General features: G+C 52.6%; 91 protein-coding genes, 2 tRNA genes and 4 rRNA genes (2 of these 97 running past the window's edge). 41 read left to right on the top strand and 56 right to left on the bottom strand.

Annotation, left to right across the window (positions count from 1 at the left end; translation table 11 throughout):
• Window positions 1-697: the 5' portion of a lactonase family protein gene (locus AB8809_RS04915; RefSeq protein ID WP_349854369.1), read on the bottom strand. The gene continues 464 nt to the left of window position 1, outside the view; the window shows 697 of its 1,161 coding nt (coding positions 1-697); its start codon is at window positions 695-697; its stop codon lies beyond the left edge, outside the window.
• Window positions 698-855: 158 nt separating this feature from the next.
• Between AB8809_RS04915 and AB8809_RS04910 the strand changes: the two genes are divergently transcribed.
• The 7 genes from AB8809_RS04910 to AB8809_RS04880 all read left to right on the top strand — a co-directional run bounded on the left by AB8809_RS04910 (window position 856) and on the right by AB8809_RS04880 (window position 8,447).
• Window positions 856-2,076, top strand: coding sequence for an MFS transporter (locus AB8809_RS04910; RefSeq protein ID WP_349854368.1), 1,221 nt, complete (start codon window positions 856-858; stop codon window positions 2,074-2,076).
• 182 nt (window positions 2,077-2,258) lie between these two features.
• A complete protein-coding gene (locus tag AB8809_RS04905; protein ID WP_349854367.1) occupies window positions 2,259-2,999 on the top strand; it encodes an AzlC family ABC transporter permease in 741 nt (246 codons plus the stop codon).
• A complete protein-coding gene (ygaH, locus tag AB8809_RS04900) occupies window positions 2,996-3,325 on the top strand; it encodes an L-valine transporter subunit YgaH (protein WP_349854366.1) in 330 nt (109 codons plus the stop codon). Before AB8809_RS04905 ends, ygaH begins: the two co-directional genes overlap by 4 nt.
• A gap of 188 nt (window positions 3,326-3,513) precedes the next feature.
• Window positions 3,514-4,029, top strand: a complete 516-nt coding sequence (gene mprA, locus AB8809_RS04895; RefSeq protein ID WP_015841476.1) for a transcriptional repressor MprA — start codon at window positions 3,514-3,516, stop codon at window positions 4,027-4,029.
• A 296-nt stretch (window positions 4,030-4,325) separates the two neighbouring features.
• Entirely contained in the window at window positions 4,326-5,501 is a 1,176-nt protein-coding gene (gene emrA / locus AB8809_RS04890) for a multidrug efflux MFS transporter periplasmic adaptor subunit EmrA (RefSeq protein WP_015841477.1), read from the top strand.
• Window positions 5,502-5,557: 56 nt separating this feature from the next.
• The gene (gene emrB, locus AB8809_RS04885) at window positions 5,558-7,054 is read left to right on the top strand and encodes a multidrug efflux MFS transporter permease subunit EmrB (RefSeq protein ID WP_219607262.1); all 1,497 of its coding nucleotides are present in this window, start codon (window positions 5,558-5,560) and stop codon (window positions 7,052-7,054) included.
• Between the two features lie 208 nt (window positions 7,055-7,262).
• A complete protein-coding gene (locus AB8809_RS04880; protein ID WP_015841479.1) occupies window positions 7,263-8,447 on the top strand; it encodes a NupC/NupG family nucleoside CNT transporter in 1,185 nt (394 codons plus the stop codon).
• A gap of 182 nt (window positions 8,448-8,629) precedes the next feature.
• On the opposite strand, the gene AB8809_RS04875 is transcribed toward AB8809_RS04880, so the two are convergent.
• Window positions 8,630-9,070: a DUF3574 domain-containing protein gene (locus AB8809_RS04875; RefSeq protein WP_180779558.1), complete on the bottom strand. Its 441-nt coding sequence runs from the start codon at window positions 9,068-9,070 to the stop codon at window positions 8,630-8,632.
• Window positions 9,071-9,137: 67 nt separating this feature from the next.
• Window positions 9,138-10,286 (bottom strand): tRNA/rRNA methyltransferase, encoded by a 1,149-nt coding sequence (locus tag AB8809_RS04870; RefSeq protein WP_015841481.1) that lies wholly within the window; start codon window positions 10,284-10,286, stop codon window positions 9,138-9,140.
• Window positions 10,287-10,535: 249 nt separating this feature from the next.
• Between AB8809_RS04870 and trxC the strand changes: the two genes are divergently transcribed.
• The 5 genes from trxC (at window position 10,536) to AB8809_RS04845 (ending at window position 16,469) form a co-directional block, all read left to right on the top strand.
• Window positions 10,536-10,955 (top strand): thioredoxin TrxC, encoded by a 420-nt coding sequence (gene trxC, locus AB8809_RS04865; RefSeq protein ID WP_180779559.1) that lies wholly within the window; start codon window positions 10,536-10,538, stop codon window positions 10,953-10,955.
• Window positions 10,956-11,138: 183 nt separating this feature from the next.
• Window positions 11,139-11,852: a tRNA-uridine aminocarboxypropyltransferase gene (locus tag AB8809_RS04860; RefSeq protein ID WP_349854419.1), complete on the top strand. Its 714-nt coding sequence runs from the start codon at window positions 11,139-11,141 to the stop codon at window positions 11,850-11,852.
• A gap of 33 nt (window positions 11,853-11,885) precedes the next feature.
• Complete coding sequence (locus AB8809_RS04855) at window positions 11,886-14,534, top strand: bifunctional acetate--CoA ligase family protein/GNAT family N-acetyltransferase (protein ID WP_349854364.1); 2,649 nt, start codon at window positions 11,886-11,888, stop codon at window positions 14,532-14,534.
• A gap of 189 nt (window positions 14,535-14,723) precedes the next feature.
• A complete protein-coding gene (gene pssA / locus AB8809_RS04850) occupies window positions 14,724-16,079 on the top strand; it encodes a CDP-diacylglycerol--serine O-phosphatidyltransferase (RefSeq protein ID WP_349854418.1) in 1,356 nt (451 codons plus the stop codon).
• 66 nt (window positions 16,080-16,145) lie between these two features.
• The gene (locus AB8809_RS04845) at window positions 16,146-16,469 is read left to right on the top strand and encodes a YfiM family lipoprotein (RefSeq protein ID WP_015841486.1); all 324 of its coding nucleotides are present in this window, start codon (window positions 16,146-16,148) and stop codon (window positions 16,467-16,469) included.
• On the opposite strand, the gene AB8809_RS04840 is transcribed toward AB8809_RS04845, so the two are convergent.
• From AB8809_RS04840 to gmhB, 8 genes are all read right to left on the bottom strand, one after another.
• Window positions 16,466-17,746 carry an MFS transporter gene (locus tag AB8809_RS04840; RefSeq protein ID WP_349854363.1) on the bottom strand — a complete coding sequence of 427 codons (1,281 nt, stop codon included), beginning with the start codon at window positions 17,744-17,746 and terminating at the stop codon, window positions 16,466-16,468. The genes AB8809_RS04845 and AB8809_RS04840 overlap by 4 nt on opposite strands.
• Window positions 17,747-18,066: 320 nt before the next feature.
• A 5S ribosomal RNA gene (gene rrf / locus AB8809_RS04835) occupies window positions 18,067-18,182 on the bottom strand.
• 38 nt (window positions 18,183-18,220) lie between these two features.
• Window positions 18,221-18,296, bottom strand: a tRNA-Thr gene (locus tag AB8809_RS04830).
• An 18-nt stretch (window positions 18,297-18,314) separates the two neighbouring features.
• Window positions 18,315-18,430, bottom strand: a 5S ribosomal RNA gene (rrf, locus tag AB8809_RS04825).
• A 134-nt stretch (window positions 18,431-18,564) separates the two neighbouring features.
• Window positions 18,565-21,471, bottom strand: a 23S ribosomal RNA gene (locus AB8809_RS04820).
• A 259-nt stretch (window positions 21,472-21,730) separates the two neighbouring features.
• Window positions 21,731-21,806: transfer RNA gene (locus AB8809_RS04815), tRNA-Glu, on the bottom strand.
• Between the two features lie 86 nt (window positions 21,807-21,892).
• Window positions 21,893-23,432: ribosomal RNA gene (locus tag AB8809_RS04810) — 16S ribosomal RNA — on the bottom strand.
• The 16S, 23S and 5S rRNA genes sit together here with 2 tRNA genes alongside, the layout of an rRNA operon.
• Before the next feature lie 380 nt (window positions 23,433-23,812).
• Window positions 23,813-24,376, bottom strand: a complete 564-nt coding sequence (gene gmhB / locus AB8809_RS04805) for a D-glycero-beta-D-manno-heptose 1,7-bisphosphate 7-phosphatase (RefSeq protein WP_015841488.1) — start codon at window positions 24,374-24,376, stop codon at window positions 23,813-23,815.
• A gap of 181 nt (window positions 24,377-24,557) precedes the next feature.
• Here gmhB and metN point away from each other — a divergent pair, with 181 nt between their 5' ends.
• From metN to proS, 6 genes are all read left to right on the top strand, one after another.
• Window positions 24,558-25,589, top strand: coding sequence for a methionine ABC transporter ATP-binding protein MetN (gene metN / locus AB8809_RS04800; protein WP_349854435.1), 1,032 nt, complete (start codon window positions 24,558-24,560; stop codon window positions 25,587-25,589).
• Window positions 25,582-26,235, top strand: coding sequence for a methionine ABC transporter permease MetI (locus tag AB8809_RS04795; protein ID WP_015841490.1), 654 nt, complete (start codon window positions 25,582-25,584; stop codon window positions 26,233-26,235). Before metN ends, AB8809_RS04795 begins: the two co-directional genes overlap by 8 nt.
• Window positions 26,236-26,298: 63 nt before the next feature.
• The gene (locus AB8809_RS04790; RefSeq protein ID WP_010681578.1) at window positions 26,299-27,114 is read left to right on the top strand and encodes a MetQ/NlpA family lipoprotein; all 816 of its coding nucleotides are present in this window, start codon (window positions 26,299-26,301) and stop codon (window positions 27,112-27,114) included.
• Window positions 27,115-27,232: 118 nt separating this feature from the next.
• A complete protein-coding gene (gene rcsF, locus AB8809_RS04785) occupies window positions 27,233-27,643 on the top strand; it encodes an Rcs stress response system protein RcsF (protein WP_349854437.1) in 411 nt (136 codons plus the stop codon).
• Entirely contained in the window at window positions 27,640-28,356 is a 717-nt protein-coding gene (gene tsaA, locus AB8809_RS04780; protein WP_349854439.1) for a tRNA (N6-threonylcarbamoyladenosine(37)-N6)-methyltransferase TrmO, read from the top strand. Before rcsF ends, tsaA begins: the two co-directional genes overlap by 4 nt.
• Before the next feature lie 145 nt (window positions 28,357-28,501).
• A complete protein-coding gene (gene proS, locus AB8809_RS04775) occupies window positions 28,502-30,220 on the top strand; it encodes a proline--tRNA ligase (RefSeq protein ID WP_181846120.1) in 1,719 nt (572 codons plus the stop codon).
• 105 nt (window positions 30,221-30,325) lie between these two features.
• Here the strand turns inward: proS and rpoS are convergent, their stop codons facing one another.
• The 7 genes from rpoS to ftsB form a co-directional block, all read right to left on the bottom strand.
• Window positions 30,326-31,318 carry an RNA polymerase sigma factor RpoS gene (rpoS, locus tag AB8809_RS04770; protein WP_015841494.1) on the bottom strand — a complete coding sequence of 331 codons (993 nt, stop codon included), beginning with the start codon at window positions 31,316-31,318 and terminating at the stop codon, window positions 30,326-30,328.
• A gap of 53 nt (window positions 31,319-31,371) precedes the next feature.
• Window positions 31,372-32,394, bottom strand: coding sequence for a murein hydrolase activator NlpD (gene nlpD, locus AB8809_RS04765; RefSeq protein ID WP_043881828.1), 1,023 nt, complete (start codon window positions 32,392-32,394; stop codon window positions 31,372-31,374).
• A 496-nt stretch (window positions 32,395-32,890) separates the two neighbouring features.
• A complete protein-coding gene (locus AB8809_RS04760) occupies window positions 32,891-33,517 on the bottom strand; it encodes a protein-L-isoaspartate(D-aspartate) O-methyltransferase (protein ID WP_015841496.1) in 627 nt (208 codons plus the stop codon).
• A 141-nt stretch (window positions 33,518-33,658) separates the two neighbouring features.
• Window positions 33,659-34,705: a tRNA pseudouridine(13) synthase TruD gene (truD, locus tag AB8809_RS04755; RefSeq protein WP_349854441.1), complete on the bottom strand. Its 1,047-nt coding sequence runs from the start codon at window positions 34,703-34,705 to the stop codon at window positions 33,659-33,661.
• Window positions 34,706-34,822: 117 nt separating this feature from the next.
• On the bottom strand, window positions 34,823-35,320 hold the full coding sequence (ispF, locus tag AB8809_RS04750) for a 2-C-methyl-D-erythritol 2,4-cyclodiphosphate synthase (RefSeq protein ID WP_015841498.1): 498 nt from the start codon (window positions 35,318-35,320) through the stop codon (window positions 34,823-34,825).
• A 51-nt stretch (window positions 35,321-35,371) separates the two neighbouring features.
• Complete coding sequence (ispD, locus tag AB8809_RS04745) at window positions 35,372-36,085, bottom strand: 2-C-methyl-D-erythritol 4-phosphate cytidylyltransferase (RefSeq protein ID WP_349854442.1); 714 nt, start codon at window positions 36,083-36,085, stop codon at window positions 35,372-35,374.
• A 3-nt stretch (window positions 36,086-36,088) separates the two neighbouring features.
• Window positions 36,089-36,424, bottom strand: a complete 336-nt coding sequence (ftsB, locus tag AB8809_RS04740; protein ID WP_181829187.1) for a cell division protein FtsB — start codon at window positions 36,422-36,424, stop codon at window positions 36,089-36,091.
• A gap of 341 nt (window positions 36,425-36,765) precedes the next feature.
• Here ftsB and AB8809_RS04735 point away from each other — a divergent pair, with 341 nt between their 5' ends.
• The 3 genes from AB8809_RS04735 (at window position 36,766) to AB8809_RS04725 (ending at window position 39,153) form a co-directional block, all read left to right on the top strand.
• Window positions 36,766-37,551, top strand: coding sequence for a basic amino acid ABC transporter substrate-binding protein (locus AB8809_RS04735; RefSeq protein ID WP_015841501.1), 786 nt, complete (start codon window positions 36,766-36,768; stop codon window positions 37,549-37,551).
• Between the two features lie 128 nt (window positions 37,552-37,679).
• Complete coding sequence (locus AB8809_RS04730) at window positions 37,680-38,444, top strand: amino acid ABC transporter permease (protein WP_015841502.1); 765 nt, start codon at window positions 37,680-37,682, stop codon at window positions 38,442-38,444.
• Window positions 38,431-39,153: an amino acid ABC transporter ATP-binding protein gene (locus AB8809_RS04725; protein WP_015841503.1), complete on the top strand. Its 723-nt coding sequence runs from the start codon at window positions 38,431-38,433 to the stop codon at window positions 39,151-39,153. The genes AB8809_RS04730 and AB8809_RS04725 overlap by 14 nt, the downstream gene beginning before the upstream one ends.
• Window positions 39,154-39,210: 57 nt before the next feature.
• Here the strand turns inward: AB8809_RS04725 and AB8809_RS04720 are convergent, their stop codons facing one another.
• From AB8809_RS04720 to AB8809_RS04680, 9 genes are all read right to left on the bottom strand, one after another.
• Window positions 39,211-39,543, bottom strand: coding sequence for a DUF3561 family protein (locus AB8809_RS04720; RefSeq protein WP_180778709.1), 333 nt, complete (start codon window positions 39,541-39,543; stop codon window positions 39,211-39,213).
• Window positions 39,544-39,600: 57 nt separating this feature from the next.
• Window positions 39,601-40,281: an adenylyl-sulfate kinase gene (gene cysC / locus AB8809_RS04715; RefSeq protein WP_349854443.1), complete on the bottom strand. Its 681-nt coding sequence runs from the start codon at window positions 40,279-40,281 to the stop codon at window positions 39,601-39,603.
• The gene (cysN, locus tag AB8809_RS04710; RefSeq protein WP_043881981.1) at window positions 40,220-41,647 is read right to left on the bottom strand and encodes a sulfate adenylyltransferase subunit CysN; all 1,428 of its coding nucleotides are present in this window, start codon (window positions 41,645-41,647) and stop codon (window positions 40,220-40,222) included. Before cysN ends, cysC begins: the two co-directional genes overlap by 62 nt.
• A 74-nt stretch (window positions 41,648-41,721) precedes the next feature.
• Window positions 41,722-42,630, bottom strand: coding sequence for a sulfate adenylyltransferase subunit CysD (gene cysD / locus AB8809_RS04705; RefSeq protein ID WP_015841507.1), 909 nt, complete (start codon window positions 42,628-42,630; stop codon window positions 41,722-41,724).
• Between the two features lie 9 nt (window positions 42,631-42,639).
• Window positions 42,640-44,082, bottom strand: a complete 1,443-nt coding sequence (gene cysG / locus AB8809_RS04700; protein ID WP_180778688.1) for a siroheme synthase CysG — start codon at window positions 44,080-44,082, stop codon at window positions 42,640-42,642.
• 309 nt (window positions 44,083-44,391) lie between these two features.
• Window positions 44,392-45,126: a phosphoadenylyl-sulfate reductase gene (locus AB8809_RS04695; RefSeq protein WP_181829189.1), complete on the bottom strand. Its 735-nt coding sequence runs from the start codon at window positions 45,124-45,126 to the stop codon at window positions 44,392-44,394.
• A gap of 12 nt (window positions 45,127-45,138) precedes the next feature.
• Window positions 45,139-46,872 (bottom strand): assimilatory sulfite reductase (NADPH) hemoprotein subunit, encoded by a 1,734-nt coding sequence (gene cysI / locus AB8809_RS04690; protein ID WP_180778686.1) that lies wholly within the window; start codon window positions 46,870-46,872, stop codon window positions 45,139-45,141.
• A complete protein-coding gene (cysJ, locus tag AB8809_RS04685) occupies window positions 46,872-48,701 on the bottom strand; it encodes an NADPH-dependent assimilatory sulfite reductase flavoprotein subunit (RefSeq protein ID WP_349854446.1) in 1,830 nt (609 codons plus the stop codon). The genes cysI and cysJ overlap by 1 nt, the downstream gene beginning before the upstream one ends.
• A gap of 279 nt (window positions 48,702-48,980) precedes the next feature.
• Window positions 48,981-50,705 carry a PilZ domain-containing protein gene (locus AB8809_RS04680; RefSeq protein ID WP_349854447.1) on the bottom strand — a complete coding sequence of 575 codons (1,725 nt, stop codon included), beginning with the start codon at window positions 50,703-50,705 and terminating at the stop codon, window positions 48,981-48,983.
• Window positions 50,706-51,216: 511 nt separating this feature from the next.
• Between AB8809_RS04680 and AB8809_RS04675 the strand changes: the two genes are divergently transcribed.
• Together AB8809_RS04675 and AB8809_RS04670 are read left to right on the top strand one after the other, a co-directional pair.
• Window positions 51,217-51,957 carry an EAL domain-containing protein gene (locus AB8809_RS04675; protein WP_349854448.1) on the top strand — a complete coding sequence of 247 codons (741 nt, stop codon included), beginning with the start codon at window positions 51,217-51,219 and terminating at the stop codon, window positions 51,955-51,957.
• 154 nt (window positions 51,958-52,111) lie between these two features.
• On the top strand, window positions 52,112-53,791 hold the full coding sequence (locus AB8809_RS04670) for a hypothetical protein (protein WP_349854754.1): 1,680 nt from the start codon (window positions 52,112-52,114) through the stop codon (window positions 53,789-53,791).
• 57 nt (window positions 53,792-53,848) lie between these two features.
• On the opposite strand, the gene AB8809_RS04665 is transcribed toward AB8809_RS04670, so the two are convergent.
• Window positions 53,849-55,141, bottom strand: a complete 1,293-nt coding sequence (locus AB8809_RS04665) for an ABC transporter substrate-binding protein (protein WP_349854449.1) — start codon at window positions 55,139-55,141, stop codon at window positions 53,849-53,851.
• Window positions 55,142-55,209: 68 nt separating this feature from the next.
• Here AB8809_RS04665 and AB8809_RS04660 point away from each other — a divergent pair, with 68 nt between their 5' ends.
• The 4 genes from AB8809_RS04660 to AB8809_RS04645 all read left to right on the top strand — a co-directional run bounded on the left by AB8809_RS04660 (window position 55,210) and on the right by AB8809_RS04645 (window position 58,170).
• On the top strand, window positions 55,210-55,398 hold the full coding sequence (locus AB8809_RS04660) for a hypothetical protein (RefSeq protein ID WP_349854450.1): 189 nt from the start codon (window positions 55,210-55,212) through the stop codon (window positions 55,396-55,398).
• A gap of 290 nt (window positions 55,399-55,688) precedes the next feature.
• The gene (locus AB8809_RS04655; RefSeq protein ID WP_349854451.1) at window positions 55,689-57,023 is read left to right on the top strand and encodes a glycosyl hydrolase family 28 protein; all 1,335 of its coding nucleotides are present in this window, start codon (window positions 55,689-55,691) and stop codon (window positions 57,021-57,023) included.
• 82 nt (window positions 57,024-57,105) lie between these two features.
• Complete coding sequence (gene queD, locus AB8809_RS04650; protein ID WP_349854452.1) at window positions 57,106-57,468, top strand: 6-carboxytetrahydropterin synthase QueD; 363 nt, start codon at window positions 57,106-57,108, stop codon at window positions 57,466-57,468.
• Between the two features lie 93 nt (window positions 57,469-57,561).
• The gene (locus AB8809_RS04645; RefSeq protein ID WP_230458273.1) at window positions 57,562-58,170 is read left to right on the top strand and encodes an inorganic diphosphatase; all 609 of its coding nucleotides are present in this window, start codon (window positions 57,562-57,564) and stop codon (window positions 58,168-58,170) included.
• A 14-nt stretch (window positions 58,171-58,184) separates the two neighbouring features.
• On the opposite strand, the gene queE is transcribed toward AB8809_RS04645, so the two are convergent.
• The gene (gene queE, locus AB8809_RS04640; RefSeq protein WP_349854453.1) at window positions 58,185-58,856 is read right to left on the bottom strand and encodes a 7-carboxy-7-deazaguanine synthase QueE; all 672 of its coding nucleotides are present in this window, start codon (window positions 58,854-58,856) and stop codon (window positions 58,185-58,187) included.
• 199 nt (window positions 58,857-59,055) lie between these two features.
• Here queE and AB8809_RS04635 point away from each other — a divergent pair, with 199 nt between their 5' ends.
• Window positions 59,056-60,039, top strand: a complete 984-nt coding sequence (locus tag AB8809_RS04635; protein WP_349854454.1) for an MBL fold metallo-hydrolase — start codon at window positions 59,056-59,058, stop codon at window positions 60,037-60,039.
• Between the two features lie 15 nt (window positions 60,040-60,054).
• On the opposite strand, the gene AB8809_RS04630 is transcribed toward AB8809_RS04635, so the two are convergent.
• Window positions 60,055-60,987, bottom strand: coding sequence for a LysR substrate-binding domain-containing protein (locus AB8809_RS04630; RefSeq protein ID WP_349854455.1), 933 nt, complete (start codon window positions 60,985-60,987; stop codon window positions 60,055-60,057).
• A gap of 104 nt (window positions 60,988-61,091) precedes the next feature.
• On the opposite strand from AB8809_RS04630, the gene AB8809_RS04625 reads away from it, so the two are divergent.
• Together AB8809_RS04625 and AB8809_RS04620 are read left to right on the top strand one after the other, a co-directional pair.
• Window positions 61,092-62,075 (top strand): MBL fold metallo-hydrolase, encoded by a 984-nt coding sequence (locus AB8809_RS04625; RefSeq protein WP_369987565.1) that lies wholly within the window; start codon window positions 61,092-61,094, stop codon window positions 62,073-62,075.
• Between the two features lie 8 nt (window positions 62,076-62,083).
• Window positions 62,084-62,209 carry a hypothetical protein gene (locus AB8809_RS04620; protein WP_349854457.1) on the top strand — a complete coding sequence of 42 codons (126 nt, stop codon included), beginning with the start codon at window positions 62,084-62,086 and terminating at the stop codon, window positions 62,207-62,209.
• A 371-nt stretch (window positions 62,210-62,580) separates the two neighbouring features.
• Here the strand turns inward: AB8809_RS04620 and AB8809_RS04615 are convergent, their stop codons facing one another.
• From AB8809_RS04615 to AB8809_RS04605, 3 genes are all read right to left on the bottom strand, one after another.
• Entirely contained in the window at window positions 62,581-63,720 is a 1,140-nt protein-coding gene (locus tag AB8809_RS04615) for a glycoside hydrolase family 105 protein (protein WP_015841525.1), read from the bottom strand.
• Between the two features lie 43 nt (window positions 63,721-63,763).
• The gene (locus AB8809_RS04610) at window positions 63,764-65,323 is read right to left on the bottom strand and encodes an MFS transporter (RefSeq protein WP_180778674.1); all 1,560 of its coding nucleotides are present in this window, start codon (window positions 65,321-65,323) and stop codon (window positions 63,764-63,766) included.
• 302 nt (window positions 65,324-65,625) lie between these two features.
• Window positions 65,626-66,516: a LysR family transcriptional regulator gene (locus AB8809_RS04605; protein WP_349854458.1), complete on the bottom strand. Its 891-nt coding sequence runs from the start codon at window positions 66,514-66,516 to the stop codon at window positions 65,626-65,628.
• Window positions 66,517-66,685: 169 nt separating this feature from the next.
• Here AB8809_RS04605 and AB8809_RS04600 point away from each other — a divergent pair, with 169 nt between their 5' ends.
• Both AB8809_RS04600 and AB8809_RS04595 read left to right on the top strand, forming a co-directional pair.
• Window positions 66,686-68,104 carry a coniferyl aldehyde dehydrogenase gene (locus AB8809_RS04600; protein WP_320702742.1) on the top strand — a complete coding sequence of 473 codons (1,419 nt, stop codon included), beginning with the start codon at window positions 66,686-66,688 and terminating at the stop codon, window positions 68,102-68,104.
• Between the two features lie 47 nt (window positions 68,105-68,151).
• On the top strand, window positions 68,152-68,829 hold the full coding sequence (locus AB8809_RS04595; protein WP_015841529.1) for a type 1 glutamine amidotransferase domain-containing protein: 678 nt from the start codon (window positions 68,152-68,154) through the stop codon (window positions 68,827-68,829).
• A gap of 82 nt (window positions 68,830-68,911) precedes the next feature.
• Here the strand turns inward: AB8809_RS04595 and AB8809_RS04590 are convergent, their stop codons facing one another.
• The 7 genes from AB8809_RS04590 to rlmD form a co-directional block, all read right to left on the bottom strand.
• Window positions 68,912-69,988: an ABC transporter substrate-binding protein gene (locus AB8809_RS04590; protein WP_349854459.1), complete on the bottom strand. Its 1,077-nt coding sequence runs from the start codon at window positions 69,986-69,988 to the stop codon at window positions 68,912-68,914.
• A gap of 5 nt (window positions 69,989-69,993) precedes the next feature.
• The gene (locus tag AB8809_RS04585) at window positions 69,994-72,186 is read right to left on the bottom strand and encodes a TonB-dependent siderophore receptor (protein ID WP_349854460.1); all 2,193 of its coding nucleotides are present in this window, start codon (window positions 72,184-72,186) and stop codon (window positions 69,994-69,996) included.
• 379 nt (window positions 72,187-72,565) lie between these two features.
• A complete protein-coding gene (eno, locus tag AB8809_RS04580) occupies window positions 72,566-73,861 on the bottom strand; it encodes a phosphopyruvate hydratase (RefSeq protein ID WP_015841532.1) in 1,296 nt (431 codons plus the stop codon).
• 98 nt (window positions 73,862-73,959) lie between these two features.
• Window positions 73,960-75,597, bottom strand: a complete 1,638-nt coding sequence (pyrG, locus tag AB8809_RS04575; RefSeq protein WP_015841533.1) for a glutamine hydrolyzing CTP synthase — start codon at window positions 75,595-75,597, stop codon at window positions 73,960-73,962.
• A 226-nt stretch (window positions 75,598-75,823) separates the two neighbouring features.
• Window positions 75,824-76,636, bottom strand: coding sequence for a nucleoside triphosphate pyrophosphohydrolase (gene mazG, locus AB8809_RS04570; RefSeq protein ID WP_180778671.1), 813 nt, complete (start codon window positions 76,634-76,636; stop codon window positions 75,824-75,826).
• Window positions 76,637-77,024: 388 nt separating this feature from the next.
• Window positions 77,025-79,259 (bottom strand): GTP diphosphokinase, encoded by a 2,235-nt coding sequence (relA, locus tag AB8809_RS04565; RefSeq protein ID WP_349854461.1) that lies wholly within the window; start codon window positions 79,257-79,259, stop codon window positions 77,025-77,027.
• 53 nt (window positions 79,260-79,312) lie between these two features.
• Window positions 79,313-80,662 carry a 23S rRNA (uracil(1939)-C(5))-methyltransferase RlmD gene (gene rlmD, locus AB8809_RS04560; RefSeq protein ID WP_349854462.1) on the bottom strand — a complete coding sequence of 450 codons (1,350 nt, stop codon included), beginning with the start codon at window positions 80,660-80,662 and terminating at the stop codon, window positions 79,313-79,315.
• Between the two features lie 226 nt (window positions 80,663-80,888).
• Between rlmD and barA the strand changes: the two genes are divergently transcribed.
• On the top strand, window positions 80,889-83,684 hold the full coding sequence (gene barA, locus AB8809_RS04555) for a two-component sensor histidine kinase BarA (protein WP_349854463.1): 2,796 nt from the start codon (window positions 80,889-80,891) through the stop codon (window positions 83,682-83,684).
• A 95-nt stretch (window positions 83,685-83,779) separates the two neighbouring features.
• On the opposite strand, the gene AB8809_RS04550 is transcribed toward barA, so the two are convergent.
• The 6 genes from AB8809_RS04550 to AB8809_RS04525 all read right to left on the bottom strand — a co-directional run bounded on the left by AB8809_RS04550 (window position 83,780) and on the right by AB8809_RS04525 (window position 91,800).
• Complete coding sequence (locus AB8809_RS04550; RefSeq protein ID WP_015841538.1) at window positions 83,780-84,925, bottom strand: glycerate kinase; 1,146 nt, start codon at window positions 84,923-84,925, stop codon at window positions 83,780-83,782.
• A gap of 373 nt (window positions 84,926-85,298) precedes the next feature.
• Window positions 85,299-86,183, bottom strand: coding sequence for a 2-hydroxy-3-oxopropionate reductase (gene garR / locus AB8809_RS04545; RefSeq protein ID WP_180778667.1), 885 nt, complete (start codon window positions 86,181-86,183; stop codon window positions 85,299-85,301).
• A 90-nt stretch (window positions 86,184-86,273) separates the two neighbouring features.
• Window positions 86,274-87,044, bottom strand: coding sequence for a 2-dehydro-3-deoxyglucarate aldolase (gene garL / locus AB8809_RS04540; RefSeq protein WP_039361268.1), 771 nt, complete (start codon window positions 87,042-87,044; stop codon window positions 86,274-86,276).
• 69 nt (window positions 87,045-87,113) lie between these two features.
• A complete protein-coding gene (gudD, locus tag AB8809_RS04535; RefSeq protein ID WP_015841541.1) occupies window positions 87,114-88,454 on the bottom strand; it encodes a glucarate dehydratase in 1,341 nt (446 codons plus the stop codon).
• A 35-nt stretch (window positions 88,455-88,489) separates the two neighbouring features.
• Window positions 88,490-89,842 carry an enolase C-terminal domain-like protein gene (locus AB8809_RS04530; RefSeq protein ID WP_181848571.1) on the bottom strand — a complete coding sequence of 451 codons (1,353 nt, stop codon included), beginning with the start codon at window positions 89,840-89,842 and terminating at the stop codon, window positions 88,490-88,492.
• Window positions 89,843-90,447: 605 nt separating this feature from the next.
• On the bottom strand, window positions 90,448-91,800 hold the full coding sequence (locus tag AB8809_RS04525; RefSeq protein ID WP_015841543.1) for an MFS transporter: 1,353 nt from the start codon (window positions 91,798-91,800) through the stop codon (window positions 90,448-90,450).
• Between the two features lie 666 nt (window positions 91,801-92,466).
• Between AB8809_RS04525 and garD the strand changes: the two genes are divergently transcribed.
• From garD to AB8809_RS04505, 4 genes are all read left to right on the top strand, one after another.
• Window positions 92,467-94,041 carry a galactarate dehydratase gene (garD, locus tag AB8809_RS04520; protein ID WP_349854464.1) on the top strand — a complete coding sequence of 525 codons (1,575 nt, stop codon included), beginning with the start codon at window positions 92,467-92,469 and terminating at the stop codon, window positions 94,039-94,041.
• A 792-nt stretch (window positions 94,042-94,833) separates the two neighbouring features.
• A complete protein-coding gene (locus tag AB8809_RS04515) occupies window positions 94,834-96,369 on the top strand; it encodes a PAS domain-containing methyl-accepting chemotaxis protein (RefSeq protein WP_015841545.1) in 1,536 nt (511 codons plus the stop codon).
• Window positions 96,370-96,536: 167 nt separating this feature from the next.
• Window positions 96,537-96,947, top strand: a complete 411-nt coding sequence (locus AB8809_RS04510; protein ID WP_015841546.1) for a FlxA-like family protein — start codon at window positions 96,537-96,539, stop codon at window positions 96,945-96,947.
• A gap of 204 nt (window positions 96,948-97,151) precedes the next feature.
• Complete coding sequence (locus AB8809_RS04505; protein ID WP_015841547.1) at window positions 97,152-97,508, top strand: FlxA-like family protein; 357 nt, start codon at window positions 97,152-97,154, stop codon at window positions 97,506-97,508.
• A 93-nt stretch (window positions 97,509-97,601) separates the two neighbouring features.
• Here the strand turns inward: AB8809_RS04505 and AB8809_RS04500 are convergent, their stop codons facing one another.
• The 5 genes from AB8809_RS04500 to AB8809_RS04480 form a co-directional block, all read right to left on the bottom strand.
• A complete protein-coding gene (locus AB8809_RS04500; protein ID WP_015841548.1) occupies window positions 97,602-97,823 on the bottom strand; it encodes a DUF3820 family protein in 222 nt (73 codons plus the stop codon).
• Window positions 97,824-97,827: 4 nt separating this feature from the next.
• The gene (gene ligA, locus AB8809_RS04495) at window positions 97,828-99,882 is read right to left on the bottom strand and encodes an NAD-dependent DNA ligase LigA (protein WP_349854465.1); all 2,055 of its coding nucleotides are present in this window, start codon (window positions 99,880-99,882) and stop codon (window positions 97,828-97,830) included.
• A 135-nt stretch (window positions 99,883-100,017) separates the two neighbouring features.
• Window positions 100,018-101,454 (bottom strand): bifunctional D-glycero-beta-D-manno-heptose-7-phosphate kinase/D-glycero-beta-D-manno-heptose 1-phosphate adenylyltransferase HldE, encoded by a 1,437-nt coding sequence (gene hldE / locus AB8809_RS04490; RefSeq protein WP_349854467.1) that lies wholly within the window; start codon window positions 101,452-101,454, stop codon window positions 100,018-100,020.
• A 130-nt stretch (window positions 101,455-101,584) separates the two neighbouring features.
• Entirely contained in the window at window positions 101,585-104,440 is a 2,856-nt protein-coding gene (gene glnE / locus AB8809_RS04485) for a bifunctional [glutamate--ammonia ligase]-adenylyl-L-tyrosine phosphorylase/[glutamate--ammonia-ligase] adenylyltransferase (RefSeq protein WP_349854468.1), read from the bottom strand.
• A gap of 52 nt (window positions 104,441-104,492) precedes the next feature.
• Window positions 104,493-105,830 carry an inorganic triphosphatase gene (locus tag AB8809_RS04480; protein WP_349854469.1) on the bottom strand — a complete coding sequence of 446 codons (1,338 nt, stop codon included), beginning with the start codon at window positions 105,828-105,830 and terminating at the stop codon, window positions 104,493-104,495.
• A 265-nt stretch (window positions 105,831-106,095) separates the two neighbouring features.
• On the opposite strand from AB8809_RS04480, the gene AB8809_RS04475 reads away from it, so the two are divergent.
• Together AB8809_RS04475 and AB8809_RS04470 are read left to right on the top strand one after the other, a co-directional pair.
• Complete coding sequence (locus AB8809_RS04475) at window positions 106,096-106,716, top strand: TIGR04211 family SH3 domain-containing protein (RefSeq protein ID WP_015841553.1); 621 nt, start codon at window positions 106,096-106,098, stop codon at window positions 106,714-106,716.
• 108 nt (window positions 106,717-106,824) lie between these two features.
• The gene (locus AB8809_RS04470) at window positions 106,825-108,069 is read left to right on the top strand and encodes a multifunctional CCA addition/repair protein (protein ID WP_320702730.1); all 1,245 of its coding nucleotides are present in this window, start codon (window positions 106,825-106,827) and stop codon (window positions 108,067-108,069) included.
• Window positions 108,070-108,132: 63 nt separating this feature from the next.
• Here AB8809_RS04470 and bacA read toward each other — a convergent pair whose 3' ends face one another.
• Both bacA and folB read right to left on the bottom strand, forming a co-directional pair.
• Window positions 108,133-108,951: an undecaprenyl-diphosphate phosphatase gene (gene bacA, locus AB8809_RS04465; protein ID WP_349854470.1), complete on the bottom strand. Its 819-nt coding sequence runs from the start codon at window positions 108,949-108,951 to the stop codon at window positions 108,133-108,135.
• Between the two features lie 272 nt (window positions 108,952-109,223).
• Window positions 109,224-109,577, bottom strand: coding sequence for a bifunctional dihydroneopterin aldolase/7,8-dihydroneopterin epimerase (folB, locus tag AB8809_RS04460; protein WP_015841556.1), 354 nt, complete (start codon window positions 109,575-109,577; stop codon window positions 109,224-109,226).
• 107 nt (window positions 109,578-109,684) lie between these two features.
• On the opposite strand from folB, the gene plsY reads away from it, so the two are divergent.
• Window positions 109,685-110,320: a glycerol-3-phosphate 1-O-acyltransferase PlsY gene (plsY, locus tag AB8809_RS04455; RefSeq protein ID WP_180778655.1), complete on the top strand. Its 636-nt coding sequence runs from the start codon at window positions 109,685-109,687 to the stop codon at window positions 110,318-110,320.
• Between the two features lie 315 nt (window positions 110,321-110,635).
• Here plsY and AB8809_RS04450 read toward each other — a convergent pair whose 3' ends face one another.
• Complete coding sequence (locus AB8809_RS04450) at window positions 110,636-112,222, bottom strand: methyl-accepting chemotaxis protein (protein ID WP_180778654.1); 1,587 nt, start codon at window positions 112,220-112,222, stop codon at window positions 110,636-110,638.
• 248 nt (window positions 112,223-112,470) lie between these two features.
• On the opposite strand from AB8809_RS04450, the gene ppa reads away from it, so the two are divergent.
• The gene (ppa, locus tag AB8809_RS04445) at window positions 112,471-113,001 is read left to right on the top strand and encodes an inorganic diphosphatase (RefSeq protein WP_015841559.1); all 531 of its coding nucleotides are present in this window, start codon (window positions 112,471-112,473) and stop codon (window positions 112,999-113,001) included.
• A gap of 114 nt (window positions 113,002-113,115) precedes the next feature.
• Here ppa and AB8809_RS04440 read toward each other — a convergent pair whose 3' ends face one another.
• The gene (locus AB8809_RS04440) at window positions 113,116-113,466 is read right to left on the bottom strand and encodes a gamma-glutamylcyclotransferase (RefSeq protein WP_015841560.1); all 351 of its coding nucleotides are present in this window, start codon (window positions 113,464-113,466) and stop codon (window positions 113,116-113,118) included.
• Window positions 113,467-113,468: 2 nt separating this feature from the next.
• Window positions 113,469-115,343, bottom strand: partial view of a translocation/assembly module TamB domain-containing protein gene (locus tag AB8809_RS04435; RefSeq protein WP_349854472.1) — the 3' portion only. Its footprint extends 2,163 nt past the window's final position; the window shows 1,875 of its 4,038 coding nt (coding positions 2,164-4,038); its start codon lies off the right edge, out of view; its stop codon occupies window positions 113,469-113,471.

Genomic DNA, 115,343 nt, shown 5'->3' with positions numbered 1-115,343 from the left:
CATTACTCACATAGAGCGTTTTATTATCTGGCGATAACACCAGATGGCGCGGCCCGTTACCTTCAGGCAGTTTAATTTCCGCCGGTTCATTCGGCGTCAACGTGCCCGTCTTCGCATCAAACCGGAACTGTACGATTTGATCGCTGCCCAGATTGCTGGCAAAGACGAATTTATTTTTGTGGTCGGCAATAATGCTATGTGCCTTTTCCCCCGTTGGCACCACCGTGACCGCGCTCGCGTTCACCTTGCCGTCTTTATCAATGCCATTAACCGCAACTTTATTGCCGCCATACGAGGCGCTGAACAGCCATTTCCCCGTGAAATCCGTCGAGAGGTACGCCATGCTGTCCGGCAGTTCCGCTTTGCCTAACGGGCTTAGCGCACCGCTTTTAGGATCGATTTTATAACTCACCGCCGAGTAAGGAATGCCACGCGTGGCCACATAAAGGAAGGATTTATCCGGGCTAACGGCCATCGGCATCACTTTCGCCCCTGCGGCCACTTTCCCGATAGCGGTCAATTCGCCGCTTTGTGTATTGAGTGTGTAGGCATCGATGGCGCCGTCAGTGGCAGCAGAGACATAGACAGCCGTGACCGCCTGCGCCCCCATCGACCACAGCGCGGCGGCTGGCAAGAGCGCACATCCCATTAATACCGCAACGCTTTTTTTCTTAACCACCTGATAATGTTTAAACATACTGTCCCCTGTCGATAGTCGTATAACTTTGGCGATAAGCTAAATCAATCTCATTAAAAACAAAACAAACTTAAGAAGCGTAAAGATATTCTGGTATCTCATTAGGCTCTGCCGGATACTATAGCCTCTGCTTTTAACATCATATTAACGTTTACACTATGTCTCTTCCGCAACACGCTGTATCACCCCAGCCGCAACCGGGGCTCAGTCTATCTTTGACCCTGATTATGTCTGTCGCGACCGGCCTCGCCGTCGCCAGTAACTATTATGCTCAGCCGCTGCTGGAGACCATTGCCAGAGCCTTTGAGCTTTCCGTCAATCAGGCGGGGTTCATTGTCACCGCCGCACAGTTGGGTTACGCCGTCGGCCTGCTGTTTTTGGTTCCGCTGGGGGACATGTTTGAACGCCGAACGCTGATCGTCGGCATGACGTTGCTCGCCGCAGGCGGGATGTTGCTCACCGCTTCTGCGCCCACGCTCTGGATAATGATTACCGGCACGGCGTTAACTGGCCTGTTCTCCGTCGTCGCCCAGTTGCTGGTGCCTCTTGCCGCGACGCTGGCGACGCCGGAAACGCGCGGTAAAGTGGTCGGTACGATTATGAGTGGTCTGCTGCTGGGGATTCTGCTGGCGCGTACCGTCGCAGGCGCGCTGGCTTCACTCGGAGACTGGCGCACCGTGTACTGGGTTGCCAGCACCTTGATGGTCATCATGGCGCTGATTCTGTGGCGGGCATTACCGCGTATTCCACAGCAAAATACGCTGAACTACCCGCAGTTGCTGATCTCAATCTTCCGTCTGTTCTCTGCCAGCCCGCTGCTGCGCACGCGCGCCATTCTGGGCTGCCTGTCCTTTGCCAATTTCAGCATTCTGTGGACGTCGATGGCATTCCTGCTGGCCTCACCGCCCTACAGTTACTCCGAAGGCGTTATCGGCCTGTTCGGGCTGGTTGGCGCAGCGGGCGCACTAGCGGCCTCGCGCGCCGGGCGTCTGGTCGATCAGGGTAAAGCCAAGCCGACCACCAGCGTGGGGATTGTCCTGCTTTTGCTCTCGTGGGGCTTTATCGCGCTCGGTATTCATTCCGTGGCGGCGCTGCTCATTGGCATCATCGTGCTGGATCTGGCGGTTCAGGGCGTGCACGTGACCAACCAAAGCGTAATCTACCGGATGATGCCCGAAGCACGTAACCGCCTGACGGCAGGCTACATGACCAGCTACTTCATCGGCGGCGCGCTGGGCTCACTTCTCTCTGCCTCGGCTTACCAGCAATGGGGCTGGCTGGGCGTCTGTGCCGCAGGCGGCATTATCAGCCTGTTGAACCTGCTGGTGTGGTGGCGCAGCCATCATCATGAGACGCAGGAAGCCATGGCGGCACTGTAGCCACTCTCATTGACACTCTCCCGGTCGAAACCCTCTCATTCCAGATCGTTTCCTCCGGGAAGGTTACGCCCGATACCATTGCATCAAAAATCATCACGTCCGTTTCGCAATAGCGTGAAATTCCGGTAACGCTTTGCTAGTGTTATCGATTAATTTCCTTTAAGTACAAAAATATCAAGCCAGTGAAGACATTAACCACACCTGCATCATCGGTACCGACAAAATCCGCGTCTTTTAGCGAGGGCGTCTTTGACAGTCTACCGATAGTTATCGGCTATATGCCCGTGGCATTCGCGTTTGGCATGAACGCGGTCAAGTTAGGATTTACACCGCTGGAGGGCATTTTTCTCTCCTGCATCATTTACGCTGGCGCCAGCCAGTTCGTCATCACCGCCCTGCTCAGCGCAGGCATGTCCATCTGGGTGGCGGCCTTGACCGTCATGGCGATGGATGTCCGCCATGTACTGTATGGACCCGCGTTACGACATCGCATTGCACAACGGCTGCCAACCCGGAAAACCGCGCTCTGGGCGTTCGGCCTGACGGACGAAGTCTTTGCCGCCGCTGCTACCCGGCTGGCGAAAGATAACCGACGCTGGTCAGAAAACTGGATGATGGGCGTGTCACTGCTCGCCTGGCTCTCATGGGTGCTCGGCACGGTGATCGGCGCCGTATTCGGCAACGGCCCATTGGATGATTACCCGGCTGTCGAAGCCGCGCTGTCTTTCATGTTGCCCGCGCTTTTCCTGAGCTTTTTACTTGCCTCTTTCAAGCGCAAACAGAGTCTGGTCGTGGCCTGCGCGCTAGGCGGCGCACTGCTGGGGTTGCTGCTTTCCTCCATTCCAGCCGCAATACTGCTCGGCATTCTCAGCGGCTGTCTGGCGTCGCTGGTTAACCCCATCACGCCACAGGTGAACACATGAGTACGGAAGTTATTCTTATCGGGCTGATTGTGGGGCTGGTGAACTATCTCTTCCGCTATCTGCCTCTGCGGCTGAGCGCCTCACGCGCTTCCGGCTCGCTGCAACGCGGTAAAAAAGCGCTGTTGTTGGATAGCATCGGCATTGCCTCTATCTGTGCGTTGCTAATCGTTTCCAGCGTACCGGATATTCTCGCGCATCACGAAAAACTGCAGCCCACGCTGGTAGGCTTTATTACCTTAACGGCCTGTTTTTACAAAACCCGCAGTATCGTCTTGTCGACGTTACTGGGAGCGTTGTGCTACGGAATTGCTTTTAAACTGCTTTGAATCTGCACCCCAACTATCAAGTAAGATTTTGATTTAAATAAAGTAAGCGGCGAATTATTCCCACATCATGCGATTCTCCGCTTACTTTCTGTCACAGAAATAAGCACAATTTCCCACCTGAATGCCGTTTACCCATTTAGTAACATTAGTTACTATGCATACCGTGATTAATGAGGTTTATATAAAAAATGGACAGTTCATTCACTCCTATAGAACAAATGCTCGATCTACGTGCTTCACGTAAACCCGGATTTCCACGTCAGGAAGTTTTGCTACTACGTCTATTCATGCACGTTCAGGGCAAGATTTTGGAAAATAGAAACAGAATGCTGAAAGACCAGGGGATTAACGAAACCCTTTTCATGGCATTGCTGACACTAGAATCCCAGGAATCTTACAGTATTCAGCCTTCCGAACTCAGCGCCGCACTGGGATCTTCACGTACGAATGCGACGCGCATCGCTGACGATCTGGAGAAAAGAGGCTGGATAGAGCGACGTGAAAGCAACAGCGACAGACGCTGCCTGCACCTGCACCTAACGGAAGAAGGTAAAGCGTTTCTCGGTCAACTGATTCCACCACAGCACAGCAGCCTGCATGTGCTTTGTTCATCACTTGAATCCGACGAGCAAAAGCAGCTCGAAACCCTGATGAGAAAACTTCTGGTTCGGCTGGATGAGATGGACAACTTCGACAACCTATAACGTCGATAGTCAATAACAACAGAAAAACAACAACAAAGAATCATAGTCGGCACCTTTTTCACCCGGAATGACCCGATGCACATGTATCGGGCAGGTGGGTTTTGCTGCGAAAAATAGGCATGACCTTTCTGCTGTCGCAACGCGCGGCTTAGCAAAACGACAATCTCACGCTACGGGCTAGGCGCACTGAAGGTTCCCCCGGGCGACACAGCAAGATGAATTCATTGCGACTATCGCCAGGCTGCACAGTCTGGTGCGATAGCCGATACAAAGAGAATAAAAAGAGAGAGAACAGCATGAGTGAAAGTGTGGAAAATCAGGTGCCGCAGACGCCCAAAAGAAACAAGAAACAGCAGCGTAAGCGTGTGTTATCGCTGTTGACGTTTATTTTCGTCGTGCTGGGTTGCGCCTGGCTGGTTTACTGGTTCCTGGTACTCAGACACCACCAAAGCACTGACGATGCCTACGTCGCAGGTAATCAGATTCAGATCATGGCGCAGGTCAGCGGTAGCGTCACCCATGTTAACGTCGACAATACCGATTTTGTTAAGCAGGGACAGGTTCTGGTGGAACTGGATCCTACCGATGCGGAGCAGGCGCTTGAACGCGCGAAAACCGGGCTGGCCAACAGCGTACGCCAAACGCATCAGCTGATTATTAACAGTAAGCAGTATCAAGCCAATATTGAACTGCGCCAAACCGAGTTGAACAAGGCGCAAAGCGACTTGAGCCGCCGGGAAGCGCTGGGCAGCGCCAATGCCATCGGGCGTGAAGAAGTGCAGCATGCTCGCGATGCCGTCGCGACCGCCAAAGCCGCGCTGGAAGTCGCCAGACAACAATATCAGGCGAATCAGGCGATGATTCTGGATACCCCGCTTGAGAAACAGCCAGCCATACAACAAGCCTCTGTAGAAATGCGTGACGCCTGGCTGGCGTTACAGCGTACCAAAATCGTCAGCCCGATCGACGGTTATGTCTCACGCCGCAGCGTGCAGATTGGCGCGCGTATCTCTTCGACGTCAGCGCTGATGGCTGTCGTTCCCGCGAATCATCTGTGGGTCGATGCTAACTTCAAAGAGACGCAATTAGCCAATATGCGTATCGGCCAACCGGCTACCGTCGTCGCAGATATCTACGGTGATGATGTGGTGTATCAGGGAAAAGTGGTCGGCCTCGATATGGGAACCGGTAGCGCGTTCTCTCTGCTTCCCGCCCAGAACGCGACTGGCAACTGGATTAAGGTTGTTCAACGCCTGCCCGTCCGTATTGAGCTCGATCCACAGCAGGTTGCCGAGCATCCGCTGCGTATCGGCCTGTCCGCATTGGTTAATGTCGATACCGCCAATGCCGAAGGTAGTGCGCTAGCAGAAACCTCACGCACCACGCCAGCCTACCAAAGTGATGCATTGACGCTGGATCTCACCCCTGTTAACCAGGAAATCAGCGCCATTATTCAGGCGAACGCCGGTTAATCGGGCAGGAGAGAAACGTGCAGAGAGAACCGCTTAAAGGTGCCAGTCTGGCCTGGATGACCGTTGCTCTGTCGCTGGCAACGTTTATGCAGGTGCTGGATTCCACCATCGCCAACGTCGCTATTCCGACCATCGCCGGTAATCTGGGTGCGTCTAACTCGCAGGGAACGTGGGTCATTACCTCGTTTGGGGTCGCTAACGCCATCTCTATCCCTATCACAGGCTGGCTAGCCAAACGGTTTGGTGAAGTCCGCCTGTTTCTGTGGTCAACGGCGCTCTTCGCCCTGACGTCCTGGCTGTGTGGTGTGTCCACCAGCCTGGAAATGCTGATTTTCGCCCGTGTGTTGCAGGGGATTGTCGCCGGGCCGTTGATCCCGCTGTCACAGAGTCTGTTGCTCAGTAACTATCCTCCCGCGAAGCGCAGCATCGCCCTGGCGCTGTGGTCAATGACCGTGGTCGTCGCACCGATCTGTGGCCCGATTCTGGGCGGCTGGATTAGCGACAACTATCACTGGGGCTGGATATTCTTCATCAACGTCCCGCTAGGCATCGCCGTGGTGTTTATTGCTATGCAAACACTGCGTGGGCGAGAAACCAAAACCGAGATCAAGCCCATCGATACTATCGGACTGGCGCTGTTGATCGTCGGTATCGGTAGCCTGCAGATGATGCTCGATCGGGGAAAAGAGCTGGATTGGTTTAACTCGACGGAAATTATCACCCTGACCGTGGTGGCCGTGGTCGCGATAACGTTCCTGATTGTCTGGGAACTCACGGACGATCACCCAGTGGTGGATTTGTCGCTGTTTAAGTCGCGCAACTTCACTATTGGCTGCCTGTGTATCAGCCTCGCCTATATGTTCTACTTCGGGGCGATCGTGCTCTTGCCGCAGCTGTTGCAGGAGGTGTATGGCTATACCGCCACCTGGGCTGGTCTGGCGTCCGCCCCCGTTGGGCTGATGCCAGTCGTGCTGTCACCGATTATCGGTCGATTCGCGCCGCGTCTGGACATGCGCAAGCTGGTGACGTTCAGCTTCATTATGTATGCCGTCTGTTTTTACTGGCGTGCGTACACTTTCGAGCCGGGCATGGATTTCGGCGCATCGGCCTGGCCGCAGTTCGTTCAGGGGTTTGCCGTGGCCTGCTTCTTCATGCCACTGACAACCATTACGCTCTCCGGGCTTCCGCCGGAACGGCTGGCTGCTGCATCGAGTCTGTCGAACTTTACCCGAACGTTGGCGGGATCGATCGGGACGTCGATAACCACTACGCTCTGGACACAGCGCGAATCGCTGCACCATGCACACCTAACGGAATCGATCACACCGTATAACCCGATCGCGCAGGAAACATACCAACAGCTTCAGGCAATGGGAATGAACCAAACACAGGCCTCGGCCTACATCGCAGAACAGATTACTGCACAGGGGCTGATTATCTCCGCCAACGAGATTTTCTGGGCCGCCGCAGCCGTATTCCTGATACTGCTGGTGCTGGTCTGGTTCGCTAAACCGCCCTTTACTACCGGCGGTGGAGGTGGTGGCGCGCACTAGCGCGTCCGCAAACTGTCTTTCCCCTTCCGCCAGCAGCAGGCAGAAGGGGAACCTTCTTTCATCCTCCCCCTTCCCTGATTAATCAGACGCCTCAAACCCCATTCCTGATAGCGCTGTAGCGAATAACGATTTACAGATTCGGGATAAACATATTTTCACATTCCGATTACAATGCGCCTCTTTTTATTCGGGGAATGGTGGTTCTGCTATGTCACAGGTTTTACATTTCATTTTGGCAACGGCGGCAATTTTTTTGCTGGCGTTACTCGTCAGCCACGACAGAAAGCGTATTCGGCTGCGCTTTATTGTTCAGTTGCTGGTCATTGAGGTTTTGCTGGCCTATTTCCTTTTACATTCCAGCATTGGGCTTAACGCGATTAGCTCGTTTGCCGGATTGTTTGAAAAGCTATTATCTTTCGCCAATCAAGGAACCGACTTCGTGTTTGGCGGCATGAACGCACAAGGGCTTTCCTTTATCTTCCTCAATGTGCTCTGCCCTATCGTCTTTATTTCCGCGCTGATCGGCATTTTGCAGCACTGGCGAATTTTACCGCTGATTATCAAAGGGATTGGTACGTTGTTGTCCAAGGTCAACGGGATGGGGAAACTGGAGTCGTTTAACGCCGTCAGTACGCTGATGCTGGGGCAGTCGGAGAATTTTATCGTCTATAAAGGCATCATCGCCGACATGTCGCCACGGCGGATGTACACGATGGCCGCGACGGCAATGTCGACCGTTTCTATGTCGATCATCAGCGCCTACATGACCATGCTGGACGCCAAATACGTTGTTGCAGCGCTGATTCTGAATATGTTCAGCACCTTTATCGTTCTGTCGATCATCAACCCTTACCAGCCTGACGACGAACCAGAACTGAAGCTGGAAAAGCTGCACGAAGACCAAAGCTTCTTTGAAATGCTGGGAGAATACATTCTTGCCGGTTTTAAAGTGGCGATGATTATTATGGCGATGCTGATCGGTTTCGTGGCCTTGATTGCCGCCGTGAATGCGCTGTTCAGCACCGTCTTCGGCGTTAGCTTCCAGGCGATCATGGGCTATGTCTTTTCACCGCTGGCCTGGCTGATCGGCATCCCCTCTTCCGATATCCTGAACGCGGGCAGCATCATGGCTACCAAGCTGGTGGCGAATGAATTCGTTGCCATGATTGAACTGAAGAAGATCGCGGCAGAGATGTCACCACGCGGGCTGGGCATTTTGTCCGTGTTCTTGATTTCCTTCGCCAACTTCGCGTCAATCGGCATTATCGCGGGTGCCATCAAAGGGCTGAATGAAGCACAGGGCAACGTGGTATCGCGCTTCGGCCTGAAGCTGGTTTATGGCTCTACGCTGGTGAGTTTGCTGTCTGCGGCAGTGGCGGGACTGGTGCTATAGTCCTTTATCATAAATAGATAGGTTAAAAACCATCATACTAATGACAGAGTCACATATGAGGGGAAACACGGGGATGAGGTTCCCGCAGGGATGCCTCACCTCGTGGTAGCCCCGAGTATCTCGATCTCATCGCGATGATTTTTGACAATATCATCGGCCCCTGAAAAGGGGCTGATGAAGGATCAGAATGCGACGCAGACGGGCGCATCAATCCGCATGACGGATTCCTGCGCGAAACGTGATTTGTAGGTGGTGCGAAGCGCTTCAATATCGCGCTCTTTATCAGCGCCATGAATCAACATCAGCGCCTTACTGTTCTCCCGGGCAACCACACCATCGTTCCCCAACCATTGTCCTTTGGCATCGAACACCGTGAGCCCTTCTTTAAAGCGTGGCGTTACCTCGCCGTCCAGAAACGCTTTCCACTCAGCCTCGGAAATCACCGGGCCAGCAGGACGATTCAAACCAAAATAAAGCGTGGTCTGTACCTGCTTGTCGCCAATCTGACACGCCTCAGCAGCCGGTGCAGCGGCAACAGCAGTGGATGAGCGCGGTAGCGAACTGCAACCGCTTGCCAGTAGTGCGCCCAACAGCAACGATACCGCGATAACTTTCTGCTTCATCAATCGTTCTCTCATCCGTGGTTATGCCTTCTCAGGGGGCATTCCCCCTGAGAATCGACGCGCGCTATCAGGCCTGGTTCTGTCGCCACCACTCGGACAGCAAAATGCCCGTTGCGACCGAAATATTCAGACTTTCAACCTTACCAGTACCGCCGATAGAGACTTTTACATCACCCTGTTGCCAGGCGCTATCTGACAGGCCATCCCCTTCCTGACCCAACACAATCACGGTTTTCGCCGGAAGCGTAGCTTGCGATAAGGCAGTGCCTTTATGGCTGGACGTGGTCACGATGGTGTAGCCAGCACGGCGGAATTCCGCCAGCACAGACAGGAAATCGTCAGCGTTAATCGCTTTAACGTGTTCCGCACCGCCTTCCGCCGTACGCACGGCCGCGCCAGATTCCAGCAGCGCCGCATCCTGCACCAGAATACCTTTCACGCCGAAATGCGCGCAGCTGCGCATAATGCCGCCGAGGTTGTGCGGGTTACCCACATCTTCCAGCGCCAGCACACAGTCGTGCTCGTCAGCCGTTTTCAGGTACTCACGCACATCCAGTCCCTGACGCTTCTTAATCAGGAAGCAGACGCCACCGTGGTGTTCAGTACCGGAAGCCTTGATCAGCTCTTCCTCTTCCACAACGTGGTAAGCCTTGCGGTTTGCTGCCATCCAACGCAGTGCATCGCGGAAACGCGGCGTCACTTCCTGCAGGAACCAGGCACGAACAATCACCTCAGAGCGATTTTTAAACAGCGCCTGACAGGCATTTTCACCGTAAACACGTGTTTCTTCCTGACGCTGGCGGCGCAGTTGCTCAGGATCGATCTGGCTTTTGCCTGTAATTCCGCCGTGATCCGGCGTTTCACTGTCGCCCGGCGCACGAGACACGGTTTTCCACGGAGATTCATAACCGCCCGTCTCTTCACCGCGCGGGCGGCGAGGACGATCGCCGCTGCGTTCGTTACGATCTTTATTGCCCCACGGCGTTTTATTGCTATCGCCGTCGCGGGACGGATTTTCCCGGGCATAACGCGGGTTAACGTCGCGCGGATGCTTCGGCTTTTCACGCTGATCCCGTGAACCACCGCCATCACGTCGATCGCCACGGCGATCTTTGTCAGCAGGGCGCTTGTTTTTATTCTCTTTCTCGCCCTCATCATCACTGCGGACGTACATCACACGGACTTTGCCGCTTTTACTATTGAATGAATCGCTCATTGTTTTCTCCACCTACGCGCTGGGCGCGAAGATTACCTTATGTACACCCGCTTAGCCACACGCTTGTGGTAAAAGAGCGCTAACAGTCAGAAGCTATTGTAGCTATTGGGCAAACCACGTTGTTGCCATAATGTCTCCCCACCATAATTTATTCACGCTTAAGCAACATGCCGTTGACTTTCTAATGCCGCGTTACGCGCATTTTATCAGCGACATCTCTATTTTAGCCCTTTTATCTGAGGCCCTGTTATGAATACGGTATGTGGATCTTGCCAAACAACCAATCGCCTGCCAGAAGCGCGTATTGATGACCATGCAAAATGTGGTCGCTGCGGAGAAACCTTATTCAGCGGTGACGTCATCAATGCCACAGAAGCGACGCTCGATAAACTGTTGCAGGACGATCTTCCGGTCGTGGTCGATTTCTGGGCGCCCTGGTGCGGCCCTTGTGTCAACTTCGCCCCCGTGTTTGAAAACGTCGCGCAGGAGCGTAATGGGAAAATCCGCTTTATTAAGGTCAACACCGAAGCCGAACCGGCACTCAGCGCACGTTTCCGCATCCGCAGCATCCCAACCCTCATGATCTTCAAACAGGGCCAGATGGTCGATATCCTCAATGGCGCGTTGCCAAAAGCACAGTTTGAGGAGTGGCTGGACGAATCGCTGTAGAGAATTGGGATAAGATCGCGAGGCATTATTGCCTCCTCCCCTTTTGGTCAATCCGCCTGTCGATTAGAATGTCGCCTTTCGGAACCTGCTTCCCTATCATTACAACGAAGCAGGTTCGTTGCAAAATCTCATGGCGTCACCTATTTCATGATCAACCATCCTTTAATGGTCAACCGTCCCCTCATGGACAATGCCGTACTCCGCCTGCGTCAACAGCGCCTTGAACAGTCAACCAAGCCGTTCCGCGCCCGTGGCTGTCGCGTAATACGCTGCCAGCAGTGTTTATTGCCCGCGACCAACTGTCTGTGCCACACCATTCAGGCGCAGCAATCCCGCAGCCGCTTCTGTCTGGTGATGTTTGATACCGAACCGCTAAAGCCGAGCAATACCGGGCGTCTCATTGCCGATATTCTTCCTGAGACTCAGGCGTTTCTTTGGTCACGCACAGAGCCCGACCCTCAGTTGCTTGCGGCTCTGCAAGATCCTGATGTTCAGCCTTATCTGGTTTTCCTTGCCGATGCGGCAGAAGAAGGACGTCAGGTATTTCAGCAGTTCCCCGTAACGGAAAAGCCCGCCCTGTTTGTCTTGCTTGATGGCACCTGGCCGGAAGCACGTAAGATGTTCCGCAAAAGCCCCTATCTGGACAATCTGCCGATCCTGTCGCTGAATGTAGAGGCACTTTCCCGCTATCAGTTGCGTGAAGCCAGTAGCGCTGGACAACACTGCACCGCCGAGATTGCCATTGCCCTACTCGCTCAGGCAGGCGATACGGTCGCGGCTGACGCGCTATCGCAGCATTTCGACCGTTTTCGACGACACTATCTGGCAGGGAAATCACACCACAGCGTGCGGGAAAGTTTACCCATCGTCACAGCACAACCGGTGGAAAGCGTTTAGTATCAAAGAGGATTGATGTGTAAGGAGTGACGCATGAGCCAGCGCGGATTGGAAGCACTGTTACGCCCTAAGTCTATCGCCGTTCTCGGCGCGTCAGAAAAACCGGGACGAGCCGGTTTCCTGATGATGAAAAATCTGCTGGACGGCCATTTCAGCGGTCCAGTCCTGCCTGTTACGCCGAAATATCGTGCCGTTTGCGGCGTGCTAGCCTATCCGACGGTCGCCAGCCTGCCGATGACACCCGACCTTGCCGTGATTTGTACCAACGCCAGCCGTAATCTGACGTTGTTAGAGGAACTGGGGCAAAAAGGCTGCAAAACTGTCATCATTCTCTCTGCGCCACCGACCCAATTCAGCGAATTAAAGGCCTGCGCCGTGCGCTACCACATGCGCCTGCTTGGCCCCAACAGCCTCGGGCTACTCGCCCCCTGGCAAGGCCTGAATGCCAGTTTCTCCCCGGTCCCGATTATGAAAGGCAAACTGGCGTTTATCTCGCAGTCAGCCGCCGTGTCCAACACGATACTGGACTGGGCGCAACAGCGCGGTATTGGCTTTTCCTATTTTATCGCCTTGGGCGACAGCCTGGATATTGATGTCGATGACCTGTTAGATTTTCTGGCCCGCGATGGCAAAACCAGTGCAATTCTGCTGCATCTGGAACACATCAGCGATGCACGCCGTTTCCTTTCCGCTTCCCGTAGTGCCTCACGAAATAAACCCATACTGGTGATAAAAAGCGGGCGCAGCCAGCAAGCACAACAACTGCTCAACGACCAGCGCCACGGTCTGGATGCCGCCTATGACGCGGCCATTCAACGTGCAGGCTTGCTGCGGGTACGGGATACCCATGAGCTTTTTTCCGCGGTGGAAACCTTAAGCCACCTGCGACCACTGCGCGGTGAACGCTTGATGCTGGTGAGCAACGGTGCGTCGCCAGCCGCACAGGCGCTGGATCAGCTTCTTAGCAGACAGGGCAAGCTCGCACAGCTTAGTGATGCGACCCGACAAGCGCTACAGGACGCCTTACCGCAGGCCGTCACTATCGGCAATCCGCTCGATCTGCAGGATGATGCGACGGCCGCTCGCTATCTGGCCGCGGTTTCTGTCTTACTGGACGGTGACGACGTCGATGCACTCTTGATCATTCACGCGCCCAGCGCCGCCGCGCCCAGCACCGATTGCGCAGCACAGTTGATTACGCTCTTCCAACAGCATCCGCGTGGGAAAAGAATTACATTACTGACCAACTGGTGTGGCGAATTCTCCTCACAGGAAGCACGACGCTTGTTTAATGACGCCGGCATTCCGACCTATCGCACGCCGGAAGGTGCGGTAACGGCATTTATGCATATCGTCGAATATCGGCGTAATCAGAAACAGCTAAAGGAAACCCCAGCGCTGCCACAGGATTTAGGCATTAACGCGAGTCAGGCGCATGCTCTGATTCATCAAGCTCTGTCGGATGGCGTCACTCAGCTCGATACGCATGAAGTTCAGCCCATCCTGCAAGCCTATGGTTTGAATACCTTACCCACCTGGATTGCTGGCGACAGTGCAGAAGCCGTCCACATTGCCGAGCAGATTGGCTATCCGGTCGCGATTAAACTGAGATCGCCAGATATTCCGCATAAGTCGGAAGTTCAGGGTGTCATGCTATACCTGCGAACCGCCAGAGAGGTCCAGCAAGCGGCAGACGCCATTCTCGACCGGGTAAAACGCACCTACCCGCAGGCACGCATTTACGGCCTGCTGGTACAGAGCATGGCAAATCGCGCCGGTGCGCAGGAACTCAGAATTGCCGTCGAGCAGGATCCCGTTTTCGGCCCGCTGATTATGCTAGGAGAAGGTGGCGTTGAGTGGCGAGAAAAGCAGGCCGCCGTCGCACTGCCGCCGCTGAATATGACGCTGGCGCGCTATCTGGTGTTGCAAGCGGTAAAAGGCGGCAAGATTCGCGAATACAGCGCCCTGCGTCCGCTGGATATTCCCGCGCTCAGTCGCTTGCTGGTTCAGGTTTCCAACCTGATTCTCGACTGCCCTGAAATTTCCCGACTAGACATTCATCCCCTGCTGGCGTCTGGGGATGCATTTACGCTGCTGGATGTTACGCTGCATCTGACGCCATTCAGTGGCGATCCCCAGTCAAGGCTGGCAATACGCCCCTATCCCCATGAGCTAGAAGAAACCGCCATCCTCAAAAATGGTGAGCATTGCCTGTTCCGGCCGATCTTGCCGGAAGACGAACCGCTGCTCAGTTCGTTCATCGCAAGAGTGACGAAAGAAGACCTGTATTATCGTTATTTCAGCGAAATTAATGAATTTACTCACGAAGACTTAGCCAATATGACGCAAATTGACTACGATCGTGAGATGGCATTCGTGGCCGTACGCCAAGTCGGTGAAGAGACAGAGATTATTGGCGTGACGCGCGCGATTTCCGATCCGGATAATACGGATGCGGAATTTGCCGTGCTGGTGCGCTCCGATCTAAAAGGGCTGGGTCTTGGCAGACGGCTGTTGGAAAAGCTGATTGATTACGCCCGGGCGCACGGTCTCTTCCGCTTGACCGGCATTACCATGCCGCATAATCAAGGTATGATCCAGCTATCCAAAAAGCTCGGTTTTCACATCGACGTACAATTAGAAGAGGGTATTGTGACGCTGGAATTGCCGCTGAAAGGCTGATCGCACGACGTGACATGGCTCTTGCAACGGGAATTGTTATAGCAAAACAGGATCACAACAGCCGAAAAGTAATGGTATTATCGCCCATTCGGCTACTCCTTAACTTTTGATAATGACCAGAAGGTCATATACCCTAGTGCAGCTCGAAGTATGGTGGGTATAAACTGATGAGAGAAGAAACGCACTGTGATGCTGTCAAATTTTAAACGCAACAAATACCAACAGCACCTTGCACAACTGCCCAGAATCCCTCAGACCGCAGATGATGTTCAGACGTTGCATTCGCCTGAGCTTTTCCGCACGACGCTGATTAACGCTATTTTGAGCGCTAAAAAACGCATCTATATCGTGGCGTTGTATCTTGAGCGCGATGACGGTGGCATGGGGATTCTATCCGCAATTTATGAAGCCAAACGGCAGTGCCCAGAACTGGATGTCCGCGTTCTGGTAGACTGGCATCGTGCTCAGCGTGGCAGGATCGGCGCAGCGGCAGAAAATACCAATGCCGATTGGTATTGCGATATGGCGAAGAAACATCCAGACACGCATTTTCCTATCTACGGCATTCCTGTCAACACACGTGAAGCGTTGGGTGTGCTGCATCTGAAAGGGTTTATTGTCGATGACACGGTCATCTACAGCGGGGCCAGCCTGAATGATGTTTATCTGCATCAGCATCAGAAGTACCGCTATGACCGCTATCAGTTGATTCATAATCCGGTGTTGGCTGATACGATGGTGCAATATATCCAGACAATGCTGTCAGCCCCGGCAGTGCAGCGGTTAGATCATACCGATCGCCCGAAGAGCCTGGAAATCAAAAATGATATCAAACAGTTCCGTCAAACGTTGCGCACCGCTAGCTATCAGGCTCCGGAACACAGCGCGGATGCGAACGAATTAACCGTCACGCCGCTGGTCGGGCTAGGAAAACAAAGCCCGCTGAATAAGACCATACATCATCTGATGTATTGCGCTGATGAGCATCTGGTCATCTGTACCCCGTATTTCAACCTGCCAGCGCTGCTGGTCAGAAATATCATCCGACTATTGCGGGACGGCAAGAAAGTAGAAATTATTATTGGCGATAAGACCGCTAACGATTTCTATATTCCAGAAGATCAACCTTTTAAGATCATCGGGGCGTTACCGTATCTCTATGAGATCAACCTGCGCCGCTTCCTGAGTCGTCTGGAGCGCTACATTGAGAATCAGCAGCTTGTTGTTAGGCTGTGGAAAGACGGCGACAACAGCTTCCACCTGAAAGGCATGTGGATCGATGACAAATGGCAACTGCTGACGGGGAACAACCTTAACCCCCGAGCGTGGCGTCTGGATCTGGAAAATGCCATTCTGATTCACGATCCTCAACAGGTTCTATTACAGCAACGTCTGGACGAGCTGGATAAAATCAGGACACACACTCACATCGTAAAAAGCTATATGGAACTGGAGAGCATCGCGCAATATCCGGTGAAAGTCCGTAAGCTAATACGACGTCTGCGCCGTATTCGTATCGATCGGCTCATCAGTCGCATTCTCTAAGACTCACGCTATACTTTGAAAAACCTCGGCTTCCGGGGTTTTTTATTATCTATAGGGAGAGGTTCCATGCGCTTACTGTGCGTTGCTGCAATAATGTGCTGCTCTGGATGTAGCCACATTGCGCAAGATCGCTGGACAGGTCAGGATAAAGCCCAACATTTTCTCGCCTCAGCCGCCATCAGCGCCGCCGGGTATGAATATGGCACTCATCAACGCTGGAGTTCAGATCGTAGCGGAGGGTTCGGTATTATGTTGTCAATTAGCCTCGGTATGGCAAAAGAGCTTTATGACAGTCGGGAAGGCGGAACAGGATGGAGCTGGCAGGATCTCGTTTGGGATGTAGCCGGTGCAACCACCGGCTATGCGCTATGGCAATTATCTGAACACTAAAGCTTCATCCCTCTACCTTTACGATGCAGCGTTAATGACACAATAAACGCAATCGCCCCCATCACCGAGACATACCAGAAGAACGTCGTTTCCATGCCAAAGGATTTCAGCGAAAGCGCAACATACTCCGCCGAACCACCAAACAATGCATTAGCCACGGCATAAGATAACCCAACACCTAACGCACGAACTTCGGGCGGAAACATTTCTGCTTTTAAAATACCGCTAATAGAAGTGTAGAAACTGACAATAATCAGTGAAAGCATCACCAACGAGAAGGCAATAACAGGGCTCGTCACACTTTGTAGTACCGTCAGAATGGGAACCGTCAGCAGTGCCGCAAGTCCGCCGAAACAAAGCATTGAGCTGCGACGACCAATCTTATCCGACAACGCACCAAAGAACGGCTGCAGCAGCATAAAGATAAATAGTGCGAGGGTCATTAACCCGCTCGCGGTTTTCGCATGCATTCCTGCCGTATTCACCAAATACTTTTGCATATAAGTGGTAAACGTATAAAAGGCTAAGGAACCACCGGCCGTAAAACCCAGTACGGTAATAAAAGCGCGGCGATGTTTCCACAACCCAGCAAGCGAACCGGCATCTTTATGTTCGCGGGTTGATTTATCAGACGTTTCATTCAGAGAGCGGCGTAAATAAAGTGCAACAATCGCCAAAATAGCGCCGAGAGCAAAAGGAATACGCCATCCCCAGGCATGTAAATCTTCATCACTCAGAATCTGCTGCAATATCACAACGACTAATAGCGCCAGCAGTTGACCACCAATCAGCGTGACATATTGAAAAGAGGCATAGAATCCCTTTCTTCCTTCAACGGCAACCTCACTCATATACGTTGCACTGGTACCGTATTCCCCACCGACAGAAAGGCCCTGAAATAAACGAGCTAATAGCAGCAAAAATGGAGCCCAGGTGCCAATAGTTTCATATCCCGGCAAACATGCAATAACCAGAGATCCAAAGCACATCATGCAAACCGAAATTAGCATTGAATTTTTACGACCATGCTTGTCAGCAATGTAACCGAAAAGCCAACCGCCAATCGGTCTCATTAAAAAGCCTGCTGCAAAAACCCCTGCTGTTTGTAGTAATTGAGTGGTGGTATTTCCCGAAGGAAAAAAGATATGGGCGAAATAGATTGAGCAAAAGGAATACACATAAAAATCAAACCACTCAACCAAATTGCCCGATGAAGCGCCAACTATAGCCCGGATACGCTGGCGCGTATCTTTCGCATTTTCCGTTAGATCAGTCATCCTATTTTATTCTCCTGTTTTTCCGGACATAAAACGATGCCCGCTATAGTAAAGCAGCACTTAAACCTTGAGGCAAAAAGTTCCTGATTGTAATAATTTATTAATGTAACAACCTGACCCAATATCATTAATGTTCTTTAGCTGAAATACGGATAAATAGCGCAGCAACAACCAGAACATTATTATGAAGTTAGTTATTATTGAATGAGTTAATAAGGAGATAAGCGGAATCTATTCAGGTAAAAGGAAAGAACTAATATTCTGAAATAGGAATAAACAAAAGGCCATCCCGTTAAGGATGGCCTTTTGTTTTAATTGATACCTGGCAGTTCCCTACTCTCACATGGGGAAGCCCCACACTACCATCGGCGCTACGGCGTTTCACTTCTGAGTTCGGCATGGGGTCAGGTGGGACCACCGCGCTATCGCCGCCAGGTAAATTCTTTTTTTAAGCCGAACATTAACCCAAATAACTGGTGCTGATACCCAGAGTCGAACTGGGGACCTCACCCTTACCAAGGGTGCGCTCTACCAACTGAGCCATATCAGCGCACCTGTATAATTTGATGCCTGGCAGTTCCCTACTCTCACATGGGGAAGCCCCACACTACCATCGGCGCTACGGCGTTTCACTTCTGAGTTCGGCATGGGGTCAGGTGGGACCACCGCGCTATCGCCGCCAGGCAAATTCTGTTTTATTCCGACCGTTACTTAACATGACTTTTTTCTTTGTCATCTCCGTAACCATCAGAACCAATCTTTGAACAAGCTGAATATCGTTCTCTATGAGTCGTCTCACAAAACACCTTCGGTGTTGTAAGGTTAAGCCTCTCGGGTCATTAGTACTGGTTAGCTCAACGTATCGCTACGCTTACACACCCAGCCTATCTACGTCGTCGTCTTCAACGGCCCTTCAGGGGCATCTAGTGCCCAGGGAAGACTCATCTCGAGGCAAGTTTCCCGCTTAGATGCTTTCAGCGGTTATCTCTTCCGCACTTAGCTACCGGGCAATGCAATTGGCATCACAACCCGTACACCAGTGGTGCGTTCACTCCGGTCCTCTCGTACTAGGAGCAACCCCTCTCAATCTTCCAACGCCCACGGCAGATAGGGACCGAACTGTCTCACGACGTTCTAAACCCAGCTCGCGTACCACTTTAAATGGCGAACAGCCATACCCTTGGGACCTACTTCAGCCCCAGGATGTGATGAGCCGACATCGAGGTGCCAAACACCGCCGTCGATATGAACTCTTGGGCGGTATCAGCCTGTTATCCCCGGAGTACCTTTTATCCGTTGAGCGATGGCCCTTCCATTCAGAACCACCGGATCACTAAGACCTGCTTTCGCACCTGCTCGAGCTGTCACTCTCGCAGTCAAGCTAGCTTATGCCTTTGCACTAACCTCCTGATGTCCGACCAGGATTAGCTAACCTTCGTGCTCCTCCGTTACGCTTTGGGAGGAGACCGCCCCAGTCAAACTACCCACCAGACACTGTCCGCAACCCGGATTACGGGTCTACGTTAGAACATCAAACATTAAAGGGTGGTATTTCAAGGTTGGCTCCATGCAGACTGGCGTCCACACTTCAAAGCCTCCCACCTATCCTACACATCAAGGCTCAAGGTTCAGTGTCAAGCTATAGTAAAGGTTCACGGGGTCTTTCCGTCTTGCCGCGGGTACACTGCATCTTCACAGCGAGTTCAATTTCACTGAGTCTCGGGTGGAGACAGCCTGGCCATCATTACGCCATTCGTGCAGGTCGGAACTTACCCGACAAGGAATTTCGCTACCTTAGGACCGTTATAGTTACGGCCGCCGTTTACCGGGGCTTCGATCAAGAGCTTCGCCTTGCGGCTGACCCCATCAATTAACCTTCCGGCACCGGGCAGGCGTCACACCGTATACGTCCACTTTCGTGTTTGCACAGTGCTGTGTTTTTATTAAACAGTTGCAGCCAGCTGGTATCTTCGACTGATTTCAGCTCCATGAGCAAGTCACTTCACTTACCATCAGCGTGCCTTCTCCCGAAGTTACGGCACCATTTTGCCTAGTTCCTTCACCCGAGTTCTCTCAAGCGCCTGAGTATTCTCTACCTGACCACCTGTGTCGGTTTGGGGTACGATTCGGTGTTACCTGGAGCTTAGAGGCTTTTCCTGGAAGCGTAGCATCAGTTACTTCATCACCGTAGTGACTCGTCATCACGCCTCAGTGTTAATGATGACCCGGATTTACCAAAGTCACCCACCTTCACGCTTAAACCGGGACAACCGTCGCCCGGATAACCTAGCTTTCTCCGTCCCCCCTTCGCAGTAACACCCAGTACAGGAATATTAACCTGTTTCCCATCGACTACGCTTTTCAGCCTCGCCTTAGGGGTCGACTCACCCTGCCCCGATTAACGTTGGACAGGAACCCTTGGTCTTCCGGCGTGCGGGTTTTTCACCCGCATTATCGTTACTTATGTCAGCATTCGCACTTCTGATACCTCCAGCAACCCTCACAGGCCACCTTCGCAGGCTTACAGAACGCTCCCCTACCCAACAACACTAAGTGTCGCTGCCGCAGCTTCGGTGCATGGTTTAGCCCCGTTACATCTTCCGCGCAGGCCGACTCGACCAGTGAGCTATTACGCTTTCTTTAAATGATGGCTGCTTCTAAGCCAACATCCTGGCTGTCTATGCCTTCCCACATCGTTTCCCACTTAACCATGACTTTGGGACCTTAGCTGGCGGTCTGGGTTGTTTCCCTCTTCACGACGAACGTTAGCACCCGCCGTGTGTCTCCCGTGATAACATTCTTCGGTATTCGTAGTTTGCATCGGGTTGGTAAGTCGGGATGACCCCCTAGCCGAAACAGTGCTCTACCCCCGAAGATGAGTTCACGAGGCGCTACCTAAATAGCTTTCGGGGAGAACCAGCTATCTCCCGGTTTGATTGGCCTTTCACCCCCAGCCACAAGTCATCCGCTAATTTTTCAACATTAGTCGGTTCGGTCCTCCAGTTAGTGTTACCCAACCTTCAACCTGCCCATGGCTAGATCACCGGGTTTCGGGTCTATACCCTGCAACTTAACGCCCAGTTAAGACTCGGTTTCCCTGCGGCTCCCCTATTCGGTTAACCTTGCTACAGAATATAAGTCGCTGACCCATTATACAAAAGGTACGCAGTCACACCCCGAAGGATGCTCCCACTGCTTGTACGTACACGGTTTCAGGTTCTATTTCACTCCCCTCGCCGGGGTTCTTTTCGCCTTTCCCTCACGGTACTGGTTCACTATCGGTCAGTCAGGAGTATTTAGCCTTGGAGGATGGTCCCCCCATATTCAGACAGGATGTCACGTGTCCCGCCCTACTCATCGAACTCACAACTTGTGCATTTTTGTGTACGGGACTATCACCCTTTACTGTGCGACTTTCCAGACGCTTCCACTAACACACAAACTGATTCAGGTTCTGGGCTCTTCCCCGTTCGCTCGCCGCTACTAGGGGAATCTCGGTTGATTTCTTTTCCTCGGGGTACTGAGATGTTTCAGTTCCCCCGGTTCGCCTCATTACGCTATGTATTCACATAATGATAGTGTGTCGAAACACACTGGGTTTCCCCATTCGGGTATCGTCGGGTATAACGCTTCATATCAGCTTACCGACGCTTATCGCAGATTAGCACGCCCTTCATCGCCTCTGACTGCCTAGGCATCCACCGTGTACGCTTAGTCGCTTAACCTCACAACCCGAAGGTGTCTTTGATAAATCAAAGTCACTGTCGCGCTGCGATTATTTGAGAGACTCATTGACAGACTGCATCGCCATCGACACCCAAAGGTATCAACGCACGTTCAGCTGTCATGTTTCAATTTTCAGCTTGTTCCAGATTGTTAAAGAGCAATATCTTAAACCCTGACTATTGCTAATCAGTTTTAAGATATGAGGTAAGTAGTTGACTTACTGAAGACCCCCGCTTTCACCGGAATGGTCGGATGCGCTGGCGTCCCCTAGGGGATTCGAACCCCTGTTACCGCCGTGAAAGGGCGGTGTCCTAGGCCTCTAGACGAAGGGGACACGACACCGTACTTTGTTGACGCTTTTGCTCATTATTTTCATCAGACAATCTGTGTGAGCACTTCACTTAACACACATCTTCTTGGTAAGGAGGTGATCCAACCGCAGGTTCCCCTACGGTTACCTTGTTACGACTTCACCCCAGTCATGAATCACAAAGTGGTAAGCGCCCTCCCGAAGGTTAAGCTACCTACTTCTTTTGCAACCCACTCCCATGGTGTGACGGGCGGTGTGTACAAGGCCCGGGAACGTATTCACCGTAGCATTCTGATCTACGATTACTAGCGATTCCGACTTCATGGAGTCGAGTTGCAGACTCCAATCCGGACTACGACGTACTTTATGAGGTCCGCTTGCTCTCGCGAGGTCGCTTCTCTTTGTATACGCCATTGTAGCACGTGTGTAGCCCTACTCGTAAGGGCCATGATGACTTGACGTCATCCCCACCTTCCTCCAGTTTATCACTGGCAGTCTCCTTTGAGTTCCCGGCCGAACCGCTGGCAACAAAGGATAAGGGTTGCGCTCGTTGCGGGACTTAACCCAACATTTCACAACACGAGCTGACGACAGCCATGCAGCACCTGTCTCAGAGTTCCCGAAGGCACCAAAGCATCTCTGCTAAGTTCTCTGGATGTCAAGAGTAGGTAAGGTTCTTCGCGTTGCATCGAATTAAACCACATGCTCCACCGCTTGTGCGGGCCCCCGTCAATTCATTTGAGTTTTAACCTTGCGGCCGTACTCCCCAGGCGGTCGATTTAACGCGTTAGCTCCGGAAGCCACGCCTCAAGGGCACAACCTCCAAATCGACATCGTTTACAGCGTGGACTACCAGGGTATCTAATCCTGTTTGCTCCCCACGCTTTCGCACCTGAGCGTCAGTCTTTGTCCAGGGGGCCGCCTTCGCCACCGGTATTCCTCCAGATCTCTACGCATTTCACCGCTACACCTGGAATTCTACCCCCCTCTACAAGACTCTAGCTTGCCAGTTTCAAATGCAGTTCCCAAGTTAAGCTCGGGGATTTCACATCTGACTTAACAAACCGCCTGCGTGCGCTTTACGCCCAGTCATTCCGATTAACGCTTGCACCCTCCGTATTACCGCGGCTGCTGGCACGGAGTTAGCCGGTGCTTCTTCTGCGGGTAACGTCAATCGATGAGAGTATTAATCTCATCGCCTTCCTCCCCGCTGAAAGTGCTTTACAACCCGAAGGCCTTCTTCACACACGCGGCATGGCTGCATCAGGCTTGCGCCCATTGTGCAATATTCCCCACTGCTGCCTCCCGTAGGAGTCTGGACCGTGTCTCAGTTCCAGTGTGGCTGGTCATCCTCTCAGACCAGCTAGGGATCGTCGCCTAGGTGAGCCATTACCTCACCTACTAGCTAATCCCATCTGGGCACATCTGATGGCAAGAGGCCCGAAGGTCCCCCTCTTTGGTCCGAAGACGTTATGCGGTATTAGCTACCGTTTCCAGTAGTTATCCCCCTCCATCAGGCAGTTTCCCAGACATTACTCACCCGTCCGCCGCTCGTCACCCGAGAGCAAGCTCTCTGTGCTACCGCTCGACTTGCATGTGTTAGGCCTGCCGCCAGCGTTCAATCTGAGCCATGATCAAACTCTTCAATTTAAGATTTGTTTGATTTGCTGAACTCGTCAGCGATGCTCAAAGAATTAGTAACTGTTTATTCGTAATGAATTTACTGTTGTTCACTCTTCAAGACTTTTTATATCGTTAAGATACGGTCTTGTGAGTGCCCACACAGATTGTCTGATTAAATTGTTAAAGAGCAGTGCGTTGCAGCCTTAACCGCTTCGCGAGGTGGCGTATATTACGCTTTTCACCTTCAGAGTCAACGCTTATTTTAAAGCGTTTTCTCTTTCTTTACCGACCCGGTTGTGATTCACAGCGCCGTGTCGATGGAGGCGCATTATAGGCAGCCGATTCAGAAGCGCAAGCAAATCTAGTAAACTTTTTTCTGTTTGCGCATCTTTCATTCGTTCCGCTGATTAAGTGCGCGTTTTTATCCATTTTGGCAGGTCTGCGAGGCTTTCTAAGACACTATCAGCCAGCGTTTCGCCTTGTTCGGTAACAGGTTTACCCGTGCGCACCAACAGTTTGGTTCCTACCCCTGCGCCAATTGCAGCCTGCATATCCTCTAATTTGTCACCCACCATATAAGATGCCGCCATATCGATGTGCAGATCGCGCTGTGCAGAAAGCAACATACCTGGCTCAGGCTTACGACAATCACAAGTCTGGCGGTACTCATCCTCCCCAGCTTCAGGGTGATGCGGACAAAAATAGATGCCATCAAGATCAACACCACGGTCAGCCAACGACCAGTCCATCCACTCCGTCAGTTGCATAAACTGATCTTCTGTAAACTTACCGCGGGCGATACCGGACTGATTAGTCACCACAACCAGCGCGAAACCCATATTTTTCAACTCACGCATGGCATCGATGACGCCATCAATAAATTGAAAATGGTCAATGTCATGAACATAACCGTGATCGACATTGATCGTGCCGTCACGATCAAGAAAAATTGCTGGAACGCTCTGTGCCACTGACTTTGCTCCTGAATGGCCTAAATTGCGCGGTAGTATCGCATGTTTTCGCCCATAGGGAGAATGCAGAGCCGTGACAATCCCGATTGACTTAGACGTCTAGACGCCCTAACATCCATTTCATCTTCTGTTAATACAGAAACGGATTTATCCAGCCATAGGCACTCACGATAAAAAATATATGATTGAACTTTCTAATATTACTAAGATTTTTCAGCAAAATGGGCGGACCATTACCGCACTGGCTGATGTCAGCCTTCATGTTCCTACCGGGCAAATCTATGGTGTTATCGGCGCATCAGGCGCAGGTAAAAGTACACTCATTCGCTGCGTCAATTTATTGGAACGCCCGACAAAAGGGAAAGTACTGGTAGATGGACAAGAGCTGACCCAACTGTCGGATGGCCAGTTGACACGCGCACGCCGTCAAATCGGCATGATTTTCCAACATTTTAATCTGCTCGCTTCACGTACCGTTTTTGGCAATATTGCGCTACCACTGGAATTAGATAACACGCCAAAAGCTGACATTACCAAACGGGTCAATGAGTTGTTGGACCTGGTTGGGCTAGCGGACAAACATGATGTGTATCCAGCCAATTTATCTGGCGGACAAAAGCAACGTGTCGCTATCGCCCGTGCGTTGGCAAGCAATCCCAAAGTTCTGCTGTGTGACGAAGCAACCAGCGCATTGGATCCAGCAACCACCCGGTCGATCCTTGAGTTACTGAAAGATATCAATCGCCGCCTCGGCCTGACCATTCTTCTTATTACACATGAAATGGACGTGGTGAAACGCATTTGCGATCAGGTTGCGGTGATCAGCGATGGACGCCTCATCGAGCAAGACACGGTTAGCGAAGTCTTTTCACATCCGAAAACGCCGCTGGCACAGAAATTCATTCAGTCAACGCTACATCTGGACATCCCTGACGATTACCTCACTCGTCTCTCTCCTGACTCTCGCCCAGATTCCACACCGTTATTACGGATGGAATTTACCGGCAAATCGGTGGATGCTCCTCTGCTCTCCGAGGTTGCTCGACGCTTTAACATCAACAACAACATTATTAGCGCCCAGATGGATTATGCGGGTGGCGTCAAATTCGGCATCATGCTGGCAGAAATGCACGGCAACGATGCGGATATAAAAGCCGCAATCCAATTCCTGCAGGAAAGTCACGTAACAATTGAGGTTCTGGGTTATGTCTGAAGCAATGATGTGGTTAATGGCTAAGGGAGTATGGGAAACCGTCGCGATGACGTTCGTTTCTGGTTTCTTTGGCTTTGTGCTTGGCTTACCTGTGGGAGTCTTATTGTATACCACGCGTCCAGGGCAGATTATCGCTAATCCAAAGCTCTACCGGACCGTTTCTGCACTGGTAAACATTTTCCGCTCGATTCCATTCATTATTTTACTGGTATGGATGATTCCTTTTACTCGTGTGATTGTTGGAACCTCCATCGGCCTGCAAGCGGCGATCGTTCCTCTCACCGTCGGTGCCGCACCGTTTATTGCCCGCATGGTGGAAAACGCGCTGCTTGAAATTCCGACCGGCCTGATTGAAGCCGCACGTGCGATGGGCGCAACGCCAATGCAAATCATCAGAAAGATACTACTGCCAGAAGCATTACCGGGCCTTATTAATGCTGCAACCATCACGCTAATCACGCTCGTAGGCTATTCTGCTATGGGTGGAGCCGTGGGCGCAGGCGGCTTAGGTCAAATTGGTTATCAGTATGGCTATATTGGTTATAACGCGACGGTCATGAATACGGTATTAATATTACTGGTTGTTTTGGTTTACCTGATTCAATTCTGCGGCGACAGGGCAGTAAAAGCTGTCACACACAAGTAATCACCACAATACGCATGTGCCTGAAGGCATCTGCCAAGAGAATAGTTAATTAGGGGTAAGGATATGGCGATTAAACTGAAATCTATTGCGACCATTGGCGCACTTATTGGTGCTCTGGCGTTAGCTGGATGTGGTCAGGAAGAAAAGAATCCTAATCACATTAAAGTCGGCGTTATTGTTGGCGCAGAACAGCAGGTTGCGGAAGTCGCGCAGAAAGTGGCAAAAGACAAATACGGCCTGGACGTTGAGTTAGTCACATTTAACGACTACGTGTTGCCAAATGAAGCCCTGAGCAAGGGTGACATCGATCTGAATGCCTTCCAGCACAAGCCTTATCTGGATCAGCAGATCAAAGATCGTGGTTATAAACTGGTTTCTGTCGGCAATAGCTTTGTCTACCCGATTGCAGGTTACTCCAAAAAAATTAAATCACTGAATGAGCTGCAAGATGGCGCTCAGGTTGCGCTGCCAAACGACCCGACCAACCTGGGCCGTTCTCTGCTGCTGCTGCAAAAAGTCGGCTTGATTAAACTGAAAGACAACGTTGGTCTGCTGCCAACCGTACTGGATGTGACTGAAAATCCGAAAAATATCAAACTGGTTGAACTGGAAGCGCCACAGCTGCCGCGCTCTTTAGATGACGCGCAAATTGCACTGGCTGTCATTAACACCACTTACGCTAGCCAGATTAACCTGACACCAACGAAAGATGGCCTGTTCGTTGAAGAGAAAGACTCTCCGTATGTGAACCTGCTGGTTTCACGCGAAGACAACAAAGACGCTGAAAATGTGAAGAAATTCGTTCAGGCCTACCAATCTGATGAAGTAAACGATGCGGCAAATAAAATCTTTAATGGCGGCGCGGTAAAAGGCTGGTAATCCAGACCTAACGTGTTTAATTAAAAGATATCTGTAAGACGGGCTACGGCCCGTCTTGTTATTTGTGCAATAGCTTGCTTCAATACTCGCTCTTTGAGAAAAAGCAGAGGAATCCTTAATGCGTGCTGTTCCCTTTATATTGTTGGCAATGTCGCTGACAGGCTGTTCTTTATTTCAGAAGCCACCGGCACCGGCTCCTCAACCCGTTATTGAAACCAAAACCGCAGAACCGGCGCCTAAACCCAAACCAGCGGTTCGCCCGACGCCTGCAGTATTGTATAAAAGCGCAGAAGAATTAGTCGGTAAGCCTTTCCGTGATATGGGCGAAGTTTCTGGCTCCTCATGTCAGGTCAGCGCTCAGGATTCCCCGCCTAATGCGGCGAATGCACGTAAAAGAATGCAAAACCGCGCCACTGCCATGAAAGCCAATGCGGTTTTACTGCATGAATGCCAAACCGTCAGTGGTATAGCAGGTTGCTACAGTCAGGTCGTTTGCCAGGGCACGGCACTGAAAGTCTCTGCACAATGAGTCAATTTGTTTTCAATCAGATCGGGATTATCCGCTCACCGTATAAAGAAAAATTTGCCATTCCGCGGCAGCCGGGTCTGATTGAAGATGGAGGCGGAGAGCTTCAGTTATTGCCGCCGTACAATCAGGCGGAGTGTGTTCGAGGGCTGGAGGCGTTCAGCCATATCTGGGTATTGTTCATTTTTCATCAAACGATGGAAGGTGGCTGGCGTCCGACTGTTCGACCACCGCGTCTGGGAGGAAATGCACGTACCGGTGTTTTCGCTACGCGTTCTACTTTCCGCCCCAACCCTGTTGGCATGTCGCTGGTTGAATTAAAAGGGATTCGAGTAAAAGGCGATGCCATTACGCTCGAATTAGGCAGCCTTGATCTGGTCGATGGTACACCGGTTGTCGATATCAAACCTTACCTGCCTTTTGCAGAAAGCCATCCTCAGGCACGAGCGGGTTTTGCCCAAATGGCACCCGATGCAGCAATGCCAGTGCTTTTTTCTCCCCTTGCGGAAAATCAGATCGCGCAGCACCAAAAGAAATATCCCCAGCTAAAGCGCTTTATCACACAGGTATTGGCGCAAGATCCACGCCCGGCCTATCGCAAAGGAGAAAGCACTACGCGTGAATACGCCGTTTTGCTGCTGGAATTCAATGTGCGCTGGCGCGTCTGCGAAGAACAAACCGAAGTGTTAAGCCTCGACCCGTCAAACGCGTGTTAATACGCTAACCACAGCAATATATTCTAAAATTGTTCCTGCTCTCTTTTGACGCGCCGCCCGCGCTGGTAAACTAAACCACTTTTTATGTGCCTTCGGCTGCGCGGCAGCCCTATGCTATTTGTCGTTCTAACGGAACTAACACCCCATGCGTACTAGCCAATACATGCTCTCCACTCTCAAGGAGACGCCAGCCGATGCAGAAGTCATCAGCCATCAGTTGATGCTCCGGGCAGGAATGATTCGTAAACTGGCCTCTGGCCTTTACACCTGGTTGCCGACCGGTTTACGTGTTTTGAGAAAAGTTGAAAACATCGTGCGCGAAGAGATGAACAACGCTGGCGCTATTGAAGTTTCCATGCCCGTTGTTCAGCCTGCCGATTTATGGGTAGAAAGTGGACGTTGGGATCAATATGGCCCAGAACTACTGCGCTTTGTCGATCGTGGCGAGCGCCCTTTCGTACTCGGCCCAACGCATGAAGAAGTCATTACCGATCTGATTCGTAATGAAATCAGCTCCTACAAGCAGTTGCCGCTGAATTTCTTCCAGATTCAAACCAAATTCCGCGATGAAGTCCGCCCACGTTTTGGCGTGATGCGCTCACGTGAATTCCTGATGAAAGATGCCTACTCTTTCCATACCTCTCAGGAATCTTTGCAGGTCACCTACGATGCCATGTACGCAGCCTACAGCCAGATTTTCAGCCGTATGGATCTGGATTTCAGAGCCGTTCAGGCAGATACCGGTTCTATCGGCGGTAACGCATCCCATGAGTTTCAGGTACTGGCTGCTAGCGGTGAAGACGATATCGTTTTCTCAACGGAATCCGACTACGCGGCAAACATTGAACTGGCAGAAGCCGTTGCGCCAAAGCTAGGCCGTGCAGAAGCGAAAGAAGAGCTGCGTCTGGTTGATACGCCGAACGCGAAAACCATCGCCGAGCTGGTTGAACAATTTAAGTTACCAGTAGAAAAAACGGTGAAAACGCTGCTGGTTAAAGCCACGGAAGAAAGCGGTCATAAGCTGGTTGCGCTGTTGGTTCGTGGCGATCACGAACTGAACGAAATTAAAGCGGAAAAAATTGCTCAGGTAGCCAGCCCACTGACGTTTGCTACCGAAGAAGAGATTCGTGCCACCATCGGCGCTGGCCCAGGTTCACTTGGCCCGGTCAAGCTGTCGATTCCAGTCGTTGTCGACCGCACCGTTGCGGCCATGAGCGACTTCAGCGCTGGCGCAAACATTGATGGCAAACACTATTTTGGCATCAACTGGGAGCGTGACGTTGCGCTGCCGCAGGTTGCGGATATCCGTAACGTGGTTGAAGGTGACATCAGTCCAGACGGTAAAGGCACGCTGCAAATTAAACGCGGTATCGAAGTGGGCCATATCTTCCAACTGGGCAGCAAATATTCTGAAGCGTTGAAAGCGACGGTTCAAGGTGAAGATGGCCGTAACCAGACGCTGACGATGGGCTGCTACGGTATCGGTGTAACGCGTGTTGTTGCAGCAGCGATCGAGCAGAATCATGACGAACGCGGCATCATCTGGCCAGATGCGATTGCACCTTTCCACGTTGCTATTCTGCCAATGAACATGCACAAGTCTTTCCGTGTGAAGGAAGTCGCTGAGGATATCTATCAGCAACTGCGCGCTAAAGGCATTGAAGTTCTGCTTGATGACCGCAAAGAGCGTCCGGGTGTGATGTTCGCCGATATGGAGTTGATTGGTGTACCGCACACCATCGTCATTGGCGACCGTAATCTGGATAGCGAAGAGATTGAATATAAGCATCGCCGGATTGGTGAAAAGCAGATGATTAAAACCAACGAAATCGTCGATTTCCTGCTGGCAAATATCGTTCGCTAATCGCTGCCGAACCGCCCTTTCCTATGAAGGGCGAATTACAGGCATAAAAAAATGGTGGGTTTCCCCACCATTTTTTATTTTAAGACTTCAGTAACCTATCACGAATTATTCACGAAACAGTTCTTCAATGCTCAGCCCCTGAACCTGCAAAATCTCCCGCAGGCGGCGCAAGCCTTCAACCTGAATCTGACGAACACGTTCGCGTGTTAAGCCAATTTCACGACCGACATCTTCCAGCGTAGCCGCTTCATACCCTAACAGGCCGAAACGACGCGCCAGCACCTCACGCTGTTTGGCATTAAGCTCAAACAACCATTTAACGATATTCTGTTTCATATCGTTATCCTGAGTGGTGTCTTCAGGTCCGTTGTCTTTTTCGTCTGCCAGAATATCCAGCAGCGCTTTTTCCGAATCACCGCCCAGCGGAGTATCGACAGAAGTTATACGTTCATTCAGGCGCAGCATGCGGTTGACATCATCAACAGGCTTATCAAGCTGTTCGGCAATTTCTTCCGCACTCGGCTCGTGATCCAGTTTATGAGACAGTTCGCGCGCGGTGCGCAGATAAACGTTGAGTTCTTTGACGATGTGAATCGGCAAACGGATGGTACGGGTTTGATTCATGATCGCCCGTTCTATCGTCTGTCGAATCCACCAGGTTGCGTAGGTTGAAAAACGGAATCCTCTTTCTGGATCGAATTTTTCAACCGCACGGATCAGGCCGAGGTTCCCCTCTTCAATCAGATCCAGCAAGGCCAGACCACGATTGTTGTAACGGCGGGCAATTTTCACCACCAACCGCAGGTTACTCTCGATCATCCGGCGGCGCGATGGGACATCACCACGCAGCGCACGCCGGGCAAAATAAACTTCTTCTTCTGCGGTCAAAAGCGGCGAATAGCCGATTTCTCCTAAATAAAGCTGTGTTGCGTCCAGGACACGCTGTGGGACCCCTTGTGATAACAGCTCGTCTTCCGCCGAATCATTATCATTGGTATCTTCCTCTGCCAGCGCTTTATCGTCAAAAACGTCAAGTCCATTTTCGTCGAAATCGGTATCTTCATGTAACTCGTTAACTTTCAGCGTACTTTGGCTCATAAGTGGCTCCTACCCGTGATCCCTTGGCAGAATACCGAAATATTCTGCCCGATTTATCGCTGCGGCAGAAAACGCAGCGGGTTTACGGATTTCCCCTTGTAACGAATTTCAAAGTGCAAGCGAACTGAGCTGGTGCCCGTACTGCCCATCGTAGCGATTTTTTGTCCTGCCGTGACATCTTGTTGCTCACGGACTAGCATCGTATCGTTATGGGCATAGGCACTGAGGTAGTCATCATTATGTTTGATGATTATCAGATTTCCGTAACCACGTAGCGCATTGCCCGCGTACACCACTCGCCCACTGGCGGTTGCGGTGATCGGTTGCCCACGTGAGCCGGCGATATCAATCCCTTTATTTCCCCCTTCAGAAGCAGAGAAACTATCTATGACTTTCCCATCGGTAGGCCAACGCCAACTGCCGACAGCAGCCGTATTGCTGCTGGCAACAGCCGCTGGTGCGGAAACAGGAGCGGTTGTTGTTGCCCCTGCCGTAGGTAACATCTTACCTACATTCTGTTTACCCTGGTTACCAGAATACGCATTAGTTGACTGAGAATCAACCGATGTAGTTTGTATTTGAGTACTTGATGGCGGCGTCGGTACGCCACCTCGGGTGGCATCGGTTGTTGCCAACATACCACCACCGCTCGTCAGGCCACCACCGGAAGCGTTGTTGCCGGATCCGTTGCCTAAATTCAGCGATTGCCCCACATTCAGGCTGTATGGCTCAGGAATATTGTTGCGCTGCGCCAGATCCCGGTAATCATTGCCGGTAATCCAGGCGATATAAAACAGGGTATCGCCACGTTTAACGGTGTAGGAATTGCCGCCGCTGTAGCTGCCTTTCGGAATATTACCGTAGCTGCGGTTATAAACAATCCGGCCATCGGACGTTGTTGCAACACTTTCACTCGTCGTTGAAATACGTGATGGTGGCGCAGATAACATTCCCCCTCGGCTGCCCGTATTTCCGTCAACGCTGCTGATCGGTGCGGATTTGGAATTATTGTTGGTACATCCAGCCAATCCTAAGACAATCACCGTACAAGCAGCAATGTGACGCAAATTCATCATTCGGCTTCCCATGCGCCTTACTCCCCTATAACTATAGCGTTCAAAAAAGTAACTATATCCGTCGTATTTCAAGCTGCATGTGCGCTGGCCTCTCTTACTCCCCCAGTCACTTACTGATGTAAGCTCCTGGGATTCGTGCGATTACCGCCTGCCTGCAACTCGAACTATTTAGGCTATATAACATTCAAAAAACAGTAATACTCAGAATCCAATTCGGACATGTTTGCCTCGCATCTGCTGCCGTTTTACTGGCTGTAGCCCAACTGACCGTAGCCCAACTACTAATAGCATAAGTGATTGTAGCGTAAACGATATCCGGTAATGTATTCGTTAGCTGGAACGAGAAAGATCGCTACTTCACCATCGCTGGCGCATAAGCAAAACGGGAAAGGCACCACGATGATTAGAGGCTAACAATATCAACAAGTTCGCACTATAAAACAGTTGTGTTGAAATTTTAAAGACTTAACAACAAATGCATGCCAACGCCACGGTATCAGGCTAACTCCCCTTTGACCAGAGGAACAAACCGAACAGCTTCAACCGTTTGAATAATAAATTCGCCAGCATGGCGCTGTACAACTTGCAGTATTTGCGACTGTTCCCCGACGGGCAGCACCATTACGCCACCTTCATCGAGCTGTTCCAGCAGTGCCCGAGGAATTTCCGGCGGTGCCGCGGTAACGATAATAGCGTCAAACGGCCCGCGCGACGCCCAACCTTGCCATCCATCGCCATGGCGGGTAGAAACATTATGCAAATCAAGCTGCTTTAAGCGGCGCTTGGCCTGCCATTGCAGCCCCTTAATGCGCTCGACCGAGCAAACGTGTTGAACCAAATGCGCTAAAATCGCCGTTTGATAACCTGACCCCGTGCCAATTTCCAGCACGCGGGATACGGGCGTCAGGCTGAGCAGCTCCGTCATCTTCGCGACCATATAGGGCTGCGAGATAGTCTGGCCGGAACCAATAGGCAGAGCGGTGTTTTCATACGCTTTATGTTCAAAAGCTTCATCAACAAAACGTTCTCTGGGTACGGCTTCTATCGCCTTCAGCAGACGTTCGTCCTGAATGCCTTGCTGGCGCAACTGTGCCAGCAACGTTTCTATACGCTTGTTTACCATTCCCCGCCGACCTCAGCTCTGGTTAACCTCGTCACCAATACAGCAATGTTCCCGCATAAGGGCCAGCCAGCCGCCGCTACCGCACGGTTACTGGTATGTATTCTCTTCAACTATTTTCTGCAAAAAATACGTCGCAACACATCAGACACCGATATCAGCATCCTGGAATGACTGCAACAATTCACGTACCACGCTGGTCGCAAAACTACCCGCAGGTAGCCAAAATTTCACTTCCACGGTCGTGTCATCCTGCCATTCCCAGCACATCTGTTGCGGATACAACAGTACCGCGCGCCGCGCCGATTCAACCCGCTCGCGCTTGACCAAAGACCACAGCGTTTCTTGTCCCGCTAAAGCCAGCTCTTCAAATGCTCGTGCATCATCCTGCGTACCCAGCTCACCGTCACCGGGCAACGGCGCAGTAATCTGGAGCTCGCCGGCATCAAGGCGTGCCTGTAAGGTTTCCAGTTCGTCAGGTTTAGCCACAAACCAGCTGCCGCGCCCTGTTAGCTGCAATGCGTCGCCACATAAAACGGTTTTCTCCTGCTCTCCCGCCAGTCTTGCGCTAACAACCTGATTAAACATCGCACTGCGGCTGGCGGAAAGGTAAAAACTACGTTTATTACGTTCTTTTACCCGAATCTCGTTATTCGCCCAAAGACGCGCCTGCTCAAGATTATTTCCGTTGCGCCCGAAACGCTGGCTACCGAAATAATTAGGGACGCCGTTCGCGGCAATCAGTACCAAACGAGCATCAACCTCGCGTCGATCGCTGACCTGACGCAGCACCAGAGTAAAATGGTTACCTCGCAGCGTACCAATGCGCAACTTGCGACGATGGCGGGTCACTTCAAGCACATCACAGCCTTCAAGCGCCAGCGCAGAGAAATCCGGCGTGTCCTTGCCCGGCATATGCAGGCAAAACCACTGTTCGGTGACAGCATGACGATCTTTCAGACCTGCATAGCTTACGGCTCGTAGCGGCAGGCGAGCGAATTTCGCCAGCATTTCAGCCACAAATTGCGTATTGCAGCCGCGCTTACGTACGCGCACTAATACCTGTTCACCATCACCGTCTGGCTGGAATCCCAGATCTTCGACGACGACAAAATCTTCCGCAGCGGACTTCAATGAGCCGGTAGCCTGTGGTTCGCCATGCAGCCAGACGAGTTGTTCGCTATTTTCCATCGTTATCCTACAAGACCATGACCGGGTGATGCACCGCCATGACATGGTTTCTTATACTGTTAGTTTTCTATGATTGATAAGGTCTTGTTGATAAGACATTGATTGCAAAATAACCGCTTACCACGCGACAATTTCGCCAGTTCCTTTTTTCACCAGCAAGGCAACGGCTTCACAGGCAATACCCTCACCACGACCGGTAAAGCCCAACTGTTCTGTCGTGGTAGCTTTCACATTGACGTCATCCATATGGCACAGCAGATCTTCAGCCAGATTCACGCGCATTTGCGGAATATGCGGCGCCATTTTCGGTGCCTGCGCAATAATCGTGACGTCCAGATTGCCCAACTGATAGCCTTTTTCATTGATACGGCGCCAGGCTTCACGCAGCAGACCACGGCTGTCCGCCCCTTTAAAAGCCGGATCGGTATCAGGGAACAGCTTGCCAATATCACCCAGCGCGGCGGCGCCCAACAGGGCATCCGTCACCGCATGCAGCACGACATCCCCATCGGAATGCGCCAGCAGGCCCTGAGTATAAGGAATTCGCACGCCACCGATCACCAACGGACCTTCTCCACCGAACTTATGGACATCAAAACCGTGACCGATACGCATCGCGCGTTCTCCTTATGTATTTAGCAAATAAATTTAACGAATAAAATGAGGTTACTGCAAACTGGTTAAATAGAATTCAGCTAATGCCAAATCCTCTGGGCACGTGACTTTGATATTATCCGCCCGCCCGCTGATAATTTGCGGGCGATAGCCACAATATTCCAGCGCGGAGGCTTCATCTGTGACGGCCACGCCATCCTGAAGCGCCCGTTGCAGGCACTGTTTCAACAGTGCCGTGGGAAAAAGCTGCGGCGTCAGCGCATGCCACAAATCGTTACGTTCTACCGTGCGATCGATAAACCCATCCGTGCTGCGCTTCATGGTATCACGAACCGGGGCGGCCAAAATTCCACCAACGTCACTCTGCTCAACAATCGCCAGCAGGCGCGTCAGATCGTCCTGATGCAAACACGGACGCGCCGCGTCATGCACCAGCGCCCACGCGCCGTCGGCAACGGCGGATAGCCCTGCCAGCACGGAATCGGCACGCTGCTGCCCGCCCGTTACGGTACAAATACGGGGATCGCTGGCGATCGCCAGAGTATGAAAAAATGCGTCATCGGGACTGATAACGACGACGACACGCTGCACGCGTGAATGGCGTAAAAGCGCGTCGATAGTATGTTCAAGAATGGTTTTATGGCCGGTTGCATCATTACCAATCGTCAGATACTGCTTAGGACGATCGTTTTGCATTCTGCTGCCGTTACCCGCGGCGGGCAAAACGGCAACAATATCAGGCGGGGAAAGGCTGGGAGTCTGCATGCGTCAACGTTGTGTATTGTTGGATGGAGTATTAGTAGATGGAGCCGTATTCACGTTACGGTGGTTCGATTCCGGAACCAGACGATAGAAGCTTTCACCGGGTTTGATCATACCCAGCTCATTGCGTGCGCGTTCTTCAATCGCTTCCTGCCCGCCATTGAGATCGTCAATTTCGGCAAACAGTTGTTCGTTACGGTCTTTTAATTTGGCGTTGTTTCCCTGTTGGACAACAACATCATCTTTCACCCGAACATAATCATGAATGCCATTCTTGCCCAGCCACAGTGAGTACTGAAGCCAGCCAAGCAATATCAATAATAACAGCGTAAGCTTTCCCATCCCGCCCCCTGAAAAACCGCCTAATCATCCCATAACTTTTGTTTCGACTCCACTGTGTCGGGCAGTGGAAGGCAAGATTCACCGTGCCGCGTGCCTAAATGAGGATATTTCGGGCAGGAATTCGTACCAAATCAGCCACCAAATCACATTCTCGCCATCTATTCATTATCTTCGCGCTTTCTGCCGTCTCCCCGTAACGAGAAGGCACAACCCCATAGGAAATACCGGGATAAAACCGGCTACAGGAAAACGTCAGTTGAACCATTAATGCTATCTGTGTATTTTTATGCATACAAAGTGCATAAAAAAAGAAAATTTTACGTTTAAACCAGGAGAAACCCATGTTCAAAAAACTGTTATTCGTTGGTGCGCTCTGCGCCACCGCATTATCCACAACCGTACTCCCAACCAGCGCCTTCGCTGCAGAACCCACTTACGTGGTCGGCTCTGGCGGAACCTATCGTCCCTTTGAGTTTGAAAACGCGCAGAAAGAGCTGGAAGGCTTTGATATTGATATTATTAAAGCGATCGCCAAGGCGGAGAATTTCAATATCAAGCTGGTCAATACGCCGTGGGAAGGTATCTTCGCGACCCTTAACTCCGGCGATCGCGACATTATCATCTCCGGCATCACAATTACCGACAAGCGTAAGCAAATGGTCGATTTCTCCGCGCCTTATTTCCCTGCCGAGCAGTCTATTGTGGTGCCTAAAGGTTCTACGATCGACTCGATTGCCGCATTGAAAGATCACAAAGTCGGTGTTGTGAACTCCAGTACCGCCGATGTCGTGGTCTCTGACGTATTAGGGAAAAACAGTACATCGATTAAGCGCTTCGATAACACCCCATTAATGTTACAAGAGCTGTATGAAGATGGCGTGGGCGCCGCGGTTGGCGATGTGGGTGTGGTGAAGTTTTACATTAAGACTCACCCTGAAAAACAGTTCAACCTGGTTTCCGATGCCAAATTCGAACGCCAGTATTTTGGGATCGCCGTAGCGAAAGGCAACGATCAACTGCGTGAGAAGATTAACGCCGGGTTGAAAAAAATCGTTGCCGATGGCACCTACGCCAAAATCTATCAGACCTGGTTTGATAACAACGTTCCGACCTTACCCGCAGAATAACGCCTGCAATACACCGCGCTTCTGGTCTCCATTGCCTCACGCGAGACGTCGCACCAACCGGACAGCCAGCCTGTCCGGTTTAATTTAAAAGAATCATTACGTTAGCCTATTCAAAAAAGGAAACGATCTTGACGGGATTTCGTTGGGAGATCATTCAGGAGTATGCCCCGCTATTTATGGAAGGCACCTGGATGACCATCAAATGCACTATTATCTGTGTCATTCTTGGCACCTGTTGGGGATTAACGCTCGGGTTAGGCCGCTTAGCGCAAGCACCGCACGGGCCGTGGAAATATATCCTGCACTATGGCGTTCAGTGGCCGGTGCGTATCTACATTAGCGCCTTTCGCGGTACGCCGCTGTTTGTACAAATCATGGTGGTGCACTTCGCGCTGGTGCCGCTATTCATCAACCCACGTGACGGATTGCTGGTAACCAGCAATATTATGTCGGTCGATGTTGCCCGCACGCTACGCGCAGATTACGGCGCGTTCCTCTCCTGCATTGTGGCCATTACGCTGAATGCGGGCGCCTATGTCTCTGAAATATTCCGCGCCGGTATTCAGTCAATCGATCGCGGCCAGATGGAAGCATCTCGCTCGCTCGGCATGAGCTATGGCCGCACCATGCGGAAAGTCATCCTGCCACAGGCTTTTCGCCGTATGCTGCCGCCGCTGGGTAACAACGCCATCGCGATTGTGAAAGATTCCTCGCTGGCTTCGGCGATCGGATTGGCGGATCTCGCCTATGCCGCTCGCACGGTATCAGGGGCTTACGCCACGTACTGGGAACCCTATCTGGCGATCTCTATCGTCTATTGGGTTATTACTTTCCTGCTCTCGCTGCTGGTGCGGCACATGGAAACGAGGTTTGGCAAAAGTGATTCACGTTAATAACCTGCAAAAACAGTTTGGCGATACCCATGTCCTGCGTGGTATTTCCTGTGACATCGCGCCTCAGGAAGTGCTTTGCCTGATCGGTCCATCCGGCTCAGGAAAAAGTACTTTTCTGCGCTGTATCAATGCGCTGGAGACCCTTTCAGGCGGCGAGATTACGGTCAACGGTTTTGCTATTCACGATCAGAAAACCGATATCAATCGGATGCGTGAAAGCGTCGGTATGGTGTTTCAGCGCTTCAATCTGTTCCCACACATGACGGTGTTGGAAAATGTGATCATGGCGCCAATGGGAGTGAAGAAATTACCCCGTGCACAAGCCGTTGAACGCGCTAAAGCGTTGCTCAGCAAGGTTGGTTTGCTGGATAAAATCGATGCCTGGCCGAACAGCCTGTCCGGTGGTCAGCAGCAGCGCGTCGCGATTGCCCGCGCGTTGGCAATGGAACCGACGATCATGCTGTTTGATGAACCGACATCTGCGCTAGACCCGGAACTGGTTGGCGAAGTGCTGGCGGTCATGAAAACGCTGGCTAATGAAGGCATGACTATGGTCATCGTGACCCATGAAATGGCATTCGCAAAAGAAGTGGCCGATAGAGTGATCTTTATCGATCAGGGGATTATTCAGGAAGAAGGCACACCAGAGGCGATTTTTACTCATCCAAGCAACCCGCGCACGCAGGCTTTCCTAAGCAAGGTACTGTAAATATTCTCATACGGTAAAACCAAAGCTGTCAGCATCTCCTACGCTGGCAGCTTTTTTTCACCACCCCGTCAGAAAAGAAAATACCAGCCAAAACAGGCAGATGACCGTCAGCCCCGTCGCAAAAAGCGTATAAAAAAGATAGCCTCTCAGCAGAAAGCTAAACCCGACCCCCACCAGCACCGAAAACGGCATCAGCGCCAGAAAGAACGGCCACGTATAGAGCATGAAGAAAAACGTGGTATTAGAGCCGTATACCAGAAAAGGGATACTAAAGGCCAACCAATAGAAGGAGAACCCCGTCACCGCCCCCATAAACAGGTAGGAAACGCCGTCATCCTCTTCTTGCGCTGGCCGAGTCTTACTAATCGTTAACTGCGTGGCATTTTGCATAATCTTTCCCATTCTTCCCCTGCATCACCCAACAGCGCGGTGAAAAAAGCGGGGATATCAGAGCTTGATAATAGCTCGCTTGCCAAGCAGATCTAACAATTGGCCTGTCAAATTTGTTACTAATTGTTCACCATCCAGGTGGCTATCCGGCGCTTCCGGTGCCTCATACGCCGAGTCGATTCCCGTAAAATTACGCAGCTCTCCCGCACGGGCTTTTTTATACAACCCTTTAGGATCGCGTGCTTCACAGGTCGCTAACGGCGTATCGACGAAAACTTCGATGAACTGCCCTTCGCCCAATAAATCCTGCACCATTTTGCGCTCGGCGCGGTGCGGCGAGATAAACGCGGTCAGCACCACCAGACCGGCATCCACCATCAGTTTGGCGACTTCCCCCACGCGGCGAATATTCTCGCGCCGATCGTCATCGGTAAAGCCTAAATCGCGGCACAAACCGTGCCGGACGTTGTCGCCGTCCAGCAGGTAAGTGCTGACGCCACGCTGGTGCAGCGTCTGCTCCAGCGCCCCTGCCAGCGTGGATTTACCGGAACCTGACAGCCCGGTAAACCAGATAACGACGCCCTGATGACCATGCAATTTCTCGCGCGACTCACGGGTGACATCGTGCGCATGCCAGACGACGTTCTCGTCAGTCGGTTCATCACGTACAGACACGTTATTTGCCTCCCAGCAGATCGCGCGCACCCCAATGCGGGAAGTGACGACGTACCAGCGCATTCAGTTCCAGCTCAAACGCACTATACGCGCCCGGCTCCTGATATACCTGCTCGATAGGCTCACGCACCAGACCGGCGCCCACCGTGACGTTGCTCAGACGATCGATAAAGATCATGCCACCGGTTACCGCGTTGTGCTGATAGTTGTCCAACACCAGCGGTTCATCAAAAATCAGCTCAACCGAACCGATGCCATTCAGCGGCAGATTCTCCGCGACGCGCTGCGTCAACGTATTAATCTCAACCTGATACTGAATATTCTCGACCCGAGCGCGCGTTTTCTTGCCGCCAATCTTGATGTCGTAACTCTGTCCCGGCACCAGCGGCTGTTCCGCCATCCAGACCACATCCACCAGCGCATGCTGCACCGCCTTCAGCGATTCACCGCTATCGACCAGCAGATCGCCGCGGCTGATATCAATCTCATCCGCCAGCACCAGCGTAATGGCTTCACCTGCCTGCGCCTGCGGTAAATCACCGTCGAAGGTCACAATACGGCTGACAGTAGATTCTACGCCGGACGGCAGCACTTTAACCCGCTGCCCAACGCGGATAATGCCGGAGGCCAGTGTGCCCGCGTAGCCGCGAAAATCCAGATTCGGGCGGTTGACGTATTGCACCGGGAAGCGCATCGGCTGTTCCAGCGTGCGCTGTGCCACATTGACCGTTTCCAGCACGTCCAGCAGCGTTGGTCCGGTATACCAGTCCATCGTCGTGCCTGGCGTTGCGACATTGTCGCCATCCAATGCGGAAATCGGCACAAAAGTGATATTCAGGTCGGTAGGCAGTTGCTGAGCAAAATCCAGATAATCCTGCTTAAACTGCTCAAATACCGTTTGCTGATAATCCACTAAGTCCATTTTGTTCACCGCCACCACCAGATCGCGAATCCCCAGCAGGGTCGCGATAAAGCTGTGACGGCGAGTTTGATCCAAGACGCCTTTACGAGCATCAATCAGCAGAATCGCCAGCTCGCAGGTTGATGCGCCCGTCGCCATGTTGCGCGTGTACTGCTCGTGCCCCGGCGTATCGGCGATGATAAATTTGCGTTTTTCCGTCGAAAAATAGCGGTAGGCCACGTCAATCGTGATGCCCTGTTCACGCTCGGCCTGAAGCCCATCGACCAGCAGTGCCAGATCCAGCTTTTCGCCCTGTGTCCCCAGACGCTTGCTGTCGTTGTGCAGCGTACTGAGCTGATCTTCATAAATCTGGCGCGTATCGTGCAGCAAACGGCCAATCAGCGTACTTTTTCCATCATCGACGCTACCGCAGGTCAGGAAACGCAGCAGCGTCTTATCCTGCTGTGCGTGCAAATAGGCTTCCACACCGCCTTGCTCGGCAATCTGCTGTGCAATCGCATTATTGATGACGACGGCATCTTTATCAGCCGCGTTTTCCGCAACTGTATCTTTTAACGAAGTTTGGCTCATTCGACGATTCCTCAGAAATACCCTTGACGCTTTTTCAGCTCCATTGAACCGGCCTGATCGCGGTCAATCACCCTTCCCTGACGCTCACTGGTGGTGGAAACCAGCATCTCTTCGATGATTTCCGGCAGCGTCTGCGCCTCCGATGCCACCGCGCCCGTCAGTGGCCAGCAGCCCAGCGTGCGGAAACGCACCATGCGTTGTTCAATTACTTCACCCGGTTGCAGATCGATGCGATCGTCATCCACCATCAGCAGCATGCCATCGCGCTCCAGCACCGGACGCGGGGCGGCCAGATATAGCGGAACAATATCGATATTTTCCAGATAGATATATTGCCAGATATCCAACTCGGTCCAGTTAGAAAGCGGGAAAACACGAATACTCTCGCCTTTGTTAATCTGACCATTGTAGTTGTGCCACAGTTCCGGGCGCTGGTTCTTCGGATCCCAACGGTGGAAACGGTCGCGGAAGGAGTAAATACGTTCTTTAGCTCGCGATTTCTCTTCATCGCGACGCGCTCCGCCAAACGCGGCATCAAAACCGTATTTATCCAGCGCCTGCTTCAGCCCTTCGGTTTTCATGATGTCAGTGTGCTTGGCGCTGCCGTGTACGAAGGGGTTAATTCCCAATGCTTCGCCCTGTGGGTTGCGGTGCACCAGCAGTTCACAGCCGTAAGCTTTCGCCGTACGGTCGCGGAATTCGTACATTTCACGAAATTTCCAGCCGGTATCGACGTGCAGCAACGGGAAAGGCAGCGACCCCGGATAGAACGCCTTGCGTGCCAAATGCAGCATCACCGAAGAGTCTTTGCCGATGGAGTACATCATCACCGGGTTACTGAACTCGGCCGCCACTTCGCGGATGATGTGAATGCTTTCGGCTTCAAGCTGCCGTAAATGCGTCAGTCGTTTCTCGTCCATACCCTTTCCTTAAGCCAAGTTTACTACCGCTGGGCGGCTGTCTTGCGGCACCGTCGGCGTTGTCTGACCAAACCAGGCAATCTGGTGATGCAAATCCACCACCTCGCCAATCACCAGCAGCGCCGGTGTCGGCGCTTGCCGTGCCAAATGTTCTAACTCTTGCAGTGTGCCGATTTGCACCTGCTGATCGTGTCGGGTGCCGCGGCTGATCACAGCGACAGGTGTCTGCGCTGAACGGCCATGCGCGATAAGCTGCTGCGAAATTTCAGCGGCCTTCATCGTTCCCATATAAATCGCCAGCGTCTGACGCCCGCGCGCCAGCGTTGACCAGTCCAGCGCGTCGCCATCGGGGCGACAGTGGCCAGTAATAAATAGTACGCTCTGCGCGTAATCACGGTGCGTCAGCGGAATCCCCGCATACGCCGTGACGCCCGCAGCAGCCGTCACACCGGGCACCACCTGAAACGTGATGCCAGCCTGCGCTACCGCCTGCAACTCTTCGCCGCCGCGGCCAAAAACGAAGGGATCGCCACCTTTCAGGCGCACTACCCGCTTGCCTTCTTGCGCTAGCGTCACCAGTAGCTGATTAATCTCATCCTGCGGGAGCGAATGCTCACTGGCGCGCTTTCCAACGCAGATGCGTTCAGCATCGCGGCGCACCAGATCCAACACATCGGCGCTGACCAGATGGTCATACAGCACCACGTCCGCCTGCTGCATCACTTGTAATCCACGCAACGTAAGCAACCCAGCATCACCGGGGCCTGCGCCAACCAGCGCTACTTCACCGCGTGCTGCAGCAGGCAGTTGCTGCTCGTCTTGCTGATTAACCAGTTGCTGTTGCAATTCGTCTTCGGCCTGCGCGAGTTGTCCGGCAGAAACCAGCGCCGCAAAACGCCCGACAAACAACCGTTCCCAGAAACGACGACGTGCCGACATCGAATGCAGTCGGGTTTTAATCCTGTCGCGCCAGCTTCCGGCTATGTCCGCCATCGTGCCCAAACTGGCGGGCAGTAATGATTCCAGCTTTTCACGCAGCAAGCGTGCCAGCACTGGCGCTTGCCCACCGGAGGAAATCGCCACCACCAGCGGAGAGCGATCGACAATCGAAGGGAAAATAAACGAGCACTTCGGCTGATCGTCCACCACGTTCACCAGCAAATGGCGCTGATTCGCCGCCTCAAATACGGCCGCGTTCAGCTCAGCGTCATCCGTAGCGGCAATCACCAGAAATACGCCAGATAGCAAATCAGGCGTAAAAACCTGTGCCAGCCATTCAATCTTCCCGGCCTGATGCTGCACAGCCAACGGTTCGGCCAGCGCCTGCGCGACAATTTTTACCTCCGCACCCGCGCGTTGCAGTAGATCGATTTTGCGCGTAGCAACCTCGCCGCCGCCCACAACCAGTACTGGGCGCTGACGAAGATCGGCAAATATAGGGAGATAGTTCACAATCGCCTTAACTAAGCAAAAAAGTAGATAATGCGACTATACGGTGAGGACAGAACACTTATGAAATGCCGAATTGGAATGACAAGTTCCGTAATGGAATAACACCACGTTTACAACTGAGATTGGGATGATAACGGCGGTAAAAATGACGGTGATAAAAAACCGGACAATGCCCTAGTGCCTATCGCTGAAGCATTGAGATACACGGGGCGACCACAGGGGTGAGGCGTCTCTACGGGAACCTCCCCCTGTGTTTCCCCTAATAACGGGCTTAAGTAACCAGTATCAGGAGATACCCAGTTGTCTCTTTTACCCTTCGTGCAGCCCGCACTCGCGTTTCAGGCCGAAGAAGCGGGTTTCCTCTTCACTCATGCCCGGTTCCCATTTGCGGGTGGTGTGCGTATCGCCAACAGACAGATAGCCCTGATCCCAGAGCGGGTGGTAGCTCAGACCATTTTCTTTCAGATATTGATACACCGTCCGGTTATCCCAATCGATAATCGGCAGGAATTTGAAGACGCCACGCTGAATCGCCAGCACCGGCAAGTCTCCCCGACTGCCGGACTGCTCACGGCGCAGGCCAGCAAACCACGTTTTTGCCTTTAACTCGCTCAGCGCCCGATTCATCGGCTCAACTTTATTCAGCAGGTTGTAGCGCTCAATGCCTTCCACGCCCTGTTCCCACAGTTTGCCGTAGCGCGCTTCTTGCCAGGCTGCGGATTCAGCGGCGCGATACACTTGCAGATTCAGTTTCAACTGCTCCGTCAGCGCATCAATAAACTGATAGGTTTCAGGGAACAGATAGCCTGTATCCGTGAGGATAACCGGGATATCCGGTCGCTGTTGTGTCACCAGATGCAGCGATACCGCAGCCTGAATACCGAAGCTGGACGACAAAACATAATCGCCCGGCAAATTCTCCAGCGCCCAGCTTACTCTTTCCTGTGCAGACAGCTGTTCAAGCTGACCATTCACGACAGCCAAGGCTGCCGCCTGCTCCGCTTTCGGTAACGCGTTGAGCGCCTCAAGGTTAAATTCGGCCATCAGGCTCTCCTGTCAGTCATAAAAATCGCGCGCGGGATCCAGCACCGGTCTAATGATATTGGTGCGAATAGTGAAATCACCGAAGCCTTCGTTCGGCTGGCGATCCTGTGCCCACAGCCCAATAAGCCGATCAATTTCCGCCAGGATCTCGGTTTCATTAATGTTCTCGCGATACATACGAGGAATACGTGTCCCTTCGCGATTCCCACCGAGGTGCAGGTTATAACGCCCTACCGCTTTGCCCACCAGACCGATTTCCGCCAGCATCGCACGGCCGCAGCCGTTCGGGCAGCCCGTGACGCGCAGAACAATGTGTTCATCACCCACACCGTGCTGCTGCATGATATCTTCCACTTTCGTGACAAACTCCGGCAGGAAACGCTCGGCTTCCGCCATCGCCAGCGGACAGGTGGGGAACGACACGCAGGCCATTGAATTCTTGCGTTGCTCGCTCACGCTGTCATCAATCAAACCGTGTTCACGCGCCAGCGCATCAATTTTCGCTTTGCTGCGCGCAGGCACGCCGGCGATGATCAAATTCTGGTTCGCCGTTAAGCGGAAATCCCCTTTGTGGATTTTAGCGATTTCCGCCAAACCGGTTTTCAACGGTCGACCCGGATAATCCAGAATACGGCCATTTTCGATAAACAGCGTCAGATGCCATTTGTTATCGATGCCTTTTACCCAGCCAATACGATCGCCACGTCCGGTGAATTCATACGGACGCACCGCTTCAAATTTCACACCGGCACGCGCTTCCACTTCCTGCTTGAAGTTGTCTACACCTACGCGCTCCAGCGTGTATTTGGTTTTCGCATTTTTACGGTTAGTACGGTTGCCCCAATCGCGCTGCGTGGTCACCACCGCTTCCGCGATGGTCAGCGTATGTTCGATGGAAATATAGCCCAGCTCGCTGGCGGTACGCGGGTAGGTTTCTTTATCACCGTGCGCGATAGACAACCCACCGCCCACCAGCACGTTGAAGCCCACCAGACGGCCATTATCAGCAATCGCAATAAAATTGAGATCGTTCGCATGCAGATCCACATCATTCTGCGGCGGAACCACGACCGTGGTTTTGAACTTACGCGGCAGATACGTCGAACCCAGAATCGGTTCTTCATCCGTCGTTGCTACCTTTTCCTGATCCATCCAGATCTCAGCGTAGGCACGCGTGCGCGGCAGCAGATGTTCAGAGATCTTTTTCGCCCACTCATATGCTTGCTGATGCAGTTCGGATTCGATCGGGTTAGACGTACACAACACGTTACGGTTCATGTCATTCGCCGTCGCCAGCGCATCCAGACCAATGCTATTCAGCATCTGGTGTACCGGTTTCACGTTCGATTTGAGAATACCGTGATACTGGAACGTCTGGCGGTTCGTAATACGAATGCTGCCATATATCGTGCTTTCGCCAGCAAATTTATCGATCCGCAGCCACTGCTCCGGCGTCATCACGCCACCGGGCAAGCGGCAGCGCAGCAGCATGGCATGGCGCGGTTCCAGTTTCTGCTCGGCACGCTCGGCGCGAATATCACGGTCATCCTGCTGATACATACCGTGGAAACGGATCAGCAGAAAATTGTCGCCTTTGAAGCCGCCAGTCAGACCATCGTTCAGGTCTTCAGCAATTGTGCCGCGCAGGAAGTTACTTTCAGTCTTCATGCGCTCAGCATCAGTGAGTTTCCCTTCTACCACCAGGGGACCAGGGTGTTTTTCACTGAAAACGTATTTTTCGCTCATTAGTACACATCTCGCTGATAACGGCGCTCAAGGCGCAGATCGCTTAAAAACTCATCGGCTTGTTCACTGTCCATGCCGCCATGCTCAACTATCACGTCCAGCAGCGCCCGCTCGACATCTTTCGCCATACGGTTGGCATCACCACACACGTACAGGTGCGCACCGTCCTGAATCCAACGCCAGACTTCCGCACCCTTTTCCCGCAGCTTGTCCTGCACATAGATTTTGTGTGCCTGATCGCGTGACCACGCCAGATCGATGTTGGTCAGCAGCCCATCTTTAACGTAGCGCTGCCATTCAACCTGATACAGGAAATCTTCCGTAAAGTGAGGGTTACCAAAGAACAGCCAGTTTTTCCCTTCTGCCCCTTCGGCATCGCGCTGCTGCATAAACGCGCGGAACGGTGCAATCCCGGTGCCCGGCCCGATCATGATGACCGGCGTATCGGAATTGGCAGGCAGACGGAAGTTATCGTTGTGCTCAATGAAGACGCGGATTTCATCATCTTCGCTCAGTCGGTCAGCCAGATAGCTGGATGCGCCACCGGCCCGCGCGCGGCCTTCGTATTCGTAGCGCACCACGCCAACGGTGATATGCACTTCGCTTTCGGCTTCTGCCTGCGAGGAAGCAATAGAGTAAAGACGCGGCGTCAACGGACGCAGCAGACCCAGCAGTTGATCCGCCGTCAGTTCAGCCGGCGCCTGTCGCACCATATCCACCAGCGGTGTCCGTTGTGCGAACTGCTGAAGTGCGGGCTTATCGGCCAACAGCGACAGCAGCGTCTCGTTACGCGACAGCGCTGCATATTTCTCGACGATCGGCGCGGTGTTTTGCGTCAGCTCAAAATGGCTTTTCAGCGCCTGCGATAATGGCAGCGTCTTACCGTCAACGCTGACGGATTCATCGCCTTTCAGCCACAGCAGTTCCAGCAATTCCTGCACCAGTGCCGGATCGTTATCAAACCACACGCCCAGCGCGTCTCCCGGCTGATAACGTAAACCGGAATCGCCCAGATCGATCTCGATATGGCGCACATCTTTTTCTGAACCACGCCCGGTTACTTTCTGATTCACCGCAAATGTGGCATGCAACGGTGAGGATTTGCTGTACGGGCTGCTGGTAATTTCATCCAGTGCGCCCTGAGCGGCAATCTGTGCGACGGCTTCACCCTGAACCGGCACTCGCGCCTGCAAAATATCAACCAGCTGGCGACGCCACTGTTCAGCTAGCGCCTGATAATCGACATCGGCATCAACGCGATCCAGCAGACGCTCCGCGCCCAGCTCAGCCAGACGGTCATCGAAATCCTTACCCGCCTTGCTGAAGAATTCGTAAGAAGTATCACCCAGACCAAACACGGCAAACACGGTGTCTTTCAGCGCCGGGGCTTTCTTGGACAGCAGGAACTTATGCAGCGCGACCGCTTCTTCCGGCGGCTCGCCTTCCCCCTGCGTCGAGGTCACGATCAGCAGCAGTTTTTCCTGCCCGATTTGCTTGAACTTGTAATCACCCGCATTGACCAGATTAACGGACAGCTTGGCTGCCAGCAGGTCGTCACGCAGCTGTTCCGCGACCCGACGTGCGTTACCGGTCTGTGAGGCAGAAATCAGCGTGATGGTTTGTACCGGCACCGTTACTGCGGAAGCGGTAGCCGCCGCGGCGATCGTGGTACCAGACTGCACGTTCCCAGGCTGTTGTACCAGCCCCCAGAAATAGCCGGATAGCCAGGCCAGCTGCGTCGATGAGAAATCACCGGTTGCCGCCTGTAAACGCGTTAATTGCTCCGCACTCAGCGGAAGCAATGAAGTGGGGGAAACCGGAGTAGTCATTGTGATTTCTGTTTCCTTGTGCCTGTGCAGTTAGCCAACGACGCTAATACAAAAACATGCAATAAAAAGATGGATGGAGGATAAGGGTAACGATCTGCATCTTAACAATTAAAGAAATGATGGAAATATTAAATAACCAAAATGACTAAATGGTTTTTCTGATAGTCCTTATTGCTTAAAGTGTTATAGCCGATGGCATGCGCCTTTCATGGCGATATCGGTAAGATATGCATTCGGAAAGCGGGGCTGCCACGCAACCCCATATAGACAGGATGTGAGTTAAATTTTCAGGACTTTCATGCCGAAATCGTCTGGACTCACGATGTTTTCGAGCTGGCCGACCTGCAACAAGTCGCCTTTAGAGACGACGCTGCTGATATTGGTGTCAGGAAAGCGAAGGTTTTTGACGAGGTGTACCGCAATAGGTCGCCCCTTTTTATCAATATCCATCACCCACCCGAGGAAGCCTCCCGAGTATTTCGCCAGACTGCCTATTGGGTAGAGACCATAAATCTGGACGTATTTAACCAGTACCGCCTTGTCATACGCGGCGTTCGCCTCATAGATTTTGCGGTAGGCAGCCAATGGCGTACGGGGCGAAACACCATTCCGCGCATGCCTGAGCTTATTAATCGCCTTAATCACAGAGACCAAGCGAACTAACGGCGACAATTGTTCGGCGCGTTTGCCGTGCGGATAGCCGCTACCGTCCAAACGCTCGTTAGCATTCTCAATCACATCTCGGCAAGTGGGGCTTATCGCCCAGTCCAGTTCACGTAACTTCTCGCGCAGTGCTTCTACGTGACCAATCAGGATCGCTTTCTGCATCGGATTCATGTTGACCTTGAGCGACGGAAGGCTGGCATTGACCAGCAGCGGCTTACCCATAGTATGAAGCAATGCGCCTAATACGGCCTCGCGCACGTAGGGATCGTGCGGATCGGAAAGTAGCAGCATATCGGCCAGTTTCCCTGCAACCTGCACCGCATGCCTGACCCACTCCGCTTCATCACGCAGGAACGACAGCGCATACAGAAAAGCCTTTCTCTCTTTTTTGACCATATAGATCAGGGTGTCGACACAGTCATAAAAGATCTCAACGGGCAGTTGATTGCGCGTTTTGATGTACATCAGCCCAATCTGAAGCCGATGGGCAACCTCCATGACGCCCCGTTCCATCGGCGTCTGGCGGGTGCGTTTCTCGCGTTCCTGGCTTTCTCGCAGCAAGATATTTTTCTCCTTAGTGCCAGGAATGAACAGCGGAGACGAATACACCATGCTGCCAGTGACGCCGGTTCGGTATGCCGCCTCTCTTTCCGACTCATGGGTATAATGAAGCAGGGCTTCAGACTGGGATGAAGACAAATTGATAAACTGGATGCCGACAGCCGCATAGCCATTATTCCCAAAGGGGCGTATATGGCGAATTCTTCCCTCGGCATAAAAGCTTTCCCCGTTAGGAAATTCCAGCGTAATGCCGGGGATATTCTGCCCCACATCAATCGCAATGCTTTCAACCAGATCGATTTCGACCATACACCCACCGGTCGATAAATTACGCAGCGTTCCGGGCACGTTAAGCGTGTGCATATAAACTTCGATGCGAGCACGAGCCTGCATACCAAGAATAAAAGGAATACGAATCGCACCTCTGTTTTCAGTGACGAAAACAGAGTCTGGCAGGCGACACTCCAGACGATAAAACATACTGTCCGTCTTGAATAATTGCGTAGAAATATTACACAGACTGTAGGTTTCTCGTTCGATGTTCTCCGTACCTTTGAGCGCTTCCAGATCAAAATTCAAACCACCATCGGCAAGATATCTGTCGATATCTGAACCAGAATATTCTACTGCCAACACAATACGGTTTTTATCCAGATTCAATTCCGCAACGTCAGCCTTTAATGCATATAGCATATCCTTGGCATAGATAGACATCACATATGAATGTTGCAGCAATGCGCTAATCACTTTAGCGGGAGGAGGAGAAAAATGTTCCACTATAATATCTACCTATTAACGCGATGGTGATATACCCCAAAATCCAAAAAGGACTTCTCTTTTTAATAAAATGAATGCTCACACGGAATTAAATGCTGATTCTTACTGAGTAGAACATCACCCAGATTCAATTCTGAGTTTTTCTCCCCTTTGATAGGATTACGAAACGGCAATCTTAACGTCGCTTATCATCCTAACAAGGATACTATGAAGTCACAACGGTCACACGCCACCGTCATATTGATTTAAATTCAAACAAAAAAAACTTAACCACCAATTAAACAAAAACAATCAATTTAAAAACCCAGATAAATTAACAAAATTAGAATTAAACACCAATGACAACATAGATTTAAACGATCATTATTTTTTATTCAATAGTCAATAACTATCAAACAAGAATTATTGATCATTTTAAACAATTTCCATCTATTCCAAATTGCTGTGTAGAATCCAGACGAGCAAGGCTGTGGAATTCCTATTTCTATGGAGAGGGTGAGTAATCAGTAAAATGAATACAACAACATTGAATATTGATGGAAAAATTCTTAGGCTGACAGCAGAGTTCCAGCCTATCATCCATCTCCCTCACAATAAAATATTCCGCTATGAAGCCCTCGCCAGGTTTTATAATTCGGAAGGCACACTGATATCAACGCAACAAACCATAGATAGAATAGAGAAATCTAAGGCAATCGATAAAGTAACAGACTTTATGTTTGATGTTGTCTGTCAGGTAATAAAAAACAAAAGCAGCATGACAATATCTTTCAATCTTTCACATTTACTTTTTAATAATTCCGCCTATCTGGAAAGGTTATACCAAAAATGTATTACGCATGAGGTTAACCCACAGAATATAGAAATAGAGATCAGTGAAAAAACGACGCGACAGCAGTTAATAGACGGGATACCTTTTTTAAATCAGGCCAAAAAATATGGCTTTATGCTTTCGTTAGATGACTTCGGCGCAGGAAATCTACAAATAGACAGCCTGAGCTTGTTTGACTTCGATACCATAAAAATCGATCGTTCTATTATTGATGGCATCGGTAAAGAAGAGACAAAATCACAAAAACTAAAGGTCTTATTGAACAAACTTATCCCTCTTGGGGTAAATATTATCTGTGAAGGCGTTGAGAAAGCGACGGATTTGAACCGGTTAAATAAATACCACCCCATTGGGATTCAAGGATATATCTTCTATCGGCCACTCACATTCAGCCAATTAAGGCTGCTGGAGGGCTTTTAGCTGATATCTTCAGCCTCTGCTGCCCCGCCAACAACCTCTTAGACGATCGACATTAGCGAACAGGCTCACATTTCTGGCGTTCGCCACAGGAATTTATCCTTTTACAATGGCGTATCAATGCGATACTCACGCCTGTGGCAACGGGAGAAAAATGATGTGGCAACGACGCGCGCTGGAACTCAATACGCAGGATATTTGGCACTGGCAACAGGTCCTCTCGGTCACCGATTACGCCCGAGAACAGGGCTTCAATACGCTGGTGCTGGGCGCTGCGGATTTGCTGGATAAACTGGTTACACCGGAAGCCTACAATAACGCACGTTTTGACGATCGCATCAGCAGCCAACAACGTTCCCGCTGTATTTACCTGAATCAGGTCGCGGCACACTGCCGTGAACAGGGGCTGGCGCTGTATCTGCAATGCAAAGAGCTGTCGTTCCCCACAGATTTATTGCTCCACCACCCGGAATTACTGGACGACAAACATAGCCTCCGCATGGATACCGATTTTTGGTGCGACTACCTTGCCGCCAAAGTCGAACTGCTGATGCAGCAGATCCCGCGCCTGAGCGGCCTGCTGCTGGCGATCTCCAACAGCGACAGCCTGCTACGCTTTTCAGCCCCCTCCGGCGATGAGATCAACGGCGTCGTTCCCGTCACGACACACTGGCCGACGAACGCTGACAGCGAGCAGATCTACCACCGCTTATTTTCCGCCGTCGCCCGCGTGATGCACTACCACCAGCGTCATCTGGTATTGCGCGCTTTTCCCGCCAGCCATCAGGACATCGGTAATGTGCTGAACGCTATTCGCACGCTGCCGGAATCCGTTTCTGTCGCCATCAAAGTCACGCCAGAACGCTTCTGGCCTGAGTTCCCCAATAACCCTGCGCTGCTGGACGTCAGCGGGCGTGAAGTCTGGGTTGAACTGGATCTGGCGGGCGAAGAAGTTGGCTGGGGCAACCTTCCCTTCCTGCGCTACACCGAAGTGCAGGGGCGACTGCTGTGGTGCCGGGAGAAAAATCCCGCGATTGTCAGCGCGCTGTGTCGCATCAGTTGGGAAGGCGTGGATAATCACAGTGTAATCGGTACGCTCAGCGAATTTACGCTGTTCGCCAGTTCCCGCTTACTCATGAACCAGACCGCATCGACAAACGAAAGTACGCTGTTCGCGCAGTGGTTAATGGCGCGCTATCAGTGGCAACCGGACGATAGCGTACTGCACACGATGCAGACCTTGTTGGATCAGGCGCATCAGGCCATTTCCCTGTCACTGTACGCCCGCCACCACGTTTTTCACCGCCACAGCCTGCTGCCGACCAGTTTTGGTCAGGCGATCTGGAGCCTGTATGGTCAGCTCAACCGTAACCACTGGCTACCGGGCTCCGGTCAGGATATTACGTTCGACCCGCAGCATGCGGATCTGGCGTCGCAAAACCTCTATCACATCGCGAAAGAGAAAGATGCCGCGTGGCAGTTGGCGGAACAGTGCCAGCAGGCCGCACTGCAATTCTCTCGTGAACACACGATGCCGGAAGCGCTCCGCCAGCGCTGGCAGCAGGAATGGCGCGGCCTGACGCTGTATTGCCGAGCGTTTGTTCACGCGCAAAAAGCCTTCTTTACGCTGCACTACTGCAAACAGGTGGAGAACAACTGGACGCTGCGAGAAATCGCCAAAACCAACATTCAGGCGCTGTACGGGATCGGGCATGAGATGGAAGATTTCTGCCTACAGCACCGGGAGTACCCGGTGAGCATGCATGTGATGTTTGATGCCGGGCGTCCACGCGCGTTAGCCGATAGCCTGCAACAACAGTTGGCTGAACTCGCGTAACGCACCGGCCAATAAAATACCGTAGTCAGTCACTGACTACGGTATTCGGTGATTCGCTTAGCGGATCACCCGTTTCAGAATGCGATCGCCTGAATTGCTGAAGTTTTTCGCCGACTCTTCGACGCTCTTTTTGCCATAATCCAGCTGTTCGATGGTTTGCAGGATCAGGCTGGCAAGCTGCGGATCTTCAAGATAGGAAGAAACGGGTGTTTGCATCGGCTTTTGCAGCGCCAGCGATAATCCGGCAACCGACAGATCGTTCGTATCCAGCTTCTGCTTTTCTTCCAGCGCTTGTCTGGCGATGCGGCTGAGCGGAATACCGCGCTCGGTGCCCATCAGCAGCGCTCCCTCAGGGTCGTTCATCAGGAAATTCAGCAGCAGCGCCGCTTCTTTCGGGTGCCTGGTATTTTTACTGATGGCAAACAGCATAGAGGGTTTGAAGAACTGCCCGGAATTCTCCGACCCCGGCGTCATAATGTATGGCCCTAACTCAAGCTTGCCGGGTGCCGCCAGCGGATCGGCGTATTTCTTCACGACCGAAATCCACAGATGCGCGCCGCCGTATTCGCCGTTAATCCAGGGACGCGTTTCATACATGCCGACTTTGCCAAACGCGTTGTAATACTTCGAGGACGGCATCACATGTTCGTCGATCAAACGCTTATAGAAGCGGAACGCCTCGATCCATTGCGCCTCACTGTAGTTAAAGCGTTTGTTCTTCTCATCGATCATGCCGATCTGATATTTCTGCGTCATGTAATAGTTGATCAATTCCAGCACGCCTTCACCGCTGTCCTGCGCGGGAGAAGCAATGGGGAAATAGTTATCGCCCAGTTTTTCTTTAAATACCTTGCCAGCATGGAACAGTTCATCCCAGGTGGTGGGATACGGCAGTCCGGCTTTCTTCCAGGTTTCCGTGTTGTAGTACATCACCAGCGCATTCAGCGAGGTGGAAATCGCATTCACCTTGCCATCAATCGTCGCGGGCTTCAGCGCATCTTCGGGGAAATCCTGCAATTTTAGCGTATCACTCAGCTTATTCAGGTCATAAAAGCCGGTACCGGTCTTGGAAAAAATCGGCAGCCAGTTCCAGTTGACCTGTAACACATCCGGTTCTTCAGCGCTGGCAATCTGTGTCGTCAGACGGGATAAGTGCCCGTCCCAGCCGGTATATTCCGGCTTCACGCTGATATGCGGATATTTTTTCTGAAACGCCTCCAGTGCGGTCAACGTCGCCTGATGACGGCTATTTCCTCCCCACCAGGAGAGGCGTAATTCCACGGGTTCAGCAGCCTGCGCGAGCGAACAGAGCGCAGAGAAGGCGATGACAATCAGTCCAGGTAATCTCATTTTTCCCCCAACGACATTATTATTGTGGTGTGTCTGGTGTGGCGTATGGATGAGAACAGGTAGGGTACATGACTACATTTCTCGACCCTGACAAGATAGGCAGAACCTTTTTTATCGCGCCAGCCGTCACGGCGGAAAAACGCGTGATTTGCGGGGCTGACGGAAGAAATGTTGATGGCCGCATCGCGTTAGTGGACGTTTCAATCACGCAGCGTGAGCCCTATCTGACGCAGCAGGGAGGTGCCTCACATCATTAACCGGCACACCACACCAAAAAGAGATTCATTTCACAAATAAGAAACACAAAAACAACAAAACCACCCCGTGTGCGTGGTAAAAGAGAGAAAACGGTGTAAAAACGTGATGAAACACACACAGCATGAAGCACCGCATCCTTCTCTTCGTTATGCCTTTCACATTCTCTTACGCCACACGCCATAGGCTGTGAAGCCCGCTCCAAGCTCCGCAGATTTCATCGTGTCAGATCCTGCCGAACGCCCCAAAACGTGCTGCAATGCGTTCATGGACGGCAAAATTGGATCTCATCATGAAGCACTCTATTCAGTCATACTCCCCCGCCGCCGACGGCGTCACACCGGATACCGCCATTTTTCAGCAGGCTATCGACAGGATTGCGGCACAGGGCGGCGGCACCCTGACGGTAGAACCGGGGCGCTATCTGTTAGGGGGATTGCTGCTGCCTTCCAATTTTTGCCTGCAACTGGAGGCGGGGGCTGAGCTCATCGTCAGCGGCGACTATGAGCAGTTTACGCAGGCTACCACCATCAGCATGGCCGAGCTGTCACATCGGGCGTTTCTTTATGCTTACCAACAGCGCAATATCACGATCTGCGGTCAGGGTAAGATCATGGGAAATGCCGACGCCTATTTCTCGCTGGAACCCGACGATCAAGGCTATCGCCTGCCTGCGCAACATCGCCCACGCATTGTGGTTTTTGAGGATTGCGAACACATCCGCCTGTGTGACTTTACGATTGAACACGCGCCAATGTGGACCGTGCATTTGGTCAGCTGTCGTCACGTCATCGTCGAACGCCTGACGATTGATAACGATCTGAGCATGGCGAATACCGATGCGCTGGATCTCGATAGCTGCCAGCAGGTACAAATCAGCAACTGCTCGCTGAGCGCCGCCGACGATGCACTGTGCATCAAAACCACCAATAAGCCACCACATCTGCAACGTAAGGTGCAGCAGGTCGTTATCAGCAATTGCCTGTTGCGCTCCAAGAGCTGTGCGCTGAAAGTCGGCACCGAAACCTTTGCCGACATTGAAGATATTTCCGTCAGCAACTGTGCCATTTACGATACCAACCGCGCGATCGGCCTGATATCCCGCGATGGCGGCACGTTTCGACGCTTGCAGTTCAGCAACATCACATTCCAGTGCATCGCCGCACATCCCTGCCACTGGGGCAAAGCCGATCCGATCTTTATCTCCGTACGCTATCGCGATCCTGCCATCGAACCGGGCCGGATCGAAGCGGTGCAATTTTCTCAGATCGCGGGGATCAGCGAGGGAGCGATTAACCTACACAGCACGCCCGCAGGCTACATTCGTGATATCCATTTCCATGCCGTGCACCTCGAACAGCGGCAGAGCGACTCGCCGGAACAGGGCATGTACGATGTGCGTCCGCCCTGCAACCCGGAACGCCCTACAGGTATGGGGTTAGACAATGCGTATCGGGTCGATCTCATTACCGGGCGCGCATTCGGCGTTGAGCACTACCCAGACGGCATGCCCGCGTTATTTGCTCGCGGCGTCCTGAACCTGACCACCAGCCACATGACGATCCACCGTCCCGATCCGCTCCCTTCAGGCTGGCATCACGCCACGATCGTGCAGTTGGAAGAATAAGTACTTTCGGGTAGTATGCGACGGTTTTTTGCATACTATGTTCTGAAAGCCCCCTTTTCAGAACGAAACCGGGAACATCGCTATGGTCACTACGCTATTTAAAGATTTTCAGTTTGAAGCCGCGCATCATTTGCCCCACGTACCGGAAGGCCACAAATGCGGGCGGCTGCATGGGCACTCTTTCATGGTGAGACTGGAAATTACCGGTGAAGTGGATCCGCATACCGGCTGGGTGATGGATTTCTCTGAGCTGAAATCCGCGTTCAAACCTACGTGGGAGCGGTTGGATCACCACTATCTGAATGAGATCCCCGGACTGGAAAACCCAACCAGCGAGGTGCTGGCGCACTGGATCTGGCACCAGTTGAAGCCGACATTACCGCTGCTCAGCGCCGTGATGGTGAAAGAAACCTGCACCGCGGGCTGCGTCTATAAAGGCGAGTAAACCGCCGTTACTACATCTTTCTGTAACATGTCCCCGTCATTCTGCTTGTGATGCATTCATCATCATAATCATAATGAATAGGGGATCCCCATGTTGTTTTCAGTCAGAAAATTAGCTGTCGCGCTCTCGTTTTTCTCACTTTGTGCAACGGCTGCGCCAATAAATATTCTCGATTTTCCGCAGCCCAAAAATACCCCTGATGAAATTTATGCCGTCACGGAAATTCCGGCAGGCAGCATGATTAAGTATGAAACCGATGCTGAGACCGGATTCATTATTGCCGACCGTTTCCAATCAATGCCTGTGGCGTACCCGGCAAACTACGGCTCGCTCACCCAATCATTAGGCGGTGATAACGATCCCCTTGATGTGATTTTTTATACCCGCGCCCCGCTGATCCCCGGATCGCTGATTAAACTGCGCCCGATTGGCATCCTGAAAATGATCGATGCAGGCGAAGTCGATGACAAAATTGTCGCAGTTCCAACCAGCAAGATCGATCCGACCTATGACAACATCAAAACGATTGCTGACCTGCCGCCAATCGAACAGGAAAGGCTACAGGCTTTCTTCCGGGTCTATAAACAACTGCCTGCGGGAAGAAAAGTGGTTGAGCTAAAAGGATTTGAAGACGTCAATGCCGCCAAAACTGTTATTTCAGCGGCGCATGACAGCTATATGAAGAACCATAAACAGCCATGAAGAACCACAAATAATCAGGCAATATTCAGGTATTTATGTGTCTGCATAGAAAGCCGCCAGTTACGGGCGATGCAGGTCGCAATACACAGTTTGGTCGCATCGTCTTTCTGGCTGATCGGCTGTAGAGCTACGATGCGCGGCTTATCATCATCAAGCCGCGCCAGTAGCGTATCCAACGCTTCAATATCACGTTCACGCGCCACCGGGTGTTTGATCTCATCCGCCCGTTGCAGTGCCTGATCGAGCACCTTCATGCCGCCGCGCATATTCACCTTCGGCGATACCGTCACCCAGGTTTTTGGCGAACAGCGCACGTCGTGGGTGCCGCTGGTTTCAATTTGGCAACTAAAGCCCTGCTTTTCCAACTGTAGCGTCAGCGGTGTCAAATCGTGGATACACGGCTCACCGCCGGTGATCACGATGTGGCGTGCCGTGTAACCCTGCTGCGTCATCAGCGCCAGAATATCGTCCGCACTCGCCGCGCCCCAGGCATCGTTTTCTTCCGTTTTTACCAGCACCTGATCCAATGAGGTTTCCCGCTCTGCCAGTTTGTCCCAGGTGTGTTTGGTATCGCACCAGCTACAGCCGACCGGGCACCCTTGCAGGCGCACAAACACCGCCGGCACACCGGTAAAATAGCCTTCGCCCTGTAACGTCTGGAACATTTCATTAATCGGGTACTGCATGGTTTTCACTGTCTCATTCACTTAAAAAGGCATTATACCCTAAATCCTCCGCGTTGCAGGACGGCGACAATGCAGCCCCCATTCGACGACCCCCTTGCCGAGGACAGTTGAGTAATTCGACGTGTGCATCAATAATCAATCTGTTGTTAGGATTTCACCTGCATTCGTTACGTTTCATTATTAACAAGGACAAAAACAAATGAAGTTATTGAAACCATTAGCTCTATTACTCGCCTCTTGTGCCTTTGTGCCTGCATTTTCTCAGGCGCAGGATATCGCCCAGGTTAAAACCCAGCCGGGCTATTACCGCATGATGCTGGGGCAGTTCGAAATCACGGCACTGTCTGACGGCACCAACACTATGCCGATGGATAAACTGTTGCAGCGGACACCACCGGAAAAAATTACCGAACTGCTGGCAGAGAAAGCGCTGACGCCGCAGGTGGAAACCTCCATCAACGCCTATTTGGTCAATACCGGCAAACACCTGATTCTGATCGATACAGGGAACGGTAAGCAGAGCAATCCCACGGTCGGGAAAGTGCTGCCGAACCTGATTGCGGCGGGCTACAAGCCTGAGCAGGTCGATACCATATTGATGACCCACCTGCACGGTGACCATTTTGGTGGTCTGGTACAGGACAGCAAGCTGAACTACCCGAACGCTACCGTGTATGTCAGCCAGCCAGAAACCGACTTCTGGCTCAGCCCGGATAACCTGAAAAGCGCACCAGAGAACAGAAAGGCCGCGTTCCAACGTGTGCAAACTATCTTTGATGCCATTAAGAAAGAGAACAAGCTGAAAACGTTCCCAGCACAGCAGACAGCACTGCTGCCCGGTGTGACCGCGATCCCAAGCCCAGGACATACGCCGGGACACACCTCGTTTATGGTCGAGAGCGAAGGGAAAAAATTGCTGGTATGGGGAGACATCATTCATGCGGAAGCGGTACAGATGAGCTTACCCGCTACCACTATCAGCTTTGACTCAAATATGGATCAGGCGACAGAATCCCGTAATAAAGCGCTGGCCGACGCCGCCAGTCAGGCTTACTGGGTTGCAGGCGCCCACCTGCCCTTCCCCGGCATCGGCCATGTGGGTACACGTCTGGAACGCAACGGCACCACCAACGGTTACCGCTGGCTGCCAGCGAATTACAGCGTATCGGGATTGTCACAGTAATCCCTTCGTCGTCACTCAAGCAGGGGGCGAATCCGCCTCCTGCTCCGCAATCGCCTCCGCAATTTGCTCATACAGCCACGCGATCGCCGGATTACTGTCCTGCCTTGCATGCCAAAGCGCCGAGAGCGTATATGTCGGTAAATCAAGCGGGACCGGGCTATCGTTCAGGCCATAATGCTGGCACCACAGCGTCGCTAATTTCTCCGGGACGGTGGCAACTGACGGCGTGTGCTGCAATATGCCCGGCAGGGCGGAGAAATGCGGCGTGGTGTAATAAATCGTCCGCGTCATTCCCTGTTTTTCCAGCATGTCGTCCACGATGCCATGCGCACGTTCACGGTAGGTCACCAGTAAATGGCGCTGCTGGCTGTATACCTCCAAAGGAACAGGAGACGGCAGCGCGAGCTGTTGTGGGTGCCACAACGCCCTGAACCCTGACGATAACAGCGCACGCTGTTTCAACCAGCCTGCCTGTGAGCTGGCGACGGAAATGACCAGATCGACGCTGTCATTTTCCAACCGTTCCACATCCAAAAACGGATCGGTGGCAACAAGGTTGATGCGCAAATGAGGGGCATTCGCTTTGAGCCGTTTCAGCAATAGCGGCATCAGCCATATTTCCACCCAGTCGGTCATGCCCAGCGTGATCGCGCGTGAATCGGTCAGCGGATCAAAGCTCTCGGGCTCCCCCAGAACCGACTGCAACTGTTCAAACGCAGGTGACAATTGGGTCGCCAGATAATCCGCACGTGCCGTTGGGCGCATCACCTGCCCCGTGCGGATAAACAGCGGATCGTCAAACAGCGTACGCAAACGTGCCAGCGCACCGCTCACGGCGGGTTGCCCCAAATGCAGCTTATCCGCCGCCACAGAGACACTTCTTTCACGATACAACACCAGAAATGTCACCAGCAGGTTTAAATCCACACCACGAAAATCATTTTCCATGATAGCCAGTATCAAATTAATCAATTTGAACAATAGTAGCGTCAGCAGAATAATCGTTCCAGTCCCTGACGAGCAGGGTCACTTTCCAAGAGTGCACAATGAAAATGAATCTTCTGAAACAGACGTTACTACCCGTGGTTTTGCTGATGGGTTCGCCCCTTATCGTCGAGGCAGAATCGGTGCCTCAACTGAGAACGCAGGCGCCGGGTTATTACCGCATGATGCTAGGCCAGTTTGAAATTACCGCTCTTTCTGACGGTACAATCACTATCCCACTGGATAAGCTGCTCACCCATATTTCCCACGAGGAAATGCTGCACCTGCTGGCGCAAAAGAATCTCCAGCCACAGGTTGAAACCTCGATTAATGCGTACCTCATTAATACGGGTAAACAGCTGATACTGGTCGATACAGGAGCCGGGCCGCTATTCGGCAAACAAGGAGGGAAATTACCCGATAATCTGCGCGCCGCAGGCTACCCACCCGAGAAGATCGATACCGTTTTACTGACCCATATTCATGCCGACCATTCCGGCGGCGTCTCGCGTGACGGCAAGCTGGTTTTCCCAAATGCCACCATTTACGTTAATCAGAAAGATGTGGATTTCTGGCTCAATCCGACTAATAGCAATCAGGTGCGGGATAGCGAGAAACACACGTTCGGGCAGTCTGAGGATTCATTACAACCGGTGCTTGCCGCCAAGCGACTGAAAACCTTCACGGGTAAACAGCAACTTTTTCCGGGCATTACCGCCGTACCAGCACCGGGACATACGCCGGGGCACAGCCTTTATCAGATCGAAAGTGGCGGTCAAAAACTGACGCTATGGGGCGATACGATCCATGCAGAAGCCGTACAATTTCCTCGCCCCATGACCACGATCGATTTCGATCGCAATATGGATGAAGCCGCAGAAGCTCGCTTACAGATTCTGGCCGAAGCGGCACAGAATAATGAATGGATTGGTGCGGCACATATTTCCTTCCCCGGTTTAGGCCAGGTTAAAGCCGTATATGATGCTAACGGTAAACCAAACGGCTATCGCTGGCTCCCTGCGAATTACAGTATGGCGGGGCTCAAAAACTAAGGGGCAGAATGGAATTCATTACGTTGATCGCTGGCGGTTCGCGCGGCATTGGTCGCGCAGGTGATAGCTGGCAGTTATCGGAAGAAGCCTCTTACGTCACTGGGAATTTTATTGACCTGGCAGGCGGGAAATAGACGCAACCTATGCAGGTTCCCACCGCTTAGCCTGTCTCTTAATCACATTTGTATGCAGATTAAGAGAGGCTTTCGTGCGCCATACTGCGGCAATTCATGTTGCGCTATGTACACGCGCCCGACGTAGGGCGGCTCAATCGCCGCCGCCCTACGAACCCAGGCTTCCGGCTAAATTATGCCGCTACGCGGTTCCATCGGTGCGTTTGACCGCTTTTCGAGCCGCCAGCGACATGCTCCCGGCATGGCGCTGGCTTTCGCGACGTCCTGTCGCTCACTCGGCGGTCAAGCGCACCGCTGCATAATTTTCACGCCGGATAACGGCCAAACCATAAAAATTCACAGCATTTGCATATAAGAGTTGCGATGAGCTGTTACAGATATACCCGCAAATATTCCGCCAGACACAGGATCGCCATTGCCTGACCGTACGGCATGGAGGTCAGCGCGATGTTGCGGTAGAAGTCCAGATCGTTGCCCATCGCCGTACCGAATGATACCTGTGTCAGTTCGCCATCCTCATTAACGTGATTAATCACGCCGCGAATCGCTTTCTCCGCCACTTCAGCGTAGCTCGGATCGACATAGCGCTTGCGCACCGCTTTCAAAATACCGTAGGCAAAACCGGCGGTTGCCGAGCTTTCGAGGTACGAGTTTGGATCGTCAATCAGCGTGTGCCACAGGCCACTGTCATCCTGATATTTCGCCAATGCTTCAATCTGGCTTTCCAACACCTGCAACAGGAAGCGGCGTGTCGCGTTATGCTCCGGGAGATCCAGCAGTTCGATAAATTCAGGAATCACGATCGTCAGCCAGCTGTTACCACGGGCCCAGCGCGCTTTGGCATAGTTGTGCTGCCCTTCGAACGTCCAGCCGTGGAACCACAGGCCGCTTTCACGATCCATCAGGTATTGCACGTGTAGCAAGAACTGATACGTGGCTTCTTCCACAAACTCGGGCCGGTTTAACAGCTTGCCGATTTTCGCCAGCGGCAGCACGCTCATCATAAGCGTGTCATCCCACAGCTGCTGGTGGTTTTCATTGTTATAAACAATGTGCTGCAAACCCTGCTTGTCCGTGCGCGGCATTTCATACATCACCCACTCCGCCCAGCGCTCCAGATACGGCCGCCAGCGCGCGTCGCCCGTTTCTTCATAGCGATAAGCCAGCGTCAGGAACGGACATACGGTGTTCACGTTCTTCGTCGGCGTACCTTCAGCCAAACGCTCAGTAAACCAGTCGTCGATGATGGCACGCATCTGCTCGTCACCCGTCTGCTGATAATACTGGTAAATCCCGTACAGCCCGATGCCGTGCGTCCATTCCCATCCCGCCCAGCCTTTGGTATCAATCACCCGACCATCGTCCAGCCGTAACAAGAACTCACCGGTTTTATCCTCAATATTCACCAGATTGTCGGTGATACGGCAAATCAGCGCCTTCAGACCTTCACGGGAGATGAAGCGTTCCGGCTGACGTAAAAGCGGGCTATGTTTTACACTGAATACGGTCATAGTCATTCATCCAATTGAGTTATCAGTTAACAGTTCAATACAGTTACGACTGCGTGGCATGCGTGACCGGCTTGTCGCCTTTATGGCGGTTCAGGTAGCCGATGTTGTTGTTGCCCCACAGCGATTCATACGGCATACCAGCCAGCATTTCGACCGTTGCCCGCGCCTGCGGCGTAATCTTTTCCGGTACAGGGCGCCCGGCTTCGCGCATTTTCAGCGTTTCTTCCCGCAGCACGCTGTGCGTTTGCAGATTGAGTTTAAATCGCAGAGAAACCAGGAAACCCAGCGCCAGCACGCCCACGGTGCCAACGCTCAAAATCATCAGAATCGTGTGGCTGACGCCTGGAGCTTGTACGCTCTGCCCGGACACAAAGCCGGATAGCTGCAATACCACGCCCACCAGCATCACCGCCCCCGCCTGAGAGGCTTTGCGAGTCAGCGTCATAATCCCGGCGAAGATCCCTTCGCGACGCTGCGCGGTGATCACTTCGTCCACGTCAGCGATGTAAGTGTAGGTATTCCACGGCACGTAGTTGATCCCGCCGCGCCCAATGCCAGCCAGCGCAGAAATCAACAACAGCAGAGAGAAGGTGTCATGCAGGCCGCTGTACCACAGAACCGCGTAGGAGAAGGCGCTCAGGCCGAACAGGCACACGACTAAACGGTAAGACGGCGCTGGCCCAAAGCGGATACATAGCGGAATCATGCCAATCACCGCGATGAATTGCAGAATCGCCATCGTTCCCATCAGGTTAGACGCCATCGTTGGGCTCTGCATCAGCACAAAGACCACGTAGTACGTGAACACGGCGTTAAACACGTCCTGAGCGATATACCCACCCAGATACATACCCAGATGCTGACGGAAAATACGAATGCGCAGCGTTGAGAGCAGTTCGACGTTCAGCCGTTTCAGGCTTTGTCCTAACGTCAGAGACTGACGTTCTTTCTCCGCCCGTAGCGACGCTTCCGACATTTGATCCCGCGGGCGTTCCCAGGTAAAGAAATAGACCAACGTCAGCACCAGCGCACAGATAACGGAGAACACCAGGCTCGAATAGAAGAAAGAAACGGCGTTGTCTTTGCCAAAGTAGCCCAGCAGAATGCCCGGAAGAAACGCGGCTAAAATGGCGGAAAGCTGCGCCAGTGCGATGCGTGCGCCAGAGAACTTGGTTTTCTGTTTGAAATCGTCGGTCATTTCCGGCACCAGCGTTTCATACGGCACCAGCACCATGGTGTAGACGATATCGAACAGCAAATACGTCAGCAGATAGTACCAATAGCCCATGTCCCCGACCCACATGAAGCTGTAGCTGAACACGCAGGGAATACCGAGCAGAATAAAGAATTTACGGCGGCCAAAGCGTTTGCCCAGCCAGGTGGAACCGAAGTTATCGGTCAGGAAGCCCATCAGCGGGCTGACGACGGCATCGAGCACGCGCGCCATCGCAAAAATAAAGGTTGCCTCAATCGGCGTCAGACCACAGAACGTGGTGTAAAAATAGAGTAACCAGGCGGCCGTCAGCGCGGTTGTACCAGCACCAAGAAAGTCCCCCGAACCGTAGGCTAAATAGTTAGCCAAACCGATCTTACGCGTTTTCATCGCCATCCTTCCCCGAACATTTTTAGTTATGAAGGTGTCACGCAGTTACGTTAGCGCCCGGCGATCGTGAAAACCTTTGCGCTTTTGCCACCACGCGCCCCGCGCTGGCAGCACAGGGAAGATTGGTGCGATCCGCGTCAAAGATTTTATAAAAAGCCATTTTAACTGAACGAAACCCGCAGTTCGTTTATGGCGATCACAGGATGGAAGAAGGGAAGTCAGGAGGAAGGCAGGCCGTATCGTCAATGGACACTGCCTCGTGATACCTTGAAAAATGGTGCTTTCTGTAGCAGAGAATGGCGTTATTCCGCGTGCTGTAATCGCCACAGGAAGGTCTGCCGCGCATGGGCTAAACGCGGCTGGCGCAGCGCGCCCGGCACCCAGGCCAGATAGTAATCCAGCTGTGTAGTACCGACGGGGGGCGGGATAATCGCAAGTTTCCCGGCATCCAGCAGATCCTGACATAAATACACCGGCATGACCGTCCAGCCAAATCCGCTGGTCAGCACGCGACGCAGCGCACGCAGATCCTGACTCACCACGGCAGGCACCAACCCCTTATCCTCCATGTGGTTCTTCTTCAGCCAGTGATCAATCAGGGGAAGCTCAAGGTCATACGCCAGCATCGGTTCCTGCGCCAGCGCCTGTGGCAAGTCACCGGCCTGCAATAGCCGTTCGACAATCGCAGGTGCTGCCACCGCCTGTAGCGTCGCACTCTTTAGCAAATCGCTTTTCAGCCGCTTATCCGTCACCGGGTGCGCCGTGATACCCAAATCACAGTGTCCTTCCAGCAGCATCTGTTTAATCAAATCGCCATCGCCGGTATGCATATGCACCCGCACGCCTGCTTCAAGCAGCGGTAATAGCTGCTCCGACACCACTTCCGCCATGAAATCTGCATGGCCAATGATATGCAGCGTGCCTGCGACGTCCATTGATCGCGCGCGGGCGGAAGCCAGTGCCGCCTCGGCTTCATCAAGCTTATCGCCCAGATCCGCCGCCAGATCGTCTGCCGCCGATGTTGGCGTCACGCCGTTTGCCTGACGTTCAAAGAGACGCCGCCCCACTGCCACCTCCAGCCCGGCAATGTGCTGCGACACCGCAGGCTGAGTCAGATTAAGCGCGCGCGACGCCCCGCTAATCGAGCGCTGCCGATAGACTTCCACAAATGTGCGTAACCGGATGAGTGACATACAATACCTATAGAGATTGAGATATAAAATTATTTATACCCCTCGAATAATAATCTTGTTGGCGAGTGTATCAACCCCTGCCGTATCCTTTATCCCATCCTGATTAGCCCAAAAATTCCGGCTAACCTTCTGTTTTCTCTGGTACTCGACGAATAAAAGAGGACAAAACATGTCGACACAACAATCCAAAAAGGATTTACAGGCTATCCTGAATACGATGAAGCGTGCTCACATTGCATCTGGCCCTGCCGATGCCGCACGGCGTAAAGATCGCTTACAGCGCAGCATCAATCTGATCCGCGAAAACCACGTGGCGCTTGCACAAGCCATGAGTGAAGATTTCGGCCATCGCAGCCTGTATCACTCCTTCGCCGCTGATGTCGGCACCACCTTGAAGATGCTACAGAACGCCATCGACAACGTTGAACGCTGGATGCAGCCAGAGCCAGTTGATGAACCCGCTCCCGGTATGCAGGCATGGATTCAGCATCAGCCTCTGGGCGTGATCGGCGTGATCAGCCCGTGGAACTTTCCGGTGAACCTGTCATTTGGCCCGCTGGCTGACATTTTTGCTGCCGGTAATACCGCGATTCTGAAGCCGTCAGAACTCACACCGCGTACGTCTGAACTGCTGGCGGAACTGATTGCCCACTATTTCGACCCGCTGGAATTGGCTGTGGTACTGGGTGATGCGGAAATCGGTCAGGCATTCAGCGAGCTGCCGTTCGATCATCTGGTCTTCACTGGCAGCACTGCCGTGGGGAAACACGTGATGCGCGCGGCGGCAGAGAATCTGGTGCCGGTCACGCTAGAATTGGGTGGAAAATCACCAGTCGTGATCGATAGCAGCGCAGATATCACCGAAGCCGTGGAGCGCACGCTGACGGTGAAAACCTTCAACGCTGGGCAAATCTGCCTGTCGCCGGACTATGTTCTGCTGCCCGAAGGCCAGGAGCAGGCCTTCCGCGATGCCGCGAAAGCCTTTATGCAGAAAAGCTTCCCAACGCTACAGGCGAACCCGGATTACACGTCTATCATTGCTGACAGGCATTACGATCGCCTGATTCGACTCCTGAAAGAAGCCGAGCAGCAAGGCGCAACCGTCGTCAGTCTGGCACCGGAAGGCGAAGCCCCCTACGATGCTAAAAGCCGCAAAATTGCACCGCATCTCGTGTTCGGCGTCCATGACGATATGACGATCATGCAGGAAGAAATTTTTGGCCCGCTGCTGCCGGTTAAAACCTATCAGACAGCAGAAGAACCGATTACCTATATCAACGCGCATCCACGTCCGCTGGCAGCGTATCTGTTCAGCCATGATGACGCCATGCAGCAGCGCTTCGCCGCCAGAACCACATCCGGTGCGCTGGTCATCAACGATGTGATGACGCACGTGTCTATCGACACGCTCCCATTCGGTGGCGTTGGCGCATCCGGCATCGGTGCATACCACGGCGTCCACGGATTCCGCCGTTTCAGCCACGCTAAACCGATTGTCATACAGAGTGAGGATGGCGCGTCTAACCTGACGTTGCGTGCACCTTACCATGAGAAACAAGACGCGATTGTCGCTGCCCTCAAAGGGTAATCGGCATCGATTCCCCCATTCATCCTGCAACCATAGAGAGAAAAACGATGAAAATTTTAATGGTACTGACTTCTCACGACAAACTGGGCAACACTGGCAATAAAACCGGCTTCTGGCTGGAAGAGTTTGCCGCCCCTTATTACACCTTTAAAGATGCAGGCGCCGAGCTGGTGCTCGCTTCCCCTGCTGGCGGCCAGCCGCCTCTCGACCCGAAAAGCGATCTGGCCGATTTTCAAACTGAGCTGACGCATCGCTTTAAAGCCGACCCTGCTGCGCAGCAGGAACTGGCTAATACGGTAAAACTCGATACCGTCAGCGAACAGGACTTCGATGCCGTTTTCTATCCCGGTGGCCACGGCCCGCTGTGGGATCTGGCAGAATCGCCGGTCTCGATCGCGCTCATCGAAGCCTTTGTACGCGCCAACAAACCAACCGGTTTTGTCTGCCACGCACCGGGCGTCCTGATTCATGTGAAAGCAGAAAATGGCGACGCCCTGATTAAAGGTCGCAAAGTGACGGGCTTTACCAACGGTGAAGAAGAAGCGGTTCAGTTGACGGACGTAGTGCCTTTCTTGATTGAAGATGAATTCAAGAAACTGGGCGGACTATACGAAAAAGGCCCCGACTGGGCACCGTACCTCGTTGAAGACGGCAAGCTGATCACTGGTCAGAACCCGGCAAGCTCGGAAGTCGTCGCCAAAGCGATCCTCAAACAGCTGGCTTAATCCGCGCCATCCCCTCATGTCTGTGTCTAAAAAAACAGGGCCGCATCACGATGCGGCCCTGTCATCAAATAATCCACCTCGGTTAAGGTGGAGACAAAATTGAATCCACCTGCTGCGCGGTTAAATCGATACCGTAAAAACGCTGATAAAAATCATGCGTCTCTTTTGCCATATCAATGTGCTGCATCTGCTGTGGATACAGCGTTTTTGCCAGCCAAAGAAATTGCAGCGCCTGCTCCGACGTTTCCCGGCACCACCAGAACATGCCCAGCGGATTCGCATAAACCCGCCCCTGTTTTACTGCACGTAGCTGCTGCCACTGCGCATCCTGACGGATCGCCTTCGCATCCTCAGCCCGCATCGTAATAATCACATCAGGATCGGCCTGAAAAACCTGCTCGAGCGATACGGGTGCCGTTGTCACTCCAGCACGGCTAAACCACGGTTCCGCCACGTTGATCGCGCCGCCCAGATCCATCCAGTCCTGATTCAGTGAAGGTCGTCCCGATGTGGTTAGCGGATCGCCAACCGCATGGTAGACCTTGACGCGCTGCTCAGGGGGGATCTTCTCGATCACCTCCGTCACGCGCCTGACGTTGTCCTGATAGTAGGCGGCGAAATCCTGTGCCCGACGCGATGCTTCCGGTCCCAGAATCTCACCGGTAATCAGCGTGCGTTCGACCATCGCTGCCAGCGAGTTGTAGCGAAGCGGTACGATGGCAATACCGGCTTTATTCAGCGCCTCGGCTTCCGCAACCGGCACGCTGTCCGACACGAAAAAGACCTGAGCACGGCGTGCGATCAGCGCCTCGGTATTAATTCCCATGCTTCCGCTCTGGGAAACCAGCGACGCCTGCGTAATGGATGGTACAAACTGGCGGAACAGCGGCATATCGCGCACCAGCTTCGTCGTTCCGACAATACGATCGCCATAGCCGAGCATAGCCAATATCGAGTTTTGCGCATTCCACGAGGTAGCCACCCGCTCAACCGTCGCAGGCACCGTCACCGAGCGATCGCCGTAATAGTGAATCGTCCGCTGCGCAGGTTCAGGCGTTTCCGCCTGAACCTGATGCACGCCGGAGAAACTCACCGCCAGCAACACTAACGCATTGAGTAAATACTCGCGATAGAGCGTGGTAAGGTTACGTTTCTGCATCACAATCACCAGTCAACGGTCAAAGAAGCGCGAATTTCACGCGGATCGCCGACGAAAGCGTTGGCACCGCCGTTAATGCCATCTGTGCTGCCGGGGAAAATAGAAGCCCAGTAACGCTCATTGGTGACATTATTGAGTGCAACGCGAAACGCCGCAGGCTTATCGTACAGCTTAAAGCCGTAGCGTGTGCCCAAGTCCAGCGTGACATAGCTATCCGCCCACGTCGTATTGGTATCATTGGCTGCACGCTTACCGGTGTAGTGGAGGTTCGCGATATAGACCATATTGGGGTAAGACGGGTGGCTATATTCCGTCAGTAGGTTGGCCTGCAACTTCGGCACCCCGACCACCCGTTTATTCGTCGTTGCTGCGATCCCTGTGTCAGTCAGTTTCGGATCCAGCAGCGTTGTGCTGGCATAGACATGCAAGCCGGAAAGCACTTCACCATCCGCCATCAGCTCCAGCCCGGTATTAACCTGATTACCTTGCTCCCTGAAAACGTTATCTGACGCAACATAGGCAAAAGGGCGTTCCAGACGGAAAATGGCCGCGTTCAGATTCAACCCATCCCACTGTGATTTCACCCCCGCTTCATACTGGGTACTGCGGTAAGGCTTCAGCGTCTGCCCTTTATTCACCACATAGTCATCCGTTGGCGCAGTGCCGCCCTGCTCCAGCGAATCGGCATAGGCGACATAGGTCATCACGTTGGGCAACGGTTTGTACATCAATGACACTGTCGGGCTGGTGCCGGTATCACGGGTCACGCCACCATCAGAGCCAAAACTGCGTGAGGTAAGCCAGCTTTGACTCACTACGCCCATCGCCGACCAGCGATCGTTGAAAGTGATGGTATCACCCGCCGTGATAGCCTGCTGGCTGGTGCGGCTGGATTTATAACGACCCGATCCCAGATAAAAACGCCCATCGCTGGGATCGGCGTAATTACGTGGTGAATCAATGGTGCTACTTCCCAACGGAAAGCGCTTGCCATTCCCCAGCCCGCTATAGATCGTCCACTGGTATCCGGTGGTACTGAAGACCACATCATGGGAAGGCCCGTTCGTATCAATATGGCCGTTCAGTTGCAGCGTATTGCTCAGTACCTTAAAGCGCCCGGCACTGTAAGGTTGCGTCAGAGAAGTGCTCACTGCGCCCTGATTGTTGGTAATAGAATGCGATAGTGAACGCATGCCACGATCGGCGGTTTGATAACCCACACCACCCGAGGCATACCAGTTATTATTAAAGTAGTGTTTCAGGCGGGTGCTGGCCGTTTTTGTTATCAGATCAAGACCCGCAAAGCTTTGCCCGTATCCCTGTTTCGTAATATCCGGCGCGCTGGGTAGCTGAATCGTCGGTCCATAGGAAAACCCACTGGCATAACCCATTTTGCGGAAGCGGTACTCGCTGGCGTTAACTTCCAACACCGTATCGGGCGAGAGGTTCCAGTCAAAGGCGACGCTGGCTAACTGCCGCCTCAGTGTGCTGTTGCTGGTACTTCCTTCGCCCTCATCCTGTAACAGGTTGATGCGATAGCCGAACTGATTTTCGTCCCCCATATGTCCGCCCAAATCAGCATGTCCCATCGCGGCACCTTTACCGGAATAGCCTACGGTAAAACGGTTTAACGTCTGCGCCGTTGGCCTTTTCTGCGTGAAGTTAAACTGTCCGGCAGGGCTGGCTGGTCCATACAGTGCGCCAGTCAGGCTATTAATGACATCCAATCGCTCCAACATCTCAACCGGAAAGGCGGTAGTGGAAATAATGTTTAACCCATCCAGTCGGCTGTTCGCCAGCACGTCGCCTTGCATACCACGACTTTGCGGACGGCCTACGTCAATACCGCCCCGCGCCTGCATCTGGCTGGACGCGCTGTATTTCAGAAGATCGTTAACATTTTTTGCCTGCTGATTGTCAATCATGGCTTCCGTTACAGTCGTGGTCGAATACGGCGTATCCAGTCTTGAACGTTTACCTAATGGCCCGATCTCCACATCATCGGTCGTCATCCCTGCACCAGCCAGATTCGCATTCTCCTCACTACGCCCTGCCTTAACGACCATAACGTCAGCCGCTTTTGCCTTTTCGCTGTCTTTACTCGTTATCGGTTCGGCGCTCAATACAGGTGGAACAACCACCATTAATGCTGGCAATAACCACTGTGCTTTTTTTCTATTATTTTTTCGGGCTTTCATCCGCTATATCCCTGTTGGCCAATATCATGTCAATTATCGATATGTAGTTTTTTATATATCGCCGCATACTATACAGACATGACAAAAAGAAAATAAGGAGAGCGATAGAGGGATTTATTTTATAAATCGTTGAATTTTAAAAATTAAAATATAAAAACGAGGCGTATAACTGATACCCCAAAGTAGGCATCAGATACCTGACAAAAGGAAGGAACAGAGCGTTTTTCAACGTTGCGCAGCAACGGCCCGCAGGGTGGCGGACAAGGATGTCTGCCATAAAAAAATCCAGAAACGTTTTCACGCTTCTGGATTTTTAGGGTTAATCACGTTGGCGTATATCAGGCCGTTTTCTCAGTGGCCTGATACACCAAAGACGTAATTACTGGCCTTTAACTTCTTTCAGACCGTTGAACGGTGCAGAATCACCCAGTGCTTCTTCGATACGAATCAGCTGGTTGTATTTAGCAACGCGGTCAGAACGGCTCATAGAACCGGTTTTGATCTGGCCAGCCGCTGTACCTACTGCCAGGTCAGCGATGGTCGCATCTTCAGTTTCGCCTGAACGGTGAGAGATAACAGCCGTGTAGCCTGCATCTTTCGCCATTTTAATCGCAGCCAGCGTTTCGGTCAGAGAACCGATCTGGTTGAATTTGATCAGGATGGAGTTAGCGATGCCTTTCTCGATACCTTCTTTCAGGATCTTGGTGTTGGTTACGAACAGGTCGTCACCAACCAGCTGGATTTTGTCGCCCAGAACTTTAGTCTGGTATGCGAAGCCAGCCCAGTCAGATTCGTCCAGACCGTCTTCGATAGACACGATTGGGTACTGTTTGGTCAGATCTTCCAGGAAGTGGGTGAATTCTTCAGAGGTGAACGCTTTGTTGCCTTCGCCAGCCAGAACGTATTTACCGTCTTTGTAGAATTCAGATGCTGCACAGTCCATCGCCAGCGTGATGTCTTTGCCCAGCTCGTAGCCTGCTGCTTTTACCGCTTCAGCGATAACAGCCAGTGCTTCGGCGTTGGAACCCAGGTTAGGCGCGTAGCCGCCTTCGTCACCCACAGCGGTACCCATACCTTTGGATTTCAGAACCTTAGCCAGAGTATGGAACACTTCAGAACCCATACGGATGGCTTCTTTCAGCGTTTTCGCGCCAACAGGCTGAATCATGAACTCTTGGATATCAACGTTGTTATCCGCGTGCTCGCCGCCGTTGATGATGTTCATCATTGGCAGTGGCATAGAATATTTGCCTGGGGTGCCGTTCAGTTCAGCGATGTGAGCATACAGCGGCAGACCTTTTGACGCAGCAGCAGCTTTAGCAGCAGCCAGAGACACAGCCAGAATGGCGTTAGCGCCGAATTTGGATTTGTTGTCAGTGCCATCCAGGTCGATCATGATCTTGTCGATGTTCGCCTGATCTTTCGCGTCTTTACCCACAACAGCCTGAGCAATCGGGCCGTTAACAGCGGCAACGGCTTTCGTTACGCCTTTGCCCAGAAAACGGGATTTGTCACCGTCACGCAGTTCCAGCGCTTCGCGAGAGCCAGTAGAAGCTCCTGATGGCGCAGCAGCCAGACCTACAAAACCACCTTCCAGATGAACTTCCGCTTCAACAGTTGGGTTTCCGCGTGAGTCGATGATTTCACGGCCGATGACTTTAACAATTTTGGACATTAGATTTTCCTCAGTACAAGTTAAACTAAAACTTTAGATAGAACTAAAACCCTAGACGAGCAACGCGCGATAGCGATCGCGCGTTGCTGGTATAACTCTTACTTCACCTGACGCTTCTGGTACGCGCCAGCGGCTTTCACAAAGCCGGCAAACAGGGGATGTCCATCTCGCGGCGTTGATGTGAATTCCGGGTGGAATTGACAGGCAACGAACCAGGGATGATCGGGTAACTCAACAATCTCCACCAGTTTGCGGTCGGCGGAAAGACCAGCAACCCGTAATCCCGCCGCTTCAATCTGTTTCAACAGCATGTTGTTCACTTCATAACGATGACGGTGACGTTCGATAATCGTCTGCTCACCGTACATCTGACGCACCAGACTGCCTTCGGTCAGATGGCATTGTTGCCCACCAACACGCATGGTGCCGCCCAGATCGCTGGCTTCATCACGAACTTCAACATTGCCGTTCTCATCACGCCATTCCGTGATCAGCGCAACCACCGGGTACTTACAGTCTGGCACAAACTCCGTTGAGTTTGCCCCTTCCATTCCGGCAACGTTACGGGCAAATTCCATTAATGCGACCTGCATCCCCAGGCAGATGCCCAGATAAGGGACATTGTTCTCACGGGCGTAATTCGCCGCCATGATTTTCCCTTCAACGCCGCGATAGCCAAAACCGCCCGGAATCAGGATAGCGTCTAAATCTTTCAGTACTTCGACACCACGGGTTTCGACATCCTGCGAGTCGATCAGCTTGATATTCACCGTCAGGCGATTCTTCAAGCCACCGTGTTTCAGCGCTTCAATCACGGATTTGTAAGCATCCGGCAGCGCAACATATTTGCCGACCATACCGATAGTGACTTCACCGCCCGGATTCGCTTCTTCATACACAACCTGTTCCCATTCTGACAGGTTTGCTTCAGGGCAGTTCAAGCTGAATCGTTTACAAATATAATCGTCCAGCCCTTGTGATTTCAATAGCGACGGGATTTTATAAATCGAATCAATGTCTTTAAGGGATATTACTGCTTTTTCCGGCACATTACAGAATAAAGCAATTTTTGCACGCTCATTGGCAGGCACGGTGCGGTCAGAACGGCAAATCAGCACATCAGGCTGAATACCGATGGAAAGCAGTTCTTTAACGGAGTGCTGTGTCGGCTTGGTTTTCACTTCGCCCGCCGCCGCCAGATACGGCACCAGCGTCAGGTGCATAAACAGCGTGTGCTCACGACCTACTTGTACCGCCATCTGCCGAATCGCTTCAAGGAACGGTAAGGATTCGATATCACCGACAGTTCCGCCGATTTCGACCAGAACGACATCGTGGCCTTCGCCACCTTCAATGATGCGCTCTTTAATCGCGTTGGTGATATGTGGGATCACCTGAATGGTCGCGCCCAGATAGTCGCCACGGCGCTCTTTGCGCAGGACATCAGAGTAGATACGGCCAGTGGTGAAGTTGTTGCGGCGCGACATTTTGGTGCGGATGAAACGCTCGTAGTGACCCAAGTCCAGATCGGTTTCAGCGCCGTCTTCGGTGACAAAGACTTCACCGTGTTGCGTCGGGCTCATCGTGCCCGGATCCACGTTGATGTACGGGTCCAGTTTCATGATGGTAACGTTGAGGCCACGGGCTTCGAGAATAGCCGCCAGAGAGGCTGCGGCAATGCCTTTACCCAGAGAGGAAACGACCCCGCCGGTCACAAAAATATAATTAGTTGTCATGCTGAACCTGAGAGTTTAGGTTTAAAGACGATGGAAGTACCAAGACGGGAAAGTAGTATACCTGAACCTGATGAGCGCCACAAATGTTCGTTTTACACAATGTGACGATTCCAACACACGCGCAGACGAGGTGAAACCACCTTCACCTCACCCCACAATCACCTTTAAAAACAATAAAATAAAAACGTTAAAATCAATAAAAAACGGCTTTAGCGCTAAATAGGGATTAATGACTGATTTCCTGTTTTTTCACCTGCTGCCACGCGGCTTCCATTTCGTCCAGCGTTGCCTGTTCCAACGTCTTTCCCGATGCCGTAACGATTTGTTCTACTTCACGAAAACGGCGAGTGAACTTACGATTCGCGGCCTGTAACGCATTCTCGGCCTTGTGTCCCAGATGACGAGAGAGATTGACTGTGGCGAATAATAAATCACCAATCTCTTCACCTAATTTTTCTTCATCGACAACGGCTTGCCGCGCCTCAAACATGACCTCATCGATCTCTTCATACACTTTATCGAGCACCGGCCCCAGGCTGTCCCAATCGAAGCCAACAGACGCACAACGCTGCTGAATTTTTTGCGCTTTCATCAAGGCAGGCAACGCATCTGGAATATCATCCAACTGAGAATGGCGATCTTTCTCCGCTCGCTCCTGCGCTTTTGTCTGCTCCCAATTTGCCAGCACGGCATCGCTATCCGTCAGCGTCAGATCCCCAAAAATATGCGGGTGGCGGCGTTCCAGCTTGTCGCTGATGGCATTACACACGTCGGAGAAATCGAATAAGCCCTTTTCCTGTGCCATCTGCGCGTAAAACACCACCTGAAACAGCAAATCCCCTAACTCACCGCGCAAATCATCAAAATCCTGACGGCTGATGGCGTCCAGCACCTCATACGTTTCTTCCAGCGTATAAGGCGCAATAGTGTCAAAAGTCTGTTTCTTGTCCCACGGACAGCCATTTTCGGGATCGCGTAGGGTTTTCATGATGGCGAGCAGGCGCTCGACGGAGGATAGATTCGTCAAAGATACGGTCATAATATTCCTGCAAAAATTTGTGTAAAAATAGCAAAATACGGCAGCCAACTTCGGCTAAAAATCGCAAAGACATCACTATTTTCATTTCAACGGCGTAAAAAATTGTGCTGAGATGCACATGACCGCCGAGTGAGCCGCATGGACGCGGCGAAAGCCTGTGCCGCGTCGGGAACGCGTCACAGGTGGCTCGACAGCGGGCATATGCATCGAAGGAACCGCAACGCGGCACAATTCTCGCCAAAAGCCTGGGTTCTGAGGGATGCGGCATCTGAGCATCCCTCAGTCGGGCGTGGCACTGGTGCCACAAAGAACAATATTGCTAACCACGCACGAAAATTTTCACCACACTCGTGCAAGGTTTTCAACTGGCTGATGGTGAAACCATCATTTACGCCCCTTGCTGGCGCCGCGCGTCGATCACATCCGGCAGTTGGTTGAGCTTCGCCAGAATGCGGCTCAGTACTTGCAGGTTGTAGATCTCAATGTCCATATCAATCGTTGCCAGTTGCTGTTTGGTGTCGCTGCGGCTGGCGACGCCCAGTACATTGACCTTCTCATTCGCCAGAATCGTGGTGATATCCCGCAGGAGGCCGCTGCGATCGTTGGCAATCACCCTCACCACCAGCGAATAACCGCTGGAGTAGCTTTCGCCCCATACCGCATCCACAATCCGCTCCGGCGAGCTGGCGCGCAGTTCATCCAGTTGTTCACAGTCCGCGCGGTGAATCGAAATCCCACGACCGCGAGTGATGAACCCGGTGATTTCATCGCCCGGAATCGGCTGGCAGCAGCGCGCGATATGGTGCATCAGGTTACCGACGCCTTCGACCACCACGCGACCGTTATCTTTATGGGTACGCGTTGGCGGCTGCTGCGATTTCTGCGTCAGCTGGCGCAGTGCTTCACGATCCAGTTCTTCCGCGCTCGGCTGTTTTAACTGCGATTGCAGGAAATTCACCATCTGGTTCAGACGAACATCGCCGCCGCCGATAGCAGCCAGTAATTCATCCAGCGAATTCACGTTGTAACGCGGCAGCAGCAATTTCTCCGCCGCTTTCAGGCTAATTCCCAAATGCGCCAGTTCGTCATCCAGAATCTGCCGTCCCGCCAGAATATTCTTGTCGCGATCCTGCTTGCGGAACCAGTTCTGGATTTTGGAGCGTCCGCGGCTGGTGGTGATATACCCCAGATTCGGGTTCAGCCAGTCACGGCTCGGGTTCGGCTGCTTCTGGGTGATGATTTCAATCTGATCGCCCATTTGCAGTTGGTAGGTAAACGGCACAATACGCCCGCTGATTTTTGCCCCGATGCAGCGGTGCCCGATATCGCTGTGAATGTGGTAAGCGAAATCCAACGGAGTGGAACCAGCCGGGAGATCCACCACGTCGCCTTTTGGCGTAAAGACATACACGCGATCGTCAAACACCTGACTGCGAACTTCGTCCAGCACGTCGTTCGAATCGGCCATCTCTTCCTGCCAGGCAAGCAGTTTACGCAGCCAGGCAATGCGGCCTTCGTAGCCGGAACGTCCGCCTATCGAGGTGCCTTCTTTATATTTCCAGTGTGCCGCGACGCCCAGTTCGGCATCTTCATGCATCTGGCGCGTACGAATCTGAATTTCGAGCGTCTTTCCGCCCGGCCCTAACACCACGGTGTGGATAGACTGATAACCGTTCGGTTTCGGGTTGGCGACGTAGTCGTCAAATTCGTCCGGCAAGTGGCGGTAGTGGGTATGGACGATCCCAAGTGCCCCGTAGCAGTCCTGCAAACGCTCAACGACAATGCGCACGGCACGCACATCAAACAGCTCATCGAACGACAGCGCTTTCTTCTGCATCTTGCGCCAAATGCTGTAAATATGCTTGGGACGGCCGTAAATCTCTGCCTGCACGCCCTCTTCTTTCATCGCATCGCGCAGCGTTTTAACAAAATCATCAATGTACTGCGCACGATCGATACGGCGCTCGTGCAGCAATTTGGCGATTTTTTTATATTCATCCGGGTGCAGGTAGCGGAAGCAGAAATCTTCCAGTTCCCACTTCAACTGCCCGATGCCCAGGCGGTTCGCCAACGGCGCGTAGATATTGGTACACTCTTTGGCCGCCAATACCCGTTCTTCTTCCGGGGCATCTTTCACTTCACGCAGGTGGGCGATCCGCTCGGCGAGCTTGATGACCACGCAGCGGAAATCCTCCACCATCGCCAGCAACATGCGACGGATATTATCGACCTGCTCAGACGCGCCAGAGTCATTCTGCGTTGCTTTGAGCTGGCGAATTGCATCCATATCGCGCACGCCATGCACCAAATCAACGATATTTTTACCAAATGCGGCTTCCAGCGTGGCCTCATCGACCACGTTTGCATCCGCCAGTGGAAAGAGCAGCGCCGCGCGCATGCTGTCATTGTCCATACTGAGCGTGGACAGGATTTCCACCATTTCAATGCCGCGCCACAGCAGTAGCGGTGCATCGGAGTGATCTTGAGTTTGCTGCTCACAGTAACGCCAGGTTTCGGCTAAACGTTCACATGATTGCTGGCTGGAAATACCCAGCGAAGCAATCCACGCGTCAGGGACAAATTCACCTGCCGTATTCAAATGCGCACTTCTTACCGCAACCATAATTTCTCCCTACGTTACCCTTCACCTTGCAAACGACGCCGCTTTGCAGCTTATTACGCCTTTCGCGTGCCGGTATCGTGCAAAAACAGTGCCATCGATTCAAGGTGCCCGGTATGTGGAAACATATCCAGCATCGCGACATTCACCAGCGTAAAACCTGCCGCCAGTAATACTTTGCTGTCGCGCGCTAGCGTCGTGGCATTACAGGAAACATACACCACCCGTTTAGGTGCCAGTCGGGTTATCTGCTCCATCACGCCTGCCGCGCCCGCACGTGCCGGATCAAGTAATATCTTATCAAAACCCTGAGCCGCCCACGGCTGCTGTGTGACGTCATCTTCAAGATTTTGGTGAAAAAATGTGACATTGGACAACGCATTGCGTCGGGCATTTTCGCGCCCTTTCTCTACCAGCGCGGTTACCCCTTCAACGCCAACGACGCTGGCGACGCGCTGTGCCAGCGGTAGCGTGAAGTTACCCATACCGCAAAACAGATCTAATATTCTATCCTGCGGTTGCACATCCAGCCACGCCAGCGCCTGTGCAACCATCTGCTGGTTGACCGCATCATTGACCTGAATAAAATCGCGCGGGCTAAAGGCCAGCGTCAGTCCGGCTACGTGATAAACCGGCTCGTCGCCGTGCAGACACGTCAGCGAATCGGCATCCGGCGCCAGATAAACCGAAACGCCCTGCTGCTCGGCAAAATCTCGCAGCGCCTGCTCATCCGCTGGATGCAGCGGATCAAGGTGCCTCAGCACCAGCAGCGGACCGTTTTCCGCCTGCACCAGTTCCACATGCCCAAGGCGCTTCACCGCCTTTAATCGGCTCAGGCAGTCGCGCAGCGGTTGCAGCAGCGCTTCAAGCTCAGGGCGCAGCACCGGACAAGCTTTGATATCCACCAAATCGTGAGAATTTGACTGCCGATAGCCCATCAACAGACGCTGCTCTTTTGCCTGAAAGTATAACGCAAGCCGCGCGCGCCTCCGATAGGCATAAGGTGTGCCAGCAATCAGAGACGCGTCAGGCAGCTCAGCGCCTGTTTCCCGCGTCATCAGACGCATTAATGCGGCCGTTTTGCTGCTCTGTTGCAGCGTGATGTCCGCGTGCTGCTGCTGGCAGCCGCCGCAGCGGGTAAAGTGAGGGCACCGCGGTTCAACGCGCTGTGGGCTGTGCGTCAGCAGGCGTTTAAGCTTTGCATGCGAAAACTGACGTTTATCTTCCGTCAGTTGGACCTCAGCCTGCTCTCCCGGCAGTACACCCGTGACAAACACCGTCTTACCTTCGTGACGCGCCACTCCCTGCCCAAACGGGTCAAGTGACGTGACCGTAACAGTGAGGTTCTTAGCAGGAATCGCTTTCCGGGTCGTCACACGCCGGTTTGGAGAGTAGAATTGCGCCATAATGTACTATCGATTTTTCTCTTAAGTTGAACGGCTGTACCTAAATACCTGTCATACTTCAAGCTGCATGTGCGTTGGCTTTCCTCGCTCACCCCAGTCACTTACCTGAGTAAGCTCCTGGGGATTCACTGTGTCGCCGCCTTCCTGCAACTCGAATTATTTAAGGTATAACTAAATTAAATAATAGGGTGCCTGGCATCCTCTAATTCTCCCACATTGGAACCCCATGACCAAATACAGTCTTCGTGCACGGATGTTGATACTGATTTTGGCACCGACGCTGATGATCGGGCTGCTGCTCAGTTCGTTCTTCGTTATCCATCGTTACAATCAGTTGCAGTCGCAGTTGGCTGACTCGGGCACCAGCATCATTGAACCGCTGGCGACCATCAGCGCTTACGCCATTACCCATCGTCAGATGGACACGATTCCCGCGTTAATCAATACGCTGCATCGTCGGCACTCCACGATTATTCGTACCATTAGCGTGTTCGATGCACGCAATCAGCTATTGGCTACCACCAACGTACGCAACAACGTGACATTGCAACCACTCAGCAGCGATGCGCCTTCCTACAATAAACTGCATCTGCACCACACGAATGACGCGCTGATTCTGCATATGCCGATCGTCAATGACAGCGAATTTATGCCAAGTGGGACGCCGCCGGTGTTGCCCAGCTCCGCCACGCCTCTCGGCTATCTGGTGATCGAACTGGACACCAGCGCTATTCGGCTTCAACAGTATCAGGAAATCTTCATCGCTACGCTCTTGCTGCTGCTATCGTTGGGTGCCGCCGTCCTCTTTGCCTATCGTCTGATGCGGGATGTCACCACCCCAATTCGTAATATGGTTGATACCGTCGATCGCATTCGCCGTGGGCAGTTGGATAGCCGCGTAGAAGGATACATGCTGGGCGAGTTGGATATGTTGAAAAACGGCATCAACTCAATGGCGATGTCGCTGACCGCCTACCACGAAGAGATGCAGCAAAATATCGATCAGGCGACCTACGATCTGCGCGAAACGCTGGAGCAGATGGAGATCCAGAACGTCGAACTGGACCTGGCCAAAAAGCGGGCGCAGGAGGCAGCGCGCATCAAATCAGAGTTTCTGGCCAATATGTCACACGAACTGAGGACGCCGCTGAATGGCGTGATCGGTTTCACGCGCCAGACGTTGAAGACTCCGTTGAACACTACACAGACTGACTATCTGCTTACCATCGAACGCTCCGCCAATAACCTGCTGAATATCATTAACGACGTGCTGGATTTTTCGAAGCTAGAAGCCGGAAAACTGGTGCTGGAGGATATTCCGTTCTCGCTGCACAACGCGCTGGACGATGTTGTGATGCTGTTGGCGCACACGGCACATGAAAAAGGATTGGAGCTGACGCTCAGTATTCAGAATGACGTGCCCGAGCAGTTTGTCGGCGATCCACTGCGGATACAGCAAATCATCACCAACCTGCTGGGCAACGCGATTAAATTTACCGAGCAAGGCAACATTGACATTCGGGTAGAGAAGCGTCGGCAGGAACATCATCAGGTCCAGCTCGAGGTGCAAATACGCGATACCGGTATCGGCATTGCCGAGTTGCAGCAATCTCAACTGTTCCAGGCGTTCCGTCAGGCTGACACCAGTATTTCACGCCGTCATGGTGGCACGGGGCTTGGGCTGGTCATCACCCAACGTCTGGTCAAAGAGATGGGCGGCGATATCAGCTTCCAGAGCCAGCTCAACAAGGGATCGACCTTCTGGTTTCACATCACGCTGCCACTCAACCCTCACGCCATACCGACAGAACCGGCCTACTCGATGCTGCAAGGCAAACATCTGGCCTACGTCGAATACCATCCTATCGCCGCGCAAGCTACGCTGGATATCCTGAGCCAAACACCGCTCATCGTGAGCTACAGCCCGACGTTTGAGCAACTGCCGGAAGGGGAATTCGATATCCTGCTGCTCGGCGTTCCCGTGCAATATCGCAACACACTGCTCGACTACACGCCCAGACTGCGCGACATCTGCCGCCGCGCGCCCTGCGTGATTCTGGCGCTTCCCAGCCTGGCGCAAATGGATGCCGAACAGCTGAAAACCTTCGGCGTACATGCCTGTCTGAGCAAACCACTCGCCGCACCGCGCCTGCTGCCACTGTTACAGGACAGCACGCTGTTCCAGCTCTCTTTCCTGCCGGATGAGACTGTGTCTCACCCGAGTGCCATACGCCATCCAGCTCGTCTGCCGCTGAGTGTGATGGCGGTGGATGATAATCCAGCTAATCTGAAACTGATCGGCACGCTGCTGGAAGAGCAGGTCGAGACGATTATCCTGTGCGAAAGCGGTCAGGATGCGATTGCACAGGCGAAACTGCATCAGTTCGATATCATCCTCATGGATATTCAGATGCCGGGTATGGACGGTATTTGTGCCAGCGAGCTGATACGTCAGATCCCTCATCATGCCACTACGCCTATCATCGCGGTGACGGCGCAAACCATGACGGGTGAACGTGAACATTTGCTACGTTCGGGTATGGATGACTATCTGGCTAAACCGATAGACGAACAGATGCTGAAAAGCGTGCTAACGCGCCATGCGCGGAAGGACCCTCTGAGACGCGAACGGGGCGATATAACAGGTTTATTGAACGAGTATGACGATAGTCATCTGTCTCTCGACTGGGCGCTGGCGCAACAACAGGCGGCCAACAAGCCTGAATTGGCGCGTGACCTGCTGCAAATGCTGTTGGATTTCTTGCCGGAGGTTCAGCAGAAGATAGAAAACGTCCTGAAGGGTCAGACGGATGACGACATTATCGAACTGATTCATAAACTGCACGGCAGTTGTAGCTACAGCGGCGTTCCGCGTCTGAAACGCATTTGCCGCTATCTGGAGCAGCAGTTGCGTAAAGGCGTTCACGCCAGCGATTTGGAACCCGAATGGCTGGAGCTACTGGACGAAATCGACAACGTCAACAAAGCCGCTCAGCCGCATATCAAACCGCTACTTCCGTAATCAATGATCGGCATAGCTCTGTCTCTTAGCCACATAAAATGTGGCTAAGAGTTAACCGACGTTGAGCCCAGTCCCCTACCGAATCACAATAGCGCTCACCGCGACATTGACTGCGCCAGCCGGATCGTCGCAGCGATATTACGCGCCGCCATGCGCACATTCTCTGCCGCATTATCCAGCGCTTCTTCTAGTGAACAGATGTTGTAAAGCACGCTGAATACCGCGTCCAGACCATGTTCATGTACCACGCCGACATCTGCCGTCAGGCTGCCCGCAATGCCAATGACCGGTTTATTATACTGTTTGGCGACTCGCGCCACGCCAATCGGCACCTTACCGTGAATCGTCTGGCTATCGATGCGCCCTTCTCCGGTAATTACCAAAGTGGCATCTCGTACCAGTTCATCCAGCCCCAACGCTTCCGTGACAATCTCAATGCCCTGACGCAGTTCAGCGCCGCAAAAAGCCTGTAGCGCTGCGCCCATACCGCCTGCCGCCCCCGCACCGGGAACGTGTTCCACGTCCATATCCAGATCGTGGCGAATCACCGCCGCATAATGCTTCAGCGCATTATCCAACTGTTCAATCATCTCCGGCGTCGCCCCTTTCTGAGGGCCAAAAATCGCCGATGCGCCCTGTTTCCCCGTCAGCGGGTTGGTCACATCACAGGCCACTTCAAAACGACAGCCTTTAATACGCTCATCCAGCTCGCTGATGTCAATGCGAGCGAGTTTGTCGAGTTCACCCCCGCCAAAACCGATCTGCTCGCCCTGCTTATCCAGCAACCTGGCGCCCAGCGCCTGCACCATGCCCGACCCGCCGTCATTGGTTGCGCTTCCGCCAATCCCGATGATGCAGTGCCGAATGCCGTAATCTAATGCGCAGCGAATCAGTTCGCCCGTGCCGTAGCTGGTTGTCTTTAATGGATTACGCAACTGCGAAGGCACCCGCTCCAGACCGCTTGCCGCCGCCATCTCAATAAAAGCCGTTTTTTCATCGCCAGACAGGCCAAAAAACGCGTCGATGCTATCGCCTAACGGTCCTGTCACCTTAACATTCACAATCTTGCCATCGGTCGCAGCGACCATCGCTTCAACTGTGCCTTCCCCACCATCTGCAACGGGCAATTTGACATAGCAGGCATCGGGAAATATTTCACGAAATCCCTTTTCAATCTGCGTAGCAACTTCTTGTGCAGACAGGCTTTCTTTATAAGAATCCGGTGCGATCACTATTTTCATAAACGATCCGATTTCATCAACGTTCCGATTGCATCAATAATCCGCGCGCTCATGAAACGGCGCTTATACTCGTCATACTTCAAGTTGCATGTGCGTTGGCCGCGTTCACTCACCCGAATCACTTACCTGTGTAAGCTCATCGGGATGAAATGAGAGACATCCTGTCTCTCACCGAAGGCCAGCCGTTGGCTGGTCAAATTCGTTCCCGACGAATTTGTCCTTCTCTTGCCGCCTTCCTGAAACTCGAATTATTTAGTGTATATACCCGCCAGCTTTCAGGGCTGCAGGTCCTGAAATCTATCGGATAGATCAGAATGATTCTCTGCCAGTCGGCTGGCATCCTGTGCCAGCCTCGTGACTATCGCTTCACGGCTTATCGTGTAACTTCAACTTTAGCCAGTTTCTCGTAGTAACACGCCAGCGCACTGTGGTCCGCCGATCCCAGATCGTCCGCTTTCAGCGCCTGCATCATTTCCATCACCGCCGCTGTTAACGGCAGCTGTGCGCCAACACCATGTGAGGTATCCAGCGCGTTCGCCAAATCTTTGATATGCAGATCGATGCGGAAACCCGGCTTAAAGTTACGATCCATCACCATCGGCGCTTTCGCATCCAACACGGTGCTGCCCGCCAGCCCGCCGCGGATTGCCTGATACACCAGATCTGGGTTAACCCCTGCTTTTGTCGCCAGCACCAGCGCTTCAGACATAGCGGCAATGTTCAGCGCCACAATCACCTGATTCGCTAATTTAGTCACGTTGCCCGCGCCGATATCACCGGTATGTACAACGGAACCCGCCATGGATTTCAGAACCTCAAAGCAGCGGTCAAATTGTGCTTTATCGCCGCCCACCATCACGGACAGCGTGCCGTCGATCGCTTTCGGTTCACCGCCGCTGACCGGCGCATCCAGCATGGCGATCTCTTTCGCCGCCAGCGCGGTAGCAATTTCACGGCTAGCCAGCGGCGCGATGGAACTCATATCCACCACAATGCTTCCGGCACGCGCGCCCTCGATGACGCCGTTTTCCCCCAGCACCACTTCTTTAACGTGCGGAGAGTTAGGCAGCATGGTGATAATAACGTCGCACTGCTCCGCAACCTGTTTCGGCGTACCAGCCGCCGTAGCGCCTGCCGCAACCACTTCCGCGACCGCGTCCAGATTTCTGTCCATCACGACTAATGAGTAACCTGCTTTCAGCAGATTTTTACTCATCGGTTTTCCCATGATGCCCAATCCAATAAAACCAATTTTCATCGCCCTAACCTCATTGTCTGATGTAGATATCACTTCAATTCACGATGAACCCGCCTCATGGCAGATTCGATTCGCCGTGGAATCGCTTAATCACTTCTTGTATTTGTCGCTCAGCGCCTGTGTTGCGCTGCGGAACACGCCCAGATCGCTCCCGACTGCGACAAAGCTTGCGCCCCATTCCAGATAACGGCGGGCATCGGCTTCAACCGGTGCCAGAATGCCGCACGGCTTGTTATGCGCTGCCGCGCGATCGAAGATGTGGCGGATCGCTTTCTGCACGTCAGGGTGGTTAGGCTGACCGAGATAGCCCAGCGCCGCAGACAGATCGCTCGGGCCGACAAACACGCCGTCTACGCCGTCTACCGCGATAATCGCATCCAGATTATCAAGGCCGTCCTGGCTTTCGATTTGCACCACGACGGTAATGCTGTCGTTAATCTTGGCGAAATAGTCCGGTTCGGTGCCGTAGCAGTTGCTACGGTGCGCCACGGAAACACCGCGGATACCCGCAGGCGGATAACGCGTTGACGCAACCGCACGCGCAGCTTCTTCCGCCGTTTCCACAAAGGGAATGAGGAAGTTATTGAACCCAATATCCAACAGCCGCTTGATGATGATCGGCTCATTGCACGGCGGACGGACGACGGGCGCGCTGTGGCTGCCTTTCAGCGCCATCAGTTGAGGAATAAACGTCACAATATCGTTAGGCGCATGCTCGCCATCCAGCACCAGCCAGTCGAATCCCGCCAGTCCCAGCACTTCAGTTGAAATCGGGTTGCCCAGTGCACACCAGCAGCCAATCAACGTTTTCCCCTGCTGCAAATCTTGGCGAAAACGGTTAGGTAACAGCGGAGTCTTCATTTTTTATCCTCGGTCATTCCAGCGCCGCTTGCCTGAAGCGGCGCGCTCAAAAAACGGAAAATCAGAACGTTAGCGAACCAGACACGGACGTTTATTATCAAATGTCCACTCAGGAATAAGGTACTGCATTCCCATTGCGTCGTTACGTGCGCCTAATCCCATGCTTTTATACAGTTCGTGTGCTTTCATCACCTGATCCATATCCAATTCGATACCCAGACCCGGTTTCTTCGGCACTTCCACCATGCCGCCAACAATCTGCAACGGTTCTTTCGTCAGGCGCTGGTTGCCTTCCTGCCAGATCCAGTGCGTATCAATCGCCGTAATCTTGCCCGGCGCCGCCGCAGCGACCTGGGTAAACATGGCCAGTGAAATATCAAAGTGGTTATTGGAGTGAGAACCCCAGGTTAAGCCCCATTCGTGGCACATCTGCGCGACACGTACGGAACCTTGCATCGTCCAGAAATGCGGATCGGCTAGCGGGATATCGACCGATTGCAGCGAAATAGTGTGACCCATCTGCCGCCAGTCGGTGGCGATCATGTTGGTTGCCGTCGGCAGCCCCGTCGCACGACGGAACTCCGCCATCACTTCACGGCCGGAGAAACCTTGTTCCGCACCGCACGGATCTTCCGCATATGCCAGTACACCGCGCAGCTGTTTGCCCAGACCGATAGCTTCATCCAGCGACCAGGCCCCGTTTGGATCCAGCGTGATGCGCGCCTGCGGGAAGCGCTTAGCCAGCGCGGTCACCGCTTCGGCTTCTTCACTTCCGGCCAGTACGCCGCCTTTCAGTTTGAAATCATTAAAACCGTATTTTTCATACGCCGCCTCAGCCAGACGTACGATGGTTTCTGGAGACAACGCTTCTTCATGACGCAGACGATACCAGTCACACTTCTCATTCGTCTGGCTCTGATAAGGCAGATCGGTTTTATTACGATCGCCGATGTAGAACAGATAGCCCAGCATTTCTACCGCATCACGCTGTTGACCGTCGCCCAGCAGCGAAGCCACGCTGACATTGAGGAACTGCCCCAGCAGATCGAGCATCGCGGCTTCTATCCCCGTGACGACATGGATGGTGGTACGCAGATCGAACGTCTGCAAGCCGCGCCCGGAGGAATCACGGTCGGCGAACTGCTCACGCACCGCCGTCATCACGTTTTTGTATTCGCCCAGCGTTTTACCCACCACCAGCGCCGCAGCATCTTCCAGCGTCTGACGGATTTTCTCACCACCGGGTATTTCACCGACACCGGTATTCCCGGCGTTATCTTTCAGAATCACAATGTTGCGAGTGAAATAAGGTGCATGTGCGCCGCTCAGGTTGAGCAGCATACTGTCGTGACCTGCAACCGGGATAACTTGCATGTGAGTAATAACCGGCGTTGAACTTTGCAATGTCATTTTCTTATCCTTTCTCTCTCATTTTTTATGTAGGGTTAGCGGCCAAAAACCGGACGTTTGCGGTCAAATTTCCAACCGGGAATCAGGTACTGCATGGCAACGGCATCATTACGTGCTCCGCTCGGTAATTTTTTGTACAGATCGTGGGCTTTCATGACCTGTTCCATATCCAATTCAATCCCCAGACCGGGACGATCCGGCACCTTAATCTTGCCGTTGACGATTTGCAGCGGCTCTTTGGTCAGGTGTTGCCCTTCCTGCCAGATCCAGTGCGTATCAATCGCCGTCGGGTTACCCGGTGCCGCAGCCCCTACGTGCGTGAACATCGCCAGAGAAATATCGAAGTGGTTATTGGAATGGCAGCCCCACGTCAGGCCCCATTCATCACACATCTGGGCGACGCGCACTGCACCGTGCATCGTCCAGAAATGCGGATCGGCCAGCGGAATATCGACTGCCTGCAACATCACGGCATGGTTCATTTCACGCCAGTTGGTGGCAATCATGTTAGTCGCGACCGGCAGCCCGGTGGCGCGACGGAATTCCGCCATCACTTCACGACCGGAGAAACCTTGCTCGGCACCGCACGGATCTTCCGCATAGGTCAGAATGCCCTTCATGTCTTTGCATAAATCAATCGCTTCATCCAGCAGCCAGGCTCCGTTTGGATCGACGGTAATGCGGGCATCCGGGAAGCGTTTCTTCAGCGCCTTCACCGCATCGATTTCCTGCTCGCCGGGCAACACGCCACCTTTGAGTTTGAAATCTTTAAATCCGTAGCGGTCAGTGGTGGCTTCGGCCAAACGCACAATCGCTTCGCTGTCCATCGCTTGCTGGTGACGCAGGTGATACCACTCGTGCTTGCCTTTCTCACCTGATACTTTCTCACCTGATAAGTAAGGTAGATCCGTCTTTGTGCGATCGCCGATATAGAACAGATAGCCGAGCACGGTGACGTCATCACGCTGTTTCCCCGGCCCCAACAGCTCGGCAACGGGGACACCCATAAATTGCCCCAGCAGATCGAGCAGCGCCGCTTCGAGTGCTGCCACCGCATTCACTCGCAGCTCAAACGTCCAGGCCCCCTTGCCGAAGGAATCAAAATCAGAAGATTGGTTGCCGACATGAATGTCATGAACCAGACGGTTCATACGGGCGATTTGTTCGCCTTTCACACGAGGAATCGCTTCAACCAGCGTGTTGTAAATAACCTCACCACCAGGCGCTTCGCCGACACCGGTATGTCCGGCGCTGTCAGTTAAAATAACGAGGTTACGGGTGAAGTAAGCACCATGTGCCCCCCCGATGTTCAACAGCATGCTGTCATAGCCCGCGACGGGAATGACTTTCATGTCGGTAATTACGGGAGTCGCTGAAAAGTTTGTCATTACAGGCTCCCGTCACGAATGGAGCGCACAGGGTTTACGCTTAGGTTTCCGATGTTTGCCAAAACGCAGGAACACGTTGAAGCAGATGAAAATAATTCAGCCATACAGAAATAAAAAACAGATGGTGCACCAGTAGATGATTTCATGTTGTTTTCCTACTTTATTAGCGCGACCTTGTTTTTACTCTGATTTGAAATAAGCCATGCTTGTAGGGTTATCAGAATAAAAACAGGTTATAACTGTCTCGATACCGGAATAAACCAGTCAGAAAAGCGTTGTCAGAACCCATACCGCCTTACCAACCTCAGGAAAAAGTATAAGTTTTCTTATTTCACAACTCATTGGGCAATAGCACAGCATTCCGGGTCGAAATGCAGATTAAATATGTCATTATCACAGGGTAATGGGAGGTGTTTCACGAAAACCGGGGAAAGCAAATTTCCGCCTTACAAACACCGAAATACGGGGTTCTGACAGCCGATTTCAAATAGGTAAATCCCGACTTTTCATGCCATGAATAAAGGACAAAACGCTGCGCCATCAGTATGACGGCACAGCGTTTTGTGTTATTGCCTATATTCAGACTAATACGGTAACGAATGGCTTTACTTCTTAACGAACGGCTTCAATTCGATACGTTTAATATCCTGCACGATGAACAGGTAGCTGACGATAGCAACCAGCGCATGAACCCCGACATACACCAGACCGCCGTTGAAAGAGCCGGTCATTCCGATGATGTAGCCAATTGCAATCGGCGTCACGATACCAGACGCATTACCAAACATGTTGAACAGACCACCGCTCAACCCGCTGATTTCTTTCGGCGCGGTATCGGCCATAACCGCCCAGCCCAGTGCACCAATGCCTTTGCCGAAGAAGGCCGCAGACATCACTGCAATAACAACCCATTCGGTTTCTACATAGTTACAAATCACCATCGACATGGAGAGCAACATACCGAGGACAATAGGTGTTTTACGGGCAAAGGTCAGTGAATTGGTCCGGCGCATCAGATAATCGGAAATGATGCCGCCCAGAACGCCGCCGACAAAACCGCAGATGGCAGGCACCGAGGCAACAAACCCGGCTTTGAGAATCGACATGCCACGCGCCTGAACCAGATAGAGTGGGAACCAGGTGATGAAGAAGTAGGTCAGTGCGTTAATACAATATTGACCGATATAGACGCCGAGCATCATACGGGACTGCATTAATTGCTTGATCTGATGCCATTTTTCACCCTTCTCGGTCGCTTTCTTCGCCCCTTTGGCATCCATGTTAATCAGCGCGCCACCGGCCTCAATGTAATCCAGTTCAGCCTGATTCACGCCAGGATGATCTTTAGGATCATGGATCACTTTCAGCCAGACAAAGCTGAGGATGATACCCAATCCACCCATGAACCAGAACACATGCGCCCAACCCACCTCATGTACCAGCCAGCCCATGATAGGAGCGAAGATCACAGTCGCAAAGTACTGGGCCGAGTTGAATATCGCGACGGCTGTTCCACGCTCTTGTGCAGGGAACCAGGCAGCGACAATACGGCTATTTCCCGGAAAGGAAGGCGATTCACACAGGCCGACCATAAAGCGCAAGAGGAACAAAGAAATGACGATGCCAGCACCGCTGAAGATATCGACAAAGCCTTGTAATAAGGTAAAAACCGACCAGGTGAAGATACTGTAGAAGTAAACTTTCTTTGAGCCGAAGCGATCGAGCAGCCAGCCTCCGGGGATTTGCCCAATAACATATGCCCAGGAGAACGCTGAGAAGATATAGCCCATCCCTACCGCATCCAACCCAATCTCTTTGGACATAGCAGAGCCAGCGATGGACAATGTGGCACGGTCGCCATAGTTAAATGACGTGACGATAAACAACATCACGACAATCCAGTAGCGGGCGTTTGTTCTCTTTTGTATCGCGCCAGCTGCTGAGCTTACTGTATTCATGATGAACTCCTGCTTCAATCGCGGTTCGCTCATTCATTCCGAATAACAGATAACGTGTAGGGTTATCAGAATGAAGATCAGTGGATATCCCCGTCATACTTCAAGTTACATGTGTGTTGGCTGCGTTCACTCACCCGAATCACTTACCTAAGTAAGTTCATCGGGATTCCTTCTCTTGCCGCCTACCTGAAACTCGAATTATTTAGGGTATAGTTAAATTCCCATTTTTATTTTTCTTGCGAATAGCCAGGCTATATAGCTTCAGAGTAATTAGCTGACATCTTCAACTCGCCGGATCATTATAATTTTTACCTACTGGCCGCTCACTAGATAAAAGCACAACATTAAAAATGTCCTTTTGAATATGTTGGTGCACTTGCCCTATATAGTGCGAGGTATTTCACGAAAAATGCCGTCATTCTCTTTTTACATTCACACACATTATTTTTATTTCTCTGTTAAAAATCACACGCCGGCAGAATGTGATCAAACTCACCAAAAATTGGGGCTTCGCCTGATAAATCATAAGTAAAAAGCGCGGCCTTAGGTCAATTGCATAATGTACGAGAAGAGAACCTCACGTATACTCGTTAGCGAGCAATGGAGTAATCGCGTGGTAATCACTACCACGGCGTTTCTGATAAACCAATAATAAAGGCTTGCATCATGTCAGATAAATCAGAAAGTAATGCTGCACAAGAGCAGCCACTTTATATTAAAGTCCACGATTCAGATAATGTTGCCATTGTTGTTAATAATAATGGCTTACGCGCCGGAACCCGTTTTAATGATCATCTGGAATTAATTGAGCATGTTCCACAGGGGCACAAAGTTGCCCTTGTTAATATCGCAAAATCAGGCACAATCATCCGCTATGGTGAAATTATCGGGTATGCGCTGCGCGATATTGCTAAAGGAAGCTGGATTGATGAATCCTTAGTCGAGTTACCTCTGGCTCCCGCGCTGGACACCCTGCCGCTGGCGACCAAAATCCCGCCCACCCTTCCTCCGCTGGAAGGCTACACCTTTGAAGGTTATCGCAACGCCGATGGCAGCGTAGGCACGAAAAATCTGTTGGGCATTAGCACCAGCGTGCACTGTGTCGCGGGCGTAGTGGACTATGTCGTCAAAATTATCGAGCGGGATTTACTGCCTAACTATCCCAATGTGGATGGTGTTGTCGCACTCAACCATCTCTATGGCTGCGGCGTAGCAATCAATGCACCTGCGGCGGTCGTCCCTATCCGCACTATCCACAATCTGGCACTGAATCCGAATTTTGGCGGTGAGATATTGGTGGTGGGTCTGGGTTGTGAAAAATTACAGCCAGAGCGCCTGCTGGAAGGGACGTCAGACGTACAGGCCATCTCCCTCGACGACACCAGTATTGTCCGCTTGCAGGATGAACACCACGTTGGTTTCCGATCGATGGTGGATGACATTCTGACGATGGCAGACAAGCACCTGCAACAGTTGAACAAACGTCAGCGTGAAACCTGCCCGGCATCAGAATTGGTTGTCGGCATGCAGTGCGGTGGCAGCGATGCTTTCTCTGGTGTCACCGCTAACCCAGCCGTCGGTTTTGCATCCGATCTGCTGGTACGCTGTGGCGCAACCGTGATGTTCTCCGAAGTGACCGAAGTGCGTGACGCCATTCATCTGTTAACGCCGCGCGCCATCAATGAAGAAGTCGGTAAACGTCTGCTGGAAGAAATGGCCTGGTACGACAATTACCTCGACAGCGGCCAGACCGATCGCAGCGCCAACCCATCACCGGGCAACAAAAAAGGGGGGCTGGCGAACGTGGTCGAAAAAGCGCTCGGCTCCATCGCCAAATCCGGTACCAGCGCCATTGTCGAAGTCCTGTCTCCCGGCCAGCGCCCCACCAAACGCGGGCTGATTTACGCCGCAACGCCAGCCAGTGACTTCGTGTGCGGCACGCAGCAGCTCGCTTCCGGCATCACCGTGCAGGTCTTCACCACCGGTCGCGGTACACCGTATGGCCTATTGGCTGTACCCGTGATCAAGATGGCAACCCGTACCGCATTGGCCAACCGCTGGTACGATCTGATGGATATTGATGCCGGTACCATCGCTACTGGAGAAGCCACGATTGAAGACGTGGGCTGGCAGCTTTTCCACTTCATTCTGGACATCGCCAGCGGCAAGAAAAAAACCTGGTCCGATCAATGGGGGCTTCATAACGCACTGGCCGTTTTCAATCCGGCACCGGTAACCTGATTATCGTTCTCCGCAGGCCAGACTCATTCTGGCCTGCGGATAGCATTATTTGATCTAAAATAAATTAGGCCACAATAAAAAATGAGGGAAAGCGGTAATTAAAGGAATAAACGCCAGCGAAACAACATTTAATTTCATTTACGCAAAGAAAAAATATAAAAAAATTAACAAATGATTCTTTTTATCGTCAATATAACTCACTCTAAAAACACTGTTTAAGAAAAATCCCTCCGCGCGACTTACCTATTCTTAATCATTTTTTTACCAATTATTTATTGCCCATAAAATGAATCAATTGACAGGTAATCGTCCTCATCATAAATTTACGCGTGCTGAAAAAGCGTGCTAACACTGATGACATATTTGTTACAAAAATATATACCCTAAATAATTCAAGTTTCAGGAAGGCGGCAAGAGAGGGAGTCCCGATGAGCTTACTTGAGTAAGTGATTCGGGTGACTAAGCGCAGCCAACGCACATGCAACTTGAAGTATGACGGATAAAGTTACAAAAACTCCATCACGCACAATATAGGGTCAATAGCCCGCTCATTATAAATAGTGCCCGACATTATTTTATATCGGCGAGTCAGTAACCCAAAAAAATTCAGTATACCCATTTGAATAACTTGAATATTTACACAGCAATATGCCTGACAGATTTCACAGGATGTACCACGCGGCAGCGACACAGCGTTTCAGCCTCTGTAATAATCAGAACGACTGAGACGAGGAAAGCGGTCAGTATGGCGGAACCTGGAAACTGAGCGGGATACGTACGCCGGGGTTTCTAATGAGAGTGAATACACCTGTTACACAGCAGGAGTATCTGTTAGACATGGACACCATATTGATGTCCACGACAAATATTCATAGCCACATTACTTATGCCAACTCTGCCTTCATTAAGGTTAGCGGTTTTTCTGAAGAGCAGCTCATCAACCAACCCCACAATATCGTGCGTCACCCTGACATGCCCGTTGAAGCCTACGCCGACATGTGGTTTACGTTGAAACAAGGCGATAGCTGGACAGGACTCGTTAAAAACCGTCGCAACAACGGTGACCACTACTGGGTTCGCGCCAACGTTACGCCAGTCTACCAGCAGGAACATCTCGCAGGCTATATCTCGGTGCGTAACACACCCAGCGCCGAAGAGATCAAGTCTGCCGAAACGCTGTATAGCGCTGTGCAGAAAAAGCAGGCAGGTAACATTAAGTTCTACAAAGGGTTGGTTGTTCGCACCGGACTCTTTTCTCCCCTGTCGATCTTGCAGAAATTGTCAGTCCGCTGGCGCTTGCGCATCGCGGTATTGACGGCGGGGCTCATTCCCACGCTGCTTGCTTTCAGCGGTATGAATCCGCTGTGGTTGCTGGCACTGGCGCTGTTACTGATTGTAATTCTGGATCAGTTTCTGCAAAAGCAAATTGCCCAGCCAATCAGGATGATACTGAAACAGGCTCAGCATGTGGTCTCGGGCCGTAAAGTAAAGCATATTCATCTGAATCGGGTCGACGAAATCGGCTTACTGCTACGCTCCGTTAACCAGTTCGGCCTGAATTTGCACTCGCTTGTTGATGACGTCAGCACGCAGGTAAACGGTATTACCAACGTTAGCCATAAGCTGGCAGAAAATAATATCGATCTGAACACGCGTACAGAAGAAACATCGGCAAACCTGCAACAAACCGCCGCCGCCATTGAAGAAATTACCGTTGCCGTGCAGCAGAGTGCTGAAACGGCGGCACAGGCCACCACAATGGCTGAAGCCGCCAGCAGTACCGCGCTTAAGGGGGGCAATATCATGAAGGAAACCATCGGCATGATGGATTCCATTTCCAGCGCCAGTGATAAGATCGTTGATATCATTGGCGTGATAGACAGCATTGCCTTCCAGACTAACATTCTTGCGCTGAATGCGGCGGTTGAAGCAGCGCGTGCCGGCGTCCAGGGACGGGGGTTTGCCGTGGTGGCCGCCGAAGTTCGCAATTTAGCGCAGCATTCAGCCTCCGCAGCCAAAGAGATTAAAGCGCTCATCGACGCCAACGTTGAAAGCGTAAAACAGGGCAGCACCATGGTAGAAAACGCGGGCAAACATATCAGCGACATTGTTGATGAAGTCTTGCAGGTCTCTACCATGATCAAAGAGATCAGCAACGCAACGCACGAGCAAACCTCAGCATTGGGCCTGATCAATACCTCTATTGCACAGATAGAACAAATGACACAGCGCAATACCGATATGGTTACGCACTCAACAGAAGCCGCTGAAGGGCTAAACCTTCAGGCAAGGCGGCTGAATAGCGCGATTAACGTATACGGTAGCTAACGGACGTCACCCCCTCGGTTGCGGCAAGGGAGCAGGAAAGCGCCCTTGCCAGTTCCTTTTTCCCGCCAGAAAGACACAATAGTCTCATCCATTTGTAAGCTTTTCGTAAAGAACAGAGTGGTACAGCCGATAACAATCGGAGAATTGACTTATTTCAGGAGGAAGTGATGTCCATTACAGTGAATACGGTGTCAAACGTAACAGCGACGGCCTCTGCGGCCAATAAGCCTGCAACGAATAAGGCTTCATCTAATACAGAGAGTAAAGCTGCCTCTACCGCTGATACGGGTAGTGGTGCTCAGCAAAAAATTGCTGCATTACAAAATCAAATCAAAGTGCTAACCAAAAAGTTAAAAGAACTGGGTGCTAAAGCTGCCGATGCGCAAAGTGAGAATGAACGTAAACTCATTAAGCAACAGCAGCAGATGATTCAGGCGCAAATACAGGCGCTCTATGCCGAAATTGCCCGTATCCAAAAAGAAGAAGCAGAAAAGAAAGCGGCCGAGGCTGCATCAAAAGCGACATCACAACAAACTGAAAATAAAGAAAAAAAGGGCGGAGTTAATATCTACGTCTGACAGCAATATTTGACACATTCCCGTCTTTGTTTCTCTCTCTTTCCTGGCTGATACATTTTGTTACATGAGCTGTCAGGAAAGTGAGTATTTCATGCTTCATTGCCAACAATATCCCCTTCGAGAAAGTGCTTAAATTGCCGATATAACGGCTTGTACCCCGAATAATTCGGGTATATCGGCATCTTTTCATTTTCAGGAGGGAAAATGTCAAACACCATCAGCAGTATCAGCGTATCGACAACAACAGCAAGCAGCAGTAAAAGCAGCAACACCTCAGAGCAACAGATTGCGCAGCTAACCAAGCAAGTTCAGGCACTTACCAAACAAGTGAATAAACTGACCGAATCAGCTTCCAGCGCAGAAAGTGATGATGAACGTAAACTGATCGAACAGCAGCAGCAGGCCATTCAAGCACAGATCCAGGCGTTACAGGCACAAATTGCCCGCTTGCAGAGTGAAAAATCAGAACAGCAGTCTGATTCCACCTCTTCGGCTCAAAGTGCTAAACAAGAAGGCGTCAACCGCCCGACAGCAGATAACCAGATTAATATCTACGTCTAGTCTGCGTCAGGGATGGAGTAGCCGGTAAATGTAAAAGGTCGCTTGATTGAAGCGACCTTTTTTTCGTCAGAGATTACCGCAGGAACCGAATCGTCAGGAACGGGGCCGTTTCAGCGGTGTTACCAACCCTTGCAGACCCTCTATCTTTATTGCCAGCGTAATTTGCATCAATTCCCCCAAGCGGCCATTAGGAAATTCACCCTTGCGGGAGAACCACAGCAGGTACTCTTCCGGTAAATCAATCAACGCTCGCCCCTTGTATTTACCAAAGGGCATCTGCATCGTGGCAATGTCTATCAGGTCTTCTTTTTCCACCCGCTTACTCTCCCAACAGCCGGATCATTTCCGCCTCATCGATCACCGTGATCCCCAGTTCCTGAGCCTTCGCCAGCTTGGAGCCAGCGGCTTCACCAGCGATCACCATATCGGTTTTTTTCGAGACACTCCCACTCACTTTTGCCCCTAACGCCGTTAGCCGATCTTTGGCTTCGTCGCGGGACAAAATAGTCAACGATCCGGTCAATACCACCGTTTTCCCCGCAAATGGGCTGTCGATCTCTTCAGCCTTGACGACCACAACCTCAGGCCAGTGAATGTTGATGCCTGCGGGATCGGTCAGTTCGCGAATAACGGTTTGGTTATGCTCTTCTTCCAGGAAATGACGCACGTGTGCGGCAACGACTTTACCGACATCCGGCACCGCCAGTAGCGTCTCTTCATCGGCGGCAAACAGCGCCTCCAGCGAACCAAAATAGGCGGCCAGATTGGCAGCCGTCGATTCGCCAACGTCGCGGATCCCCAACGCATACAGAAAACGCGCCAGCGTGGTGCTTTTCGCTTTTTCCAGCGCATTAACCAGATTCGTCGCTGATTTAGGCCCCATGCGATCCAGCCCTGTCATGATCCCGGCACTCAGGCGAAACAGATCGGCTGGCGTCTTGACGTACTCTTTTTCCACCAGCTGATCGATGATCTTATCGCCCATGCCTTCCACATCCAATGCACGACGAGAAACAAAATGCTTCAGCGCCTCTTTGCGCTGGGCGCCACAGATCAAACCACCGGTACAACGCGTAACGGCTTCCCCTTCCACACGTTCAACATCCGAACCACACACGGGGCAGGCCGAAGGGAACACAATCGGCTGCACCGTTTCTGGCCGTTCAGATTCCACAATGCCGACGATCTGCGGGATCACATCCCCCGCTCGACGAACAATCACGCGATCGCCAATCTGCAAACCCAGCCGCTCAATTTCATCAGCATTGTGCAGTGTGGCATTGCTGACGATGACCCCGGCCACGGCGACTGGCTCCAGACGCGCAACAGGTGTAATCGCCCCTGTCCGCCCAACCTGAAACTCAACATCGCGTACCCAGGTCAGCTGTTCCTGTGCCGGGAATTTAAAGGCCACCGCCCAGCGAGGCGCACGGGCAACGAACCCTAACCGTTCCTGCAGCTCCAGAGAGTCAACTTTGACAACGACGCCGTCAATATCAAAGCCTAACGAACTGCGGGTCTGTTCGACGTGACGATAAAAGTCGAGTACTTCGGCCGGACCGGTACATAACTTAATTTTGTCACTAACCGGCAGCCCCCATGCCTTGAACTGCATCAGACGCTCCCAGTGGCTGGCGGGCAGTTCACCGCCTTCCAGCAAGCCAACGCCATAGCAGAAAAAGGTCAGCGGACGCTTAGCCGTAATGCGTGGGTCGAGCTGACGCAGCGATCCGGCGGCGGCGTTACGCGGGTTGGCAAATACTTTGCTCCCCGTACGGCGTGCTTCTTCATTCAGCTTTTCAAAACCGCTGTGTTTCATAAACACTTCACCGCGCACTTCGACACGGCGCGGAATATTTTCACCTTCAAGGCGCAACGGAATTGCCGCAACGGTGCGAATGTTACTGGTGATATTTTCACCGGTCGTGCCATCCCCACGCGTGGCCGCCTGCACCAGAACGCCGTCTTCATACAACAGGCTGACCGCTAAACCATCCAGCTTCAGCTCGCAGCAGAATGTCAGATCGTCACCGTTTTTCAGCCTGTCGCCAATTCGCTTGCTGAAGGCCAAATAGCTCTCTTCATCAAAGACGTTATCCAGCGATAACATCGGCACTTCATGGCGCACCTGTTCGAATGCCGCCAGCGGCGCTGCCCCCACACGCTGCGTCGGAGAATCGCTGGTCACCAGCTCGGGATGATCCGCCTCTAACGCTTTCAGTTCCTGCATGAGTTTGTCATATTCGACATCAGGGATTTCGGGCGCATCTTCAACGTGATATTTGTATTCGTGATGGCGTAAGACCCGGCGCAACTCCGCTACCCGCAGTGCGACCACATTCACTTCGGCTGGTTCTTTCTTCACTGGTTTCATACCTGTTTTATCTGACGTGTCGCCCTGTCGGCGTTATGATTGTTATGATTCTCGCTCGTGGTGTGACAGAGCGAGAATCATTAGCTTGCGGTCTGAACGGCTTCATGATGATTCGAGTGCCGTCAGTTTGGCTTTTTAAGATTTAGACGCGTTAGCTTTAATCGTGTTGATGATGTTCGTCGTGGAGCAGCCGTCCTCAAAGTTCAGCACTTTCACTTCACCGCCGTTGGCCCAGACCTCTTCGCTGCCGGCGATTTCATGTGGCTGGTAGTCCCCGCCTTTCACCAGAATGTCCGGCAGAATGCTGGCAATCAGGCGCTGTGGCGTATCTTCTTCAAACGGCACAACCCAGTCTACAGCTTCCAATGCACCCAGTACGATCATGCGCTGTGGCAACGGGTTAACGGGACGCGTTGGCCCCTTCAGGCGTTTGGTTGACGCATCGCTGTTGACTGCAACGATTAACCGATCGCCAAGTTTACGGGCATTTGCCAGATAGGACACATGTCCGGCATGCAGAATATCGAAGCAACCGTTGGTCATCACAATCTTTTCGCCACGCTGACGCGCCAGTTCAACGACCTTTTTCAGCTGTTCTTCTGTCATCACGCCAAATCCGGTGTCGGCACGGCCACGGATAGCATTTTCCAGCTCAATCGGTGTGACCGTTGATGTGCCCAGCTTGCCAACGACGACGCCTGCGGCGGCATTCGCCAGGAAACAGGCCTCTTCCAGCGGATTACCCGCCGCCAGCGCAGCGGCCAGCACACCAATGACGGTATCGCCGGCGCCGGTCACGTCATACACTTCCTGCGCCTGCGTAGGCAAATGCAGCGGTGCTTTGCCCGGCTGTAGCAGCGTCATCCCTTGTTCGGAACGCGTAATCAGCAACGCGGACAGCTCGTAATCAGCGACCAGTTGCATGCCGCGCTCAACCAGCTCTTCTTCCGTTTTGCAACGCCCTGCCACCGCTTCAAACTCAGACAGGTTTGGCGTCAGCAACGTCGCGCCACGATAGCGGGCAAAATCCGTGCCTTTCGGGTCGATCAGCACTGGAACACCCGCTGCTTTTGCCGTCTGAATCATGGTTTGCACATGCGCTAATGCGCCTTTTGCATAGTCAGACAGCACCAGTGCGCCAATTTTTGGCAGCGCCAGTTGAATACGCTCGATGATCGGCTGAGGATCAATTCCCTCAAAGCCTTCCTCAAAATCCAGTCGGATCAGCTGCTGATTACGCGACAGCACGCGCAGTTTGGTAATCGTCGGGTGCGTAGGAACCGAGACAAAGTCGCACTTCACGTTGACTTCGCCAAGTTTGGCATTCAGCGCGCGAGCGGCATCATCAATGCCCGTTAACCCCACCAGACGCGATCCCGCCCCCAACGCAGCGATGTTCATGGCGACGTTCGCCGCGCCGCCAGGGCGTTCTTCGATCGTATCAACCTTGACCACAGGTACCGGTGCCTCTGGTGAAATTCGGCTGGTCGGCCCATACCAGTAACGATCCAGCATGACATCACCCACCACTAACACACCCGCTTGACGGAAATCAGGCAGCGTCACTTTCATCCTCTACTCCAGGCTTATTTCGCATAATGCGCGTAATAATATCATAGGCACAATCATTACACGTCACTGCAGCACGGCTCTTTGCTGAGCATTGGGCCGCATACCCCATCATCATATAGCTAAGGGGAACCTAGGCTCCCACTAACCACTTATTCCAACTCACCAGCACCTGCTCCCGTTCTGCAACAAACCGATCCTTGCTGACCCGGCCGGACAGTTCCTGCAAGGCCAGATGGTGCAACTCATTGCGCATGGTGACGTAGGCCAGTTTGAGCGCATTGGCTTCGCTCTCTTCCATCACGCCATACTGCGCCATCAGTTCCAGAATGCGCACATTGTCTGACCAACGGGTCAAACGCGGTTCCTGAGCGGCATAACGCAGCACCAGATATTGGGCAATAAATTCGATATCAGTAATGCCGCCCGCATCCGTTTTGATGTCAAAGAGCGCTTTATCTTTGTTCGCCAGATGCTGACGCATTTTTTCCCGCATTTCTCGCACTTCAGTCCGCAGGGTATCCGCGTCACGCTCTGCACACAGGATGCTGCGTCGAATAGACTCAAAGGTCTGCTGCACGCCGCTTTCGCCGTACACCATACGCGCGCGTACCAACGCCTGATGTTCCCACGTCCACGCTTCCTTACGCTGATACTCATCAAAGGCTTCTACCGTACTCACCAGCATGCCAGCCGCCCCCGATGGCCGCAGACGAGCATCCACTTCATACAAAATACCTGATGACGTCCGGGTGCTAAACAGGTGCATCACACGCTGCGCGAGGCGCAGGTAGAACTGGCGGCCATCAATACTGCGTTCGCCATCCGTCATCACGTCCGACGGGCAGTCCAGCAAGAACACCAGATCCAGATCGGAGCTATACCCCAGTTCCCAACCGCCGAGCTTGCCATAGGCAATAACGGCAAACCCACGGCCTTCGCGGTGCTGTAAATGGGACGGCTGGCCGTAGCGTGCCACCATCTGTCCCCACGCCTGCTGAACGACTGCCGCGATAATCGCTTCCGCCAGATACGTTAAGTGATCGCTCACTTTCATTACTGGCAGTACGCCACCGATATCTCCTGCGGCGATGCGCAGTTGCTGCGACTGTTTAAACTGGCGAACCGCTTCCAACTGTTGTTCTTCATCATCCTCAGGTACGCGCATCAAATACTGGCGTAGCTCATCGGCATACGCGCCCGGAGCCGTCGGCTGATACAGCGTTGACGCATCGAGCAATTCATCCAACAGAAGGGGGTAGCGCGCCAGTTGGCTGGCAACCATCGGCGAGGCCGCACACAGGCGAATCAGCTGACCGAGCGCAGCACGGGACTCCAGCAACAGTTCGAGATAGGTCGTACGTGTGACGATCCCCAGCAGCAACGGTGTCAGACGAGACAGCACGCTATCGGCTTCCTGACGAGCACAGACCTCCGCCAGCAAGCACGGCATGAGCTGATCCAGCACATCCCGCCCACGTGGTCCAATTGTGCGTTTCGCCACATCGTTGCGGAATTCCACAATCGTCCGCATCAGCTTTTCACGCACGGTTTCCGTGAGGTGCGGCGTCAGTGGAGCCAGTTCGCCGTCATCCAGCGTATCCTGCCATAGGCTGCTATAGCTGCCATGTTCGGGGATATCATTATTGTCCGGCGCATCATCGCCAATCAGATCGTCAAATACGCGGCGCACCGACTGCATATGCTCCGACAGCATCGATTGCAGCGTGTCCCAGCTATCTACCCCCATTCCCCATGCCAGACGCTGCTGGTTCAGTTCATCCCCCGGCAGCGTTTGTGTCTGCTCATCGGCAATGGCTTGTAACAGGTTCTCCAGACGACGCAGAAACAGATAAGAAGTACTGAGATCGAGCACCTGTTGTGGCGTTAATAACCCCAGCGCCCCTACATGGTGGAGCGTAGGCAGCAGCGAGCGTCCCTGTAATCCCGGCTCACGCCCGCCACGGATCAGTTGGAAAACCTGCGTAATAAATTCGATTTCACGAATCCCGCCAGCACCCAGTTTAATGTTGTTGCGCAGATCGCGGCGACGCACCTCGCGGGCAATCATGCCCTTCATATTTCGCAGCGACTGGATGACGCTAAAATCAATATAGCGCCGAAAAACAAAGGGCTTCAGCGTGCTACGCAGCTCCTGACTGTAAGCGTCGTCCATTCCGCCCATCAGGCGCGCTTTGACCATCGCATAGCGTTCCCAGTCTCGTCCCTGCTCCTGATAATAATCTTCCATGGCCGCAAAGCTGAGCACCAGCGGCCCGCTGTCGCCGAAGGGGCGTAGTCGCATATCCACGCGGTAAACAAAACCGTCGACAGTAGGCTGATCCAGCACCTTAATGAGCCGCTGCCCCAGACGCGTGAAGAACTGCGCGTTATCCAGCTCGCGCCGTCCACCTTGCGTATGACCATTTTCGGGATAGACGAAAATCAGATCGATGTCCGAAGAGAAGTTAAGTTCTCCCCCACCCAATTTTCCCATGCCAAGAATCAGCAGAGGCTGAGCCACGCCCTGCGCATTGCAAGGTGTGCCCCATTCACGGCAGCATGCCTGATATAACCAGCTTCTGGCCGCCACAATCACCACCTCGGCCAGTTCGCTCAACTGACGCAGCGTATGTTCCGTGGTACTGGTTTGCAGCGCCTGCGACCACGCAATCCGCGTCAGCATATGGCGACGAAACCGACGCAATGCCGCCATCAACGCATTTTCATCGTTAACGTCGGACAGAGCGTCGCGCAGCCAGTCGGCGTAGTGCTGCCACTCTTCAGGCTGCGGCGGTTGCTGATGAATCCCTTGCCACCAGTCAGGGTGCAGCGCAAGCGCATCGCTGACAAAATCGCTCAATGCCAAAACAGCGGCATCGCTGTCCGTTATCGGTTCATTCGGTGCAGTTTCCCGCAAACGCGCGAGTGCACGTTGAGATTGTTCCGTCAGAAGCACAGGTAAAGCAGGCAAAGGAAGTATCGGCATGGGGGTTCCCTTGATGCGCCGCCTATCCTCACTGACAAGCGGCAGTTAACGGTTACTGTGACTGTCCGCCGCTATGTAGCCAGAACGGCGACAAGGCCAGGGCCTCTTTACGATAGGCTTCCAGATACACGGAAGGCGCTTTCCCGGCAGCGAGACGCTCCAGTTCCTGTAGCAACATCCGCCAGTGTTCAAGGTAGGCTTCTACCTGTTCCGCCGGATACGCGCCGGATAAGAGAAGAAAAGCGCAGATATTACGTTGTAGACGAGGGATTTGCTGTTCGTACTGCGCTTCTGTCAATTTAGAAGAAAAGGCGCTTTTCAAGTCCGCCGTGCTGCGACTTAGCATAATGTCGGCAAAGCGTTTGAACGATCCCTGTAGCTTAATGCGATCTTTATTATCCATATGGTCACGCCAGCCAGACTCGATCAGCCAAGAAGTCAGTACCAACTTACTTTGCAGGTAGTCGACGCTGTAGCACACTTCCGCGCCATCGGAGCTTTGTAGTCGGGCTTCCAAAGTGGCGAGTGCAGAGCGAAAAAGCGTAGTGACCTTGCGTAACACAACGCCACCCACCAGCACCAGCATTTCGCGCATTAACGCACTGGCTTCTGGCAGGGCTTCACGGGCAGAGGCATTTCCTCTTACCCACAGTTCTTCGTGGTATTGCCAGTGACTCAACCCCAGTTCCAGCGCCGCGCGGATGGCCTGATCGATATTGGTTTTTGCATCCACAACCAATCGATTGAGAGGCAGACACTCACGAACCGGGTTGCCTTTAGCCAGATGGTATCCACGCGCCGCCTTACTCAAGCTACCCTGCCGCATACCACCAAATTCTGCGATTTCCTTTGCCAGTTCCAGCAGGTGGGTAGTCTGACCAATCTTAAGTTCCATTTCCAATTCGCACAGCGGTTCACTCAGGTCGCCAGCACGAATTTCACCACGATCTAACGCAACTTCAATCACGCTTTGGTAGTAAGTAAATACCCACTTTTCACGCGTAAAATCCGTACTAAACAGCGGTTTGAGCGACGATTGCAACGCTTCAACCTCGCAATCTTCCGGCCAGACGTCTGCCGGAAACAGGCTGAGATCCAGCTCGGCTTTCTCCAGCTCAACGTTATATTCTGGGTGTTGATGTAGCCCGCCAATCACCTTGCCGGCCGTTTTCACCGTCATTTCATAGCGCTCATTTTCGCCACGAATACGCAGGCCAATACCGTTGCGGCGCAGATAATTATCATCTGTTTCATAATAGACATTGCTCAGGCGCTGAGCGCGCATGTGCTCATACTGACTATAATCGCTCTCCCATTCAGCCAACTGCGTTAACAGCGATTCAACGCTGTCGGGATGAACAATAAATTTCAGCTCAATTTCTTCACTCATAGCATTCACAACACCAAGACCACGTTCATTATCCTGTCAGTAAATAACATTTTACTTCACCTTACTACTCTTACCGCACACACTCTTTTTCACCTGCGAACAAGCGCGCATTTCTTATGCAAACCAGCCATCAGCTACACGACTTTCCCCTGCTTAAACACGCCGCGCACCGCCTTCTAAGACTGTTCTCATTTCGGTTTATACATTGCCTCGTCAGACTTAAGCCTCTACTATCAGACCACCATTAACGCAACATGATGATCTTATGCAGAAATTAGGCTTACTCTGTTTTACTTTATTTTCTCTCACGCTGAGCTGGACCGCACAGGCGGAAGAAAAACGCTATATTTCCGATGAGTTATTGACGTATGTCCACAGCGGGCCGGGCAATCAATATCGTATCGTCGGCACACTGAATGCAGGTGCAGAGGTCACGTTGCTCAGCGTTAATGAAAACGCGGGCTATGCGCAGATCCGTGATGACAAAAACCGCACCACCTGGATCCCTCTCGACCAGCTTAGCAATACGCCAAGCCTGCGCACGCGGGTGCCGGAGCTGGAAAATCAGGTTAAAGACCTGACGGACAAACTGAATAATATCGATCAGACCTGGAACCAGCGTACCGCTGATATGCAGCAGAAAGTCGCGGCCAGCGATGGTGTTATTAACGGATTGCGTCAGGAAAACCAGGATCTGAAAAATCAGCTTATCGTTGCGCAGAAGAAAGTCAGCGCGGCGAATGTCCAGCTTGATGATAAGCAGCGCACCATTATTCTACAGTGGTTTATGTATGGCGGCGGAGTTGCCGGCATAGGCTTGTTGCTGGGTCTGCTGTTACCGCACATCATCCCCCGCAAAAAGAAAAATGACCGCTGGATGAGCTAATCGAAATAAGTGCCTGCTTCTTGCAGGCATTTTTCTTTGCAGCCAACGCGGCGGCGCAAAGATGGTAGTATGTGGTGAAGTATTGGTTATTTATTCAGGAGCCCGACATTGAAGATTTACCTTGTCGGCGGTGCTGTTCGGGACAGCCTGCTGGGTTTACCCGTCACCGAGAAAGATTGGGTGGTGGTTGGCGCTACGCCGGAGGAGCTGCTTGCGCAGGGCTACCAGCAGGTTGGAAAGGATTTTCCCGTTTTCTTACACCCCGTTAGCCACGATGAATACGCCCTCGCGCGTACCGAGCGTAAATCCGGCAAAGGCTATACCGGTTTTGTCTGTCATGCTGCCCCCGATGTCACGTTAGAGCAGGATTTACTGCGCCGCGATTTGACTATCAATGCCATTGCCCGCACCGAGCAGGGAGATCTCATCGACCCTTATCATGGTCGTCGCGATCTTGAGAATCACGTACTGCGCCACGTTTCCGACGCGTTCAGCGAGGATCCGCTACGGGTGCTGCGCGTTGCGCGTTTTGCCGCGCGTTTTGCTCATCTTGGCTTCCAGATCGCAGAAGAAACCATGGCGCTGATGCAAAAAATGGCGCATGAGGGCGAACTGGCCTATCTGACGCCAGAGCGAGTCTGGAAAGAGACGGAAAAAGCGCTTGGTACCTCATCACCCGATGTCTATTTTCAGGTGCTACGTGACTGCGGCGCGCTAGCCGTGCTGTTCCCTGAAATCGATAATCTGTATGGCGTACCCGCCCCCGCCAAATGGCACCCGGAGATCGATACCGGCATTCATACCATGATGACGGTAGCGATGGCCGCACGCCTCAGCCCTGAGATTGACGTACGCTTTGCTACGCTGTGCCACGATTTAGGAAAAGGGCTGACGCCTCCCGAACTGTGGCCACGGCATCACGGGCATGGTCCGGCAGGGGTCAAACTGGTTGAAGCGCTGTGTCAGCGCCTGCGCGTGCCTAACCCAATTCGCGATCTGGCGAAACTGGTTGCCGAATATCATGACCTGATTCATACCGTGCAGGTGCTGCAACCTAAAACCCTGCTGAAGTTATTTGATGCGATTGACGTCTGGCGCAAACCGCAGCGTTTGGAGCAGTTAGCGCTCACTAGCGAAGCTGACGCCCGAGGGCGGGCAGGTTTCGAAGATACGCCTTATCCGCAAGGCGACTATCTGCGTGAAGCCTTCCGCGTTGCCAGCCAGGTCAGCAGTGCGAGCGTGGTTGCCGACGGTTTTAAAGGCATCGACGTGCGCAATGAGCTGACACGTCGCCGCACTCTGGCATTGGCAGACTGGAAAGCACAACAGCCGGATGCATCCGCTACATCCTGAAACAAAGAGGCCACGCTAATGCGTGGCCTCTCCTCTATCTAACGACAACTGATAGAATTAGTCTTACATAAACACCATGTAAACGACGCCCGCGACGATAAAACGGTAAATCGCAAACGGGACAAACGAGATGCGTTTGATGATTTTCAGGAAGGTTTTAATCGCAATCAGCGCCACGAGAAACGCCGTCACGAAACCAACAGCAAACATCGGTACATCAGACAGCGACAGGAAGTGCCAGCTTTTATACAGATCCAGAACGGTCGCGCCCATCATCATGGGAACCGCCAGAATAAAAGAGAACTCAGAAGCCGCATAGCGGCTGACGCCCACCAGCATCCCGCCGGAAATGGTCGCCCCCGAACGAGAAAAACCGGGCCACAGCGCCAGACATTGAAAACAGCCAATCATAAAGGCCTGACGATGCGTGATGTCATCCAGCCCGACGGCACGCGGCTTTTTAGGTTTGAGCCATTCCGCCGCTAACAGCAGAAAACCACCGACAACCAGCGCGTACATCACGTTCTGTGGGTAAAACAGCGATTTGATCACGTCATGAAAAACCAGCCCAAGCACCACGGCGGGAATCATTGCCAGCAAGATGTGCGTCAATTTCAGTCGACCCGCTGTATGCCCTTCGTGCGGGACTTCACCGAAGTGAATCCCAATCAGACCAAAGAGGCGACGCCAGAACATGACGACAACGGCCAGAATCGAGCCAAGCTGAATAATCACTTCAAACGTCTTGGCTTTATCATCAACAAACCCTAACCAATGACCAACAATAATCATATGCCCCGTAGACGATACGGGCAAAAACTCGGTCAGTCCTTCGACCACGCCAAGAATAAATGCGATTAGCAATGAATGCAGGTCAGTCATCTAAAAATCCTTGCCTTAATAAAAACGAAAATTCAGCCCATAAAAAAGCGGCCGCGTACTTTCGCGAGCCGCTACACACACCCTAAATAATTCGAGTTGCAGGAAGGCGGCAAGCGAATGAGTCCCGATGAGCTTACTCAAGTAAGTGATTCGGGTGAGTGAACGCAGCCAACGCACATGCAGCTTGAAGTATGACGGGTATAACTGGCTTATAGACTATTTGGGTTACGGTTTAGTTGCACGTAAATCAGTATTTTTCTGTTAAATAAGATTTATCGCGCGCCGCGCTCAATAATGACCCCAACCTGACGCGCCTGCGCGACCGCGCCAGGCTTGCTGAGCTTGATCCGCAACCAGGGAATCGAGAAGCGCTGCATCAGCATGTGGGCGACTTCTTCAGCAACACGCTCCACCAGCGCAAAGCGCTGATTTGCTACATGAGCAATCACCGCCTCGCTGACATCCGCATAGCTCAGGCAGTCATTGACATCATCACTGGCGGCAGCCTGACGGTTATCCCAGCCCATTTCGATATCGAACACCAGTTTCTGCTGGATAGTCTGTTCCCAATCGTAAACACCGATCGTAGTGATTACAGTAAGTTCTTCAATAAATACGATATCCATCACGCCATTCTCTGTTTTTGTCGCTGTCGGATACCACTTCCGACGGAATGTGCGTATTATCCACAGATGAGAAGAGTAAAACGACCCTTATTAAACGGAATGGCGTTATGAGTGTTACCGCGCTTGGTATGATGTTAATCGCGTATCTGTGTGGCTCTATTTCCAGTGCGATTTTGTTCTGCAGAATGGCTGGGCTACCAGACCCGCGTCAGCATGGTTCCGGGAACCCCGGAGCCACTAACGTATTGCGTATTGGCGGCAAGGCTGCCGCTGCGACCGTATTGGTTTTTGATGTCCTGAAAGGCATGTTGCCAGTCTGGGCCGCTTACGCACTGGGCGTCTCCCCGTTGTATCTCGGGTTAACCGCCATTGCGGCCTGCCTCGGTCATATCTATCCAGTCTTTTTTCACTTTCGCGGCGGCAAAGGTGTGGCAACGGCTTTTGGCGCCATCGCGCCGATCGGCTGGGATCTGACGGGCCTGATGACTGGGACCTGGCTACTGACCGTCCTGCTGAGCGGCTATTCCTCACTCGGCGCCATCGTCAGTGCGCTCATCGCCCCGTTTTACGTTTGGTGGTTCAAGCCACAGTTTACGTTTCCCGTCGCGATGCTCTCTTGCCTGATACTGATGCGTCATCACGACAATATCCAACGTCTGTGGCGCGGGCAGGAAAGTAAAATCTGGAACAAGCTGCGGAAGAAGAAACAGCCAGAAGACGAGAAAACGTCTCCCGAAGAGTAAGACAAAAAAATTCCCGTTTTCACGGGAATTTTTTTATGAAAGATCCCCCTAAATAATTCGAGTTGCGTGAAGGCGGCGACGCAGTGACAAATCGGCTCTTGACCGATTTGAACAGCGCTAGCGCTGGCCCGGAGGGTGGGCCTTATTTATGAGGCCCATTAATCCCCAGGAGCTTACACAAGTAAGTGACTGGGGTGAGCGAGGACAAATCGGCTTAGCCGATTTGAACGCCGCTTGCGGCGGCCCTTAAGGGCGAGGCTCAGAGATGAGCCGAGTATTGCCAACGCACATGCAGCTTGAAGTATGAAGGGGGAATTAGAATCGGCCGATGGCGGCAAACTCCTGCGACTGAACCTTAAACTGTGCCATGCTTTCTGCCAGCAGACGGGCCTGATCTTCCAGTGAGCGTGTGGCAGCGGCGGACTCTTCAACCAGAGAAGCATTGTGCTGGGCAACCTCATCCATCTGCGATACCGCCAAATTCACCTGTCCAATGCCATTGCTTTGCTCACGCGTTGCCGTTGAAATCTCACGCATCAGCGACGTCACACGCGCTACCGCCTCAGAAACATCGTTCATCGTTTCGCCCGCCATTTTTGCCATAACGGTACCTTCACTGACGCGGCTCTGGGATTCTTCCATCAGCGTTTTGATTTCTTTAGCCGATTGCGCACTGCGCTGCGCCAGATTGCGGACTTCACCTGCCACCACGGCAAATCCTCGCCCTTGCTCACCCGCACGCGCGGCTTCAACCGCCGCGTTCAGCGCCAGAATATTGGTCTGGAACGCGATGCCGTCAATCACGGCCAGAATATCGGCAATACGTTCTGAGCTGCTGGAGATCATCTGCATTTTCTCAATCATACTGCCCACCGTATCGCTGCCTTTATTCGCGATATCAGACACATTTTGCGCCAGCGTATGCGCTTGTTCCGCACTCTCCGCGTTCAGCGCTACCGTGGCAGTCAACTGCTCCATACTGGCCGCGGTTTCTTCCAGTGATGACGCTGACTCTTCCGTACGAGCTGCCAGATGGGTATTGCCGGAAGAGAGTTCACGCGTACCGACGTCAATCTGCATACCAGCATCGCGGACGCGCCCCACGGCGGTCGCCAGTGAAGATTGCATTGCTTTCATTGCCTGAATCAGGCGGCCAATTTCATTATTCCCGCCGTCAGCGATGTGCTGGGTCAAATCACCACGGGCAATAAACTCCAGTTGGGTGACCGTCTCTTCAAGCGGAGACAGAATAGAGCGCTTCAGCGCAATCCAGGCAGCCAACACCAGCAGCAGAACGACGACACAGGCAATGCCAATGATCGTCAGACGTTCGAACGCAAAGTTCTCTGCTTCGGTGAGCATGTTTTCCCCCACTTCCAGGCCGAAGTCGCGGAATTCGTTCGCTACTTTGTCCATCTTAACGCTGAGCGGCGGCAGCACGTCCTGCAATAGCACGTAATAGGCGGCGATATCACCGCGTTTTAGCGCATCGACCATCGGCTGAACGCCAAGATTCATGTATTGCTCGTAGTTGCCTTTAACCTCTGCCGCCATTCTGGCACCACGTTCCGTTACGGTACCGTAGGAGAGAAAGCGCGCCATTTCTTTTTGCGAGAGCGCGGTGTAGGCCTCCGCTCGCGCAACCGAGGCATTTGCGAGATCGGTCAACCCGCTTTCCATCTGACGAGCGGCCAAGGCAGCCCCCGTTCTGGCTCGCAGCGACGCAGTGTAGCTCCCCGCCAGCGCCGTGACTTCTTTGCCCTGAATCTTGTCGATCGTAGTAAGCGACGTGATTCCCTGATTGATTGAGGTAATGCCAATTCCACAGACCAGCAACAACAGCAGTACCATCGTTCCTAACAAAGCAATCAAGCTCGTCTTGATTGTGATATTTCTTAACATTTTTATTTCCCTGATATTACAAATGATAAATAAATGCGGAGAAATGCTCCACATAACGTGATCTCGATCATGTTCCTATCGGTAGCAAGCCTGCTTTCTTTAAAGAAACTTTAGTAACGAAAGTATTTTTACTTAAACGACGCATGCGAGCGCATGGCGCCTCGGTACGCTAAAAATCGGGGACATTAAACGCTTTTTGGCTATAATGACGGCCACGCTATTTCAGGTTTTAAGAGAAGGAAACTGACATGAGTCTGAACGATGTTCCGGCAGGTAAAGATCTGCCAGAAGATATCTATGTAGTGATTGAAATCCCTGCGAATGCCGATCCAATCAAATATGAAATTGATAAAGATACCGGCGCGCTGTTTGTAGACCGTTTCATGTCTACAGCTATGTTCTACCCGTGCAACTACGGCTACATCAACCACACGCTGTCTCTGGATGGCGACCCGGTTGACGTTCTGGTTCCAACGCCGTATCCGCTGCAGCCGGGCTCAGTGATCCGTTGCCGTCCTGTTGGCGTGCTGAAAATGACCGACGAAGCGGGCGAAGATGCCAAGCTGGTTGCCGTTCCGCACAGCAAGCTGACCAAAGAATACGATCACATTAAAGACGTTAACGACCTGCCTGAACTGCTGCGTGCACAGATCGGCCACTTCTTTGAACACTACAAAGATCTGGAAAAAGGCAAGTGGGTAAAAGTAGAAGGTTGGGACAACGCTGCAGCGGCAAAAGCCGAGATCGTTGCCTCCTTCGAGCGCGCGAAAAACAAATAATCGCCGCGCAATATGCGTTACACCCCTTACGGGCTAAGATAGCGCACGATCAAAAACACCGCCTTACGCGGTGTTTTTATTTATAACGACCTTGACCTGATTAGCTACGTAACCTCAAGCCTCTTCTTCATCACGCTTCAACCAGTCACCGCTGGCTATACGCGTCAGCCCTACAACAGGGTGTTTGTACAGATAGATCCAGGCACTGCCCAAAGGCGTGGAAATCAGCTCACGCTGGTATTCGTGACCGTCCCGCTTTAACGCATCCAGCTCCGTCAATATCGACGAACTAATGCGATAAACCTCACAATGGATTTCTCCATCACCAGGTACTACTGCCGGATAATGGCCGAGATCGTACAGCTCGAAACCTGCGAGCTGACAATCCCCTAGCCATTGCGCATTTGTCATCCAATGACTATTTCCCTGTTTGCGTCGTAAACTGCCGTAAACAATAATTCGCATCGCTAAAACTCAAACTGATAGAGCACATCTAATGCCTGGCTAATTCCAGACACCGCTTCCAAGTATAGCTTTGGCATCAAGCGGTAACGCAGCGTTAACGTTGCCAAAGAATCGAATATGCCAACACCATATTTCACTTGCAGACCCGGAAGGACGTAGCCGCTGACGACAACCTGAGAATTATCGCCAACACCCTGTGTATCCAGAGCTAAATTACTTACGCCAAAGGCCTCGCCGATTTTACCCACAACTTGACCACTTTGTGCAACCCCTAAACCGACTAACATTGAGGTCATTGCCGAGCTATCGGCTCCACCGCTGTCCAAACCCTGTCCACGCAGCAGATAAGAGAGTGCTTCCTGCTGCGACATTGCCGGATCGGAGAAGACTTCCAGCTTCGGCGTGGCGGCCATGCCGGTGACACGCACCCCGGCGGTGACGTCATCAGCGGTGTTGTCTGGGTTACGAACGGCTTCGATATTCAGGATCGGCTGATCAGGCGGTCCAGAGAACAGAATCAGCCCTTTGCGGACGATCAGATCCTGCCCGTAGGCTTTAAAGCGGCCGGACGGAATATCGATTTGCCCGTTCAGCCCTAATCCGCGTTCGTCCTGAACCATTTTCAGGTCGCCCTGCAAGCGGGCAGCCAGCCCGAACGCATCCAGCCGCACATCATTTCCGACGCGGATTGTCAGATTGCTATTAATCGGAATCGCTGCACTGGCTTTCTTCAGCGGCTGGCGCTGGGCATCCAGCATCACTTCATCCGATGACACCGCCACCGCGCTTTCCGGCATATCTTTAACCACAATACGCGCCCACGGAATACTGACCGAACCGTTTAACGCAAACAGCTGCGGCGTAGCCTCGAAGACAATATCCGGCGAGACATCCAGCCGCGCCATCGGTGGAATCGTCACCCTCAGCTTCTGGCCTTTCGCCGCAATCCGCGCACGCCACGCATCAGGCCGCGACCAGTCGGCATTCCCGCCGAGGTTCAACTGTCCGTTATCCGTTTTCAGAAAGCCTTGCAGCGTTGATGACATCCCGCTGAAATTCACCGCCAGCCGCCCGTTGGTCAGATCAACCGGCATCCAGTTGCCATCAATATCCAATCGCTCCAGCACCATCTGGCCAAAGATCTGAGGACGTGCCGCATCCCCTGCCAAGCGCAGGTTCGCATTCAATATCCCTGCCGCTTTCTCTCCTTTACTCAACGCAGGGTTGAGCAAGGCCAGCGAAATATTGTTAATTGTGACATTGCCGCCGAGATTGCGCCGCCCTTGTGGATCGGTCACCTGAATATCACCGCTGAAGCGCCCGTTCTCGCGAATCGCCATCAGCCAGCCAAGCTGCGCCCGCCCGCGATCAAGCCCGGCATTCAGCGTAAAGGTATCGAAATCAATCGGCAGCGTGTTGCCCTGCATCTGCTGACGAACGCTCACACCATTGCCCACCAGCGACACTTTCGCCTGTGGTAAGCCTTGCCCCGCCTGCCAACTGATATCCGCACCACCGGTAAACGTCCCCGCCAGCACGGTATCTGCCGTCAGGAACGGCTTTAACATAGCGAGATCGAAACGGTTCAATCGGATACTTGCCTGTCCGCTCGGTCCGGCCTCAATCGCTTTCGGTACGCAAAGTTCTGCGTTCGGGTTACGCCAGCAGTGTGTGCCGATGGTGATCTTCTGCTGCGTATTCAGGTAGTCCAGCGCCATATCCTGCGTCAGACGCCATTCACCGACAGGGGTGTCGAAGCGGGTATTGTTCAGCGTACCGCGCCAGCGTTGTTCCTGACGATCGAAGCTGCCTGAAAGTGCCAGTTGCCCCGCGACGGGTTCACCCTGCATATTCAGCCGAAGCTGGTGCTGCTTTTC

Origin of the sequence: Pectobacterium aroidearum, assembly GCF_041228105.1 — a bacterium.
Lineage (GTDB): Bacteria > Pseudomonadota > Gammaproteobacteria > Enterobacterales > Enterobacteriaceae > Pectobacterium > Pectobacterium aroidearum.
Note: the sequence above shows the minus strand (reverse complement) of the source record. Positions and strands in the feature narration are given on the sequence as shown.

Coding starts and splice junctions, on each gene's coding strand:
- AB8809_RS04875 (WP_180779558.1), bottom strand. CDS start 9,070: ATGAAGCAGAAAGTTATCGCGGTATCGTTGCTGTTGGGCGCACTACTG.
- folB (WP_015841556.1), bottom strand. CDS start 109,577: ATGGATATCGTATTTATTGAAGAACTTACTGTAATCACTACGATCGGT.
- AB8809_RS04510 (WP_015841546.1), top strand. CDS start 96,537: ATGTCCATTACAGTGAATACGGTGTCAAACGTAACAGCGACGGCCTCT.
- relA (WP_349854461.1), bottom strand. CDS start 79,259: ATGGTTGCGGTAAGAAGTGCGCATTTGAATACGGCAGGTGAATTTGTC.
- ispD (WP_349854442.1), bottom strand. CDS start 36,085: ATGCAGACTCCCAGCCTTTCCCCGCCTGATATTGTTGCCGTTTTGCCC.
- AB8809_RS04600 (WP_320702742.1), top strand. CDS start 66,686: ATGTCGACACAACAATCCAAAAAGGATTTACAGGCTATCCTGAATACG.
- garL (WP_039361268.1), bottom strand. CDS start 87,044: ATGAAGACTCCGCTGTTACCTAACCGTTTTCGCCAAGATTTGCAGCAG.
- AB8809_RS04760 (WP_015841496.1), bottom strand. CDS start 33,517: ATGGTAAACAAGCGTATAGAAACGTTGCTGGCACAGTTGCGCCAGCAA.
- AB8809_RS04480 (WP_349854469.1), bottom strand. CDS start 105,830: ATGAGTGAAGAAATTGAGCTGAAATTTATTGTTCATCCCGACAGCGTT.
- AB8809_RS04550 (WP_015841538.1), bottom strand. CDS start 84,925: ATGAAAATAGTGATCGCACCGGATTCTTATAAAGAAAGCCTGTCTGCA.
- truD (WP_349854441.1), bottom strand. CDS start 34,705: ATGGAAAATAGCGAACAACTCGTCTGGCTGCATGGCGAACCACAGGCT.
- AB8809_RS04450 (WP_180778654.1), bottom strand. CDS start 112,222: ATGTTAAGAAATATCACAATCAAGACGAGCTTGATTGCTTTGTTAGGA.
- AB8809_RS04585 (WP_349854460.1), bottom strand. CDS start 72,186: ATGAAAGCCCGAAAAAATAATAGAAAAAAAGCACAGTGGTTATTGCCA.
- AB8809_RS04475 (WP_015841553.1), top strand. CDS start 106,096: ATGCAGAAATTAGGCTTACTCTGTTTTACTTTATTTTCTCTCACGCTG.
- barA (WP_349854463.1), top strand. CDS start 80,889: ATGACCAAATACAGTCTTCGTGCACGGATGTTGATACTGATTTTGGCA.
- eno (WP_015841532.1), bottom strand. CDS start 73,861: ATGTCCAAAATTGTTAAAGTCATCGGCCGTGAAATCATCGACTCACGC.
- AB8809_RS04625 (WP_369987565.1), top strand. CDS start 61,092: ATGAATCTTCTGAAACAGACGTTACTACCCGTGGTTTTGCTGATGGGT.
- AB8809_RS04610 (WP_180778674.1), bottom strand. CDS start 65,323: ATGAAAACGCGTAAGATCGGTTTGGCTAACTATTTAGCCTACGGTTCG.
- ftsB (WP_181829187.1), bottom strand. CDS start 36,424: ATGGGAAAGCTTACGCTGTTATTATTGATATTGCTTGGCTGGCTTCAG.
- pssA (WP_349854418.1), top strand. CDS start 14,724: ATGCTGTCAAATTTTAAACGCAACAAATACCAACAGCACCTTGCACAA.
- AB8809_RS04795 (WP_015841490.1), top strand. CDS start 25,582: ATGTCTGAAGCAATGATGTGGTTAATGGCTAAGGGAGTATGGGAAACC.
- garR (WP_180778667.1), bottom strand. CDS start 86,183: ATGAAAATTGGTTTTATTGGATTGGGCATCATGGGAAAACCGATGAGT.
- cysI (WP_180778686.1), bottom strand. CDS start 46,872: ATGAGCGAAAAATACGTTTTCAGTGAAAAACACCCTGGTCCCCTGGTG.
- AB8809_RS04615 (WP_015841525.1), bottom strand. CDS start 63,720: ATGACCGTATTCAGTGTAAAACATAGCCCGCTTTTACGTCAGCCGGAA.
- AB8809_RS04525 (WP_015841543.1), bottom strand. CDS start 91,800: ATGAATACAGTAAGCTCAGCAGCTGGCGCGATACAAAAGAGAACAAAC.
- tsaA (WP_349854439.1), top strand. CDS start 27,640: ATGAGTCAATTTGTTTTCAATCAGATCGGGATTATCCGCTCACCGTAT.
- garD (WP_349854464.1), top strand. CDS start 92,467: ATGTCAGATAAATCAGAAAGTAATGCTGCACAAGAGCAGCCACTTTAT.
- rlmD (WP_349854462.1), bottom strand. CDS start 80,662: ATGGCGCAATTCTACTCTCCAAACCGGCGTGTGACGACCCGGAAAGCG.
- metN (WP_349854435.1), top strand. CDS start 24,558: ATGATTGAACTTTCTAATATTACTAAGATTTTTCAGCAAAATGGGCGG.
- mazG (WP_180778671.1), bottom strand. CDS start 76,636: ATGACCGTATCTTTGACGAATCTATCCTCCGTCGAGCGCCTGCTCGCC.
- gudD (WP_015841541.1), bottom strand. CDS start 88,454: ATGACATTGCAAAGTTCAACGCCGGTTATTACTCACATGCAAGTTATC.
- AB8809_RS04440 (WP_015841560.1), bottom strand. CDS start 113,466: ATGCGAATTATTGTTTACGGCAGTTTACGACGCAAACAGGGAAATAGT.
- AB8809_RS04630 (WP_349854455.1), bottom strand. CDS start 60,987: ATGGAAAATGATTTTCGTGGTGTGGATTTAAACCTGCTGGTGACATTT.
- AB8809_RS04655 (WP_349854451.1), top strand. CDS start 55,689: ATGAAGCACTCTATTCAGTCATACTCCCCCGCCGCCGACGGCGTCACA.
- queE (WP_349854453.1), bottom strand. CDS start 58,856: ATGCAGTACCCGATTAATGAAATGTTCCAGACGTTACAGGGCGAAGGC.
- AB8809_RS04845 (WP_015841486.1), top strand. CDS start 16,146: ATGCGCTTACTGTGCGTTGCTGCAATAATGTGCTGCTCTGGATGTAGC.
- AB8809_RS04880 (WP_015841479.1), top strand. CDS start 7,263: ATGTCACAGGTTTTACATTTCATTTTGGCAACGGCGGCAATTTTTTTG.
- AB8809_RS04790 (WP_010681578.1), top strand. CDS start 26,299: ATGGCGATTAAACTGAAATCTATTGCGACCATTGGCGCACTTATTGGT.
- cysJ (WP_349854446.1), bottom strand. CDS start 48,701: ATGACTACTCCGGTTTCCCCCACTTCATTGCTTCCGCTGAGTGCGGAG.
- AB8809_RS04635 (WP_349854454.1), top strand. CDS start 59,056: ATGAAGTTATTGAAACCATTAGCTCTATTACTCGCCTCTTGTGCCTTT.
- AB8809_RS04670 (WP_349854754.1), top strand. CDS start 52,112: ATGTGGCAACGACGCGCGCTGGAACTCAATACGCAGGATATTTGGCAC.
- ygaH (WP_349854366.1), top strand. CDS start 2,996: ATGAGTACGGAAGTTATTCTTATCGGGCTGATTGTGGGGCTGGTGAAC.
- proS (WP_181846120.1), top strand. CDS start 28,502: ATGCGTACTAGCCAATACATGCTCTCCACTCTCAAGGAGACGCCAGCC.
- AB8809_RS04590 (WP_349854459.1), bottom strand. CDS start 69,988: ATGCAGAAACGTAACCTTACCACGCTCTATCGCGAGTATTTACTCAAT.
- plsY (WP_180778655.1), top strand. CDS start 109,685: ATGAGTGTTACCGCGCTTGGTATGATGTTAATCGCGTATCTGTGTGGC.
- mprA (WP_015841476.1), top strand. CDS start 3,514: ATGGACAGTTCATTCACTCCTATAGAACAAATGCTCGATCTACGTGCT.
- AB8809_RS04665 (WP_349854449.1), bottom strand. CDS start 55,141: ATGAGATTACCTGGACTGATTGTCATCGCCTTCTCTGCGCTCTGTTCG.
- AB8809_RS04530 (WP_181848571.1), bottom strand. CDS start 89,842: ATGACAAACTTTTCAGCGACTCCCGTAATTACCGACATGAAAGTCATT.
- ispF (WP_015841498.1), bottom strand. CDS start 35,320: ATGCGTATCGGTCACGGTTTTGATGTCCATAAGTTCGGTGGAGAAGGT.
- AB8809_RS04735 (WP_015841501.1), top strand. CDS start 36,766: ATGTTCAAAAAACTGTTATTCGTTGGTGCGCTCTGCGCCACCGCATTA.
- AB8809_RS04720 (WP_180778709.1), bottom strand. CDS start 39,543: ATGCAAAATGCCACGCAGTTAACGATTAGTAAGACTCGGCCAGCGCAA.
- AB8809_RS04505 (WP_015841547.1), top strand. CDS start 97,152: ATGTCAAACACCATCAGCAGTATCAGCGTATCGACAACAACAGCAAGC.
- cysC (WP_349854443.1), bottom strand. CDS start 40,281: ATGCGCTGGTACGTCGTCACTTCCCGCATTGGGGTGCGCGCGATCTGC.
- AB8809_RS04660 (WP_349854450.1), top strand. CDS start 55,210: ATGACTACATTTCTCGACCCTGACAAGATAGGCAGAACCTTTTTTATC.
- bacA (WP_349854470.1), bottom strand. CDS start 108,951: ATGACTGACCTGCATTCATTGCTAATCGCATTTATTCTTGGCGTGGTC.
- AB8809_RS04870 (WP_015841481.1), bottom strand. CDS start 10,286: ATGAGCGATTCATTCAATAGTAAAAGCGGCAAAGTCCGTGTGATGTAC.
- AB8809_RS04620 (WP_349854457.1), top strand. CDS start 62,084: ATGGAATTCATTACGTTGATCGCTGGCGGTTCGCGCGGCATTGGTCGC.
- AB8809_RS04840 (WP_349854363.1), bottom strand. CDS start 17,746: ATGACTGATCTAACGGAAAATGCGAAAGATACGCGCCAGCGTATCCGG.
- pyrG (WP_015841533.1), bottom strand. CDS start 75,597: ATGACAACTAATTATATTTTTGTGACCGGCGGGGTCGTTTCCTCTCTG.
- emrA (WP_015841477.1), top strand. CDS start 4,326: ATGAGTGAAAGTGTGGAAAATCAGGTGCCGCAGACGCCCAAAAGAAAC.
- ppa (WP_015841559.1), top strand. CDS start 112,471: ATGAGTCTGAACGATGTTCCGGCAGGTAAAGATCTGCCAGAAGATATC.
- emrB (WP_219607262.1), top strand. CDS start 5,558: ATGACCGTTGCTCTGTCGCTGGCAACGTTTATGCAGGTGCTGGATTCC.
- rcsF (WP_349854437.1), top strand. CDS start 27,233: ATGCGTGCTGTTCCCTTTATATTGTTGGCAATGTCGCTGACAGGCTGT.
- AB8809_RS04695 (WP_181829189.1), bottom strand. CDS start 45,126: ATGGCCGAATTTAACCTTGAGGCGCTCAACGCGTTACCGAAAGCGGAG.
- nlpD (WP_043881828.1), bottom strand. CDS start 32,394: ATGATGAATTTGCGTCACATTGCTGCTTGTACGGTGATTGTCTTAGGA.
- AB8809_RS04515 (WP_015841545.1), top strand. CDS start 94,834: ATGAGAGTGAATACACCTGTTACACAGCAGGAGTATCTGTTAGACATG.
- AB8809_RS04860 (WP_349854419.1), top strand. CDS start 11,139: ATGGACAATGCCGTACTCCGCCTGCGTCAACAGCGCCTTGAACAGTCA.
- trxC (WP_180779559.1), top strand. CDS start 10,536: ATGAATACGGTATGTGGATCTTGCCAAACAACCAATCGCCTGCCAGAA.
- AB8809_RS04595 (WP_015841529.1), top strand. CDS start 68,152: ATGAAAATTTTAATGGTACTGACTTCTCACGACAAACTGGGCAACACT.
- hldE (WP_349854467.1), bottom strand. CDS start 101,454: ATGAAAGTGACGCTGCCTGATTTCCGTCAAGCGGGTGTGTTAGTGGTG.
- rpoS (WP_015841494.1), bottom strand. CDS start 31,318: ATGAGCCAAAGTACGCTGAAAGTTAACGAGTTACATGAAGATACCGAT.
- AB8809_RS04855 (WP_349854364.1), top strand. CDS start 11,886: ATGAGCCAGCGCGGATTGGAAGCACTGTTACGCCCTAAGTCTATCGCC.
- glnE (WP_349854468.1), bottom strand. CDS start 104,440: ATGCCGATACTTCCTTTGCCTGCTTTACCTGTGCTTCTGACGGAACAA.
- AB8809_RS04675 (WP_349854448.1), top strand. CDS start 51,217: ATGAATACAACAACATTGAATATTGATGGAAAAATTCTTAGGCTGACA.
- cysD (WP_015841507.1), bottom strand. CDS start 42,630: ATGGACGAGAAACGACTGACGCATTTACGGCAGCTTGAAGCCGAAAGC.
- AB8809_RS04910 (WP_349854368.1), top strand. CDS start 856: ATGTCTCTTCCGCAACACGCTGTATCACCCCAGCCGCAACCGGGGCTC.
- queD (WP_349854452.1), top strand. CDS start 57,106: ATGGTCACTACGCTATTTAAAGATTTTCAGTTTGAAGCCGCGCATCAT.
- ligA (WP_349854465.1), bottom strand. CDS start 99,882: ATGAAACCAGTGAAGAAAGAACCAGCCGAAGTGAATGTGGTCGCACTG.
- AB8809_RS04605 (WP_349854458.1), bottom strand. CDS start 66,516: ATGTCACTCATCCGGTTACGCACATTTGTGGAAGTCTATCGGCAGCGC.